108 protein-coding genes and 1 tRNA gene (2 of these 109 running past the window's edge) are annotated in these 111,488 nt (G+C 65.8%); 39 read left to right on the top strand and 70 right to left on the bottom strand.

Annotated elements, in window-relative coordinates:
* Both IFT65_RS11500 and IFT65_RS11495 read left to right on the top strand, forming a co-directional pair.
* A protein-coding gene (locus tag IFT65_RS11500; RefSeq protein WP_188326333.1) for a class I fructose-bisphosphate aldolase crosses the window boundary here: on the top strand, positions 1-154 show its final stretch. Its footprint begins 851 nt before the window's first position; only the last 154 of its 1,005 coding nucleotides appear in the window; its start codon lies off the left edge, out of view; the stop codon is at positions 152-154.
* 129 nt (positions 155-283) lie between these two features.
* Positions 284-1,411, top strand: a complete 1,128-nt coding sequence (locus IFT65_RS11495; RefSeq protein WP_192081537.1) for an ABC transporter substrate-binding protein — start codon at positions 284-286, stop codon at positions 1,409-1,411.
* 60 nt (positions 1,412-1,471) lie between these two features.
* On the opposite strand, the gene IFT65_RS11490 is transcribed toward IFT65_RS11495, so the two are convergent.
* Both IFT65_RS11490 and cysK read right to left on the bottom strand, forming a co-directional pair.
* Positions 1,472-2,068: an O-acetyl-ADP-ribose deacetylase gene (locus IFT65_RS11490; protein ID WP_192081536.1), complete on the bottom strand. Its 597-nt coding sequence runs from the start codon at positions 2,066-2,068 to the stop codon at positions 1,472-1,474.
* Positions 2,069-2,203: 135 nt separating this feature from the next.
* Positions 2,204-3,163 (bottom strand): cysteine synthase A, encoded by a 960-nt coding sequence (gene cysK, locus IFT65_RS11485; RefSeq protein ID WP_192081535.1) that lies wholly within the window; start codon positions 3,161-3,163, stop codon positions 2,204-2,206.
* A 209-nt stretch (positions 3,164-3,372) separates the two neighbouring features.
* On the opposite strand from cysK, the gene IFT65_RS11480 reads away from it, so the two are divergent.
* Positions 3,373-4,356, top strand: a complete 984-nt coding sequence (locus tag IFT65_RS11480) for a LysR family transcriptional regulator (protein WP_188326337.1) — start codon at positions 3,373-3,375, stop codon at positions 4,354-4,356.
* Positions 4,357-4,388: 32 nt separating this feature from the next.
* Here the strand turns inward: IFT65_RS11480 and IFT65_RS11475 are convergent, their stop codons facing one another.
* Complete coding sequence (locus IFT65_RS11475; RefSeq protein ID WP_192081534.1) at positions 4,389-5,891, bottom strand: amidase; 1,503 nt, start codon at positions 5,889-5,891, stop codon at positions 4,389-4,391.
* A gap of 258 nt (positions 5,892-6,149) precedes the next feature.
* Here IFT65_RS11475 and IFT65_RS11470 point away from each other — a divergent pair, with 258 nt between their 5' ends.
* The 4 genes from IFT65_RS11470 to IFT65_RS11455 all read left to right on the top strand — a co-directional run bounded on the left by IFT65_RS11470 (position 6,150) and on the right by IFT65_RS11455 (position 12,916).
* Positions 6,150-7,304 carry an efflux RND transporter periplasmic adaptor subunit gene (locus IFT65_RS11470; protein ID WP_192081533.1) on the top strand — a complete coding sequence of 385 codons (1,155 nt, stop codon included), beginning with the start codon at positions 6,150-6,152 and terminating at the stop codon, positions 7,302-7,304.
* Complete coding sequence (locus IFT65_RS11465; protein WP_192081532.1) at positions 7,301-10,426, top strand: efflux RND transporter permease subunit; 3,126 nt, start codon at positions 7,301-7,303, stop codon at positions 10,424-10,426. Before IFT65_RS11470 ends, IFT65_RS11465 begins: the two co-directional genes overlap by 4 nt.
* Before the next feature lie 147 nt (positions 10,427-10,573).
* A complete protein-coding gene (locus IFT65_RS11460) occupies positions 10,574-12,079 on the top strand; it encodes an amino acid carrier protein (protein ID WP_192081531.1) in 1,506 nt (501 codons plus the stop codon).
* Positions 12,080-12,916, top strand: a complete 837-nt coding sequence (locus IFT65_RS11455; RefSeq protein WP_192081530.1) for a TrmH family RNA methyltransferase — start codon at positions 12,080-12,082, stop codon at positions 12,914-12,916.
* Positions 12,917-13,137: 221 nt separating this feature from the next.
* On the opposite strand, the gene IFT65_RS11450 is transcribed toward IFT65_RS11455, so the two are convergent.
* Positions 13,138-14,478, bottom strand: a complete 1,341-nt coding sequence (locus IFT65_RS11450; protein ID WP_192081529.1) for a YcaO-like family protein — start codon at positions 14,476-14,478, stop codon at positions 13,138-13,140.
* Positions 14,479-14,885: 407 nt separating this feature from the next.
* On the opposite strand from IFT65_RS11450, the gene IFT65_RS11445 reads away from it, so the two are divergent.
* Positions 14,886-16,340 carry an alanine/glycine:cation symporter family protein gene (locus tag IFT65_RS11445; RefSeq protein WP_192081528.1) on the top strand — a complete coding sequence of 485 codons (1,455 nt, stop codon included), beginning with the start codon at positions 14,886-14,888 and terminating at the stop codon, positions 16,338-16,340.
* 226 nt (positions 16,341-16,566) lie between these two features.
* On the opposite strand, the gene IFT65_RS11440 is transcribed toward IFT65_RS11445, so the two are convergent.
* The 4 genes from IFT65_RS11440 to IFT65_RS11425 form a co-directional block, all read right to left on the bottom strand.
* Positions 16,567-17,988: a M28 family peptidase gene (locus IFT65_RS11440; protein ID WP_192081527.1), complete on the bottom strand. Its 1,422-nt coding sequence runs from the start codon at positions 17,986-17,988 to the stop codon at positions 16,567-16,569.
* Positions 17,989-18,137: 149 nt separating this feature from the next.
* Positions 18,138-18,542, bottom strand: a complete 405-nt coding sequence (gene mscL / locus IFT65_RS11435) for a large-conductance mechanosensitive channel protein MscL (RefSeq protein ID WP_188326346.1) — start codon at positions 18,540-18,542, stop codon at positions 18,138-18,140.
* Positions 18,543-18,594: 52 nt separating this feature from the next.
* Positions 18,595-19,302: a fumarylacetoacetate hydrolase family protein gene (locus IFT65_RS11430; RefSeq protein ID WP_192081526.1), complete on the bottom strand. Its 708-nt coding sequence runs from the start codon at positions 19,300-19,302 to the stop codon at positions 18,595-18,597.
* A gap of 109 nt (positions 19,303-19,411) precedes the next feature.
* Positions 19,412-19,687, bottom strand: coding sequence for a hypothetical protein (locus IFT65_RS11425; protein ID WP_192081525.1), 276 nt, complete (start codon positions 19,685-19,687; stop codon positions 19,412-19,414).
* A gap of 182 nt (positions 19,688-19,869) precedes the next feature.
* Here IFT65_RS11425 and IFT65_RS11420 point away from each other — a divergent pair, with 182 nt between their 5' ends.
* A complete protein-coding gene (locus tag IFT65_RS11420) occupies positions 19,870-20,202 on the top strand; it encodes a Rieske 2Fe-2S domain-containing protein (protein WP_192081524.1) in 333 nt (110 codons plus the stop codon).
* 319 nt (positions 20,203-20,521) lie between these two features.
* On the opposite strand, the gene IFT65_RS11415 is transcribed toward IFT65_RS11420, so the two are convergent.
* The 4 genes from IFT65_RS11415 to thiS form a co-directional block, all read right to left on the bottom strand.
* Entirely contained in the window at positions 20,522-22,369 is a 1,848-nt protein-coding gene (locus IFT65_RS11415; RefSeq protein WP_188326350.1) for an SLC13 family permease, read from the bottom strand.
* A gap of 39 nt (positions 22,370-22,408) precedes the next feature.
* Positions 22,409-23,143 (bottom strand): tRNA (guanosine(46)-N7)-methyltransferase TrmB, encoded by a 735-nt coding sequence (gene trmB, locus IFT65_RS11410; RefSeq protein ID WP_192081523.1) that lies wholly within the window; start codon positions 23,141-23,143, stop codon positions 22,409-22,411.
* Positions 23,143-23,937 carry a thiazole synthase gene (locus IFT65_RS11405; protein ID WP_188326352.1) on the bottom strand — a complete coding sequence of 265 codons (795 nt, stop codon included), beginning with the start codon at positions 23,935-23,937 and terminating at the stop codon, positions 23,143-23,145. The genes trmB and IFT65_RS11405 overlap by 1 nt, the downstream gene beginning before the upstream one ends.
* A 111-nt stretch (positions 23,938-24,048) precedes the next feature.
* Positions 24,049-24,249: a sulfur carrier protein ThiS gene (gene thiS, locus IFT65_RS11400; protein ID WP_192081522.1), complete on the bottom strand. Its 201-nt coding sequence runs from the start codon at positions 24,247-24,249 to the stop codon at positions 24,049-24,051.
* A 187-nt stretch (positions 24,250-24,436) separates the two neighbouring features.
* Here thiS and IFT65_RS11395 point away from each other — a divergent pair, with 187 nt between their 5' ends.
* On the top strand, positions 24,437-26,251 hold the full coding sequence (locus IFT65_RS11395) for an autotransporter domain-containing protein (RefSeq protein ID WP_192081521.1): 1,815 nt from the start codon (positions 24,437-24,439) through the stop codon (positions 26,249-26,251).
* A gap of 322 nt (positions 26,252-26,573) precedes the next feature.
* Positions 26,574-26,647: transfer RNA gene (locus tag IFT65_RS11390), tRNA-Gly, on the top strand.
* A 314-nt stretch (positions 26,648-26,961) separates the two neighbouring features.
* On the opposite strand, the gene IFT65_RS11385 is transcribed toward IFT65_RS11390, so the two are convergent.
* Positions 26,962-30,216: a transporter substrate-binding domain-containing protein gene (locus IFT65_RS11385; protein ID WP_192081520.1), complete on the bottom strand. Its 3,255-nt coding sequence runs from the start codon at positions 30,214-30,216 to the stop codon at positions 26,962-26,964.
* A gap of 293 nt (positions 30,217-30,509) precedes the next feature.
* Here IFT65_RS11385 and rimK point away from each other — a divergent pair, with 293 nt between their 5' ends.
* The 4 genes from rimK to IFT65_RS11365 all read left to right on the top strand — a co-directional run bounded on the left by rimK (position 30,510) and on the right by IFT65_RS11365 (position 34,390).
* Positions 30,510-31,388: a 30S ribosomal protein S6--L-glutamate ligase gene (gene rimK / locus IFT65_RS11380; protein ID WP_192081519.1), complete on the top strand. Its 879-nt coding sequence runs from the start codon at positions 30,510-30,512 to the stop codon at positions 31,386-31,388.
* A gap of 347 nt (positions 31,389-31,735) precedes the next feature.
* Complete coding sequence (locus IFT65_RS11375) at positions 31,736-32,230, top strand: hypothetical protein (protein ID WP_192081518.1); 495 nt, start codon at positions 31,736-31,738, stop codon at positions 32,228-32,230.
* A gap of 146 nt (positions 32,231-32,376) precedes the next feature.
* Positions 32,377-33,054: a response regulator transcription factor gene (locus IFT65_RS11370; protein ID WP_188326358.1), complete on the top strand. Its 678-nt coding sequence runs from the start codon at positions 32,377-32,379 to the stop codon at positions 33,052-33,054.
* Positions 33,047-34,390 carry a HAMP domain-containing sensor histidine kinase gene (locus tag IFT65_RS11365; protein ID WP_192081517.1) on the top strand — a complete coding sequence of 448 codons (1,344 nt, stop codon included), beginning with the start codon at positions 33,047-33,049 and terminating at the stop codon, positions 34,388-34,390. The genes IFT65_RS11370 and IFT65_RS11365 overlap by 8 nt, the downstream gene beginning before the upstream one ends.
* A gap of 109 nt (positions 34,391-34,499) precedes the next feature.
* Here the strand turns inward: IFT65_RS11365 and IFT65_RS11360 are convergent, their stop codons facing one another.
* The 4 genes from IFT65_RS11360 to IFT65_RS11345 all read right to left on the bottom strand — a co-directional run bounded on the left by IFT65_RS11360 (position 34,500) and on the right by IFT65_RS11345 (position 38,044).
* Positions 34,500-34,913: a hypothetical protein gene (locus IFT65_RS11360; RefSeq protein WP_192081516.1), complete on the bottom strand. Its 414-nt coding sequence runs from the start codon at positions 34,911-34,913 to the stop codon at positions 34,500-34,502.
* A 390-nt stretch (positions 34,914-35,303) separates the two neighbouring features.
* On the bottom strand, positions 35,304-35,921 hold the full coding sequence (gene coaE / locus IFT65_RS11355) for a dephospho-CoA kinase (RefSeq protein WP_192081515.1): 618 nt from the start codon (positions 35,919-35,921) through the stop codon (positions 35,304-35,306).
* Positions 35,918-36,781 (bottom strand): A24 family peptidase, encoded by an 864-nt coding sequence (locus IFT65_RS11350; RefSeq protein ID WP_192081514.1) that lies wholly within the window; start codon positions 36,779-36,781, stop codon positions 35,918-35,920. Before IFT65_RS11350 ends, coaE begins: the two co-directional genes overlap by 4 nt.
* A gap of 3 nt (positions 36,782-36,784) precedes the next feature.
* Positions 36,785-38,044: a type II secretion system F family protein gene (locus IFT65_RS11345; RefSeq protein ID WP_192081513.1), complete on the bottom strand. Its 1,260-nt coding sequence runs from the start codon at positions 38,042-38,044 to the stop codon at positions 36,785-36,787.
* 353 nt (positions 38,045-38,397) lie between these two features.
* Here IFT65_RS11345 and IFT65_RS11340 point away from each other — a divergent pair, with 353 nt between their 5' ends.
* The 5 genes from IFT65_RS11340 to IFT65_RS11320 all read left to right on the top strand — a co-directional run bounded on the left by IFT65_RS11340 (position 38,398) and on the right by IFT65_RS11320 (position 45,947).
* Positions 38,398-38,844 (top strand): pilin, encoded by a 447-nt coding sequence (locus tag IFT65_RS11340; protein WP_192081512.1) that lies wholly within the window; start codon positions 38,398-38,400, stop codon positions 38,842-38,844.
* Positions 38,845-38,975: 131 nt separating this feature from the next.
* Positions 38,976-39,383 (top strand): pilin, encoded by a 408-nt coding sequence (locus IFT65_RS18875; protein WP_192081511.1) that lies wholly within the window; start codon positions 38,976-38,978, stop codon positions 39,381-39,383.
* A gap of 111 nt (positions 39,384-39,494) precedes the next feature.
* Positions 39,495-42,551 carry a fused MFS/spermidine synthase gene (locus IFT65_RS11330; RefSeq protein WP_192081510.1) on the top strand — a complete coding sequence of 1,019 codons (3,057 nt, stop codon included), beginning with the start codon at positions 39,495-39,497 and terminating at the stop codon, positions 42,549-42,551.
* Between the two features lie 797 nt (positions 42,552-43,348).
* Positions 43,349-45,073 carry a type IV-A pilus assembly ATPase PilB gene (gene pilB, locus IFT65_RS11325; RefSeq protein WP_192081509.1) on the top strand — a complete coding sequence of 575 codons (1,725 nt, stop codon included), beginning with the start codon at positions 43,349-43,351 and terminating at the stop codon, positions 45,071-45,073.
* A gap of 166 nt (positions 45,074-45,239) precedes the next feature.
* Positions 45,240-45,947, top strand: a complete 708-nt coding sequence (locus IFT65_RS11320; protein WP_192081508.1) for a YitT family protein — start codon at positions 45,240-45,242, stop codon at positions 45,945-45,947.
* Between the two features lie 209 nt (positions 45,948-46,156).
* On the opposite strand, the gene IFT65_RS11315 is transcribed toward IFT65_RS11320, so the two are convergent.
* Together IFT65_RS11315 and IFT65_RS11310 are read right to left on the bottom strand one after the other, a co-directional pair.
* A complete protein-coding gene (locus tag IFT65_RS11315) occupies positions 46,157-46,693 on the bottom strand; it encodes a DNA-3-methyladenine glycosylase I (protein ID WP_188326369.1) in 537 nt (178 codons plus the stop codon).
* A complete protein-coding gene (locus IFT65_RS11310; protein ID WP_192081507.1) occupies positions 46,690-48,486 on the bottom strand; it encodes a DUF4153 domain-containing protein in 1,797 nt (598 codons plus the stop codon). The genes IFT65_RS11315 and IFT65_RS11310 overlap by 4 nt, the downstream gene beginning before the upstream one ends.
* 81 nt (positions 48,487-48,567) lie before the next feature.
* Between IFT65_RS11310 and IFT65_RS11305 the strand changes: the two genes are divergently transcribed.
* From IFT65_RS11305 to IFT65_RS11295, 3 genes are read left to right on the top strand one after another with little or no spacing between them, the layout of a single operon-like run.
* Positions 48,568-49,134: a YqgE/AlgH family protein gene (locus IFT65_RS11305; RefSeq protein WP_188326371.1), complete on the top strand. Its 567-nt coding sequence runs from the start codon at positions 48,568-48,570 to the stop codon at positions 49,132-49,134.
* Positions 49,127-49,594 carry a Holliday junction resolvase RuvX gene (gene ruvX / locus IFT65_RS11300; protein WP_188326372.1) on the top strand — a complete coding sequence of 156 codons (468 nt, stop codon included), beginning with the start codon at positions 49,127-49,129 and terminating at the stop codon, positions 49,592-49,594. The genes IFT65_RS11305 and ruvX overlap by 8 nt, the downstream gene beginning before the upstream one ends.
* A gap of 17 nt (positions 49,595-49,611) precedes the next feature.
* Positions 49,612-50,562, top strand: coding sequence for an aspartate carbamoyltransferase catalytic subunit (locus IFT65_RS11295; RefSeq protein WP_188326373.1), 951 nt, complete (start codon positions 49,612-49,614; stop codon positions 50,560-50,562).
* A 35-nt stretch (positions 50,563-50,597) separates the two neighbouring features.
* Here IFT65_RS11295 and IFT65_RS11290 read toward each other — a convergent pair whose 3' ends face one another.
* The 17 genes from IFT65_RS11290 to IFT65_RS11210 form a co-directional block, all read right to left on the bottom strand.
* Complete coding sequence (locus tag IFT65_RS11290) at positions 50,598-51,542, bottom strand: hypothetical protein (protein WP_192081506.1); 945 nt, start codon at positions 51,540-51,542, stop codon at positions 50,598-50,600.
* Between the two features lie 272 nt (positions 51,543-51,814).
* Complete coding sequence (locus IFT65_RS11285) at positions 51,815-52,615, bottom strand: prolyl oligopeptidase family serine peptidase (RefSeq protein WP_192081505.1); 801 nt, start codon at positions 52,613-52,615, stop codon at positions 51,815-51,817.
* A 73-nt stretch (positions 52,616-52,688) separates the two neighbouring features.
* The gene (locus IFT65_RS11280) at positions 52,689-52,955 is read right to left on the bottom strand and encodes a hypothetical protein (protein WP_192081504.1); all 267 of its coding nucleotides are present in this window, start codon (positions 52,953-52,955) and stop codon (positions 52,689-52,691) included.
* Positions 52,956-52,966: 11 nt separating this feature from the next.
* Positions 52,967-54,328, bottom strand: coding sequence for a magnesium transporter (gene mgtE / locus IFT65_RS11275; protein ID WP_192081503.1), 1,362 nt, complete (start codon positions 54,326-54,328; stop codon positions 52,967-52,969).
* Positions 54,329-54,466: 138 nt separating this feature from the next.
* A complete protein-coding gene (gene ptsP / locus IFT65_RS11270; protein ID WP_188326378.1) occupies positions 54,467-56,224 on the bottom strand; it encodes a phosphoenolpyruvate--protein phosphotransferase in 1,758 nt (585 codons plus the stop codon).
* Positions 56,225-56,226: 2 nt separating this feature from the next.
* Positions 56,227-56,496, bottom strand: coding sequence for an HPr family phosphocarrier protein (locus IFT65_RS11265; RefSeq protein WP_188326379.1), 270 nt, complete (start codon positions 56,494-56,496; stop codon positions 56,227-56,229).
* Positions 56,489-56,881 (bottom strand): PTS fructose IIA subunit family protein, encoded by a 393-nt coding sequence (locus IFT65_RS11260; protein ID WP_188326380.1) that lies wholly within the window; start codon positions 56,879-56,881, stop codon positions 56,489-56,491. Before IFT65_RS11260 ends, IFT65_RS11265 begins: the two co-directional genes overlap by 8 nt.
* A gap of 149 nt (positions 56,882-57,030) precedes the next feature.
* Positions 57,031-57,912: an RNase adapter RapZ gene (gene rapZ / locus IFT65_RS11255; protein WP_188326381.1), complete on the bottom strand. Its 882-nt coding sequence runs from the start codon at positions 57,910-57,912 to the stop codon at positions 57,031-57,033.
* A 90-nt stretch (positions 57,913-58,002) separates the two neighbouring features.
* Positions 58,003-58,953, bottom strand: a complete 951-nt coding sequence (hprK, locus tag IFT65_RS11250; RefSeq protein ID WP_188326382.1) for an HPr(Ser) kinase/phosphatase — start codon at positions 58,951-58,953, stop codon at positions 58,003-58,005.
* Complete coding sequence (locus IFT65_RS11245) at positions 58,950-59,402, bottom strand: PTS sugar transporter subunit IIA (RefSeq protein WP_188326383.1); 453 nt, start codon at positions 59,400-59,402, stop codon at positions 58,950-58,952. Before IFT65_RS11245 ends, hprK begins: the two co-directional genes overlap by 4 nt.
* 21 nt (positions 59,403-59,423) lie before the next feature.
* Positions 59,424-59,756 carry a ribosome-associated translation inhibitor RaiA gene (raiA, locus tag IFT65_RS11240; protein ID WP_192081502.1) on the bottom strand — a complete coding sequence of 111 codons (333 nt, stop codon included), beginning with the start codon at positions 59,754-59,756 and terminating at the stop codon, positions 59,424-59,426.
* Positions 59,757-59,810: 54 nt separating this feature from the next.
* Entirely contained in the window at positions 59,811-61,259 is a 1,449-nt protein-coding gene (locus tag IFT65_RS11235) for an RNA polymerase factor sigma-54 (protein ID WP_192081501.1), read from the bottom strand.
* Between the two features lie 40 nt (positions 61,260-61,299).
* On the bottom strand, positions 61,300-62,019 hold the full coding sequence (gene lptB, locus IFT65_RS11230; protein ID WP_188326386.1) for an LPS export ABC transporter ATP-binding protein: 720 nt from the start codon (positions 62,017-62,019) through the stop codon (positions 61,300-61,302).
* Positions 62,019-62,528: a lipopolysaccharide transport periplasmic protein LptA gene (gene lptA / locus IFT65_RS11225; protein ID WP_192081500.1), complete on the bottom strand. Its 510-nt coding sequence runs from the start codon at positions 62,526-62,528 to the stop codon at positions 62,019-62,021. The genes lptB and lptA overlap by 1 nt, the downstream gene beginning before the upstream one ends.
* A gap of 54 nt (positions 62,529-62,582) precedes the next feature.
* Positions 62,583-63,143, bottom strand: a complete 561-nt coding sequence (lptC, locus tag IFT65_RS11220) for an LPS export ABC transporter periplasmic protein LptC (RefSeq protein WP_192081499.1) — start codon at positions 63,141-63,143, stop codon at positions 62,583-62,585.
* Positions 63,140-63,688 (bottom strand): HAD hydrolase family protein, encoded by a 549-nt coding sequence (locus IFT65_RS11215; RefSeq protein ID WP_192081498.1) that lies wholly within the window; start codon positions 63,686-63,688, stop codon positions 63,140-63,142. Before IFT65_RS11215 ends, lptC begins: the two co-directional genes overlap by 4 nt.
* Before the next feature lie 62 nt (positions 63,689-63,750).
* Positions 63,751-64,776: a KpsF/GutQ family sugar-phosphate isomerase gene (locus tag IFT65_RS11210; protein ID WP_188326390.1), complete on the bottom strand. Its 1,026-nt coding sequence runs from the start codon at positions 64,774-64,776 to the stop codon at positions 63,751-63,753.
* A 53-nt stretch (positions 64,777-64,829) separates the two neighbouring features.
* Between IFT65_RS11210 and IFT65_RS11205 the strand changes: the two genes are divergently transcribed.
* Genes IFT65_RS11205 through IFT65_RS11195 form a run of 3 tightly spaced genes read left to right on the top strand, consistent with a single transcriptional unit; the run spans position 64,830 to position 66,649 of the window.
* Positions 64,830-65,060, top strand: a complete 231-nt coding sequence (locus tag IFT65_RS11205; protein ID WP_192081497.1) for a BolA family protein — start codon at positions 64,830-64,832, stop codon at positions 65,058-65,060.
* Positions 65,061-65,081: 21 nt separating this feature from the next.
* Positions 65,082-66,353, top strand: coding sequence for a UDP-N-acetylglucosamine 1-carboxyvinyltransferase (murA, locus tag IFT65_RS11200; protein WP_192081496.1), 1,272 nt, complete (start codon positions 65,082-65,084; stop codon positions 66,351-66,353).
* Positions 66,350-66,649 carry an EF-hand domain-containing protein gene (locus IFT65_RS11195; RefSeq protein WP_192081495.1) on the top strand — a complete coding sequence of 100 codons (300 nt, stop codon included), beginning with the start codon at positions 66,350-66,352 and terminating at the stop codon, positions 66,647-66,649. The genes murA and IFT65_RS11195 overlap by 4 nt, the downstream gene beginning before the upstream one ends.
* Before the next feature lie 65 nt (positions 66,650-66,714).
* On the opposite strand, the gene IFT65_RS11190 is transcribed toward IFT65_RS11195, so the two are convergent.
* The 6 genes from IFT65_RS11190 to purM all read right to left on the bottom strand — a co-directional run bounded on the left by IFT65_RS11190 (position 66,715) and on the right by purM (position 71,007).
* Positions 66,715-67,398, bottom strand: coding sequence for a DUF3108 domain-containing protein (locus IFT65_RS11190; RefSeq protein WP_192081494.1), 684 nt, complete (start codon positions 67,396-67,398; stop codon positions 66,715-66,717).
* Between the two features lie 2 nt (positions 67,399-67,400).
* Positions 67,401-68,201: a DUF3108 domain-containing protein gene (locus IFT65_RS11185; RefSeq protein WP_192081493.1), complete on the bottom strand. Its 801-nt coding sequence runs from the start codon at positions 68,199-68,201 to the stop codon at positions 67,401-67,403.
* A gap of 64 nt (positions 68,202-68,265) precedes the next feature.
* Positions 68,266-68,931, bottom strand: coding sequence for a phosphoribosylglycinamide formyltransferase (purN, locus tag IFT65_RS11180; RefSeq protein WP_192081492.1), 666 nt, complete (start codon positions 68,929-68,931; stop codon positions 68,266-68,268).
* Complete coding sequence (locus tag IFT65_RS11175) at positions 68,928-69,365, bottom strand: hypothetical protein (protein ID WP_192081491.1); 438 nt, start codon at positions 69,363-69,365, stop codon at positions 68,928-68,930. The genes purN and IFT65_RS11175 overlap by 4 nt, the downstream gene beginning before the upstream one ends.
* 7 nt (positions 69,366-69,372) lie before the next feature.
* Entirely contained in the window at positions 69,373-69,813 is a 441-nt protein-coding gene (locus tag IFT65_RS11170) for a hypothetical protein (protein ID WP_192081490.1), read from the bottom strand.
* Positions 69,814-69,945: 132 nt separating this feature from the next.
* Positions 69,946-71,007, bottom strand: a complete 1,062-nt coding sequence (gene purM, locus IFT65_RS11165) for a phosphoribosylformylglycinamidine cyclo-ligase (protein ID WP_342029532.1) — start codon at positions 71,005-71,007, stop codon at positions 69,946-69,948.
* A 98-nt stretch (positions 71,008-71,105) separates the two neighbouring features.
* On the opposite strand from purM, the gene IFT65_RS11160 reads away from it, so the two are divergent.
* From IFT65_RS11160 to hda, 3 genes are read left to right on the top strand one after another with little or no spacing between them, the layout of a single operon-like run.
* The gene (locus tag IFT65_RS11160; RefSeq protein ID WP_188326399.1) at positions 71,106-72,242 is read left to right on the top strand and encodes a DUF2066 domain-containing protein; all 1,137 of its coding nucleotides are present in this window, start codon (positions 71,106-71,108) and stop codon (positions 72,240-72,242) included.
* Positions 72,239-73,411, top strand: coding sequence for an AI-2E family transporter (locus IFT65_RS11155; protein WP_188326400.1), 1,173 nt, complete (start codon positions 72,239-72,241; stop codon positions 73,409-73,411). The genes IFT65_RS11160 and IFT65_RS11155 overlap by 4 nt, the downstream gene beginning before the upstream one ends.
* The gene (gene hda, locus IFT65_RS11150) at positions 73,408-74,118 is read left to right on the top strand and encodes a DnaA regulatory inactivator Hda (protein WP_192081488.1); all 711 of its coding nucleotides are present in this window, start codon (positions 73,408-73,410) and stop codon (positions 74,116-74,118) included. The genes IFT65_RS11155 and hda overlap by 4 nt, the downstream gene beginning before the upstream one ends.
* Before the next feature lie 677 nt (positions 74,119-74,795).
* On the opposite strand, the gene murU is transcribed toward hda, so the two are convergent.
* The 4 genes from murU to IFT65_RS11130 all read right to left on the bottom strand — a co-directional run bounded on the left by murU (position 74,796) and on the right by IFT65_RS11130 (position 78,438).
* Positions 74,796-75,509, bottom strand: coding sequence for an N-acetylmuramate alpha-1-phosphate uridylyltransferase MurU (gene murU, locus IFT65_RS11145; RefSeq protein ID WP_192081487.1), 714 nt, complete (start codon positions 75,507-75,509; stop codon positions 74,796-74,798).
* The gene (locus tag IFT65_RS11140) at positions 75,506-76,528 is read right to left on the bottom strand and encodes a phosphotransferase (protein ID WP_192081486.1); all 1,023 of its coding nucleotides are present in this window, start codon (positions 76,526-76,528) and stop codon (positions 75,506-75,508) included. Before IFT65_RS11140 ends, murU begins: the two co-directional genes overlap by 4 nt.
* Positions 76,529-76,580: 52 nt before the next feature.
* Positions 76,581-76,853: a GlsB/YeaQ/YmgE family stress response membrane protein gene (locus tag IFT65_RS11135; RefSeq protein ID WP_188326404.1), complete on the bottom strand. Its 273-nt coding sequence runs from the start codon at positions 76,851-76,853 to the stop codon at positions 76,581-76,583.
* Positions 76,854-76,944: 91 nt separating this feature from the next.
* Positions 76,945-78,438 (bottom strand): M20 family metallopeptidase, encoded by a 1,494-nt coding sequence (locus IFT65_RS11130; protein WP_192081485.1) that lies wholly within the window; start codon positions 78,436-78,438, stop codon positions 76,945-76,947.
* Between the two features lie 343 nt (positions 78,439-78,781).
* Between IFT65_RS11130 and IFT65_RS11125 the strand changes: the two genes are divergently transcribed.
* From IFT65_RS11125 to IFT65_RS11110, 4 genes are all read left to right on the top strand, one after another.
* Entirely contained in the window at positions 78,782-79,108 is a 327-nt protein-coding gene (locus IFT65_RS11125) for a helix-hairpin-helix domain-containing protein (RefSeq protein WP_188326406.1), read from the top strand.
* Between the two features lie 323 nt (positions 79,109-79,431).
* A complete protein-coding gene (locus tag IFT65_RS11120; protein ID WP_192081484.1) occupies positions 79,432-80,490 on the top strand; it encodes a L,D-transpeptidase in 1,059 nt (352 codons plus the stop codon).
* An 88-nt stretch (positions 80,491-80,578) separates the two neighbouring features.
* The gene (locus IFT65_RS11115; RefSeq protein ID WP_223203037.1) at positions 80,579-81,238 is read left to right on the top strand and encodes a murein L,D-transpeptidase catalytic domain family protein; all 660 of its coding nucleotides are present in this window, start codon (positions 80,579-80,581) and stop codon (positions 81,236-81,238) included.
* Positions 81,239-82,045: 807 nt separating this feature from the next.
* Positions 82,046-82,645: a HutD family protein gene (locus tag IFT65_RS11110; RefSeq protein ID WP_192081482.1), complete on the top strand. Its 600-nt coding sequence runs from the start codon at positions 82,046-82,048 to the stop codon at positions 82,643-82,645.
* A gap of 14 nt (positions 82,646-82,659) precedes the next feature.
* Here IFT65_RS11110 and IFT65_RS11105 read toward each other — a convergent pair whose 3' ends face one another.
* From IFT65_RS11105 to IFT65_RS11060, 10 genes are all read right to left on the bottom strand, one after another.
* Positions 82,660-84,267, bottom strand: coding sequence for a flavodoxin domain-containing protein (locus tag IFT65_RS11105; protein WP_192081481.1), 1,608 nt, complete (start codon positions 84,265-84,267; stop codon positions 82,660-82,662).
* Positions 84,264-85,223 (bottom strand): FAD:protein FMN transferase, encoded by a 960-nt coding sequence (locus IFT65_RS11100; RefSeq protein WP_192081480.1) that lies wholly within the window; start codon positions 85,221-85,223, stop codon positions 84,264-84,266. Before IFT65_RS11100 ends, IFT65_RS11105 begins: the two co-directional genes overlap by 4 nt.
* Before the next feature lie 94 nt (positions 85,224-85,317).
* Positions 85,318-86,121, bottom strand: coding sequence for a DUF4198 domain-containing protein (locus IFT65_RS11095; protein ID WP_192081479.1), 804 nt, complete (start codon positions 86,119-86,121; stop codon positions 85,318-85,320).
* Positions 86,122-86,208: 87 nt separating this feature from the next.
* The gene (locus IFT65_RS11090; RefSeq protein WP_188326413.1) at positions 86,209-86,727 is read right to left on the bottom strand and encodes a DUF2271 domain-containing protein; all 519 of its coding nucleotides are present in this window, start codon (positions 86,725-86,727) and stop codon (positions 86,209-86,211) included.
* 31 nt (positions 86,728-86,758) lie between these two features.
* Positions 86,759-87,397, bottom strand: a complete 639-nt coding sequence (locus IFT65_RS11085; protein ID WP_192081478.1) for a PepSY-associated TM helix domain-containing protein — start codon at positions 87,395-87,397, stop codon at positions 86,759-86,761.
* A 117-nt stretch (positions 87,398-87,514) separates the two neighbouring features.
* Complete coding sequence (locus tag IFT65_RS11080; RefSeq protein WP_192081477.1) at positions 87,515-89,896, bottom strand: TonB-dependent receptor; 2,382 nt, start codon at positions 89,894-89,896, stop codon at positions 87,515-87,517.
* 147 nt (positions 89,897-90,043) lie between these two features.
* Complete coding sequence (locus tag IFT65_RS11075; RefSeq protein ID WP_192081476.1) at positions 90,044-90,442, bottom strand: hypothetical protein; 399 nt, start codon at positions 90,440-90,442, stop codon at positions 90,044-90,046.
* Between the two features lie 162 nt (positions 90,443-90,604).
* The gene (locus IFT65_RS11070) at positions 90,605-91,282 is read right to left on the bottom strand and encodes a Fe2+-dependent dioxygenase (RefSeq protein WP_192081475.1); all 678 of its coding nucleotides are present in this window, start codon (positions 91,280-91,282) and stop codon (positions 90,605-90,607) included.
* Between the two features lie 57 nt (positions 91,283-91,339).
* Positions 91,340-93,664, bottom strand: coding sequence for a catecholate siderophore receptor Fiu (locus IFT65_RS11065; RefSeq protein ID WP_192081474.1), 2,325 nt, complete (start codon positions 93,662-93,664; stop codon positions 91,340-91,342).
* Between the two features lie 118 nt (positions 93,665-93,782).
* Positions 93,783-94,178: a hypothetical protein gene (locus IFT65_RS11060; protein ID WP_192081473.1), complete on the bottom strand. Its 396-nt coding sequence runs from the start codon at positions 94,176-94,178 to the stop codon at positions 93,783-93,785.
* A 436-nt stretch (positions 94,179-94,614) separates the two neighbouring features.
* On the opposite strand from IFT65_RS11060, the gene IFT65_RS11055 reads away from it, so the two are divergent.
* The gene (locus IFT65_RS11055; protein ID WP_192081472.1) at positions 94,615-95,658 is read left to right on the top strand and encodes an NAD/NADP octopine/nopaline dehydrogenase family protein; all 1,044 of its coding nucleotides are present in this window, start codon (positions 94,615-94,617) and stop codon (positions 95,656-95,658) included.
* Here IFT65_RS11055 and IFT65_RS11050 read toward each other — a convergent pair.
* The 8 genes from IFT65_RS11050 to IFT65_RS11015 are packed head-to-tail and all read right to left on the bottom strand — an operon-like array spanning position 95,655 to position 102,261.
* Positions 95,655-95,987, bottom strand: a complete 333-nt coding sequence (locus tag IFT65_RS11050) for a non-heme iron oxygenase ferredoxin subunit (RefSeq protein ID WP_192081471.1) — start codon at positions 95,985-95,987, stop codon at positions 95,655-95,657. The two genes, IFT65_RS11055 and IFT65_RS11050, sit on opposite strands and share 4 nt — an antisense overlap.
* The gene (locus IFT65_RS11045; protein ID WP_192081470.1) at positions 95,984-96,523 is read right to left on the bottom strand and encodes a GNAT family N-acetyltransferase; all 540 of its coding nucleotides are present in this window, start codon (positions 96,521-96,523) and stop codon (positions 95,984-95,986) included. The genes IFT65_RS11050 and IFT65_RS11045 overlap by 4 nt, the downstream gene beginning before the upstream one ends.
* A 59-nt stretch (positions 96,524-96,582) precedes the next feature.
* Positions 96,583-97,839 (bottom strand): cysteine desulfurase, encoded by a 1,257-nt coding sequence (locus tag IFT65_RS11040; protein WP_192081469.1) that lies wholly within the window; start codon positions 97,837-97,839, stop codon positions 96,583-96,585.
* Positions 97,836-99,098, bottom strand: a complete 1,263-nt coding sequence (gene sufD, locus IFT65_RS11035) for a Fe-S cluster assembly protein SufD (protein ID WP_192081468.1) — start codon at positions 99,096-99,098, stop codon at positions 97,836-97,838. Before sufD ends, IFT65_RS11040 begins: the two co-directional genes overlap by 4 nt.
* Entirely contained in the window at positions 99,098-99,862 is a 765-nt protein-coding gene (gene sufC / locus IFT65_RS11030; protein WP_188326425.1) for a Fe-S cluster assembly ATPase SufC, read from the bottom strand. Before sufC ends, sufD begins: the two co-directional genes overlap by 1 nt.
* A 44-nt stretch (positions 99,863-99,906) precedes the next feature.
* Positions 99,907-100,317 carry a lysozyme inhibitor LprI family protein gene (locus tag IFT65_RS11025; RefSeq protein ID WP_197974090.1) on the bottom strand — a complete coding sequence of 137 codons (411 nt, stop codon included), beginning with the start codon at positions 100,315-100,317 and terminating at the stop codon, positions 99,907-99,909.
* Entirely contained in the window at positions 100,314-101,789 is a 1,476-nt protein-coding gene (sufB, locus tag IFT65_RS11020; protein ID WP_192081467.1) for a Fe-S cluster assembly protein SufB, read from the bottom strand. The genes IFT65_RS11025 and sufB overlap by 4 nt, the downstream gene beginning before the upstream one ends.
* A gap of 16 nt (positions 101,790-101,805) precedes the next feature.
* A complete protein-coding gene (locus tag IFT65_RS11015; RefSeq protein WP_188326427.1) occupies positions 101,806-102,261 on the bottom strand; it encodes an SUF system Fe-S cluster assembly regulator in 456 nt (151 codons plus the stop codon).
* 194 nt (positions 102,262-102,455) lie between these two features.
* Between IFT65_RS11015 and IFT65_RS11010 the strand changes: the two genes are divergently transcribed.
* Positions 102,456-102,923 (top strand): SET domain-containing protein-lysine N-methyltransferase, encoded by a 468-nt coding sequence (locus IFT65_RS11010; protein ID WP_188326428.1) that lies wholly within the window; start codon positions 102,456-102,458, stop codon positions 102,921-102,923.
* A gap of 84 nt (positions 102,924-103,007) precedes the next feature.
* Positions 103,008-103,550, top strand: a complete 543-nt coding sequence (locus IFT65_RS11005) for a type 1 glutamine amidotransferase domain-containing protein (RefSeq protein WP_188326429.1) — start codon at positions 103,008-103,010, stop codon at positions 103,548-103,550.
* Positions 103,551-103,603: 53 nt separating this feature from the next.
* Here the strand turns inward: IFT65_RS11005 and IFT65_RS11000 are convergent, their stop codons facing one another.
* The 4 genes from IFT65_RS11000 to IFT65_RS10985 all read right to left on the bottom strand — a co-directional run bounded on the left by IFT65_RS11000 (position 103,604) and on the right by IFT65_RS10985 (position 105,833).
* A complete protein-coding gene (locus IFT65_RS11000; protein WP_192081466.1) occupies positions 103,604-104,200 on the bottom strand; it encodes a DUF1439 domain-containing protein in 597 nt (198 codons plus the stop codon).
* 72 nt (positions 104,201-104,272) lie between these two features.
* Complete coding sequence (locus IFT65_RS10995) at positions 104,273-104,812, bottom strand: hypothetical protein (RefSeq protein ID WP_192081465.1); 540 nt, start codon at positions 104,810-104,812, stop codon at positions 104,273-104,275.
* Between the two features lie 46 nt (positions 104,813-104,858).
* Entirely contained in the window at positions 104,859-105,167 is a 309-nt protein-coding gene (locus IFT65_RS10990; protein ID WP_188326432.1) for a DUF3861 family protein, read from the bottom strand.
* 267 nt (positions 105,168-105,434) lie between these two features.
* Positions 105,435-105,833: an HU family DNA-binding protein gene (locus tag IFT65_RS10985; protein ID WP_188326433.1), complete on the bottom strand. Its 399-nt coding sequence runs from the start codon at positions 105,831-105,833 to the stop codon at positions 105,435-105,437.
* Positions 105,834-106,180: 347 nt separating this feature from the next.
* Between IFT65_RS10985 and IFT65_RS10980 the strand changes: the two genes are divergently transcribed.
* On the top strand, positions 106,181-106,615 hold the full coding sequence (locus tag IFT65_RS10980) for an OsmC family protein (protein ID WP_192081464.1): 435 nt from the start codon (positions 106,181-106,183) through the stop codon (positions 106,613-106,615).
* 57 nt (positions 106,616-106,672) lie between these two features.
* Here the strand turns inward: IFT65_RS10980 and IFT65_RS10975 are convergent, their stop codons facing one another.
* Both IFT65_RS10975 and IFT65_RS10970 read right to left on the bottom strand, forming a co-directional pair.
* Complete coding sequence (locus IFT65_RS10975; protein ID WP_192081463.1) at positions 106,673-107,548, bottom strand: PhzF family phenazine biosynthesis protein; 876 nt, start codon at positions 107,546-107,548, stop codon at positions 106,673-106,675.
* A 30-nt stretch (positions 107,549-107,578) separates the two neighbouring features.
* Positions 107,579-108,451, bottom strand: a complete 873-nt coding sequence (locus tag IFT65_RS10970; protein ID WP_192081462.1) for a PhzF family phenazine biosynthesis protein — start codon at positions 108,449-108,451, stop codon at positions 107,579-107,581.
* A gap of 75 nt (positions 108,452-108,526) precedes the next feature.
* Here IFT65_RS10970 and IFT65_RS10965 point away from each other — a divergent pair, with 75 nt between their 5' ends.
* Both IFT65_RS10965 and murL read left to right on the top strand, forming a co-directional pair.
* Positions 108,527-111,121, top strand: a complete 2,595-nt coding sequence (locus IFT65_RS10965) for a bifunctional aspartate kinase/diaminopimelate decarboxylase (RefSeq protein WP_192081461.1) — start codon at positions 108,527-108,529, stop codon at positions 111,119-111,121.
* A gap of 67 nt (positions 111,122-111,188) precedes the next feature.
* On the top strand, positions 111,189-111,488 hold the 5' portion of the coding sequence (gene murL / locus IFT65_RS10960) for a UDP-N-acetyl-alpha-D-muramoyl-L-alanyl-L-glutamate epimerase (protein ID WP_192081460.1). Its footprint extends 1,053 nt past the window's final position; only the first 300 of its 1,353 coding nucleotides appear in the window; its start codon is at positions 111,189-111,191; its stop codon lies off the right edge, out of view.

The following is a 111,488-nucleotide window of genomic DNA, read 5'->3' as shown; positions in this document are numbered from 1 at the left end:
GCCGCTGACGTTCTCCTATGGCCGTGCCATGCAGCAGGCCGCGCTGGCCCTGTGGGGCAAGGACACCAAGGCCAACTACGCCGCCGCACAGAAGACCGTGTACGAGCGTGCCAAGGAAAACGGCCAGGCCGCCCTGGGCAAGTGGAACGGCTGAGTCCTGCCGTCCCCTGATGCACTGCAGACGCCGGCCATGTGCCGGCGTTTGTTTTTTCCGGGTATGGTGTCGCCATCCCGGGGCCTGGCCGACCCGCGGTACTTCCCTTACAGGCCAGGGAGAACATTCATGCGTATTGCAACGACGCTGCTGGCCGCTGGGCTCGCATTGGCACTGAGCGGTTGTGGACTGAAGCAGGCAGGCGCCGACGGTGCCAAGGCGGCGTCACTCGGATTCGACAAGACCGCCGTCGGTGAGATCACCTCGGCCAGCCCGCTGAGTTTCAGCGATGGCAGCCGCTACCAGCTCTACGCGATTGAACTGAAGGACAAGCAGGCGGTCTCGCTGAAGCTGAGCGGCGCCCTGTCCGGTGCATTGTCGGTGTTCCGCGAAGACGGCACGCTGGTGACGCGCGGTGAAGCCTCGGAAGAGGGCCCGGTGGAAGTGACCTTCCGTGCCGACGGCGCAGGTCGCTATCGCGTGGCAGTCAACGGTGACGGCGCATCCGCGTACGGCCCCTATCGCCTGCAGGCAGCCGAAGTAGTGCCCTACGATGGCAAGCCGCTGGTCGGTAGCGGGCAGATCGTCGACCTGCTGGCGTCGGACCGTCAGGAGTACACCCTGCAGGTCGAAAAGGCCGGCCTGTATCAGATCGACCTGGCCTCCGGCGCGTTCGATACGGTACTGGAGCTGCATGGCCCCAACGTGGATGAAGAAGACGACGACGGCGGCAGCTCCACCAATTCACGCATGAACCTGATGCTGGAGCCGGGCACCTACACGCTGGCCGTCAAGTCGATCGACGACAGCAGCAGCGGGCAGTTCCGCCTGGACGTCAAGAACACTGCGCTGTCGGCTGACATCGTGTCCACCGACGGCACCACGATCTCGCCGGGCATCACCGTGCAGGCGCTGCTGAGCCGGGAAGATGGCGAGCGCCGTTTCATGTTGAACGTGCCGCAGGCCGGCCCGGTGCGGATCGATGCGTTGTCTGACCAGGTGGACACCACGCTGCAGCTCAACGGACCGACCATTGATCTCAGTGACGACGATGGCGGCAGCGGCACCAACGCACGCCTGCAGGCCAACCTGCCGGCCGGCCGCTACCAGTTGGTGGTTGCGAGCCTGGAAGAACGCCAGGCCGTTGTGCAGGTGCGCGTGAGCAATGAAGGCGGCGAATCACTGTCACTGCGGGATGCCGCCAATGCGGATGTCGCCGTGCCGGTCGCCGAGGCAGTGGACGTGGACACTCCCTGATCGCGAAGGGGCGACCGCGCTCGCGGTAGGGCTCTCAGAAGGCGTGGCGACCGTCGGTCGTCACGCCATCGCGGCGAGCGGAGCATGCATCCGCTCCGCCCAGCTGCTCGACTCCGCGTCGCCAAGCGGTTGCCCGGCAGCTGCCAGTGCCTGCTGGTAAGCCTTGAAGGTGGCGGTGTTGTAGGCCACCAGGATGATGCGGCGCGGCTCACGATGACTGCGCTGCCAGGCTAGCGTCTCGGTAGCCGCTACTTCGGCGGCACGGTACAGCGGATAGCCGTACACGCCGCAGCTGATGGCCGGGAAGGCAATCGAACGTGCTCCCAGCTTTTCAGCCAGTTGCAGCGACTTCCAATAGCAGTTGGCCAGCAGGGCGCGCTCGTCGCGCTGGCCGTCATGCCACACCGGACCGACGGTATGCAGCACGAAGCGGGCGGGCAGGGCGTGCGCGTCTGTCGCCACGACCTCACCGGTTGGACAGCGGACACCGGGGCGGACCTGCGGCAGTCGCTCGCAGTCTTCCAGCAGGCCAGGGCCGGCTGCCAGGTGGATCGCACCGTCCACGCCACCGCCACCCAGCAGGGACTCATTGGCCGCATTGACGATCGCATCCACCGCCAGGGTGGTGATGTCCCCCTGCCACACTTCGATCTTCATGCGTACTTCTCCTGGATGTCGTTGAAACGGCGCAACGGCCCGCGTTGCATGCGCCACCGTACCGGGGGCTGCATGCAGGCTGCGTCATGACCGTCTCACACGGTGCGAACAGGAAAAGAACAGGCGATCAGGTCCTCACGGCAGACCGGCCAGCCACTCGTCGTCGGAGCCTTCATTGACGTCGGCGAACAACGGCGTGGAGAAGTAGCGCTCCCCGGTGTCCGGCAGCATGGCCAGGATGACCGCGCCCGGTTCGGCGCGGTCGGCCACGTCCAGCGCACTGGCCAGGGTCGCACCGGCCGAAATGCCGACGAAGATGCCTTCTTCGGCGGCCAGACGACGGGCGGTGGCGATGGCGCGGTCATCGTCCACCGTCAGCAGCTCGTCCACCACATCGCGGTTCAGTACCTCGGGCACGAAGTCCGGGGTCCAGCCCTGGATCTTGTGCGGTTTCCAGTCATCGCCCTTCAACAGCGCCGCGCCGGTCGGCTCGGTCGCCACGATGCGGGTCTGCGGACGGGCTACTTTCAGCACCTCGCCCACGCCGGTCAGCGTGCCGCCCGTGCCCCAGCCACTGACGAAATAGTCCAGCCGCTTGCCGGCGAAGTCGCGCAGGATCTCCGGTGCGGTCGTATTGCGGTGGTAGGCCGGATTGGCCGGATTCGCGAACTGGCTGGCCAGGAACCAGCCGTGTTCCTTGGCCAGTTCTGCGGCCCGACGCACCATGCCGCTGCCACGTTCGGCCGCCGGCGTCAGGATGACCTTGGCGCCGTAGGCGCGCATCAGCTTGCGGCGCTCGATGGAGAACGTCTCGACCATGGTGGCGACGAACTTGTAGCCGCGTGCGGCGGCCACCATGGCCAGTGCGACGCCGGTGTTACCCGACGTGGCTTCCACGATCGTGTCACCGGGCTTCAGTACGCCGCGCTGCTCGGCGTCGAGAATGATTGCCAGCGCCAACCGGTCCTTCACCGAGCCGCCCGGATTGAACGACTCCACCTTTGCGTACAGGGTGACGTGGTCCGGTGCCAGGCGCTGCAGCCTGACGATGGGGGTGTTGCCGATGGTGTCGAGGATGGAATCGTACAGGGCCATGGGGCGCTCCGGGGACGTGCCGCGCCATGCGCGGAGGGAAAGGAAAGGCGGTGGATGCTGCCATCCGCCCTGGCCGGTTGACCGTAGCGCTGCCATATGACAGCAGGAAATGACCAGATACCTGTCTTAAACAACATTTGGTTATAAGCTGGTGATGACATCTGCCCTACAGTGGATCTCTCCTCCCTTTCCCACCTGCCCGCACCGTCATGACGCTCACCCAGCTTCGCTATCTGGTGGCCATTGCCGACGCCGAGTTGAACATCACGCTCGCCGCGTCACGCGTGCATGCCACCCAGCCCGGTTTGTCCAAGCAGCTCAAGCAGCTGGAAGACGAGCTGGGTTTCCTGTTGTTCGTGCGCCGGGGCCGCAGCCTCGAATCGGTGACACCGGCCGGGGTTGAAGTGATCAGCCGCGCCCGCGCGGTGCTGGGCGAGGCCAACAACATCCGCACCTATGCGGCCAACCAGCGTCGCGAAAGCCAGGGGCAACTGGTGTTGACCACCACCCACACGCAGGCGCGCTTCGTGCTGCCGCCGGCGGTGGCGCGGATCAAGCAGGCCTATCCGCAGGTCAGCGTACACCTGCAGCAGGCCGCCGAAAGCGATGCGCTGGACCTGCTCAGCCAAGGGGACGCAGACATTGCGATCATCAGCACGGCCGGTGGTGAGCCCAGTGCAGGCATCGCCGTGCCGCTGTACCGCTGGCGCCGGCTGGTGCTGGTGCCGAAGGGCCACCCGCTGGACCGGACCGGACGCGCGCCGGACCTGGCGGACCTGGCGGCGCACCCGCTGGTCAGCTATGAATCCTCCACGCGCACGGCCTCGTCCCTGCAGCGTGCATTCGCCGGCTCCGGGCTCACGCCGGACATCGCGCTGACGGCGCTGGATGCAGACCTGATCAAGACCTATGTGCGCAGCGGTTTGGGCGTGGGATTGCTGGCTGAAATGGCCGTGAGCGCCGCCGATCACGATCTGCGTGCCTGGGTTGCCCCTGCACCGATCGCCGAGTGCATTGCCTGGGCCGTGCTGCCGCGCGACCGTGTGCTGCGTGATTACGCGCTGGAACTGGTGCACGTACTGGCACCGCAGATCGATCCCCGCGACCTGCGCCGCGTGCTGGACGGCAACCAGGCGCCCGCGTGGCCGCTGCCGCCGACCTGGGAATCGCTGACCCAGACCATCACCTCCTGAAGAAGCCCGGGGTCGCATCCCCGGCCCACCCGTCAGCCGCCGACAGGCTCCATCGGCGTCAATCGGGGCATCGCGGCTTCGATCACCTCGCCGATGCGCAGGACGTCCTGCTCATGGAACCGCCTGCCCATCAGCTGCACGCCGGTGGGCAGGCCCTCGGCCAGTCCAGTTGGCACGACCAGCGACGGGAAGCCCAGCACAGGTAACGCCATCAACGGCCAGCCGGATGCGATGGCCGTACGTGCCGCCGGCAGCGAGGCGTAATGCTGACCGTGCAGCATCGGTTCGTCGTTGGCGACGGGCAGCAGAAGGATCGGATAGGACTGCAGCGTCTGTTGCACGCGGCCGATCAACGCGGCCCTGCGTGTGTAGCCATGGATGTAGTCGGACAGGGTGGGATGCGGCCCCCACATTTCGGCGGCGACGGCGTAGTTGTAGCGAATCCACGCCTTGATCGGTGCGTCACCATCGCGCTCGATGTCCGGCAACAAGGCACGCGTTTCCTCCATCACCAGCAACCACCACAACCGCCACGCCTCTTCCAGTTCCGGCACGCGCAGTTCCTGCACCCGGTAGCCGGCGGCCTGCAAGGCAATCACGGCCCGTTCCAGTGCCGCGCTCACCGTGGCCGAGCGGGGACAGATGGCATCCTCGCGCAACACCCCGATCACCGGAGGCTGGCTGCCGGTACTGCCCGGGAAGGGCAGTGGGATCGATCCGGCCACCCGCGGATCGAAACCGCTGAACCCGTCCAGCATCAGGCGAAGATCGTCGACGCACCGTGCGATAGGGCCCTCGACCAACATCAGTTGCAGCCCCAGCGCGTCCTCGCCACGGGCAGGACTGAACAGGCCGGGGATCCGGCCAGGGGTGGGGCGCAGGCCCGGAACGCCGCAGCAGTAAGCGGGGTAGCGGATGGATCCACCGATGTCGTTGCCCTGCGCCAGCGGCACCATGCCGGTCGCCACCGCGCAGGCCGCGCCGCCGCTGGATCCCCCTGGGGTATGCAAGGGGCTCCAGGGATTCCACGTGGTGCCATGCAGATCGTTGCGGGCATCCCAGCTGAAAGAAAAACACGGGGTGTTGCTGCGGCCCAGCAGGACCGCCCCGGCCTGGCGCAGGCGGGTGATCTGCGGCGCATCGGCGATGGCGATGTTGTCACGCAGTGCAACCACGCCATTGGTCATCGGTTGGCCGCGCACATCGGTGTTGTCCTTGATGGCGACGGGAATTCCGTGCAGCGGGCCGCTGCTGCGCCCTTCGGTCAGTGCCTTGTCGGCTTCAGCGGCAGCGCGCAGCGCGCCCTCCGCATCGACGAAGTTCAGGGCATTGACGTGTGGATTGACCTCGTCGATCCGACGCATGCAACTGCGCACCAGCGCAGTGGATGTCAGCGTGCCCGCCCGCAGGCCTGTCGCGGCCTGGCGCGCTGTCAGTTGCCATGGCGCGCGCGCCGGGCTTCGTGACGTCGCCGCCCCTCTCGCGGTAAGGGTGGCTGCGGCGGCCAGGAACTGTCGACGATTGATGGGTGCCATGGTGAAGGCCTTCCAGGTGGCAGGACACCCTCAACATGGACGGTGCCCGGCGCGCCGGCCAGAGGCACATGCGCCGTTGAGCTGACGAGGCAAGGCCCGACACATCCCGACACATCGCGATACGCCGCGCCAAGCCCTTGCACGGAAAGGGTTCCGGCTGCCACCGCAGGCCGTGCACATGACGGTAAACGCTTGGCACATACGGTCTTCGCATGCTGGCCCCTACACTCGGCGGTCATGCAGAAGGCGGGATCTTTCATGTTGGGACGTTTCGCAATGGGCACGGCTGCCGGTCTTGCCCTGCTGATGGTGGTCGGGTGCAAGGGCGAACCGGAGGCGGCACGCCGCCAGGCTGCCGATGTGCCGGTCACCGCGCAGGTCGTGGAGATGGCCGCGTGGAGCGATACGTTGCAGGCATTGGGCACGGCAAAAGCACGCGAGTCGGTGACCATCACCGCCAAGGTCAGCGAGATCATTGAACAGGTGCACTTCGACAGCGGCCAACAAGTGCGCGCCGGTGCACCGCTGGTGACCCTGCGCGGGCAGGCACAGCAGGCTGCACTGACCCAGGCCCAAGCGACGTTCGCTGAAGCGGATCAGCTGTACCGTCGGCAGCGCGAACTGGCACAGCAGCGGCTGGTCGCCAGTTCCACGCTGGATACGCAGAAAGCCATCCGCGATTCGGCCGAGGCCCGCGTGGCGGAGATGCAGTCCGAGATCGGTGACCGCAACGTGCGCGCGCCCTTCGCTGGCGTGCTCGGCATCCGCCAGGTAAGCCCCGGCTCGCTGGTCACCCCGACCACCGCCATCGCCACGCTGGACGACATCGAGCGCATGCACGTGGATTTCCAGGTGCCCGAGTCCGAGCTGTCCTCGCTGGCCAACGGCAACAAAGTGGAAGCCACCAGCGTGGCCTGGCCGGGCCGTACGTTCGAAGGTGAAGTGACCACCATCGATGCCCGCGTCGATCCGTCCACGCGGGCGGTGACCGTGCGCGCCGACTTCGCCAACGGCGACCACGCGCTGCGCCCCGGCATGCTGCTGGACGTGAACATCTATCGCCCGGAACGCCAGGCGCTGATCGTGCCGGAGATCGCGGTGGTGCAGGTCGGTCGCGAGTCCTTTGTCTATCGCCTGAAGGCCGACAGCACCGTCGAACGGGCCGACGTGATGACCGGTGCGCGCCGTGCCGGCGTGGTCGAGTTGAAGCAGGGCATCCGCCCCGGCGAGCGGATCATCATCGATGGCACCGGCAAACTGCGGCCCGGCTTGAAGGTGGAGGCGCGCGAGGTCGCGCCCGTCGCGGCGCCGGAACCGGAAAAAATGCCGCCACCGCCGGCGACGCCAGCGCCAGCAGCCGACGCCCCGACGGCACCGGTCACCCCGGTCGCACCGGCGGGTAACGGCGGATGAAACTCTCCAACATCTCCATCCAGCGGCCGGTGTTCGCGGTGGTGATGAGCCTGCTGCTCATCGTGCTGGGCATCATGTCGTTCACCCGGCTGACCCTGCGCGAGTTGCCGGCCATCGACCCGCCGGTCGTGTCGGTATCGGTGGATTACCCCGGCGCGTCGGCGGCGGTGATTGAAAGCCGGGTCACCCAGGTGCTGGAAGATTCCCTGTCGGGTATCGAAGGCATCGACATGATCAACGCGCGCAGCACCAATGGCCGTGCGCAGATCAGCCTGGAGTTCACCAGTAACCGCGACATTGAAGCCGCCGCCAACGACGTGCGTGACGCGGTCAGTGGCGTGGCCGACCGCATGCCCGACGAGGCACGCGCGCCGGAGATCGAAAAAGCCAACAGCGACGACGAGGCCATCATCTGGTTCAACCTGTCTTCGTCGAACATGGACACGCTGGCACTGAGCGATTATGCCGAGCGTTACGTCGTGGACCGGTTCGCCAGCCTGGACGGTGTATCGCAGGTGCGCATCGGTGGCCGCCAGCGTTATGCGATGCGGATCTGGCTGGACCGCGACCAGTTGGCAGCGCGTGGGCTGACCACCGGCGACGTCGAAACCGCCCTGCGCAACGAAAACGTGGAGCTGCCCGCGGGCCGCATCGAATCGGCCGATCGGGACTTCACCCTGCGCGTGGAGCGCAACTACGTGAAGCCTGCGGACTTCGCCACCATTCCGCTGGGCAAGGGCAGCGACGGCTATGTGGTGCGGATGGGCGATGTGGCCAAGATCGAGCTGGCCTCGGCGGAACGGCGCGCCTACTACCGCAGCAACGGCGAGCCCGGCGTGGGCCTGGGTATCGTCAAGACCTCCACCGCCAACGCGCTGGACGTGACCCGCTCAGCGCGTGAGCAGGCCGATCGCATCGCCGAGACGCTGCCGCAGGGTACGCAGATCGGCGTCACCTTCGACAACACGACCTTCATCGAGGCCGCGGTTGATCGTGTCTACGCCACGCTGGTGGAGGCGATGCTGCTGGTGCTGGTGGTGATCTGGTTGTTCCTCGGCAGTTTCCGTGCCGCGTTGATTCCGGCGGTGACCGTGCCGGTGTGCCTGGTAGCGGCCTTCATCGCGCTGTACGCGTTCGATTTCTCGATCAACCTGCTCACCCTGCTGGCGCTGGTGCTGTGCATCGGCCTGGTGGTGGATGACGCGATCGTGGTGGTGGAGAACGTACAGCGTCGCATCGACCTGGGTGAGCCCCCCTTGGTGGCCTCCAAGCGCGGCACCGCGCAGGTGGCCTTCGCAGTGATCGCCACCACGGCCGTGCTGGTGGCGGTGTTCCTGCCGGTTGGCTTCCTGGAGGGCAATACCGGACGCCTGTTCCGCGAACTGGCGGTGGCGTTGGCGGCCGCGGTCGCGTTGTCCGCCTTCGTTGCGCTGACGCTGACGCCGATGATGGCCTCCAAACTGCTCAAGCCGCATTCCGGCAAGGCGCCGCGCGGGCTGTACGGCGTGATCAACCGCAACCTGGACAAGCTCGCCAGCGGCTATGGCAATGTGCTGGATCGCCACGTCGACCGCACGTGGATCTATCTGCTGGTGATGGTCGCCGCGCTGGCGGCAAGCTGGGTGCTGATCAAGTCGCTGCCTTCCGAGCTGGCCCCGGCCGAAGACCGCGGCTCGTTCCAGATCATGATCGACGGTCCGGAAGGGGCGGGCTTCGACTACACCGTCGGCCAGGTGCAACAGGTGGAAGCGATCGTGGCGCGCCATGTAGGCGACGAACAGCCCATCGCCCGCGCCAACCCGCGCGTGCCCGGCGGTTGGGGCTCCAGCGAAGAAATGCATACCGGCCGCATCAGCGTGTTCCTGCAGCCGTGGCGCGAGCGCACGACGTCCACCCCGGAAGTAGCCGACGAACTGCAGAAAGAGCTGGATACCGTGCGTGGCGTACGCGTGCGCACCCAGGTCGGTGGGGGACTGGTGCGTGGTGGTGGACAGCCGTTCCAGATCGTCCTCGGCGGGCCGGAGTATGCGGAGATCGCGCAATGGCGTGATCGGGTGCTGCTGCGCATGGCCGACAACCCCGGCCTGGTCGGCGTGGATTCGGATTACAAAGAGACCCGGCCGCAGATGCGCGTGAACATCGACCGCCAGCGCGCGGCCGACCTCGGCGTGTCGGTGACGGCGATCGGTTCAGCGCTGGAAACGATGATGGGCTCGCGCCGCGTCACCACCTTCGTGGACAACGGCGAAGAGTACGACGTGCTGGTGCAGGCTGGCCGCGACGGGCGGGCGACGCCCGCCGACCTGGCCGCGATCCGCGTGCGATCCAGCGGCGGCGAACTGGTGCCGCTCTCCAACCTGGTCACACTGAGCGAAGTGGCGGAGGCCGGCTCGTTGAACCGGTTCAACCGGCTGCGCTCGATCACCATCAGTGCCGGCCTGGCGCCGGGCTACCCGCTGGGCGAGGCCATCAGCTGGGCGCAGGGCGTGACCCGCGAAGAGCTGCCGCAGCACGCGCAGGTGAGCTGGAAGGGCGAATCGCGCGAGTACCTGAGCTCCGGTGGTGCCGTGCTGCTGACCTTCGCCATGGCGCTGCTGGTGGTGTACCTGGTGCTGGCGGCGCAGTTCGAAAGCTTCATCCATCCCCTCACCATCATGTTGACCGTGCCGCTGGGCGTGCTCGGGGCCCTGGTCGGGTTGTGGGTGAGCGGAGGGACGGTGAACCTGTTCAGCCAGATCGGCATCGTGATGCTGGTCGGCCTGGCCGCGAAGAACGGCATCCTGATCGTCGAGTTCGCCAACCAGCTGCGCGACGAAGGGCGGACGGTGCGCGAGGCGATCATCGAATCCGCGCGGGTGCGCCTGCGGCCGATCCTGATGACATCCATCGCGACCGTGGTGGGGGCGATTCCGCTGGTCGTGGCCGGCGGCCCTGGCTCGGCCAGCCGTGGCACGATCGGCGTGGTGATCATTTTCGGCGTCACCCTGTCCACCTTCCTGTCGCTGTTCGTGGTGCCGGCGTTCTACGCCCGGCTTGCCCCGTTCACGCGCTCGCCGGAAGCGGTGGCCCGCGAGCTGGAAAAGCAGGAAAAGGACACCCCCTCGGTCGGCGGCCACGCCTGAAAGACCCGGTAGTGACGGCCGCTGGCCGTCAGGTTTTCCGGACATTGACGGTCAGTGGCCGTCACTAGCGGCCGTTCGCCAGCTAGAATCAACGCGGTTCCCTTCAGCCGACGGGACGTCCTTTGTTCCGCCGACTGGAGAGAGCGCGTGGAAGCAGCCGTACATTTCATCAACAGCATCATCTGGAGCAAGGCGCTGATTTTCATGTGCCTGGCCGCGGGCCTGTATTTCAGCGTCCGTACCCGCTTCATGCAGATCCGTGGCTTCTTCGAGATGTGCCGCCTGACCGTGGCCGGTGAGAAATCCGATGCCGGCGTGTCCTCGTTCCAGGCGCTGGCCATGTCGATGGCCGGCCGCATGGGCATCGGCAACATCGCCGGTGTGGCCACGGCGATCGCCTTCGGCGGCCCGGGCGCGATCTTCTGGATGTGGGTGATGGGCTTCCTCGGCGCATCGACGTCCTACATCGAATGCACGCTGGCGCAGATCTACAAGACCAAGGATGCCGAGGGCCGGTATCGCGGTGGCCCGGCGTACTACATCGAAAAGGCCATGGGGCTGAAGTGGTATGCGATGGCCTTCGCCCTGGCCACCATTGTCGCGGCCGGCTTCCTGATGCCTGGCGTGCAGGCCAATGCCATCGCGGACAGCATCATCAATTCCTGCCGCGGGACGTCGCTGTGCGGCCCGCTCGATGGCCAGGCCTTCGGCATGGACCAGGTGCAGGCGCTGAAGCTGGGCATCGGCATCTTCGTCGCCCTGCTGCTGGGCGTGGTGATCTTCGGCGGCGTCAAGCGCATCGCCAGCTTCGCCGAAATCGTGGTGCCGTTCATGGCCGCCGGCTTCATCCTGATGGCGGTCACCATCATGATCCTCAACGCGGATCGCGTGCCGGAAATGTTCGGCATCATCTTCGACAGCGCGTTCGGTACCCATGCCGCCTTCGGCGCGATGATGGGTCTGGCCGTGGAGTGGGGCGTCAAGCGCGGCATCTATGCCAACGAGGCCGGCCAGGGCACCGGCCCGCACGCCGCGGCGGCATCGGAAGTCTCCCACCCGGCCAAGCAGGGCTACGTGCAGGCCTTCGCGGTCTACTTCGACACCATGATGGTGTGTACGTCCACCGCTTTCCTGATCCTCGCCGCCGGTACCTACAACGTGTATTCGCCGGTGGCCGGTGCCGAACCCGTATTCATGGGGCTGGCCGGCATCGCCGAGGGTGCCGGTTACGCGCAGGCTGCCGTGGAAAGCGTGATCCCGGGGTGGGGCGGCGCGTTCGTGGCCATCGCGATCTTCTTCTTCGCGTTCACCACGATCATGGCCTATTACTACATGGCCGAGACCAACCTCACCTACCTCAACAACAACGCCAAGCGTCCGCTGACGGTGCTGGCCCTGCGCCTGGGCATCATCGGCATGGTCATCTTCGGTGCGTTCCACAACGCGCAGCTGGCCTGGGCGCTGGGTGACATCGGCGTGGGCCTGATGGCATGGCTGAACATCGTTGCCATCCTGATCGTGCAGAAGCCGGCGATGATCGCGTTGCGCGACTATGAGCGACAGAAAAAACTGGGCCTGGATCCGACCTTCGATCCGGTCGCATTGGGTATCAAAAATGCCGATTTCTGGCAGAAGAAACAGGAAGCTGCGTAAGTGAACAATCCTTGGAACAACCGCCGTCCGTCCGCGCGTCCGCCGCGTGCAACGCCGCTGCCGCGTACCGAAGCACCGGCGCCGCCGGGCGGTGGGCGCGGCAACACCGATGAGCTGCGGCTGTTCGGCGTCAACGCGGTGCTGGCCGCATTCAACAAGCGGCCACAGGCGGTGCGCAAGGTGTACCTGCTGGAGGCGCTGATCCCGCGCATGCAGCCGCTGCTCAAGTGGTGTGTGGCCAATCGCGTCGGCTACCGCGTGGTGGAAGACGGTGACCTCAACAAGCTCTCCGGAACGACCCATCACGAAGGCATCGTCGCTGACGTGCAGCGCTCGCCGGTGCTGACCCTTGAAGAGTGGCTGCAGGATCTGCCCGCGGGACCTGCGGTGGCGCTGTGGCTTGACGGGGTAGGCAATCCGCACAACCTCGGCGCGATCCTGCGTTCTGCGGCGCACTTCGGTGTGGCCGGGCTGCTGTTGCCGGAAACCAGCACGTTGGGGATCTCCGGCGCGGCCGCCCGCGTTGCCGAAGGTGGGGCGGAATCGGTTTCGCTGGTCCGCCTGCCGGCTACCGCCGAGGCGATGCAGATGCTGCGGCACGCCGGCTTCGGCTTGGCCGCCACGGTGGTGGACGGAGGCACCAACGTGTTCGCCGCCTCGCTGCCGGACCGCCTGGTCTATGTGATGGGCGCGGAAAGCGAGGGCATGGACCGCCAGCTTGCCGCCGACTGCGAACAGCAGGTGTCCATTCCCGGCACCGGTGCCGTTGAGAGTCTCAATGTGGCGTCTGCCACGGCCGTCCTGCTCGCACAGTGGGCAGGCGCACGTAATTCCTGATCCACCGACCGGTGCTTTCCCTATGCCCCGGGTCGGGACATAGGAGCAACGTGTAGCAGCACCATCGTGTTGGCAGTCTGCAGGACGATGGCGTTGGCCGGTACATCCGCAGGGATGCACCCCACCGTGTGGGGTGGGGTGATGCGGCGACCCGGCCGCGATGCGGCCGGGTACTTTTTCAACGCCTGTGGCACGTGTCAGTGTCGGCAGGAGCCGATCGGTCAGCCTTGGTTGGACGCCTCGTCCAATGCCGCCAGCGAGACCGCCACCGGTATGCCCTGCAGCAGCAGATAGTTCGCGTCGAACGGCGCGATCAGTACCTGCACGCATGCAATCGACTGCTCTGCTGCCTCCCAGGCAGGCAAGTACTGCGTCTGCCAGACCGTGAGTCCGCTGCGCTTGAAGTTCTCCTGCAGGAACAGGATGCGACTGGCCAACGTCGTACCCACCGTACCTTCGCGCATCTGGCCGAAGGGCACGCGGTCGACGCTGGCACAGGAGATCACCTCCTGCAGGTTCTGCAGCGCGAACTGGCGATGTTCACCCTGCAGGAGCGGCACGGACCCCTGCCGGCGCTGAGCGGACACGGCATCCCCATCATGGCGACTGGGCGCCCAGGCACTGCCCTCGTGCTGCTGCAGCAGGTGCCGCAATGCGCGCGTCGCGGCGTGTTCCGGGCTGATGCCTGCGCCGGCGGCCACGCACCAGGCATCGGCCGTCGGTCCTTCAGCGCATGCCAGATAGGTCGGCACCGAGCCCTGGCCGGCGATGTCGAACAGGTGCACCGGGCTGCCTTGGCGCTTCGTCGTGATTTCCCACAGCGCGCGGATCTGCGCTGGCAGGGTGTCGGTATCCACGCGACGCAGGTACCGCCGCTGGCGCAGGCCGATGCCCTGCACCGCGAAGCGTCCCAGCGCTACCTCTTCCTGGGCCGACAACATGCCTTGCAGCAGGGCTTCGTCCTGGGTCGCCCCCGCCGCCACGCTACGGTTGCTGCTATACCGTCCCAGCAGCGTGTAATCGAAGTCGTCATGGACCTTCATAGGCGAGGATCCGCGCGTCACGTCGTGCAGGTACTGGGCATTCACCAATGCGGTGGGCACCGGCAGCGAGCGGCTTGCATTCACTTCATGGAACAACGTGGTCGCGATGCTCGCACGCGGCTGCTCGGCGATCACCGGCATCAGTTCGGAGAATGCCTGCTCTACGCCTGGCAGCGTCAGATAGTCGCTCGCCTTGCACGTCACCATGCGTGATGTGTTGGCGTAATCCGCATGAAGCAGCTGGGCGATGGCCGGGAAGAGGGCGCTGCGCAGGGCTTGCGCGTGATCCATGCCGGATCCGCACACTTCGATGTCATGTCCGATACGGGCACGCGTCTGCAGACGGACTCTCTCCAGGTGCAGCCCCTGCGTGTCCAGGCAGATCTGCTCATGGTCCAGCTTCATCGCGGTGATCAGCTCGCTTGCCGCGTTGTTGGCCACGGCAAACGGAATCTCGTTTTCCAGCCCGGCGACGTCTGCGATCGGTGAGCTGCAGAGGGGCAAAGGACGTGCATTCATTGGTGCGCTCCTGAAGATATCGAGTGGCTGCCTGCATCCGCGGTACGTCGCTGACGTGGCGTCATTGGACGTCGGCGGGGCCAGGCAGGCAGCGGGGTGTACCTGGCACCGACGATGCTGCGTTCGTCGTCGTGTCGCAGGGACACTCCGGCCTGGCAGCTTCAGGCGCGGTTTGCCAATGTGCGCGACGACAGACAGCGGCTTGCGTCGCAACCGTTCCTGATCGACGGCGAAAGAGCTGCTTGGGTCAGAAAAACACTTCTGTCGGGGGAGCAGAAATCTGCATTCGAATGGCGAGCCGGGTAGAGCGGGATGTCGGGCAATGCGTCATTTCGTTTTTTTCTCATTGCTGTGTCCGATCACGCTGGGCAACGTGGGGCCACCCACCGGCAGCAAGGAAACACGCAATGAGTATCGAGTCGGCAACAAGCACGATCGTTGCCCTGGTATGGAGTCCCTACCTGGTCGGCCTGTGCCTGGCGGCCGGTCTGTACTTCAGTATCCGGACACGTTTCATCCAGTTGCGTGCGCTGCCGCAGATGCTGGCGCTGATGTTCCAGCACCGTGGTTCCGCGGCGGGCTTGTCGCCGTTCCAGGCGCTGAACATTTCGCTGTCCAGCCGCGTCGGCGTCGGCAACATCGCGGGCGTCGCGATGGCCATCGCGTTTGGCGGGCCGGGCGCGATTCTGTGGATGTGGGTGGTGGCGTTCTTCGGCGCATCCAGCGCCTTCATCGAGTCCACCCTGGCCCAGATCTACAAGGAACGGGACAGCCAAGGCCACTACCGCGGCGGGCCGGCCTACTACATGGAAAAGGGACTGGGACAACGCTGGTATGCGCTGATCTTTGCCCTGTGCACCGTCGCGGCAGCCGCGATGCTGGCCGGCACCCAGTCCAACGCGATCGCCGGTGCGCTCAACGAAGCATGGGACGTGCCGGTGGCCGCGACGGCGGTGGCGGTGGTGTCACTGCTGGGGCTCATCATCTTTGGCGGCGTGCGCCGCATCGCGGTCGTTACCCAGTGGGTCGTGCCGGTGATGGCCATCGCCTATCTGTTGGTTGCACTGGTGGTGATGGTGATGAGCTACGAGCGCATTCCGGACGTGATCGGCCTCATCGTCCGCAGTGCCTTCGGCGTTGACGCTGCCTTCGGCGCGATGGTGGGGGTGGCCATCCAGTGGGGCGTACGCCGTGGTGTGTTGTCCAACGAAGCCGGCATGGGCAGCGGTGCACATCCTGCTGCGGCCGCCGAGGTCTCCCACCCGGTCAAACAGGGGCTGGTACAGGCTTTTTCGGTCTACATCGACACCATGGTGGTCTGCAGCGCGACGGCCTTCCTGATCCTCTCCACCGGTCTGTACAACGTGTACGATCCCGCGGTGAACGGCGTGCCTGACGAAGCGCGCATGCTGGTCGCCAACCTGCCGGGGATGGAGGCAGGGCCACGATTCGTGCAGCATGCGGTGGAATCGGCGTTGCCGGGCTTCGGCAAATCGTTCGTCGCACTGGCGATCCTGCCGTTCGCGTTCACTACGATCCTGGCGCTCTACTACATGGGCGATACCAACATCAGTTATCTCTGTCGGAACAAGCCGGCGGCCTGGGTGGTCAACGCCTTCCGGCTGACGTTACTGGGCATGGTGGCGTATTCCTCGCTGCACAGCGCGACCGTGGCGTGGACCCTGGGCGACATCGGCGTGGGGGTGATGAGCTGGTTGAACATCATCGCCATCCTGCTGCTGCAGAAGCCCGCGTTGGCCGCGTTGCGCGATTACGAGAAAAGCCGCAACGCAGGCATCGACCCGGTGTTCAACCCGCGTGCGATAGGGTTGAAAAACGCACCGTTGTGGGAGCATCCGTAGTCAGGTAGAGCCGGCTTCAGCCGGCTGCCATTGGCGCGGTCCGGCACCGCGCGGCCGCTTCGCTCGCCGACCATGGGTCGGCGCTACCGGGGCGCGATCCTGCACCGCGTGGCCGCTGCGCTCGCCGACCGTGGGTCGGCGCTACCGGGGCGCGGTCCGGCACCGCGTGGCCACTGCGCTCGCCGACCATGGGTCGGCGCTACCGGGGGCTGCGTGGCCCGGTGGATCACTCGTTCGGCGGAACGGTGGCCTTGGCTTCGCTGCCGAATGTGCCGTCGGCATCGGCGGCAAGATAGGCCATCACCGTGTACGCCGCGACGTTCTGCGCCAATGCCTTGGGGTCGATCTTGTCCAACGTATCGTCGGCCGTGTGGTGCAGGTCGAAATAGTCCGTCCCGTCCTGCGCCAGCCAAGCCCATGCGCCGCCCTTGGCCGCAAGCGGGCCGATGTCTGGACCCGGGCCGCCCTTGTCGGCGGCGTACTCGATACCCAGCGGCCTCAGCACCTCGGCAATCTGCCGCGTGGCATCGCGCGAGGCGTCCGGGTTCGGCGAACCGGTGTTGAAGGCGTAGATGCGGCCAGCGCCGAAGTCACTCTCGGCAGCCAACTGGTGCCGCACGACATCCTTCGCGTGCGCCTCGGCATACGCCTTGCCGCCGTAAAGACCCTGTTCTTCATTGGCAAACGCGACGACGCGGATGCTGCGCTTCGGTGCCTGCTTCAACTGGCCGATCAAGTGCCCGGCGGCCATGGTGATGCCGACGCCAGCGCCGTCGTCCACCGCGCCCGTGCCCAGATCCCAGGAATCCAGATGGCCCCCGATGACGACCACTTCCTTCGGCAGCGAGCGCCCGGTTATTTCGCCGATGACGTTGTACGAGGTCGCCGTTCCATCCCAGCCGCAGTCCAGCGCCAGGCTGACCGTGGTGCTGCCCCGTGCAACCAGACGTGCCAACTGGTCGGCGTCAGGCACCGACAATGCCGCCGAAGGGACCGGCTGCAGGCCATCGTCATAGCGGGTGATGCCGGTATGCGGCACACGGTGCGAATCGGTACCGGCGGAGCGCATCAGGAAGCCGACCGCGCCCTTGCGAATGGCCTCGGACGGCCCCTTGCTGCGGATGGCGCCGCCACGACCGTAATCGCGGCCGTCGCGGAACGGCAGCATCTGGTAATCGACGAAGGCGATCTTGCCCTGCAGCGATCCTGCGGGCGCGGCCTGCAGCGCGGCCAGATCAGCGAAGCGCACCACCTCGGCCTGCACCTTGCCGCCCGGGCTGCCGCCGAGGGCGGTAATCGTCAAAGGCTGTGCGTGCGCGCCCACCACCGCTGCGTGCTCACTGCGGCGCTCCCATTTCGGGAACGTCACCGGTTCCTTCCACACCTTGTCAAAGCCGAGTGCCTTGAATTTGGCTTCGGCCCAGGCGACGGCGCGCGCGTCTGCCTCACTGCCGGCAATGCGCGGACCGATCTCGGTCGTCAGCGATTCCACCACTTTCCAGCCGGTGTCGTCGGCCAGGGCCTGCTCCCGCAGTTCAGCAGCGGTACCCAGCGAGGTGGGGGCCAGCGTGGTGGTATGCGGCGCGGCGAAGGCCGGTGACGCGAGCAGGGCAAGGGAAGAGGCGAGGGCAAGGACGCGGCGACGCATGGACGACTCCAGCAGGGGCATAAGCGTCCGAGCTTAGCAGTGCCGCTGCCCCGCGCATGGGCCCTAGGTCATGGCCATGGGAAATGGCCAGATGAGGAAAAGGGCCAGGTCCGCTCCGGCGGGAGGACGGGCCTGGCCGTGTGCCGCGATCAGTGCTTCAGGTTGTCGCGGATTTCGCGCAGCAGCAGCACTTCTTCGGACGGGCCCTTGGGCGCGGCTTCCTTCTTCTTCGACATACGGTTGATGAACTTCACGACCAGGAAGATGGCAAACGCCACGATCACGAACTGGATCAGGGTATTGATGAAATCACCGTAGCCGATCACCACGGCCGGGATCTCCGTCCCGTCAGCCGCCAAGCGAGCCGGCGCCAAGGTCCACGCCAGGTCGGAGAAATCAACCTGGCCGATCACCCAGCCCAGTGGCGGCATGATGATCTTCTCGACCAATGCGGTAACGATCTTGCCGAAGGCCGCACCGATGACAACACCGACGGCGAGATCGATGACGTTGCCACGCGTTGCGAATTCCTTGAACTCACTGATGAATCCCATGGAGATCTCCTGATAGGGGGGCTGACTGCGAAAAATCCTATCGCAGGCAATGTCAGCCGGCGATGACGCCATGGCGTTCGCCGACATTTTCCAATCGTGCACTGAAACGATCACCGGGTTTCAATGCGGCCACGCCGGACGGCGTCCCCATGAATACCAGGTCGCCTGCGCGCAGCCGCCACAGCTGCGACAGCTCATGCAGAATTTCCGGGACGCTCCAGATCATCTGGTCCAGCAGCGATTGCTGGCGTACCTCGCCGTTGATTTCCAGCGACAGGTTCAGCGCGGCGAGGTCACCGACTTCACCGGCATGCACGATCTCGCTGATCGGCGCCGAGGCGTCGAACCCTTTCGCGGTGTCCCACGGGTGACCCTTCTGCTTGGCCGCGGCCTGCAGGTCACGACGGGTCAGGTCCAGGCCCACGGCATAGCCGTACACCAATGCCTGCGCCTGCTCGATGGGCAGCACGCCTTCCGGCGCATCGCTGCCGATGGCAACGACCAGCTCTACTTCGTGGTGAAGGTCGGACGTGGCAGGCGGGTAGGGGATGACATCATCGTGGCCGACCACGATGGCGTCGGCAGGCTTGCTGAAGAACATCGGCCGACCCCGCGCCGCGGCATCGGGAACGGCGGCGCCCATTTCCTTTGCGTGGTCGGCGAAGTTGCGCCCTACGCAATAGATGCGGTGTACGGGGAACGTGCCGCCACCGACAACCGGGATACGGGGAACAGGATGGGCGGGAATTACATCAGTCATGCGCGCGTCCTAACGATCAGGTCGTCGCAGTGTAGCGCCGCGCCCGGCGAACGTGGCGCCTGCTGGGAGCGGCAGCGCTACGCCATGCCTTATCGAGCGGAGTGGCCTGTCAGTGGGTCGGCAGCGCAGGCTTGCGGACCACGCGGTACTCGCCTTCCACCACGGTGGCATCGGCCACGCGGGTGGGCGCCTTGCGCTGGGCCAGCAGCTTCCACGCCAAACCGGCAAGGATCATTGCTGCACCGACGAAAACACCCACGAACACCATCACACCCAGAATGGCGACCCCAAGCAGACCCACCGCAACGCGCACCAGCGGGTGACGCGGCTTGCGCGGTGCAAACAGAGTGCGGAAATGGCCGAATTGGAAGGTGCGGTTGATCATGGGTAACTCACTTGGCTGAAATCAGCGAACAACCAGTATCAGGGCGATGCTTCGGCGCATGAGTGAAAAAATCGTTAAGTACGCCGCGCGTTCATTACAGATCAACGACTTGCATTCATGTAACAGCCAGCCAAGTGGACAGGCGTGCGACAATCAATGCTTTCCCCGATGCAGAGTCAGAAATGACCGACCAAGCGCTCATCGCAGTCGACAGGATCACCGAGGGTGGCTTCGCCGAGGCCGAGGTGGTGATCGATGGGGATGCCGAGTCGCTGGTGCTGTATCGCGAAGGCGACAGCGTGCGGGGGTTCCTCAACATCTGCCCGCATGCAGGGCGGCGGCTGGACTGGGCCCCCGGCCAATTCCTGAAAAGCCGGGAAGGACACCTGGTCTGCGCGGCGCATGGGGCCTCGTTCGCGCTGGACAGCGGGCAATGCGTAGCAGGGCCGTGCAAGGGTGATCGATTGCGCGCGGTTGCCGTGCAGGTGCGCGACGGACATGTCTTCCTGGCATGAACCGCCCGGCGCGCCCGCCCGCACGGTAGAGCCGACTTCAGTCGGTTTCCAACAGCAGGGGTAGAGCCGACTTCAGTCGGCTTCCAACAGCGAGGTAGAGCCGACTTCAGTCGGCTTCCAACAGCAACCGAGGTAGAGCCGACTTCAGTCGGCTTCCACAACGGCAGCCGACTGAAGTCAGCTCTCCCACCAGCTCCCCCCAGCCAAAGCCCCCAGCAGCCAGCAGCCAGCAGCCAACAGCCAACAGCCAACAGCCAACAGCCAACAGCCAACAGCCAACAGCCAGCAGCCGACCCCAAGCCCCCAACCCCAATCCGGCTCAGAACATGATGTTGATCATCGCCACCACCACCATCGTATAGATCAACGACAGCGGCCCCCCCACGCGCCACAGCTCGCGCGGGGTGTAATTGGCCGGTCCCATGACCATCGAGATCACCGGGTTCGACGCGGTCATCAGGTTGTTCGACGCAGACAACGCCACGATCAGCGCGAACGCCGTCGGGTTGCCCCCTGCCGCCAACGCAAGATTGACCGCGATGGGCACCATCACGATGGTCGCGCCCACGTGGCTGATCACCAGCGAGAACGCGGTCGTCAGCAACGCCAGCGCCACTTCCAGCACCCACACCGGGATGCCCTCGGGCAGTTTGTCGATCGTATGCCCCGCCACCCAGGCCGCTGCGCCACTGGAATCCATCGCCCAGCCGAGCGGAATCAGCCCGGCCATCATGAATACCGTCTTCCAGTTGATCGATGCGTAGGCTTCGTCCATCCGCAGCACGCCGGTCAGCAACATGCCGGCCACGCCGGTCATCAGGGTCAGCGCCACCGGCAGGTTGGATGTCAGCGCGATCAGGATGGTCAGCGCGAAGATGGTCATCGCCAGCTTGAACTTGTGTGGCCGCTGCTCGCCCTTGGGATAGTCGGTGACAATGACGAAATCGCGTCCGCGGGCGGCCTGCGCCAGATCGGTCCAGATGCTGTGGAAGACCAGCATGTCGCCGGCGCGCAGCTGCACCTTGCGTACGTCCTCGCGGATCACCTGCTTGTCGCGGTTGATCGCCAGCAGGCTCAGGCCGCGCTCCTTGCGCAGGCGCAGCTCGGCCGCGCTCTTGCCGATCACATCGGAGGTCGGCGGCACCACCGCTTCGGAAATGCCGGCGCGGCTGGGATTGAACAGATCGCCAAGGTGCTTCAATCGGGAGGACATGCGCAGGAACTGGTTCTGCGCGAAGTCACTGACCAGCCGCCGCGAGCCCATCACCCCGATCACGCTGCCCACCCAGATGCGCATCTCGGCCGGCGGTGCCAAGCGGGTGTCGTTGCCGGTCTTCAACGCCAGCAGCAGCGGGGCATCGTGCAGGGTTTCGGCTTCGCCCAGGGTCATGCCGACCATCGGACTTTCGGCGCTGACCACCAGCTCGAAGACATCGCCTTCGATGCCGTAGGTCTTGGCGAAGTAGCTCTCCGTGCGCGCCGGCGTGACCCCGTCATTGGCCAGCGTTTCTTCTTCCACCAGCTTGCGGTTGCCGTAGAAGTGGAAGTACAGCAGCGAGGCGATCAGCAGCGCGACACCGATCGGCAGCGGCGCGAACATCCGCAGCGGCTCAATGGTGGCCAGGCCGGAGGGCAGGTTGTTGTTGGCCGATGCCAGCAGATCGTTGAGCAGGATCAGCGGCGAGTTGCCGACCATGGTCAGCGCGCCGCCCATCACGATGGCTGCGGCGATCGGCAGCAGCAGCCGCTGCAGGGTCAACCCGGTGCGTGCGGCCAGGCGCGAGGCCACCGGCAGGTACAGCGCCATCACCGACGGGTTCTGCATGAAGGACGAGTTCAAGCCGGAAATGGCCGTGGTCATCAACAGCAGGCGCTGCTCCACCCCATGGCCGCGCCGCAGCAGCCACGCCGCTAGTCGGTTCAATGCGCCGGTGCGGTCCAGGCCCGCGCCGAGGATGGTCGTGGCGATGATGCTCATCACCGCGTTACCGGAGAAGCCGGCGAAGATTTCTTCCGGGGCGATCAGGCCGGTGACGCCCAGCACGACCAGCACCACCAGCGCCACCACATCGGCGCGGATGCGGTCGAACAGGAACATCGCCATCGTGAAACCGACCAGCCCGAGGACGAGCTTCATGTCGGTTGTCAGCGTCAGCGCGGTTTCCATGGGGGACGCGTTCCGGTCAGCGTGGGGAAGGGTGGATCTTTACGTGCGGTCGTACAACAGATCCCAAACGCCGTGCCCCAGCTTCTGGCCACGGGTTTCGAAATGGGTCTGCGGCCGCCATTCCGGGCGCGGTACATGGCCGCGCGCGCCGGCACGGTTGACCAGCCCATCGGTCGCGTCAAGCACGTCCCACATCTGCTCGGCGTAGTCTTCCCAATCGGTCGCGCAATGCAGGCGGCCACCTGGACGCAGCTTGCGCACCAGCAGGTCGGCGAAGGCCGGCTGCACCAGGCGACGCTTGTTATGGCGCTTCTTGTGCCACGGATCCGGGAAATAGATGCGCACCTCATCGAGCGCGCCATCGGCGATTTCCTTCTCCAGCACTTCCACGGCGTCGTGGTGGTACAGGCGGACGTTGTCCACATCGTCGTCAGCCAGCGCGTTGAGCAGGCGGCCGACACCCGGCGCATGCACTTCGATGCCGATGTAATCGCGGCTGGCGTCCTGCTGCGCAGCGAAACGCAGGGCAACGCCATTGCCGAAACCGATCTCGAGCACCTTGTGCGCATCGCGTCCGAAGGTGGTGGCCAGGTCGCGGACTTCACCAGTGAAGTCCAGGCCGAAACGCGGCCAGCGGTCATCGAACGCGCGCTGCTGGGCCGGGGTGAAACGACCTTGGCGCAGCACGAAACTGCGGATCTCGCGGCGGCCTTCGTGCACGGTGAACGGCTTGGCGGGCGCCTTGGAGCCGGTACTGGAAAACGGGTCGGTCATCAGCCGATCAATCCATCAAGGGGGGAAGAGGCGCTGGCGTAGCGCTTGCGCGGAATGCGGCCAGCCAGGAAGGCCTCGCGGCCAGCTTCCACGGCCTTGCGCATCGCGCTGGCCATCAGCACCGGATGGCGGGCACCGGCAATGGCGGTGTTCATCAGCACGCCATCGCAACCCAACTCCATGGCAATGGCCGCATCGGACGCGGTACCTACACCGGCATCCACGATGATCGGCACCTTGGCATCTTCGATGATCTGCAGCAGGTTGTACTTGTTCTGGATGCCCAGGCCCGAGCCGATGGGCGCAGCCAGCGGCATCACCGCGGCGCAGCCGATCTCTTCCAGCCGCTTGGCCAGGATCGGGTCGTCGGAGGTATAGACCATCACCTCGAAGCCGTCCTTCACCAGGATCTCGGCCGCCTTCAGCGTGGCCACCACGTCCGGGTACAGCGACTTCTGGTCACCCAGCACTTCCAGCTTGGTCAGGTTGTGCCCGTCCAGCAGTTCGCGTGCCAGCCGGCAGGTGCGCACGGCGTCTTCAGCGGTGTAGCAGCCGGCAGTGTTGGGCAGGATCGTGAAGCGATCCGGCGGCAGCACGTCCAGCAGGTTCGGTTCGCCCGGATTCTGGCCGATGTTCGTGCGGCGGATGGCCACGGTGACGATCTGCGCGCCCGCGGCCTCGGTGGCCAAGCGGGTTTCTTCCAGATCCTTGAACTTGCCGGTGCCGGTGAGCAGGCGCGAGGCGTACGTCTTGCCGGCAATCACCAGCGAATCAGAGGGGGCATGTTCGATCATGTCGCGGATTATCCCCTAGTTGGCAGCGCCGGGCCATGCTCGGCGAGCGCAGCGGTGAGCATCACCCGGTTGGTAGCGCCGAGCCATGCTCGGTGAGCGCAGCGGTCAGCGTCACCCACCGCCCAGCGCGTGCACGATCTCCACCACATCGCCGTCCGCCAGCACATGCATGGCATGCAGGCTGCGGGTCACGATCTCGTTGTTGACCTCTACCGCCACGCGACGTTCCAGCAACTGCTCGCGTTGCAGCAACTCGTGCAAGGTGGTGCCGGAGGGCAGGGTGCGGGCTTCGCCATTGAGCTGGATGTTCATGTCGGCATTGTCCCCGATGCGTCCGGCGAAGGCACGCGGGCGGTGCCCGTCATCGGACAGGGATGTCGCTGAAGGACCCCAAGAGCGACAATGCATGTCGCGGCGCAGCGTGACTTTGGCTGCGCGGGTGAAACCATTGCACCGTGCGCTGGCGTACTGCCGGCGATTGATACCACAGGAGTTCCACATGTTGTTCAGCAAACGTCCCGTCCGCACCCTGATTGCCGCCGCAGTCGCCCTCGCTGCGCTGCCGGCCATGGCGGTCGAACCGGCCTTCAACCGCACGGTGTTCATCGGCGACAGCTTGACCGACAGCGGATACTTCCGCCCGCTGCTGCCCGCTTCGGTACAACCGGTGACCGGCAAGTTCACCACCAACCCGGCATGGGTGTGGGCTGAACACGTGGCCGATTATTACGGTACCAACGCCACCCCGAACGGCAACGGCCAGACCGGTGACAACTACGCCGCCGGCGGCGCCACCGTGGCGACCGACGTGGTGGGTCCGCTGGGCCCGACCCCGTCGCTGGCCACCCAGGCCAGCCGCTATCTGGCGGCCAACGGCGGCAAGGCGGATCCGAACGCGCTGTACACGGTGTGGGGCGGTGCGAACAATCTGCTGGGCATCACCAGCCCGGCGCAGGCTCCTGCGGTCATCGGCGCGGCCGTGACCAGCCAGATCGGCATTGTCGGCACCCTGCAGGCGGCCGGTGCCAAGTACGTGGTGGTGCCGAACCTGCCGGACATCGGCCTGACCCCGATGGCCCGTGCCGGTGGCCCGGCGGCGATGGCGCAGTACACCGCGGTCGCCTCGGCCTACAACAACGCCCTGTACGGCGGCCTGACCCAGGCGGGCATTGAGTTCATCCCGCTGGATACGTTCACCATCCTGCGTGAAATCGTCGCGGATCCGAGCACCTATGGCTTCCGCAACGTGACCAACGCGGCCTGCACCGTGGCCTCGTCGGTCACCTGCAATCCGACCAGCCTGGTCGCGCCGGATGCGGCGACCGCCTATGTATTCGCCGATGGCATCCACCCGTCTGCAGCCACCCACGAAATGCTTGGCCAGTACGCGATTTCCGTGCTGGAAGCTCCGCGCCTGCAGCAGGTGCTGACCCATTCGGCGCAGACCGTCGGCCGTTCGCGCGCTGACCAGGTCAGCCTGCACCTGGGCGGCGCACCGGCCGATGGCCTGTCCTGGTGGGGCGGCCTGCGCGGCGACATGCAGCGCTACGACCACGCCGACCTGTACGACGGCATGGCCCCCGCCGGCCTGTTCGGTATCGACTGGGCCCGTGATGGCATGGTCGTCGGTGGCTTCGCCGGCTACGGCCGCATGGATGCCGACTTCGGCAACAGCCAGGGCGATTTCACCCAGTCCGACACCACGGCCGGCCTGTTCGCCGGCTGGTACGGCGAGCGTACATGGGTCAACGGCCAGGTCAGCTACAGCTGGCTGGACTACGACGTCACCCGCAAGGTGCACCTCGGCCCGGCAACCCGCGAGCACAAGGGATCGCCGGAAGGCAGCAACCTGACCGCCGCGCTGAACGCAGGCTACGAGTTCGGTGAAGAGGGCAGCTTCCGCCACGGCCCGGTGGCCGCGGTGATCTGGCAGAAGATCAAGCTGGACGGCTATCTGGAAAGCAACGCCAGCAGCACCGCGTTGGGTTACAACAACCAGGATGCTGATTCCACCGTGGGCCGCCTCGGTTGGCAGGCGCGTCTGGACGGCGGCAGCATCAAGCCGTACGTGCAGATCACCTATGACCACGAGTTCGAAGACCGCCAGGACGGCAGCGCCTTCCTGCAGAGCCTGCCGGGCGTGGGCAGCTACCGCGTGCCGGGCCTGAAGTTCGACAAGGACTACGCCACCGCCATCCTGGGTGCGCGCATGGAACTGTTCGGCCTGCAGAGCAACATCGGCCTGAGCGCGACCACGATGCAGAAGAAGGCGATGGACACGTCCGTCTTCGCCAGCGTCAGCGGCGCGTTCTGACCCTGATCCGGAATGACGGCCGCTGGCCGTCATTCCGGACGGCTATGGGCATGGGTAGAGCCGACTTCAGTCGGCTTCTCTCACCGCCCCAATCCGCGGGCTGCCGGTGCAGCCCGGTAGAGCCGACTTCAGTCGGCTTGTCTCACCGCCCCAATCCGCGGGCTGCCGGTGCAGCCCGGTTGAGCCGACTTCAGTCGGCTTCTCTCACCGCCCGGATTTCTGACGCGCTGGTGCAGCCGACTGAAGTCGGCTCTACCAGTCAGGTGACGGCATGCGCGCATTGCGCTCATGCCACCCCGCCGCCTAAACTGTGCTCCGCGATGCGGGTGTAGCTCAATGGTAGAGCTGTAGCTTCCCAAGCTACTGACGAGGGTTCGATTCCCTTCACCCGCTCCACTGTTGCAAATCAGTCCGCAAGTGATTGATTGGGCCATGCCCAGCATTCGATGCCATGCGGAAAAGCGCGCATCACCCGCCCGCAGATCGATACGCTGGCCGATGCGGGCGCGCCTGCATCAGAAGAACGTGTGGAAAGTCGCCCCAAGCCGGCCGATCCGCTGTGCTGGTGTGCACGCGATCCAACTGCCTGCTGCATTGCGGCTCAGGGGGCAGCGGCCTGCCTTGGCAGGTTCGCCGCAATGTTCGGTGTCGTACTGGTCCAGCGAACGCAGGGCGCTGTCTACAAGGCTCAGATCCTTGCAGACGCCCGGCTAGGGTTCGCCCTGCTGCCGGTGTGTTACGTCGGTTCGACTCAGCAGGGCGCGCGCGACGGCATCTCCCAGTTCGTTGAGCGACGCGGATTTGGGCAACAGTTCTTCAATGCCAGCAGACGCGCTCAGCGCAATCTCGTCAGGGAAGATACTTGCGGTCAGCGCGATGATGGGCAGATCGCGTGCTGATCCTTCCGTCGCTCGGATTTCCCGGGCCAGCGTGTAGCCGTCCATCACGGGCATCTGGCAATCCGTCACCAAGAGATCGAACCGCCCGTCGCGCAACGCTGCGAGCGCCTGTGCGCCGTCTTCCACGGCGACGCATTCCACGCCCAGTTGCCCCATCCGCCACTGGATGATCTCCCTGCTGGTGGCATCGTCTTCTGCTACCAGAACGCGCCATCTGCGTCCCGGTGGCGGGGCAGGCAACAAGGAAATTGGCCTGGTGTTCGACGGTGCGACCTCCCCAGCAGTGGCCGGTTCTGGCGTCAACACGGCGAGGCGCAAGGAAAGAACGGCGCAGGTTCCCTGGCCTGGCGTGCTCTTAAGCTCCAGCTCGCCTCCCATCAGGTCGGCCAAGCGGCGACTGATGCTGAGGCCCAGGCCCGTGCCGCCATACTTTCGTGCGGTTGAAAGGTCTGCCTGGGTGAAAGGCTCGAATATGCGCTCCAGCTGGTCGGCAGGGATGCCGATGCCAGAGTCGGTGACAGAAAAGGCCAGGCATTGCTCACCCACCGCATCGGCCACGACGTCGACACGTAGGGACACTTCACCGTGCGCGGTGAACTTGATGGCGTTGCTGGTGAGATTCATCAGTATCTGTTGAAGTCGAAGTTCATCGGCCAGTACGCGGCTGGCGACGGCAGGGGCGAGCGTTGCCGACAGGACAAGCCCCTTGGCGGCGGCTTGTGGGGCAAGCATCGCGTGCACCGTGTCCACTGAATCGGCAAGATCAACGGCGGTCCATTCCAGTGTCAGCGCGCCTGCCTCGATCTTCGACATGTCCAAGGTGTCATTGAGCAACTGGCGCAACACCGCCGCGGATCGATTGATCTTGGCGAGGATCGCACCCTGTTCCTGGTCGAGGCCGGTGTGGCCAAGAACTTCGAGCATGCCGGCTACGCTACTCATCGGCGTGCGGATTTCGTGGCTCATGGTGGCCAGGAACTCGTCCTTCGCTTTGCCGGCTTTCTCAGCGACTGCAATAGCGTCTTCCAGGGCAATCGATGCTTCGTGCGACTCGGTCACGTCCACCCAGTAGCCACTCCACTCCGTACCGGCTTCCGTGTTTTCCGTAAGCTCGCCCTTGGAGTAGATCCAGCGCCATCCTTCCGGGGACAGGGCCCGGAACTGGAATGACAACCCTGTGCCTGTGGCGGCGGCATCTTCTGTTGCATCGACCAGTATCTTCTGATCATCAGGATGGACCCGAGCGAATAGTGCGCGCTCGTCCTCGAGCACGTCTGACAGCTCAACGCCGAAAAGTGAAAAGACATCGCCAGCTACATAGGGGAAAGTGAAGGTGCCATCCGGGGCGCGGTGGACCTGGTAAACGATGGCAGGTAACTTGCGGGTGACCCGGGACAGCCGATTTTCTGCAATGCGACGCTGGGACACCTCGCGTCGAAGCCTCATGTGGCCAACGGTGTGGACGAGGCCGCCAGTGAGGAGAATCAACAAGGCAGGCAACGCCCAGAGCATGACCCGCCGCCAATTGATCGCCGGTTGGTCGCCAACGCCCAGCCAATCGTTTCGAATGCGTTCCCGTTCTCCCGCAGCCACATTGCCGACAACCTGATCAAACGCGGAGGCCAGGGCGGCGCTGTTCCCAAAGGCCGCAAGCGTCAAACGGTCCTCAATTCCCGCTGGTGCAGCAATCTGCAGCCGCCCCGCGTACGCATCGCGGAGATACGGATCCACCACAGCAAGATTGCCGACATAGGCGTCTGCACCGTCTCCGTCCAAGAGCTTGAGGGCTGTCGCCGCATCGGCTGCAGTGATGAGTCGAACGTCGGGCGCTTGCGCCTTGAGGAGCGGTCCAAACCTGTCTGGCTCGGACAGCACGACCCGCCGGTGGTTGAGATCGCGCAGGTCAATGACTCTGGGTGCGCCAACGTGGGTAAGGATGACATTTGGAATGGTGATGAACGGCTCGCTGAAACGCCAGCCCGCGCTTGCCTCCGCGTTGGTCATGGGGACGGCCAGTGCCGCATCTATCGTCCTGTCCCGCATTGCCCGCTGCAGCGCCTCGCCCTCCTCGAATTCCACGATCTGCAGATTCCTGGCGCCGGCTTCCACGAATCGCTGCAAGTAATCTCCGGCAATCCCTGACGGTTTGCCCTGCTTGTCGCGAAAAGCGATGGGTTCCCAATTCAGGGGAACGCCCAACTTTATGGGCTGAGAGAGGACCTTTGTCTCTTCAGGAGAAAACCGTATGCCCGTGTTGACGGCCCATTCCAAGGGCGTGAGCCACTTCACGCGCAGCGCAACACGCGTCGCTTCTGGCAGCGAATTGAGTGCCACGTCCAAGGCTTCAGCAAACGGCTGAGCATCATTTGGAACGCCGAAGTAGAGATTCATGGGGGGAACGTCGGGACGCTGCAGCAGGGTCAGTCCGCGCAGTGGTTCCTGCTTGGTCAAGTGCTGTATGACGTACGCGTTGCCGATATAGAGGTCGGCGTCCTCAAGCACCACGCTCTTCAAGGCGGCCAGCGTTCCGCTGGCAGGCACGATCTGAGCGCGGGGATAGCGATCCCGGACGCCGACGGCTGTGACCTGATCATCTTCAACCGCTATCCGTAGACCCACCAGGTCGAGGCTGGTGATGGACCGGCGATCACTGGAGCGCGCCGTTATGCCCAGGGGAGCCGTGGCAAATTTCTGCGTGAACACCATGCAGCGGGTGCGCGCGGACGTGAGCTGCACGTCCATGACCACGTCGATGTCGCCTGCGCAGGCAGCCTGAAGCACCGCCTCCCAGCCAGGATAGGTCCTGGGCTCCAGGCTCACGCCAAGTGCGGTCGCTGCGGCCTGCAATGTCTCTGGAGCGAAGCCGGAAAGCCGAGCGTTTTCGACTTTCTCAAAGGGCAACCAATCGTTGTCATAAACACCGACCCGGATGACCGGATGGGCATGCAGCCACGCACGTTGTTCCGGCGTCAGCGGCAGCTCAGGTGCCTGAGCATGGGACAGCGTGCTGCTGGCAGCGCAACACGTTGCCAGCAGCCATCCGAACACCATGCCAAGACGCATCATCCTCCCTCAGGTCGTACAACCAACTCAGCTTAATGAAGACAATGAGAAAATGGCGTGTCGATGGATGATGGGCAGTGCCGCCACCTCATTGGTGTGTGCTGTGAAGGTGGACCCGGCAAGGGCAGTGGAGTGATCCGCATAATGCATGGCAGCGAGGCCCATTTATGGCCCTGAGGACGCTGAGATCGGAGCGAGGGCGAGAGCTGGATCAGCGTCCGGTCGCCCGTGCTCGACCGCCGGGCATCGTCACCGCGCACACGCTATGCTGCGCGCTTCTGCACGGCCCGGCTCCGATGAAACTCGCCATCCTTTCGCGCAACAGCAAGCTGTATTCCACCCGGCGCCTGGTAGAGGCCGGTCGCAGCCGCGGCCACACCGTACGCGTGCTTGATCCGCTGCGCTGCTACATGCGGATCGCCGCCGACGGCTTCACCATGCATTACAAGGGGAAGCCGATGACCGGGGTGGATGCGGTCATCCCGCGGATCGGTGCCTCGGTCACCCGCTACGGTACGGCCGTGCTGCGCCAGTTCGAGCTGATGGGCGCCCGCACCCCTAATCCGTCCGATGCGATCCTGCGCTCGCGCGACAAGCTGCGTGCGCACCAGCTGCTGGCTGCCAAGGGCATCGACATGCCGGTGACGGTGTTCGGCGACAACCCGGATGACACCGTGGACCTGCTGTCCATGCTCGGCCCGCCGCCGCATGTGGTGAAGCTCAACGAGGGCACCCAGGGGCGGGGGGTGATCCTGACCGAAAAGGCCAGCGCCTCGCGCGGCATCGTCGAGGCCTTGCGCGGCCTGTATGCCAACTTCCTGATGCAGGAGTTCATCGGCGAGGCCCAAGGGGCCGACCTGCGCTGCCTGGTGGTGGGCGATCACGTCGTGGCCGCCATGCAGCGGCAGGCACCAGAGGGTGATTTCCGTTCCAACCTGCATGCCGGCGGCAGCGCGCATCCGGCCAAGGCCAGCCGGGCGGAGGCGCAGATGGCGGTGCGATCGGCCAAGGCGCTGGGCCTGAGCGTGGCCGGCGTGGATCTGATCCGCTCCGCACGCGGGCCGCTGGTGCTGGAAGTGAACTCCACCCCCGGCCTGGAGGGCGTGGAAGGCGCCTGCAACGTTGACATCGCAGGTCGCATCATCGCCCACGTCGAAAAGATCGTCAGCCGCTAGCGCCGTCGATGCCGTCAGTCCGGTAGCGCCGAGCCACGCTCGGCGGAAAGCCCCCCACAAGCGCCCGCCTGCAGGCCGCTTATATAACTCGTTGAAATAAAAAGACTTCCTGCGATTCCGAAAGCGCAGGGTTCCGTTTAACGACCCTTTAATTGCGCGTGTCGTAATCTCCTTCCTACCGCAGCTCTGCCTCATCAGCAGGATCGGTATCGGGATATGAAATTTTAAGGCCCGGGCGTGTTCGCCCGGGCTTTTTTTTTATCTGACGTGCAGTAAGGGCCAGTGCGCCCTTGATTCCGTCGTCACATGCCTCGTACAGTCTCTTTTCATTCATGGAGGTGACGGGTATGAAATCGTGGCAGAAGGCGGTCTTGATGGCTGCGCTGGGCATGGCCTGCAGCACCGCTGCATACGCGGAATCCCCGAAGCAGAACGACGCCACCCCCGTCCAGCTGGACCTGAACGTGCCGGCCAAGGAGCAGCTCAGCGCGGTCGAACGCGCGCTCCACAGCGAGCGGTACAGCGAAATCACCTTGGATGAAAAGAGCAAGGTCAGCGCCGCCATCAACCGCATCCGCGTCCGCCTTGGCGACAACGACACCGTGGAGCAACTCAATCCGCAGGCACGCACGGAAGTGCTCAATGACGAAGCGGTGGTCAACACCATCCTCGGCCGCGCCCATGCCGACAGCCGCATGGTCTGCCGCCGCGAGCGCGCCACCGGCACCAACCGCCCCGAACGCCTTTGCCTGACGGTTGCGCAGCGGCGCGAGGCGACCGAGCGTGCCCGCAAGGACATGAGCACCCTGACGCGCCCCAGCCCGAAAGACGTGAACCTCTGACGTTGACGCGCCCTGCGCGCCCCTTCGTGTGAAATGTTAATGCCCGGGGCTGTATGGTTGGCGTCAGCCGCCAACAGGCCCGGGTCGTAACCTTCCAGGTTGCGACCGCGCCAAGGCAGGCATCCCACCACGAACCAGAGGTCCCAGTGCGAATTCTCGTCATCGAAGACAACAGTGATATTGCCGCCAACCTCGGCGACTACCTCGAGGACCGCGGGCACACGGTCGACTTCGCCGCCGACGGTGTGACGGGCCTGCACCTGGCCGTCGTACACGAGTTCGACGCCATCGTGCTGGATCTGAACCTTCCCGGCATGGACGGCATTGAAGTCTGCCGCAAGCTGCGCAACGAAGCCCGCAAGCAGACTCCAGTGCTGATGCTGACCGCCCGTGATTCGCTGGACAACAAGCTGGCCGGCTTTGATTCCGGTGCGGACGATTACCTGATCAAGCCGTTCGCGCTGCAGGAAGTGGAAGTGCGGTTGAACGCGCTGTCCCGCCGCGGCAAGGGTGTGCAGACCCGCGTGCTGGAAACGGGCGATCTGGAATACAACCTCGACACCTTGGAAGTACGTCGCCAAAGCAAGCTGCTGCAGCTCAACCCGACCGCGCTGAAGATCCTGCAGGCGCTGATGGAAGCCTCGCCGGCCGTCGTCACCCGCCAGGAGCTGGAAACCCGCGTCTGGGGCGAAGAACTTCCAGATTCGGACTCCTTGCGCGTGCACATCCATGGCCTGCGCGCCGTGGTGGACAAGCCTTTTGAAGTTCCGATGATCCAGACCCGTCATGGCATCGGCTACCGGATCGCTGCACCGGATGCCTGAAGACCCCGTACGCAGGGGGCGTCGCCGGCGCGGACCTTACCGTCGTCGGCTGCGCAGCCGCATCATCGTCTCCTTCGTGCTGTTGGGCTTCTGCCTGACCACGCTGTTTGCGTTCGCCACGAACTGGGCGCGCGCGCGCGTGGAAAACCAGCTCGTCGAAGACGTGATGAACCGGAACATCGACGAGTACGCCAAGCGCTACTACTCCGATCGCAGCCGCAATCCGGACCTGCCCGTGCAGCAGATCCGGGCGTTCTTGTACCCACGCGACAAGTTCGACCGCGTCCGCGAAGAGCGGCCCGAGTGGGCTGGCTTGCCCAATGGCAACCACAACGTCAGTGGTCTGGACGAGGATGGCAAGCCGTACGCCTACAAGCTGGCTGTGCGCAAAGCCGATGACGCCTGGTTCTTCCTTGCCTACGATATGACCGAGGCCACGCGGGGTGAGGCGCAGCTGAAACGCGCGCTGTGGATCTCCGTGCTGGTCTTCAGCCTGCTGTCCTTGGTGCTCGGCTGGTGGTCCGCTTCCAAGGTGATGAAGCCCGTATCGGACCTGGCCAAGCGGCTGCGTGCGTATCGCGGCGGCACCAGTGACCCCGAACCGCTGGCACCGCGTTTTCCTGACGACGAAGTGGGGCAGCTGGCACAGGCGCTGGACGATTATTCGTCGCGGCTGACCGAGGTGGTGCAGCGCGACCGCGAGTTCAATGCCGACGTCAGCCATGAGCTGCGCACGCCGCTGGCGGTGATCCGCGGTGCCACCGAGCTGCTGCTGACCCGGCCCGGGCTGGATGAGAAAGTATTGCAGCGCCTGCAGCGCATCCAGCGTGCCGAACAACAGTGCAGCGATCTGATCGGCGCATTGCTGCTGCTATCGCGCAATGAGCGCGGGCAGGGCACCAGCAACGTGGCGCGGGTGGCCGAACAGTTGCTCGAATCGCACCGTGCTCAGCTGGGCGGGAAGCCCATCACCCTGACCTTGGAAGGTGACCGCGACCTGATCGTGGATGCACCGGAATCGGCATTGTCGGTGGCGTTGGGCAACCTGATCGGCAACGCGGTGAAGTATTCGCAGGACGGCGAAGTGCGGGTCAACGTGGGCAACAACGCCGTATCGGTGGCCGACAGTGGGCCCGGCCTGAGCGAAGAAGACGCCGCCAAGCTGTTCCAGCGCGGTTACCGCGGCACCCACGCCGGTCACTCGCAGGGCGGCGGCATCGGCCTGTCGATCGTCAGCCGCCTGTGCGACCTCTACGGCTGGCAGGTCAGTGTCCGCCCCGGCGGCGACCGGGGTGTCGTGGCCACGTTGACCTTCGCCCCCAAGCTGCTGGGCTGACGGCAACGAGGGTAGTGACGGCCGCTGGCCGTCAATGCGTGCCGCTGCGCTCGCCGAGCACGGCTCGGCGCTACCCGGATGGTGCCCACTGCTCGGCCCGCAACGCGCTTCATCGCCCAGCGTCCAGTACAGCCACCGCCGAGTCTGCCAACTCCCTACCAGCTAACAGCAGGCCCTGTTCGACGCGCGCATCCAGCGACGACCGGCCATCATCCTGCTGCCGTGTCCGGTGCACGGCATGCAGCAGGCGCATCACTGCACTCAGTGCAGCCAGATTCCTGCTCACGCGCGCAAGTTCGGCGCAGCGATCGACCGGCACTCCGGCCTCTCCCCACGGCTCGCCATCGCCGGCATCACCGCGCTGCATTGAATCGAGGAAGTCGATCAGCGCAGGCTTTGGCTCGGGCATTCCGCCCTCAGCCAACGCCGCGTCCAGCCGTTCAACCAGATGGAAGGGGATGTCCAACACCGCATCGCCGATCAGGGCGTGCAGCCGTGCACCAGGGGGAGAGAATGCTGCCATGAAAGCCCTCGCAGAGTCGTAAAGCCACCTGCCCAGCGGCGAGGTGGCGGACGGTGCGGGTTGGCGTACCGGGCCTCAACTGGAATAACCGGCGGATATGGGAATCCCCACGCACCGCCCGCCGCAGAACGGCAGGGCAGTGCATTCTCCGCCGTGCCCGGAACGGGCCACAACAGAGTTATCCAGCTAAGAGCAACGGGACGCCAATCCCGGCCGGAACTGCTCGTTCCAGCCCGGTCATCGTGGGCAGAACTGCCACGCGCGTACATCAGGAAAGCTGTGGTTTGCGCGGGAGGCCCGCGGGTCGACTTGACCACAGGGCTGGCAAGCGGGGGGCGTGAACGTGCCGCGCCGCTGCGCTTGCCGAGCGTGGCTCGGCGCTACCAGGAATCAGGCCGCGGCGGTCGCAAGTTGCAGGTAGATCGCATGCAACCGCTCGACCTGCGCCTGCAATGCATCCGGGTGGCCATCGTTGGGCACCACATCGTCCGCCAGGGCGAGCCGCTGCGCGCGGCTGGCCTGCGCGTCAATCATCTGCTGCGCCAGCACCGCGTCGCTGCCATCTCGCTGCATCAGCCGGGCAAGTTGAAGGGCTTCCGGCGCGTCCACCACCAGTATCCGATCCAGCCACGCATAAGCATCGCGGCCGCCAGCTTCGGTAAGCAAGGGGATGGCGGCAATGGCGTAGGGGCTTTCCGCCTGCGCGCACTGGTCGTGCAGCATTTGGCGAATGGCCGGGTGGGTGATCGCTTCCAGCGCTTTACGCTCGGCCACGGCGGCAAACACATGAGCACGTAGTCGGCTGCGGTCCAGCGTGCCATCGGCCTGCAGCATGTCCGGCCCGAAGCGTTCGGCGATCATCGCCAGCGCCGGGCTGCCTTGGGACACCACTGCACGGGCAGCCACATCGGCGTCGGCCACGGTGACGCCAAGCGCTTCAAAGCGGCGGGTCACTTCGCTTTTACCGGAGGCGATGCCCCCGGTCAGGCCGACCACGAACCGGCTCATCGCAGGTTCGCGTAACTCAGGTAGGCATTGATCAGCGGCTCGCCCCACATGAAGACCAACCAGCCGGCGATGGCCAGATAGGGGCCGAACGGGATCGGCGTCGCGCGGTCGCGGCCTTGGCTGTACAGCAGGATGGAGCCGATGATCGCGCCCACCACCGACGACAGCAGGATGATCGGGAGGATGCCCTTCAGGCCTACCCAGGCGCCCAGCGCGGCCAGCAGCTTGAAGTCGCCGTGGCCCATGCCTTCCTTGCCGGTCAGCTGTTTGAAGATCCACCAGACCGACCACAGTGACAGATAGCCCACCAGCGCACCCAGCAGGGCAGGCTTGGCCGGCATGTACAGGTTATCGACCGCGCCGATCAGCCCCAGCCACATCAAGGGCAGGGTGAGCTGATCCGGCAGCAGCTGCGTTCGCACGTCGATGCCGGACAGCGCCACCAGGAAACACGACAGTACGATGGCGCCGAAGCCCTGCCAGCCGAAGCCGAACTGCCACACGCTGGCCAGCACCAGTACGGCGGTCAGCAGCTCGACCAGCGGATACTGGATGGAGATCGGGGCGTGGCAATGACGACACTTCCCACGCTGGATCAGCCAGCTGAACAGCGGGATGTTCTCGTACCAGGCCAGCTTATGCTTGCAATGCGGGCAGTGGGACGGCTCCACCACGATGCCAGGCGGCGGCGGCTCGTAGATGTCCTCCTGCTCCAGCACCTCGTGCGCGTCACGCTTCCACTGCCACTCCAGCCGCTTGGGCAGGCGCAGGATGACGACGTTGAGGAAGCTGCCGAGCAACAACCCCAGGCCGGCCGCGGCGGGAAAGCCGAGGCCAGGATGCTGGTCTAGAAATGCCATGTGTTATCCAACCACCGCGCCGAGTTTGAAGATGGGCAAGTACATGCCGATCACCATACCGCCAACGACCACGCCAATGAAGACCATGATCATCGGTTCCAGCAGACTGCTGAGCGCATCGACGGCGTTGTTGACCTCTTGCTCGAAGTACTCCGCCACCTTGAACAGCATGGTGTCCAAGGCGCCGGCCTCTTCGCCGATGGCGGTCATCTGCACCACCATGTGCGGGAACAGGTTGATCTGCTTCATCGCCATGTTGACGGGGTAGCCGACCGACACGTCGTCACGCATGCGCAGCACGCCTTCTTCGTACACCTTGTTGCCGGTTGCGCCTGCGACGATGCCGAGGGCTTCGACCAGCGGGACACCGGCTTTGAAGGTGACGGCGGTGGTGCGGGCGAAGCGGGCGATCGAGCTGTTGTGCATGATCTGGCCAACCACCGGCACACGCAGAATGAATCGATCCATCGCATGCTGCATCTTAGGCGAGCGCTTATAGGCCATCACGAACCCTACGATCGAACCGCCAAGTGCGATTGCGATCAACCACCACCACGACACCATGAAACGTGAGAGATTCACGATCATCTGCGTAAACGCAGGTAGCTCGGCGCCAAAGCCTGCAAAAACATCCTCAAACTGCGGGACCACGAAGATGAGCAGAATCGCCGAGACGATCAACGCAACGGCGATCACCATGGCTGGATAAAAAAGCGCTTTCTTAATCTTGCCTTTAAGCGCTTCAATGTTTTCCTTGTAGTTCGCAACCGTGTCCAGAACGGTCTCGAGAACGCCCGCGCCTTCGCCGGCACGGACCAAGTTGCGATAAAGCTCATCGAACTGGACGGGATGTCTGCTGATTGCCTCGTGGAGCGAAGACCCGCCTTCGATATCCGTACGGATGGTGTCAACCATCTTCTTCATGCGCGGGTTCTTGTGTCCCCCGCCAATGATCTCCAATGAAGACACGATCGGCACGCCCGACTTCATCATCGTCGCCATCTGCCGACTGAAGAACGCGATGTCCTTCGGAGTAACCGGCTTACCCGCTTGCCCGAACAATGGCTTGGACTTGGGCTTGACAACCTTAGGCGTAATTCCCTGGCGCCGCAGCTCGGCCTTCAACAGATTAGCGTTTTTCGCCAACTGTTCGCCCTTCATCTTCACGCCGCGCTTGTCGGTCCCCTCCCAGACAAACGGCGCCATTTCCATGGTGCTGCGCGCCACGGGTTCTTTCTTCATCGCACTGCGACTTGCTGACATCTTGGGCTCCCCGGCCTACCATCCCCAGTAGGCATCTATCCCGCGATGCTAGCGGATTCACAGCCGTCTGGGCAGTGTACCGGGGCCCCCATACGTCCGGGATATCTCGGATGGTCCAAATGTGACGCAATACGTCACATTGATGACGATGTCGCACTGAAGGGAACCCAGTTTCCGCAGATGGCGAAATGCTGCCATCATTGCTACGGGATCGGCGGCGGCGTGCTGGGGAAGTTGGCACGCAACCTGCTTAGATCTCTCTGCGAGGTGCCGCGGTCCACTGAATCGGTGGAACCACTGGCTCCGGCTGCGGTGCCTGTTGTTCAATTACTCAACTCTTGGGGATGTATAAAATGAAGAACCAGAAAGGTTTTACGCTCATCGAACTGATGATCGTCGTAGCAATCATTGCAATCCTGGCTGCAATTGCGCTGCCGGCGTATCAGGATTACACCGTCCGTGCTCGTGTGTCGGAAGGTCTGACGCTCGCATCTGCTGCCAAGACCGTTGTTGCTGAGAACGCTAGCAACGGTTCCTCTGACTTGGGTCAGGGTTACTCGTTCGCCAACGCAACGACGAATGTGAAGTCGATCGCCGTTGCCAAGGCGACTGGTGCGATCACCATCACGATGAACCCGAAGGCTAAGGACGTTGTCCTGACCCTGACCCCGAAGAGCGCCGGTGCAGCGCTCGCTGCTGGCACCGTTCCGGGCGACGTGATCACGTGGGAATGCAAGGTCTCTGCTGCAACTAGCGACAAGTATGTCCCGGCTGAGTGCCGTACTGCTGCTGCGACCTAATGCAGTTGGGGATGTAGGAGGCGCGAACCTCGGTTCTCAAGCCTGCTACTGACCGAAACCCCTTTCGTTATCGAGAGGGGTTTTTTTTTAACGCTGATATCGGCGGATCTGACCTGATAGGGGGAGAGGTCATGAGCAAGGGTTTTTCGTTGATCGAGATGATGGTCGTGGTGGCGATCATCGCCATACTTGCAGGCATCGCTGTTCCGGCATACCAGAACTACCTTGTGAGGGCTCGTGTAATAGAGGCATTAACGAGCATTGGTGCGCACAAAGTCACAGTTGCTGAGAACATTGGTACAAGTGCTGCACTTGACCCGCGTGCCTGCAACAATGTTGGTTCCTCTGGTAGTGCAACAGTCAATGTGACATCCATCGAGTGCAATAGCGACGGAGTTCTCACAGTAAAGACGTCCAAAGTTGCTGGTTCAGTGACGCTCTCGCTGACGCCCGAGGTCACCGCAGATAATCTCATCCGTTGGAAGTGTCGCCTTGAGGAGGGCTTGGAGCGCTACGTACCGTCTGAGTGTCGCGGGTGAGGCCCGTTCTCGTTATGTTGCTTGCTCCAACAGGCGCGACGGACCCCGCTGAGAGTCGAGGCGGAGTCATTTTAATGGCTTGGTAGACTTCTACCTCTCTCTATGTGGAGCATGAGCCGAATGCCCGTCGCTGTACGCCAGCTCAGCATCTATCTCCTCCCCATCTTCATCCTCTCCGGCTTCGCCGGCCTGATCTACCAGTCCATCTGGAGTCAGTACCTCGGCCTGTTCCTCGGCCACTCGTCCCACGCCCAATCCCTCGTCCTCATGCTCTTCATGGGCGGCATGGCCTTGGGCGCATGGTGGGCCAGCCGGCGCAGCACCGGGTGGCGTTACCCCCTGCTGGCCTACGCCGCCATCGAGCTGCTGATCGGCATCCTCGGTCTCGTATTCGACTGGACGTTCCAGGGCATCACCGGCGTGGCATACACGTACCTGTTGCCGGGGCTGCAAGGGCAGGGAGCCACCGCCTTGCGTTGGCTGCTGGCGACGATATTGGTATTGCCGCAATGCATCCTGCTCGGCGCAACGTTCCCTTTGATGAGCGCGGGTTACCTGCGTGCGCAGCCGCAGGCGCAAGGCGAAGTGTTGGCGGGCCTTTATTTCGCGAACAGCATCGGCGCGGCGTGTGGCGCACTGGCATCCACGTATCTCCTGCTGCCTGCGTTGGGCTTGCCGGGTGCGGTGATGGTGGCCGGGGCGCTGAATATCGTCGTGGCCGCGCTGATCTATCCACTGGCGCGGGGCGGAACAGGTTACGCAGTCAACGCGAAGGCCGACGACCCCGCATCACCCCCGCGAACCGGCGAAGAGAGCGGGCGCGCTACCACCCGGAGCGCGCCGGTGCTGGCCGTGCTCAGCATCGCGCTGCTGACCGGAGCAACCTCGTTCGTCTACGAAATAACCTGGGTGCGCATGCTGTCGCTCGCTCTGGGCACCACGTTGCATTCGTTCGAACTGATGCTGGCGGCTTTCATCGCCGGCATCGCCTTTGGTGGGCTGTGGCTGCGCCACCGCGCCGACCGCATGGCCTCTCCCCTACGCGTGGCGGGCTGGGTGCAGGTGCTGATGGGCCTTGCCGCGTTGGCGTCGATGTTCGTCTATGCGCAGGCCTTCGAGTGGGTCGGCTGGCTGATGCGGGTGATTGTGCGCAGTGCGGATGGCTACGGTCTGTATAGCGTGGCCAGTGCGGTAATCGCGGTGGCGGTGATGTTCCCGGCGGCGTTCTTCGCAGGCATGACCCTGCCGCTACTGACTCTGGCGCTGCTGCGCGACGGGCGCGGTGAAAAGGTGATCGGGCAGGTGTATGCGTTCAATACGCTGGGTGCGATCGTCGGTGTGCTGGCCGCCGTACATGTCCTGATGCCGATGCTGGGGTTGAAGTACGCACTGCTGGTCGCGGCGGTGGCAGACATAGGTTTGGGGGTGTGGCTGCTGTGGCCAATCGCGAGCCGTGAAAAAGTGGCTCCTCGCACAGGCTCCCGGACGGGTGCGTTCATTGCCGTCGCGTTGGGTCTTGCCGGTGTCGTCGTGGCTGTCAGTCTGGTGCGCTTCGATCCGCTGGTACTCAGTTCGTCGGTGTATCGCCACGGGGGTGCACGCCTGCATGACAGCGCGAAGATGCTGTTCTTCAAGGATGGCCAGACCGCCACCGTGTCTGTATTTGAGACCGATCGCGGCGCCGGTCCGGTGCGTTCCATTGCCACCAATGGCAAGGTGGATGCGGGCATGACGGTCGCCCTGGACCAGGAGCCCAGCGGCGATGAGTCCACAATGGTGCTGCTGGGGGCGTTGCCTTTGGCGCTGGGCCATGGCGTTGATCGGGTGGGGGTGATCGGCTTTGGATCCGGCCTTACCACGCACACGCTGCTGGGCGATCCGCGCGTGGGGCGTGTGGACACGGTGGAGATCGAACCGGCGATGGTGGAGGGCGCGCGCCTGTTCGGTGATCGTGTGTCGCGCGCCTATACCGATCCACGCTCGCATATCGTCATCGACGATGCCAAGGCGCACTTCGCGGGCAGTGGGCAGCGGTACGACCTGATCATCTCCGAGCCCTCCAATCCGTGGGTGGGCGGCACGGCGTCGTTGTTCAGCGATGAGTTCTATGCGTTTGTGCCAAGGCAGCTCAACGAGGGTGGGCTGTTCGTGCAGTGGCTGCAGTTGTACGAGATCACGCCGGAGCTGGTGTCGTCCGTACTGGATGGGCTGGTGGATCATTTCAGCGATGTTCGTGCGTATCTGGCCAACGATTCAGACCTGATCATCGTGGCCACGCCGAAAGGCCGGCTGCCGGAGCTCAACGCGGGAATCTTCGACCAGCCGGCGCTGCGTGCGGAGCTGGCGCGCGTGGGCGTGCATGGGCTGAATGACCTGCGCGACACCTTCGCCATGGGAGATGCTGCGCTGCGTGCGTATCCGGCTTTGTATCCGTCGCCGCGTCATTCCGATTACCACCCAATTCTGACCCTGCGCGCGCCAGTGGCCCGCTTCCAGCAGGGGTATGTCGGTGACGTGGAATCCATCATGACCGCGCCCTGGCCGCTGACCCGCGACTGGGGTGGGCCGGAGCCGCGACTGCCCCGCGCGGATGGCAGCCAGTTGAATCTGCAGGTGCTGCAGCGTCGCACCACCGCGCAGCTGTTGTCCCAGCGCCTGCAGCATGGCGCGGACCTGCCTGGCGGCGGCGACCATGCGTTGGCGGATACGCTGCGCACACTGGGCGCTCGGTGCGAGCTGGAGGTTACGCCGCTGGAGACGGCCGGGCTGGTGTTCTTCCTGGCGGGGGAGACCGTGCCGTTTCTTTCACCCGAAGAACGCGAAGCGCTGTGGGTGAGGCCGACGTGGCGGCCTTGCCCGCTGCGCGATCCGACGGTGATTGATGCGCTGGCCTTGGTGTCGGCTGCCGCGTCTAATGACCATGCACAGGTGCTGGCGACCGGGCAGCGGTTGCTGGAAGGGCCGCATAGCGCGGGGCTGCTGGCGGATGCGCGGTCAGGGTATTACCTGTTCGGCGCGCTGCAGCACGCTGCGTGGGCGAGTGGTGACACGCGATTAGCGCGGGCGCTGTCGGATCGCTATTGGGATGCGCTGGGGCCGGATGCGCGTGCCAGTGGCCGGCTGCGGTTGCTGACCTACATGGCCGCGCTGGGGAAACAGGACCGGTAGGCCCGAGCCGTGCTCGGCGGATTCTGTCCGGGAATGCGGTGCCTGACGCAGGCCGCGCTTCGCGCCCGCCGACCATGGGTCGGCGCTACCGGGCGATCGGCAATCCGGTAGCGCCGAGCCGTGCTCGGCGGGTTCTGTACGGGAATGCGGTGCCTGACCCAGGCCGCGCTTCGCGCTCGCCGACCATGGGTCGGCGCTACCGGGTGATCGGCAATCCGGTAGCGCCGAGCCGTGCTCGGCGGGTTCTGTCCGGCATTGTGGTGCCTGACGGAGGCCGCGCTTCGCGCTCGCCGACCATGGGTCGGCGCTACCGGGCGATCGCCAATCCGGTAGCGCCGAGCCGTGCTCGGCGGATTCTGTCCGGGAATGCGGTGCCTGACGCAGGCCGCGCTTCGCGCTCGCCGACCATGGGTCGGCGCTACCGGGTGATCGGCAATCCGGTAACGCCGAGCCGTGCTCGGTGGACTCTGTCCGGGATTGTGGTGCCTGACGCAGGCCGCGCGTTGCGCTCGCCGACCATGGGTCGGCGCTACCGGGTGATCGGCAATCCGGTAGCGCCGAGCCGTGCTCGGTGGGTTCTGTCTGGGAATGCGGTGCGTGACGCAGGCCGCGCGTTGCGCTCGCCGACCGTGGGTCGGCGCTACCGGACGGCCCCGCCGGTGATCCGCTGGAGGCAGTGCAGGGCAACGTGGCTGACTCAGGTAAGATGTAACGGCTGCAGGGGGAGCCGGCAGCGGACCAACAATGCAGGGCCATGCGGGGCGGGATGCGCCGGGTGGTCTGGAGTGAGGAGCCGCATGAACGCAGTTGCCACCGCTAACCTCGTCGGTATCACCGGCATCGCGCGCCGTCTGGTGCAGGACGGTGCGTTGGATGAAGCCGGCGCCCGCGATGCGATGGCCAAGGCGACCGCTGCGCGGTTGCCGCTGCCGCAATGGTTCGCCCAGAACAAGGTCGTCACCGCCTCGCAGCTCGCCGCGGCCAACGCGCTCGAGTTCGGCATGCCGCTGTTCGATGTCAGCGTGTTCGACGCCAACCAAAGCGCGATCAGCCTGGTCAGCGAGGAACTGCTGCGCAAGCATCACGTGCTGCCGCTGTTCAAGCGGGGCGGCAAGCTGTACGTGGGCACCAGCAACCCCACCCATTCGCTGGACGAAATCAAGTTCCACACCAACCTGGTGGTGGAGTCGATCCTGGTGGACGACGACCAGATCCGCCGGGCGCTGGAGCAGTGGCAGACCAGCCACGATTCGATGACCTCGTCCATGGGCGACGACGACGAGGGCATGGCGAACCTCGAGATCGGCACCGACGACGACATGGCAGCGACCGATTCGGGCATCGACGCCAAGGGCGACGACACCCCGGTGGTGAAGTTCGTCAACAAGGTGCTGGTGGATGCAATCCGCAAGGGCGCATCGGATATCCATTTCGAGCCCTACGAAGATGACTATCGGGTGCGCCTGCGCATCGATGGCCTGCTGAAGATGGTGGCCCGTGCGCCGGTCAAGTTGAACCAGCGCATCGCGGCGCGCCTGAAAGTCATGGCGCAGCTGGATATCGCCGAAAAGCGCGTGCCGCAGGATGGGCGCATCAAGCTCAACCTGAGCAAGACCAAGCAGATCGACTTCCGCGTCAGCACCCTGCCCACGTTGTTCGGTGAAAAGGTGGTGCTGCGTATCCTGGACGGCAGTGCGGCCAAGCTGGGTATCGACAAGCTGGGCTATGAGGCCGATCAGCAGAAACTGTTCCTGGACGCCATCCACAAGCCGTACGGCATGGTGCTGGTGACGGGACCGACCGGCTCGGGCAAGACCGTGTCGCTGTACACCGCGCTGGGCATCCTGAACGATGAAACGCGCAATATCTCCACGGCCGAAGATCCGGTGGAAATCCGCCTGCCCGGCGTGAACCAGGTGCAGCAGAACAACAAGCGCGGCATGACGTTTGCCGCCGCGCTGCGTTCGTTCCTGCGCCAGGATCCGGACATCATCATGGTCGGCGAAATCCGCGACCTGGAAACCGCCGAGATTGCGATCAAGGCGGCGCAGACCGGTCACATGGTGCTGTCCACGCTGCATACCAATGACGCGCCGCAGACCATCGCACGCCTGATGAACATGGGCATCGCGCCGTACAACATCACCAGTTCGGTCACGCTGGTGATCGCCCAGCGCTTGGCGCGTCGCCTGTGCAACAACTGCAAGCGCCGCACCGACCTGCCGGCGCATGCCTTGCTGGCCGAGGGTTTCACCCAGGCACAGCTGGATGCGGGCATCGAACTGTATGAAGCCGTCGGCTGTGATGAGTGCACCGAAGGCTACAAGGGCCGTACCGGCCTGTATCAGGTGATGCCGATGACCGACGAGATCTCGACGATCATCCTGGCTGGCGGCAACGCGCTGCAGATTGCCGATGCCGCCCAGGCGATCGGCGTGAATGACCTGCGCCAGTCCGCGTTGATCAAGGCTGGCAAGGGCGTGACCAGCCTGGCTGAGATCAACCGCGTGACGAAGGACTGAGGGTGCTGACGGCCGCTGGCCGTCATTCCTGGATCTGACGGCCAGCGGCCATCATCACCGGTCTCTGGCCTGAATCACCTCGTTCATCACGACGGTGAATGATTTCACCTGCAACTGTCATCGGGATCGTGTCTAATACGTCTCCCCACCGCGACACCCCACGCTCATGTCCCTCCAATCCCATGGCCCCGTGCCGTGCGACGACGCTGACGGCCACCTCGTCACTGCCGGTCCGCTGACCCCACCGCCGGACGTTGCCGGCACTGCGCTGGATGCCAAATCACTGCGTCATTCGTATGCCGAGGACGTGCAGGGCATGGTGCTGGCCACGCTGGTGGCGTCGTTGGGTCTGGCCATCTTTGCCAAGGGCGGGCTGATGATCGGTGGCATGGCCGGGCTGGCCTTCCTGATCCACTACGCCGCCGGCTGGAACTTCGGCCTGGTGTTCGTGCTGGTCAATCTGCCGTTCTACTGGGTGGGCGTGCGCCGCATGGGCTGGGAGTTCACCCTGAAGACCTTCGCGGCCGTCACCGCCTGCGGCATCCTGACCGACCTGCTACCGCGCTGGGCCGACTTCGCGCACATCGCGCCGTTGTATTCGGCAGTGGTGGGCGGTGCGCTGGCTGGGCTGGGCATCCTGTTTTTCATCCGTCACCGGGCCAGCTTGGGCGGCATCGGCATCCTGGCGGTCTACCTGCAGCGTACCCGCGGCTGGAGCGCTGGCAAGGTGCAGATGAGCTTCGATGCCATGCTGATGCTGGTGTCGTTCTCTGTGCTGGCGCCGATCCAGGTCATGTATTCGGCGATCGGCGCGGTAGTGCTCAGCCTGGTGCTGATGTTCAACCATCGCCCCGGTAGGTACATGGGCGTCTGAGCGGTCGCTGCGCTCGCCGAGCATGGCTCGGCGCTGCCGGGCGCAGGCGTTACCGCCCCGGTAGGTACATGGGCGTCTGAGCGGCCGCTGCGCTCGCCGAGCATGGCTCGGCGCTACCGGGCGCAGGCGTTACCGCCGGGGCCGGTAGATGGGCGTCTGATGGGCCGCTGCGCTCGCCGAGCATGGCTCGGCGCTACCGGGCGCAGGCGTTACCGGGACGCCCACGCGGGTTTCAATTCGAGTATCCGCGCCTGCACCGGGCAGTCATCGGCGTGCGCGCCTTTCAGGTAGCCCAGGCTCATCAGGAACTCGCCGGTGATCTCGCCGCCGGTGAAGCGGAACGTCTTCTTGAACAGCTTCACCCACTCGGCTTTGTCCAGCGGGTGATGGGCATCCAGCCACCCGACGAAGCTGCCGTGGCGCTCACGCAGCCCTTGGATCACCTGCGCATTGTGGATCGCCGCGGCCACCTTCAAGCGGTTTCGGATGATGCCCGCATCACCGAGCAGGCGGTCGATGTCCGGCTGTTCGTAGGCCGCCACCACATCCACATCGAACCCGTCATAAGCGCGGCGAAATCCTTCGCGTTTCTTCAGGATGGTTTCCCAGCTCAGCCCAGCTTGGTTGATTTCCAGCACCAGCCGTTCGAACAGTTCGCGTTCTTCGCGCTGCGGAAAGCCATATTCGTGGTCATGGTAATGGCCATGCACGGGATGGCCTGGGGCGATGAGGCAATAGCCGCTCATGGCGTCTGCTCCGGTTCTTCGGAAAGATTATCGATGCTGACCGGCGGCCGGCCATCGACCGCCAGACCGGGCCAGCGCGGCGCCTGTGGAACGAGCTTGCCCTCGCGCACGGCGGCATGCAGCTGTGCGCTGCCATCGCGGGTATCACCGGAACCAAATGCATAACTGCCTGCGGTCCACCAGCCCCGGCGGCCCAGTGCGTGTAGCTGGCAATACGCGCCCAGCTGATGCGGCAAGGCACACAGCAGCACGTCCTGTTGGCCGTCGTTGTCGAAGTCCGCGCTCACGATCACGCAGGGCTTTTCGCCGTCCAGGCAGTCACCGGCTTCCAGCTTTCGTCCCAGCAGCGCCTGCCACCAGCTGTCCGGCGGAGATGCCGATCCGCTGGCAAGCGGCAGGCGCTTGCGCAGCACGGTGACATCTCGAATGCCCGCGTCGATGGCCGGCTCGCCTGTGCCCCACTGCCCGGTGCGGGCCAGCACCTGGGTGACCACGCTGCTCGCACGTGCGTCGGCAACAAATGCAGGCTCCTGCTGCAGGCCACGCAGGGCCTGCACGCCGCGGCGGCCGACCTCGAAGCGCAGCATCATCGCATCGGCGATGCTGATGCCATCGGGGTTGGCCAGCAGACGCGCGCGCTGGCTGGCGACGGTGATGCGGGCCGGGTCCAGCAGGGGCGAGCTCGACAGCAGGGCTGCGCCCAGCACCACCCAGCACATGACCCGGTTGACCGGCTCCAGCCCCTGCAGCCAGCGCCCGCGCCGATGCACCGCCGCCCAGCCGTAACCCAGCGCGTAACCGATCACCACCACAGCGATCAACACGGCCCAGAAGCGGTCCAGCGTCCAGCCGTACTGGGTAATGCGCAGGCACGTGGCATACAGCGCCAGCGCAGCGAGCACCGGCAGCGCAAGCAGGCTGGCTTCCACCAGGCGCCGCAGCCATGCAGGGTAGGGCGGTGTGTCGCTGTCATGCTGGTAAACCGCGTTGACGAAGGTCACCAGCAACAGTGTCAGGGTGATCAGCAGGAAGGCGGCCGAGCGGGTGTTCCACAGCGCGTCCAGGCCGGTGAAGGGCAGGCTGACGGTGAAGATCACCGTGATGAAGGACAGCAGCGGCAGCAACCCGCGGCATACGGCGAACAGCACCTGACGGGTGATCTGGATCGCGCGCTGCTGGGTGCGGCCAATCAGTACGCCGAAGCCTGCCAGCGTGCCGGTCGCCAAGGCGATGAAGGCGTCCTGGCCGAACAGCTCCTTGAAGAAGGTGATGTTCAACAGACCGAACAGCGCTGCCCACAACCACAACAGCAACCAGGTGAGCAGGGTGAACAACGCGGCCAAGGCCAGTGTCAGGCCGTTCTGCCACGCGCGTTCGAACAGCGCGTCATAGCTGGCGCGCCAGTGCCCATGCTGCAACCGATACTGCCACCACGGCAGGCTGATGAACGTGGCAATGGCCATCGCCAGCGAGAACGGCAGGCGCAAGGGTTCGCTGCGCAGCCCGGTCTCGCCCTGCAGGTTCCAGCCGATCCAGCTGGACAGCCCCAGCACCACCACCGACGCCACTGCAGCGTGCAGCCACAGCCGGCGGTCACGCAGGTCCACGGCGGTCAGCGCGATGGCGGTGGGCACGGTCAGCACCCACGCATACCAACGGTAGCGCGAGCCGATATCCTGCAGCGGCCAACTGCCGGCCAGTTCCTGCGCCACATACAGCATCAGCCCCTGCAACAGCGCAATGAGCACTATGGCACTGCGGGTGGACGGGGGCAGTGGGGGGCTGGTGGGCATCGCGGTCTCACAAGGTGCGGCGTGGCCGCCATCCTACCGTCTCACGCACCCACACACGGCCCAGCAGGTAGAATGTGGCCCATGCCTGAGATCTCCACATCCCTCGCCCATCATCTGCTCGTCGCGCTGCCCTCGCTGGCAGAGGCGCCCTTCGCCCGTAGCGTCGCGCTGATCTGCCAGCACGATGAAAACGGCACCATGGGCGTGCTGGTGAACCAGCCCACCGACTACACCATCGGTGAGGTGCTGGCCCAGATGGACATCACCACCGACGACGAGGCGCTGCGCGTGCGCGTGGTGCTCAACGGCGGCCCGGTACACCCCGAACGCGGCTTCGTCATCCATGACGACGCACGTGCGTGGGAGTCCAGCCTGCCCGTGGGCGATGGCCTGTTCCTGACCACCTCGCGTGACATCCTGGAAGCGATGGCACGCGGCGATGGCCCGGCCAATGCCTTGGTCACCCTCGGCTGTGCGGGGTGGGGCGAAGGGCAGCTGGAAGGCGAGCTGGCGGACAACAGCTGGCTCACCGTGCCGGCCGACGCCGACCTGCTGTTCCGCACGCCGCTGGACGAGCGCTGGCAGGGCGCGGCTTCGCGCATCGGCGTGGACATGTTCCGGATGACCGATTACAGCGGCCATGTCTGAGCCGGCCGCCATCCCCCGCGATGGCACGGTGCTGGGCTTTGACGTCGGCTCGCGCCGCATCGGCGTAGCCATCGGCAGTGCGTTCGCTGCGCATGCGCGCGCGGTGGCCGTGGTGGATGTACACGGCAGCGGACCGGACTGGGCGGCGGTGGAACGATTGATCAAAGAATGGTCGCCCAACGGCCTGGTGGTGGGCGACCCGCTCACTCTGGACGGCAAGGACCAACCCAACCGCAAGCGTGCGCAGGGCTTTGCCCGCCAGTTGCGGGAACGTTTCAAACTGCCGGTGGTGATGATCGACGAGCGCTCCAGTTCGGTCGAAGCCGCGCGCCGCTTCGCGGTTGAGCGCAGCGAAGGGCGCAAGCGTCGCCGTGATGCCGCCGCGCTGGACGCGGTGGCCGCTGCCGTGATCATCGACCGTTGGTTGTCCAGCCCGGATGACGCCATTCCTGTTTCCTGACCTGCCGACCCCTGCCCATGACTGCCTCGCAATTCGATTCTTCCGGACGCCTGCGTCACCTGCTCACCCTTGAAGGCCTGCCGCGCGACACCCTGTTGCAGCTGCTGGATCGCGCGGGGCAGATCCGCGACGCCGCCGTTGGCCGGGTCGGCAACAAGCGCGCCGTGCTGGCCGGGTCTGCGGTCTGCACGCTGTTCTTCGAGCCGTCCACGCGCACCCGCAGCTCATTCCAGCTGGCCGCGCAGCGGCTCGGCGCCGATGTGCTGAACTTCGATGCGTCCACGTCGTCCACCCGCAAGGGCGAGACCGCCACCGACACGCTGCGCAACCTGGAAGCGATGGGCGTGCGCGGCTTCGTCGTGCGCCACCCCGATGATGGGGCCGTGGCCGAACTGGCTGCCTCGGCGGGCGAAGGCACCGCGCTGATCAATGCCGGCGACGGCCGCAGCTCGCACCCCACCCAGGGGCTGCTGGACATGCTGACCCTGCGCATGGCCAAGGGTAGTGATTTCGCGAAGATGAAGGTAGTGATCGTGGGCGACGTGAAGCACTCGCGCGTGGCCCGCACCGACCTGCATGCGCTGCGCACGCTGGGCGTGGGCGAGATCCGGGTATGCGGTCCGCAGTCGCTGCTGCCGGACGATGACACCCTGCACGGCTGCGTGGTCGGCGACGACTTCGATGCCATGCTGGAGGGCGTGGACGCGCTGATGATGCTGCGCCTGCAGCGCGAGCGCATGGAAGAAGGCCTGGTGCCGTCACTGGAGCAGTACCACGCGCAGTACGGTCTGCATGCCGCCCGCTTGGCCCGCGCCGGTAAGGATGCCGCCGTGCTGCATCCCGGCCCGATCAACCGCGGCGTGGAGGTCACCGACGAGGTGGCCGACGGCCCGCAGTCGTGGGTGCTGCGCCAGGTCGCCAACGGCGTCGCCGTGCGCATGGCGGTGTTGGAAACGCTGCTGGGTTGACCCTGCGGGGCAACGGCTCCGTCCGTTGTCCCGTGTTACCCCGATTGTTTCCCCTGTTCGCGGATATGTTCATCGGGTGTGGCCTGGCCCTGCAGGTCGAGCCACCTCACCAGTGCTTGCTCGGTCCGCTCGTTCCATCCGTCGAGATGCAACTGCAGCGTACCGTTTGAGAATATGAAGAACTGCGGTGTATCCCACACCTGCACGAACGGCCAGTCCCGTTCGTGGCGGGCGATAAGGAGAGCCTGATCCTGATGCAACGCGTTCCAGTCCGTTATCAACGGTAATTGCAGGTCGCCGTCCACTGGCGTCAGCCACCTCACGGTAGATGGGCGGCGCTCTGGCGCGATCGTGCTCATCCAGGCTGCCGCCTTGCGTGAGAAACCGCAGGCAGGATGCCCCAGGATCAACACGCCGCTATATGCGTGCATGTCCAGATGGAGCTCCAGCAGCCGCGACCCATCTGCAGAGACCGCGTAGGCGTTATGTCGCTGTGGGGCGGACATCCGCTCCACCTTCGGCACGGTGGTCAGTTGAACCTCGGGGAAGCGCTTGGACCAGTATGAAGCGCCGTCGAAATCACGCTGGGCCAGCAGCATGCGATGGACGTAGCTGATCTCGCGATGATCTGCTGCCTGCCGGTGGTGCAGTATCGAGGCCAGCGCGGCAGCCTCTTTGGCCAAGCCCTCATCCGGTGCGTGATGTGCGACCGTCGCCAGCCCGTAAAGCCGTGCTTTCAGGAGTTCGGTGGAGGACTGGGCATCAGCGGGCGTGGCACCGAAGCGGTGAAGGAACGCACGTCGTATCTGATCGGTACGGTCTTCTGAATCGCTCGACGAGATAACCGTTACATCACGTTTGAAGGCGACAAGGAGCGTCTCAGGGGGCGCAGCGCTAGCCAGTGCAGATGGGATGAGCCCTGCAAGGAGCAAGGTCAGCCTCGCGGATGGCGCCCACCAAAAAACGGTGTCGAGTTTCATGTCAGACCCCTGCGGCTTCTTCCTTCACCCTGCGTGGCAAAGCGGTCGTGGGCTATCAAAAACAGCGCGTGTAGTGAGTGCCCGCCGCTGGTCGTCAGGACGTCACGGTGCCCGCAGAGGGATCGGCGACCTGCGTTCAATTTTTCGCTGCTCATGGCCCATCGTGCGGGGTGCCAGGGCGGGGCGCAGTCGGTGCAGGGTTGGGCGTGGGGTGGGGGAGGGCTGACGGCCAGGTGCGTGGGCTGACGGCTGGCGGCCGTCCTTACCTGGCTTCAGCGCTTCTGCGCGAACAGCCAGGTCCACATGGCCGCATCGGCGTACGTGGCATCCCACGCGTTGTGGTTGCCGTCCGGGTATTCGGTGTAACGGGCATCGCGTGCGCCGACTGCCTTGAAGGCAGCGTGCAGCTTGCGGTCGTCGCTTGGCGGCACGACGTCGTCCTCGGCGCCATGGAACATCCAGATCGGCACGTTCTTCAACCGCGCCGCAAGCGCCGTGTAGGGGTCTGCTTCGTGGGCGACCGCCTCGACGAACAGGCTCTCCCGCTCCTCGCGCGGGGCCAATACCGCGCCACATACCGGCACGATGGCGGCGAACCGCGTCGGCTCGGCCAGTGCGATGTTCCAGCTTCCGTAGCCGCCCATCGACATGCCGGTCAGGTACTGACGGGCGGGATCTGCAGCGAACTCGGCAACGCTGGCGTCCAGCGCGGCCAAGGCGATGCGGTTGTTGAGGCCACTCCATTCCTCGCGGTTGGGCACCTGCGGCAGGACGACCAAGGCCGGGAACGTCTTCGCATGTTCGCGCAGATACGGCCCGATGCCTGCTTTGGTCTGCTTCCTGCCATCGCGGCCGCGCTCGCCGGACCCGTGCAGGAACAGCACCACCGGCAGGGGGCCGGCCGCGCGTATGGCGTCGGAGGGAACGAACACCTGGTAGCGCGACGCCTGACCGTCAACGGTGATCGTGCGCGATTCAAAATGCCCGGCGGTGGGGTCCGGCGCCGTGGCGCAACCGGCGAGGCTCATCATGAAGACGGCAAGTGCGGAGCAACGCAGCAGCAGACGGTGCATGGGAGTCCAGGAGGCAGTGATGTAATCGCTTCCATCGTAATCTTGTTCTGCCGCCGGGGCATCGTGCGCTGCATCAGTCGGGGCGGGGGAAGCTCGCGATGATGTCCAACTGCTCGCGGGCTTCTTCGTTGCCTGCCGTCGCAGCGGCCTGTACCTGTTCGATATCCGGATGGACCACAATCAGCAACGGGTTTTCGCAGACCGGGCAGTCATATTCGGTCACGTCCTCGGCCAGCTCCATCACCATCGTGCGCGAGCTGCCCTTCCATTCGCATGAGGCGCAGGTGTGCTGCTGGTCGCGCCAGCCGGCCTGGAAGTAATTGTTTACGGTAGTGGCCATATCGGTATCGGTCAGTGCAGCAGAATGAGGGTAGCCAGGCCCAGGAAACTGAAGAAGCCCATGACGTCGGTCACCGCGGTGACCACCACGGTACCGGCCACGGCCGGGTCGACGTTCATGCGCTTGAGCATCAGCGGCAACAGCACGCCGGCCAGTGCAGCGGCGCAGAAGTTGATCATCAGGGCCAGGGTGATGACGATCGACAGCAGCCAGCTGTGGAACCAGACGAAGGCGATCAGGCCGACCAGCAGGCCGATCAGGGTGCCGTTGATCATGGCGACCCGCAGTTCTTTCCACAGCAGGATCTTCGCATTGCTGGGGCCGACCTGGCCGAGCGCGATGCCGCGCACCATCAGGGTGAGCACCTGCACCGCCGCATTGCCGCCGACGCCGGCGACGATGGGCATCAGCACGGCCAGCGCGACCACTTTCTGCAGTGTCAGTTCGAACTGGCCGATCACACTGGCGGCGAGGAAGGCGGTGCACAGGTTGATGCCCAGCCAGACCACGCGACCGCGCACGGCGCGCTTGATCGGCGAGAACAGATCTTCTTCTTCGTCCAGGCCGGCGGCGCCGAGCGCCTGGTGTTCGGCCTGCGAGCGGATGATATCGACCACGTCATCGATGGTGATGCGGCCGAGCAGGATGTTGTTGTCGTCCACTACCGGGGCCGATACCCAGTCATGATCGGAGAACTGCCGGGCGACTTCATCCGCGCTTTCGCCGACGTCGATGGCGGGCTGTTCGTCGTCGATCAGCCGGTTGATCGGCGTGTTGTCCTCGTGGGTGACCAATGCCGCAAGCGACAGGCGTCCCAGGTACTGATGGCGACGGCTGACCACGAACAGGTGATCGGTGTGATCGGGCAGCTCACCGCGCAGGCGCAGATAACGCAGGACGACATCGACATTGACGTCCGCGCGCACGGTGACCACGTCGGGATTCATCAAGCGGCCGGCGCTGTCCTCCGGATACGACAGCACCTGCTCGAGGCGTTCGCGGTTCTCGCGGTCCATCGACTTGAGCACTTCGTCGATGACGGTGTCCGGCAGGTCTTCGACCAGGTCGGCAAGGTCATCGATGTCCAGGTCTTCGACCGCAGCGATGATCTCGTCCGGGTCCATGTCGGCGAGCAGGCTCTCGCGCACTTCGTCGCCGACGTGGACCAGCACCTCGCCGTCGTCTTCCGGATCGACCAGCCCCCACACGATCTCGCGCTTGCCGGGCGGCAACGATTCAAGCAGGTTGCCGATCTCGGCCGGCGCCAGCGTATTGACCAGGCGGCGCACCGGGCCGAGCCGACCACTGTCCAGTGCATCGGAAAGCAGGCGCAGTTGGCGCGCGGTCTTGTCGTGGCGTACGGCCTCGGCCATCGGAACTCCCGCAGGAAAGAGAAAGGCTGCGATCCCGGGGAGGATGCCGCATCAGGGGTGGTCAGGGCGTCATTATGGTCCTGCTATGTGAAAAGCAGAAGCCAGGAAAGAGTGACGGCCAGCGGCCGTCGCTACCGATCAGCAGGCTTCCAGCCAGCGTTCGATGCTGCGGCGGTCGCGGGCGGCGAGCAGCTTCGGCGCACGCTCGCGTAGTTCGCCGAGGTTGCTTTCGCGGATCGCGCGGCGCACTTCCAGCAGGGTGCCGGGGTGCAGGCTGAATTCCGTAAGTCCCAAGGCCAGCAGCAACGGGGCCAACCGCGCGTCGCCGGCGATCTCACCACAGACCGCCACCGGGATCCGGTAACGCTGACCGGTCTCGATCACAAGCTTCAGCAGACGCAGTACCGCCGGGTGCAGCGGCGAGTACAGCTCACCCAGTGCTTCGTTGTTGCGGTCGGCGGCGAGCAGGTACTGCACCAGATCATTGGTGCCGATCGACAGGAAATCGACCAGGTCGATGAAACTTTCCAGCGCGAACGCGGCGGCGGGCACTTCAATCATCGCGCCCAGCGGCACCCGCTCGCTGATCGCATGGCCTTCGGCGCGAAGCTGCACGGTCAGCTTGGCCATGCGACGGCGCACGGCCAGCAGCTCCTCGCGCGTGCTCACCATCGGTACCAGCACGCGCACTTTGCCGTAGGCGCTGGCACGCAGGATCGCGCGCAGCTGGGTGTCTGCCACCAGCGGACGGGCCAGCGACAGCCGCACGCCACGCAGGCCCAGTGCGGGATTTTCCTCGTTGCTCAGGGTCAGGCCGGTGCGGTCGGCTTTGTCGGCACCGAGATCCAGTGTGCGGATGGTGACCAGTCGGCCGGCCATGCCCAGCGCGGCATCACGGTAGGTGCGGAACTGTTCTTCTTCGTCCGGCAGTTCGTTGCGCTGCAGGAACAGGAATTCGGTGCGGTACAGGCCAAGCCCCTGCGCGCCCAGCGCATGCGCCTGGGTCACGTCTTCCAGCGATTCGGCGTTGGCCAGCAACGCGATGTCCACGTGGTCGAGCGTGCGGCTGGGCTTGCTGCGCAGGCGGCCCAGGTCGCGCTGTTCGCGTGCGTGTTCTTTCAAACGCACGCGGTAGTCGCGCAGGTCTTCGGCGCGCGGGTTGACGGTGATGGTGCCATCGCTGGCGTCCACGATCAGCACGTCGCCGTCGCTGACCTTGTTGAGCAGGCCCGGCACGTTGACGATCAACGGCAGGTGCAGGCTGCGTGCCAGGATCGCGCTGTGCGACAGCGCGCTGCCGGCCACGGTGACGATCGCCACCACGCCCTGCGACTGCAACTGCGCCATCTCCGACGGTGCGATGTTGTCGCAGACCAGGATCTCGCCAGCCAGGCCCTTTACCGCGGGGGGCAGCACCGGCTGCAGGAAGGCGTGGATGCGGCCGATCACATGGTCCAGATCGTCCATGCGGCTCTTCAGGTAGGCATCGTCCATGCCATCGAAGACCTTGGCCAACCGGTCGCGTTGCAGGCGCAGCGCATACCCGGCGCTGTAGGGCCCACTGCGGATCAGTTCGTCCAGCCCGAACAACAGCTCGGGATCGTCCAGCAACAGTGCGTGCAGGTCGAGGAACTCGCCGGCTTCCTGGTTCAACGCCCCCTGCAGGCGCTGCCGCAGGTCGTGCATTTCCGCACGTGCGGCGTCCAGTGCGGCGTGCAGGCGCTTGAGCTCCTTCTCCACCTGCTGGGGGGCGATGCGCTTTTCGGCAACGTCCAGCGAGTGCGCCAGACGCACCCGCGCCCGCCCCAGGGCGGTACCACGGGACGCGCCATGGCCGGACAGCCGTTGCACCGGCGGCAGGCCGGTGGGGGACAATCCAGCGCGGGCGCGCGGCATGCTCAGCTGTCCTCGTCGAAGCGACGCTCGAACAGCGAGACCACCGCGTCCATCGCGGCCTGCTCGTCTTCACCATTGATGCGGATGGTCACCGGTGTGCCTTGGGCGGCGGCCAGCAGCATCACGCCCATGATGCTCTTGGCATTGATCTCGCGGCCCTTGGCGGCCATGGTCACGTTGCAGCGGAAAGGCGCCAGCTCCTGCACCAGCTTCGCAGTGGCGCGGGCATGCAGGCCCAGGCGGTTGGTTACGGTGAGTTCTTTCTCAAGCATCGTCGACTATCGCTCCATTGCGCGCGCCCGCCGCCGCAGTGGCGGGCAATTGATCCAGGTCCTGTTCCGGATAGTTCATCACTCGTAACAACATCGGCAGGCTCAAGGCCGCTACCCGCCGCGCCGGCGTCCCCAGCCGGGCCAGTTTCGCGGCCAGGTTGCTGGGACTCGCGCCGTACAGGTCGGTCAGGATCAGGACCCCATCGCCGCCATCCACACGGCGCATGGCAGCCGATGCGTGGGGCAGCAAGGTGTCCAGATCTGCATCGAACGGCACGTCGAAGGCTTCAGTCTTCAACGGAAGATGCCGCAGCAGCCGGGTCGCCACATCAAGCAGGGCAGATCCGACGCCAGGGTGGGTTACGAGGAGAATGCCACAGGTCATGCCTGAACGTTAACAGGTCGGCATGAAGCTGCGATAGCAGTCGTAGAGCCCTTCAGTGTTCCGTATTCATAAAAAAGGGGACGGAGGGGATTAAGTCGTTATTGGCTACTGCACGCCAATAACGACTTAATCCCCTCCGTCCCCTTTTTTCAGTCGAGTTCGCGGTGGTAGGTGGCTACGTCCTGCCAGCCTTGTTCGCGGGCATGGCGGGCGAGGCGTTCGGCGAGGAACACCGAGCGGTGCTTGCCGCCGGTGCAGCCGAAGGCCACGGTGACGTAGCTGCGGGTGTCGTTGCCCAGCTTGGGCAGCCAGGTGTCGAGGAAGTCGGTCAGCTGGCCGACGTAGCGTTGTACTTCCGGCTGCGCCTCCAGGTAATCGCGCACGCCGCCTTCGCGGCCGCTCAGCGGGCGCAGCTCGGGGTCCCAGTGCGGGTTGGGCAGCACGCGCGCATCGAACACGAAGTCGGCCTCGGCCGGCACGCCGCGCTTGTAGGCGAACGACTCGAACAGCAGCGACAACGGCGTGGCATGGCCGAGGGCATACTCGGTCACGATGCGCCGGCGCAGCTGGTGCACGTTGAGCGCGGTCGTGTCGATGATGGCGTCGGCGGCGTCGCGGAGCGGGGACGTCAGCTCGCGTTCGCGCTCGATGGCCTCCGGCAGCGACAGACCCAGCTGGCTCAGCGGGTGCCGACGGCGGGTGTCGGCGTAGCGCTTCAGCAGCGCTTCGTCGTTGGCTTCGAAGAACAGCAGCTGTGCGCGCACGCCGGCTTCTTCGGCCTGGCTGCGCCACTGCGCGAGCTGGCTGAGGTCGCTCTGGCCGCGCACATCGATGCCTACCGCCAGGCGCCGCGGCGCGGTGCCCTTCACCGCCAGCACGCTGCGCACGAACCCGGGCAGCAGGTCGATGGGCAGGTTGTCGGAGCAGTAGTAATCCTGGTCTTCGAAGGTTTTCAGGGCCACGGACTTTCCAGAACCGGACAGGCCACTGACGATGATCAGGGTCGGGGCGGGCGGGGCAGGGCGGTTCATGGCGGGCTCACTGGTGGCGGGCGGGGTGTTGGCGGCTGGCGGGGTGGCGGTGATCCGTGGGTTGACGGCCAGCGGCCGTCACTACCGGGTTCAGGGGCTGCGGCGTTCGAGCAGATTGCTATGGCGGGCGATGAACATCGCGGCGGGGTCGATGCCCTTGGTGCGCAGGATGTGCAGGCGCGTGGCGGCCTCGGTCAGCACCGACAGATTGCGTCCGGGCATCACGGGCAGGGTGATCAGCGGCACATCCAGGTCCAGCACGTGGCGGGTGCCGGAATCGCCGGTCAGGCGTTCGTATCCGTAAGCGCTGGGTTCGGTCATCGGCTTGGTCAGGTGGACGATCAGCCGAAGGTACTTGTTCTTCTTTACCGCCGTGTCACCGAACATCTCGCGCACGTTCAACACGCCCAGGCCGCGCACTTCCAGCAGGTCCTGCAGCAGCTCCGGGCAGGTGCCGTCCAGCACATCAGGGGCGATCTGGGTGAATTCGGGGGCATCGTCGGCGACCAGGCGGTGGCCACGGCTCAGCAGTTCAAGCGCCAGCTCGCTCTTGCCGGACCCGGCTTCACCGGTGATCAGCACGCCGATGGAATAGATCTCCATGAAAACGCCATGCAGGATCACCCGCGGTGCCAACGTACGGGCCAGGTGGTACGACAGGTGGTTCAGCAGCTCGTGCCCGCGCTTGGGCGAAAGCCATAGCGGCGTATTGGATTCATCGGCTGCAGCACGCAGGTCTTCCGGGCAGGGTTGGTTGCGGGTGATCACCAGTGCCAGCGGGTGCGACTGCATGATCTTTTCGATGGTCTCCCACCGCAGCCGGGAATCGAGCGAGTCCAGCCAGGTCAGTTCTTCGGTGCCGAGGATCTGCACTTTGTTGGGGTAGATCGCATTGAGGTAGCCGGCCAGCGACGGGCGGCGGGAGACGGTGTTGCCGGCCTCCAGTTCGCGCTTGTCGCCTTTCTGTCCGGCGACCCAGCGCAAGGCGAGCCTGTCGCGTTGCTGGTCGAACAATTCGCGTGCGGTGATGCTCGTATTCATGCGGCGCTCGCCGGTGGCGGGAAGTCGATGATGGCGCGCAGTGCGTCTGCGTCCTTGGCGTCGCGCAACGCGTCGCGGATGCTGGATTCGGAAAACAGTTCGGCCAGCTCGGACAGCAGCATCAGGTGCTGGTGGGTGTAATGAGACGGCACCGCGATCGCGAACACCAGGTCCACCGGCTCTTCCGCACCGAAATCCACGGGCGTCAGCAGCTTCAGCAGCGCGCCGCGGGGGCGTTCCAGGGCGGGTGCGCGGCCATGCGGAATGGCGATGCCGTGGCCGATGGCCGTACTGCCCAGCGCCTCGCGCTCGCGCAGGTTGCGGTGGATCTGTTCGGTGTTGGCCTGTCGGCAGGCCAGCAGGTGCGCTGCAGCCAGCAGGACGCCGTCGCGGTCGGTAGCCGCGCAGACCTGGGTCTGCACGGCTGCCATCAGATCAGTCAGGGGCATGAGCGGGATGAAGTGAAGGCATCAGCCGTCATTGTCGCCCAACGGCAGGGGGACGTGCGCTTGTTTCTTCTGCTGCTTCTTTTCCTTCTCCGACGTCAGCAGTCGGTCGACCTTGTCGGCCAGGATGTCGATGGCCGCATACATGGTCTGGCCATTGGCTTCAGCGTGCAGCGTCTGCCCCGGAATGTTCACGGTCGCATCCACGTGGTGTTCGTTCTTCTGCAGCTTCAACGTGACCCGAGTTTCGCAGTGCTCGCCGACGAAGTGGTTGCCTGGCCGCTTGAACTTGGTCTCTACATATTCCTTCAGGGCCGGGGTGACTTCGACGTCTTTGCCAAACGTTTCAATGCGCATCGGGTATCTCCTTTTGGATTTGCCAATGAACCTTTCCGCCGGGCGCGGTATGCGTCAAGCGATCCTGACTCTTTCGTGCGAGGCGGAAATGTTCATGGCTTCACGATACTTCGCCACGGTCCTGCGCGCTACCGGGATACCCGAGGTTTTCAGCAGGTCAGCCAGCTTGGCGTCAGAAAGCGGCTTGCGCGGGTTCTCATCGTCGATCAGTTTCCGGATCATCGACTGGATGGCCGTACTGGACGCTTCCCCGCCGCCGTCGGTATCGATGCCGGAGGCGAAGAAGGCACGCAGCGGCAAGGTGCCGCGTGGCGTGCGCACGTGCTTGCGGGCGATGGCGCGCGAGATGGTGGATTCGTGCAGGCCGAGCTCTCCGGCGATCTCGCGCAGGGTGAGCGGGCGCAGTGCCTGTGCGCCGAACTCCAGGAACCCGGCCTGGTGCTGCAGCAGGCTGCCGACTACCCGCAGCAGGGTCTCGCCGCGCGCCTCCAGCCCCTTTAAAAGCCAGCGTGCCTCTTGCAGGTGGGCTTTCAGGTACCCGGCATCTGCTTCGCCACAGCGGCGGATCAGGCTCTCGTAGCCCCGGTGGATGACCACCTTGGGCCCGGCGTGACCGGCCAGCGCGGCGCGCCATACGCCGGCCTGTCGCCAGATGACGACATCCGGCACGACATAGGTGTCCTGTGCCACGGCGGCGATCTGGGTGCCTGGGCGCGGATCCAGCGAACGCAGCAGCGTCACCGCCGCGTCCACGTCGGCCACGGGTTGTTTCAGCTCCTGTGCGATGCCGGCTACGCCGCTGCGCGGCAGGCGCTCCAGCGGGCCGCCGGCGATGCGCCGGGCCAGCGCAAGCGCCGGTGTGTCCAAGGGCAGTACATCCAGCTGCAACTGCAGGCATTCGCCCAGCGTGCGCGCGCCCACGCCGACCGGATCAAAGCGCTGGATCTGATGCAGGACGGTCAGGATTTCGTCGTCGCCCGCATGGATGTCGGGCAGCAGCGTTTCGGCGATGCCGGAAAATGCTTCCCGCAGGTAGCCGTCGTCTTCGATCGCATCGATCAGTGCGGCACCGATGTTGCGGTCGCGGCTGGACAGCGGCGAAAGATGCAGCTGCCACAGCAGGTGATCCGCGAGGGTTTCGGTATCGGCAACCCGCTCGGCGGCGCTGCCCAGGTCATCTTCATCGAACGAGCCGCTGCTGCTGCCCGATCCGCTCCAGTCCACTTCTGCGGGCGTCCAGTCATCATCGCCACCGGCGTCCGCGGGCGGCGCGTCACTGTCTGCCGGTGTGTCCTGACCGGCGGGTGCTTCACTGCTGCCTACTTCGCTGCCGGGCGTCGGCTCCGGGCTGTCGTCCCAGTCCAGCAGCGGGTTGGTTTCCACGGCTTCGGCGATTTCGACATCCAGCTCGGTCGTCGACATCTGCAGCAGCCGGATGGCCTGGCGCAACTGCGGCGTCATGACCAGATGCTGCCCCAGCGATGTCTGCAACCGCGTTTTCATGCCACCGCCCAACGGAAAGAGGAGGGTCCGGCGGCCACCTTCAGAGCTTGAAGGAGTCTCCCAGATAGACGCGGCGGACATCCGCGTTGTCCAGCAGATCCGCAGGCGCACCTTGGGCGAGCACCGTACCTTCAGCGAGGATATACGCGCGGTCGCAGATTCCCAAGGTTTCGCGGACATTGTGATCGGTGATGAGTACGCCGATGCCGCGCTGCTTGAGGTGGGTCACGATGCGCTGGATTTCGCCGACCGAAATCGGATCGACGCCAGCGAAGGGCTCGTCGAGCAGGATCAGGCGGGGCCGTGCGGCCAGTGCGCGGGCGATTTCGCAACGACGTCGCTCACCGCCGGACAGGCTGGCACCCAACTGTTCGGCGACGTGGCCGAGCTGCAGTTCGTCCAGCAGGCTGGCCAGTTCGCGTTCGCGGCCGGCACGGTCCAGGTCATCGCGCAGCTCCAGCACCAGGCGGATGTTGTCGGCCACGGTGAGCTTACGGAAGACCGACGGTTCCTGCGGCAGGTAGCCCACGCCCTGCTTGGCGCGGGTGTACATGGGGTCGCTGGTGATGTCTTTGCCATCCAGCACGATGCTGCCGGCATCGGCGGCCACCAGGCCGACGATCATGTAGAAGCAGGTGGTCTTGCCGGCGCCGTTGGGACCGAGCAGGCCCACCACTTCGCCCGCTTCCAGGGTAAGCCCGAAGTCCTTGACGACTTCGCGCTGCTTGTAACTTTTGCGCAGGCCCTTGGCAACGAGCATTACTTGCTGCTCCCTGCGGCCGGTGCCTTGTTCTTCGGCTGGATGACCGTGCGCACGCGGGTACCGTCGCCACCGCTGTTCATTTCACCGCTGCGCGTGTTGTAGACCATGCGCTGGCCCGCATTGGTGCCGCGCGCGCTGGTGACCTTGTAGTTGCCGGTCAGGGTGATGATTTCACCGGTGATGTCGTAGTCGATGCGGTCGGCGGTGGCGTCCATCCAGCTGCCGTCGTCCATCTGCTGGCGCATGGTGGCCTGCTTGCCGGTGAAGATCGCACGCACCGCTTCGCCGCCCCTGATCTGGATTTCCGCATTGGCGGCGCGCAGGTCCAGCGAGCCCTGGGTGATGACCACCCCACCGGACAGCATGGTCTTGCCGTCACCGGTCAGGGTGCCGGCCTGGGCGCCGGCGTCGATGTTCATCGGCTCGTTGCGGTCGGTGGATTTCGCATGGGCGGCCACCGGGAACAACAAGCTGAGCGCGCAAAGAACTGCAAAGTGGATTTTCATCGTGTCCGTTCTGCCGGATGGGGTGCCCGGGCCAGCCGGGCAGGAAAAGAGGGATCAGCGCCGGGGCGTGTAGCGGCCCTTGGACTGGCTGAGGAAATGATACGTGTTGTTCTTGGAATCCAGCTCGAAGCCGACGCCGCTCTGTTCCATGCCCGGCCGGGTCATGGTCACCAGCGCATCGGTGGCGGCGCGGTTGTCTTTCGGGAAGACGTTGAGGTGCGTGGTGCGGAACGTGGTCGGCGGGGTCGCCCCCTCGCTGGGACTGTCGCCACTCACATCGCCGCGCAGGCGCATCTCTTCGCCCTTGGCGCTGACCCAGCCGGTCTGGCTGCGCAGGGTCCAGTGGTTGCCATCGCTGGCCGGCATTTCGAACACCGGGGTGGCGATGGTCATGGTCTGGTCGGCGCGCAGGCGCTCAAGCCGCGGAGCGCGCAGCGTGGTCGATTCCTTGCCCTCGTCGTCCAGCACCACGATCTGGAAATCGTGCAGGACGTAATCCACGGTGCCGTCGTCCACGGTGACCTGCGGGCCCTTGTCGCGGTTGCGCAACAGCGACCAGCCGCTGAGCACGGCCACCACCAGCAGTACGCCGCCGATCACGGTGCGCCAGTTCATGCGCCGAACCCAGCAAGCACGGCGTCGACGCGGCCCTGAGCAGCGAGCAGCACATCGCACAGTTCGCGCGCGGCACCGCGGCCACCCTCGGCGCGGGTCTGCCAGTGCACGCGCTCGGCGATCCACGGGTGCGCATTGGCCGGCGCGACCGCCAGGCCGACGTGGCACAGCGGGGCCAGGTCGGGCAGGTCATCGCCCATGAAGGCCACCTGGTCCAGCCCGATGCCGTGCTGTTCGCACAGCGCCTGCACGCTGGCCAGCTTGTCGCCGACCGCGATCTGCGTGTCGATGCCCAGGTCCGCCCCACGCTTCAACGCCGACTGGCTGTTGCGCGCGGTGATCAGCACCGGATGGATGCCGTGCTTCTGCAATAGTTTCAGTCCCAGCCCGTCCTGCACGAAATATGCCTTGCTCTCATTCCCTTCACGGTCGTAGTAAAGCTGACCATCGGTGAGCGTGCCGTCCACGTCAAAGCAGGCCAGCCGGATACGCCCGGCAACGGCATGCAGGTGGGCGGGGAAAGCGGGCAGGGGGGACCAGGGCATCGTCAGGGGGGTATCCGGATTCGTCGTGCGGTAATCAATGAATGGGGGCGGGACGTGTTCGGTTAAACCACCCGGGCCCGCAACAGGTCATGAATGTTGAGTGCACCTACCGCGTGCCCGCCGCCATCCACCACCATCAAGCCGTTGATTTTATGCGTTTCCATCAGTCGTGCGGCCTCTACCGCCAACTGATCGGCGTTGATGGTGCGGGGGTTGCGGGTCATCACATCGGCAATCCGCGCGCTGCGCACGTCCAGCTCGCTGTCCAGCGCGCGGCGCAGGTCACCGTCGGTAAACAGGCCGATCAGTACTCCGTCCGCATCGACCACGGCCGTCATGCCGAGCCGTTTGCGGCTCATTTCCACCAGCGCCTCGCTCAGGCTGGCGCCGATGTCCACGCGTGGCAGATCGTCACCGCTGTGCATGACATCGGTGATGTGCAGCAGCAGGCGGCGGCCCAGGCTGCCGGCCGGGTGCGAGCGGGCGAAGTCATCGGCGGTGAAGCCGCGCGCATCCAGCAGCGCAACCGCCAGCGCATCGCCCATCGCCAACGAGGCAGTAGTGCTGGAGGTCGGCGCCAGCGCCAGCGGGCAGGCTTCGGCCGGTACGCTCACATCCAGATGCACGTCCGCGGCGCGCGCCAGGCTGGACTGCGGCTTGCCGGTCATGGAAATCAGCACGTTGCCCTGCCGTTTCAATACCGGCAGCAGCATCAGCAGCTCATCCGACTCGCCGGAATAGGACAGCGCCAGCACCACATCGGCTTCGGTGATCATGCCCAGGTCGCCGTGGCCGGCTTCGCCGGGATGCACGTAGAACGCCGGCGTGCCGGTCGACGCCAGCGTGGCGGCGATCTTGCGCGCGATGTGCCCGGACTTGCCCATGCCGGTGGCCACCACGCGGCCCCGCCCGGTCAGGATGTGCTGGCAGGCCTGCTGGAAGGCATCGCCCAGGCCGGCGGCCACGGCCTGCAGCGCTTCCTGTTCTATCTGGAACACGCGCTTGCCGCTGGCGACCAGCGCGGCCGGGTCGGCCGGGGCCTTGCCCGGCAGGCCGGCAGGAGGGAGGGGCAGGTTGGTGTCAGCCATTCGGATGCCACGCAGCAGAGTAGAATGAACCGACATTTTATTAGGAAAGCCCGTTGGACGCTGACACCATCCGCAATCTGATCGAAACCGGCCTGCCCGGCGCCCGTGCCGACGTGCAGGGCGATGATGGCGTGCACTTCGAGGCGACCGTGGTCTGCGATGCCTTTGCGGGCAAGATGCCGCTGGCCCGCCACCGCATGGTGTACGCCACCCTCGACGATCTGATGGGCGGCGCGATTCATGCGCTGGCACTGAAGACCGTGACCCCGGCCGAAGCCGGCTGAACCCGAAAAAGACCCTGATACATGGCCAAGATCGTTGTGACCGGCGGCAAAGCGCTGCACGGTGAAGTAAGCATCTCCGGCGCCAAAAACGCCGTCCTCCCCATCCTGTGCGCGACCCTGCTGGCCGACGAACCGGTCGAGATCACCAATGTGCCGCACCTGCACGACGTGGTGACCACGGTGAAGCTGCTGGGCGAACTGGGCGCCAAGGTCACCATCGACCAGGGCACGCTGTCGCGTGGCAGCGCCATCGTGGTCGACCCGCGTCCGGTCAACCAGCACGTGGCGCCGTATGAGCTGGTGCGCACCATGCGCGCCTCGATCCTGGTGCTGGGCCCGCTGCTGGCCCGCTTCGGCGAAGCCGAAGTGTCGCTCCCGGGCGGCTGCGCGATCGGCTCGCGTCCGGTCGACCAGCACATCAAGGGACTGCAGGCCCTGGGTGCGGACATCGTGGTCGAAAACGGCTTCATCAAGGCCAGCGCCAAGCGGCTGAAGGGTGGCCACTTCACCTTCGACATGGTCAGCGTGACCGGCACCGAGAACGTGCTGATGGCCGCGACCCTGGCCGAAGGCACCACCGTCCTGGACAACTGCGCGATGGAGCCGGAAGTCACCGATCTGGCGCAGTGCCTGATCGCGCTGGGCGCGAAGATCGAAGGACTGGGTACCGCCCGGCTGGTCATCGAAGGCGTGAAGCGCCTCCATGGCGGGCGCCATGAAGTGCTGCCCGACCGCATCGAAACCGGCACCTTCCTGGTGGCGGCGGCAATGACCGGCGGCAGCGTGACCGTCACCCGTGCGCGCCCGGACACGATGGAAGCGGTGCTGTCCAAGTTGATCGAGGCTGGCGCCACCATCAGCACCACCGCCGACACCATCACCCTGGACATGCACGGGCAGCGGCCGAAGTCGGTGAACCTGACGACCGCGCCGTATCCCGCGTTCCCGACCGACATGCAGGCGCAGTTCATGGCGCTCAACTGCGTGGCCGATGGCGTGGGCGTGATCAACGAAACCATCTTCGAAAACCGCTTCATGCACGTCAACGAACTGCTGCGCGTGGGCGCGGACATCCAGGTCGAAGGCCACACGGCGATCGTGCGCGGTGCCGAGCGGCTGAGCGGTGCACCGGTGATGGCGACCGACCTGCGCGCGTCGGCCTCGCTGATCCTGGCAGGCCTGATGGCCGATGGTGATACGACCATCGACCGCATCTACCATCTGGACCGCGGCTACGAGAACATCGAAGAGAAGCTTTCTTCGCTCGGTGCCACCATCCGGCGCGTGCAATGATCCTGCGCGGCAAGTTCACGCGCCGCCGCAAGGCGCTGCTGGCCTTGGTGCTGCTGATGCTGGCCTACCTGGCGTATGCCTGGTTTGCCGGCCTCGCCATCACCAAGGGGGTGGAGCAGAAGGACATGGACTGGAACGCCGACGGCACGGTGACCCGTGACGAGATCCTGCAGGCGTTCTACGCCGTGGGCGTTTCAGAAACCAAGGAAGGCAACCGCGAGTGCCGCACCTTCCTGTGGCGCAAGACCGGCGAGCAGATCCGCGTGGACTGCCGCACGGTGTTCCAGGCGGAATGAGGGTAGTGACGGCCGCTGGCCGTCCACACAGGGACTGACGGCCAGCGGCCGTCACTCCCCATGCCTCAGTTGATGCCCTTGATGGTCAGGTCCAGCGCGTCCTTGCCGCTCTCACGCTGCAGCAACCGCGCCGGCACCGGGAACTCCGGCACGATCCAGGCGATCAGTTCCTTGTTGCCATCCACGCGCGACACCTTCGTCGCTTCGTAGCTCTTGCCGGCCACGGTGACGGCTTCCTTGCCCACCACGCGGTAGGTCATCGGCTTGATGCGGCCTTCGTCGACCATGCGGTAGTTCAGCGGCTTGCCGGCGGCGAGGTCGCGCGCGATTGCCAGGTTGATCAGCAGCGCATCCATGTCCCCGGCCTTCAAGGCGACCGGACCTGCGCGGTCGGGCTTGATGTCGCCGGTCCACGTGGCCTGGTTGCTGGTCCAGTTGTAGTTGGCCTGCACGTTGCGCTTCTTCACCAGCAGCACCGAGCTGTCCTGGCTGCTCAGCGGACGCAGGCGCCCGTTGGCTTCCTCGAACACGGTGCTCTGGCTCAGGTCGGCCAGCTGGTTCTTCACTTTCAGGCTGTAGCGCCATTTGCCGGTGCCTTCACTGGCCAGTGTCATGGTGCCGTTGGCCTGCATGCCCATGTAGCTGGCCAGGTAATCGGCCTTGAACGGCTGCAGGGCCATGGCGGGCAGGCTGGCTACCGACAGGGCGGCAGCGGCGATCCAGGTCAGCGGGCGTTGGAACGTGGTCATGCTCAGACTCCTTGGTATTCGATCAGGCGCAGGTCGATGTTGTCCTCGCCGTCTTTGCGTTGCAGGATCCGCACCGGCGTGGGGACGCCGTTTGCGATCCACAGGATGGTTTCGTCATTGCCGCCGTTGGTGCGGTACACGCGCAGCGCGTCGTAGGACAGTTCGCCGACCTGCACGCTTTCAGTGGCAGGGGCGGCCTGGTAGTCATGCTGGCGCACGCGGCCGACATCGACGTAGCGGTAGTGCAGGCTGCTGCCCGGGCGGGCGTCACGCATGATCGCCAGGTTCAGCAGCAGCGCGCTCTGGTCGCCGGCTTGCAGCGGAATGGGCTGGGTGCGTTCTTTCTTCAGGTCGCCCAGCCAGCGCGCCGTCCCGGCCTGCCAGTCGTAGGTGCCGGTCACTTTCTTGCCGAGGAACAATCCCTTGCGCACGGTGCTCTGGCTCAGCGGCACGTATTGGCCGTTGCGGTTCTCGAACACCGTGCTCTGTTCCAGATTCAAGCCGAGCACGCTGGCGAAGCCGCGCCGGCCGACCACCTGCATGTCCACCCGCCATTGAGTGCCGCTGGCATGGGTGACGCGCATGGTGGCATCGCCTGCTTCCTTGCCCTTGTAGAGGGCCTGGTAGGTGGCGGTGAACGGCTCCAGTACCGGGGGCTCCCATGCCATCGCCGCCAGACCGGGCGCCGGCGGCGCTTCGGCCGGGACGGCAGGCGCGGCCTGCTGCGCAGCCGAAGGCAGCGCCGCCATGCAGAACAGGGCGGACAGCAACAGCGCGGGTCGGTGCAGCGTCGTCTTCTTCATACCGGGCAGAGGCAAAGGAAAGGGGGCAGCATGCCAGCGCCATGGTCAGTGGCGCGTGTTCAGCTCAGAGGGGCGAGCGCAGCACACCCGACGAATCTAGGACCAGCGGGCTGAAAAGGGGGTGACCGTCCAGCTGCAGCTGACCTCCCTGTTCAGCTACGCGTCCGCTGGCCAGCAGCACCAGGCTGGCGATCAGCAGGGGATGCTCGACCTCCAGCACCCGCGCGGCCAACGTTTCGGCGGTATCGCCAGCGTGGACGGGAACGCGCGCCTGTGCCAGCACCGTGCCTGCATCCAGCTCCGGCACGACGAAGTGCACGCTGGCACCATGCTGCGTGTCGCCGGCCTCCAGCGCGCGCGCATGGGTGTGCAGGCCTTTGTACAACGGCAGCAACGAGGGGTGGATGTTGACCAGTCGCCCATCGAAGCGCGCTACGAAGGCCGGCCCCAGGATGCGCATGTAGCCGGCGCAGACGATCCAGTCCGGTGCGCTGCCTGCAACGGCATCGGCCAAGGCGGTCTCGTACGCGGCACGATCTGCGAACCCACGGGGTGCCGCCGCCCATCGCTGTGCCGCAGGAACGCGCAGAAGGGCGGCGGCGTCCGGCTTGTCGGAGAACACCCCCACGACCTCGGCCTGCAGGACGCCCTGTGCGATCGCATCGAGGATCGCCTGCAGGTTGCTGCCGCGGCCCGATGCCAGGACGGCGATGCGGGCAGGCCCGGTCATGCGGCGACCGCGCGGCCGGTGCCGTCGAAGCTGGCCACCACTTCCGGGCGCAACAGCGCCCATAGCGCATAGGCCGCAAGCGCGATGCCCAGCGCTCCGGTCAGGCAGGCCAGGCCGGCGACGATCAGGCACAGCCGATGCTGGCGACGTGCGCCCATGCAGCCTGCGGCCTTGATGCTCAACCCGCCCAGCGCGGCGAACGTGGCCGTGCCTGCTCCGAGCAGCACGAACAGCAGCAGGGGGGCGGCGTCCGGGCCGCTGCCGGGGGGCTCGCTGACATAGCCGGCCACCGTCGCCAGCAGCAGGAATGCGGCAAGGATCAGCTCCAGTCCGCCCAGCACATAGAACAGTATTTTCAGGGTGTGCAGGTGCGAGGCGACCTGCATCGACGTCCAGCCGCGCGGGACATTCAACGGGGGAGGTGTGGCGGACATCCGGGCCTCAGGCTTGGGTAACGGGAGCAACGCCGAACGCGGCCTTGACCGACGGGCGCAGCAGGACGATCAGGGTGAACACCCCCAGCACCGTCCCGAAGGGCATGAAGCAGCAGGCGATGCCGGCCACGACCATGCACAGCAGGTGGCGGCGGCGCTGTGCCAGGCAACGCCCGGCATAGGCGATGAAGCCGGCCAGGGTGAGACCGCCGACGATGAACGCACCGGCGAACGCAACGAAGAACCAGCCAAACAGGCGCGGGTCGAACGGTTCGTTGCCTTGCTGGCTCTCCATCGGCAGCTTGCCGGTGACGATGGCCAGGCCCATGACCAGGTGGATCACCGGGATGAGCGAACACAGCGCGGTGATCCCGGCCACGATGTAATGAAAGATCGACAGCAGGCGCAGATGGTCAGCGTCCTGCACACTCAGGGGCGTGGTGGACATGGCGGTCTCCTTGGTGGCCGTATGGGGCAGGGGCCCCGGCGCCGGTAGCGCCGAGCCATGCTCGGCGAGCACAGCGGGCGTTTCAGGCAGTCCGCCGAGCATGGCTCGGCGCTACCCGTTGAGGATCCGCTATCAGCCGATATGCACCCGCTCGGCGCCTTCCACGGCCGGCACGACCGTGCCGATGGTCCAGTGCTGCAGGCCCTGCGCCGCGGCGGCGTCGGCCACGGCAGCGACCTGATCCGCCGCCACGATCAGCACGAAGCCGATGCCGCAGTTGAAGGTGCGCCACATCTCGGCATCGGCCACCGCGCCTTCGCGCTGCAGCCACTGGAACACCGGCGGCAGGGTCCAGCTCTTCGCGTCGATCTCCAGGCCAAGGCCTTCGGGCACCACGCGGATGATGTTCTCGGTCAGGCCGCCGCCGGTGACGTGGGCCATGCCGTGGATCGCTTCGCCGTGGGTCTTGAGCAGGGCCAGGATCGGCTTCACGTACAGGCGGGTCGGCGCCATCAGCGCGTCGACCAGCTTCACCCCGTCGTCCAGCACCAGATCGGCCGGTTGGCCGGCGCGGTCATAGATGCGGCGCACCAGCGAGTAGCCGTTGGAGTGCGGGCCGGAGGAGGCGATGCCGATCAGCACGTCGCCTTCGGCAACGCTGGCGCCGTCTTTCAACTCGCTCTTTTCCACGCCCGCCACGGTGAAGCCGGCCAGGTCGTACTCGCCCGGGGCATACATGTCGGGCATTTCAGCGGTTTCGCCGCCGATCAGGGCGCAACCGGCCTCGGTGCAGCCATTGGCGATACCGCCCACCACCGCTGCGGCGGTGTCGATGTCGAGCTTGCCGGTGGCAAAATAATCCAGGAAGAACAGCGGCTCGGCACCCTGCACCAGCACGTCGTTCACGCACATCGCGACCAGATCGATGCCGATCGTGTCGTGGCGGCCCAACTGCTGGGCCAGCTTGAGCTTGGTGCCCACGCCGTCCGTGCCGGACACCAGCACCGGCTCGCGGTACTTGTTGGACAGGTCGAACAGCGCACCGAAGCCCCCCAGCCCACCCATCACCTCGGGGCGGAAGCTGCGCTTGACCAGCGGCTTGATGCGCTCGACCAGTTCGTTGCCAGCATCGATGTCGACACCCGCGTCGCGGTAGGTAAGGGGCGTAGGGGCGGAGGACGGGCTGTTGGTCACGGGCGTCGGCGCTGGCAAGGGTGAGATCCCGATTTTAACAGGCCACGTTGGCGCAAAGACCCTATTCGGGCAACAATCTCCCCGGATACGTCGAGCCAATGGAAGTCCAGATGCCCCGCAGCCCCCTCAGGACCACGTTCTTCACCCTGCTTCTTGCAGCGTGCCTGCCCTTTGCTGCCTTGGCGCAGAGCGGCATGCGCACCGAAGGAGACGTGGCAACCGCCAGCGGCGCGTACGAGGCCGAGGTGCCCGTGCGTGGCCAAAGCGACGCGGACCGCAATGGCGGTATGTCGCGCGCCTTGGCCGAAGTGCTGGGCAAGTTGTCCGGCGACCGCAACATCACGGCCCGCCCGGGCGTGGTGCAGGCACTGCGCAATGCCAAGGATTACGTGCAGAGCTATGACTACAAACAGGACCAGAGCACCGGCGTGAGCGGTGCGCCCAGCTTCCGTACCCTGCTGGTGGCCCGTTTCCGCGAGGATGATGTGGATGCCATGGTGGCCGCGCTGGGCTTGCCCGTGTGGCCGCAGCCGCGTCCCAAACCCGTGCTGTGGCTGGCCATCGATGACGGCAGCGGCCCGCGGCTGGTCAGTGTGCCGCAGGCCAATGCGGTGCGCCCGGTGCTGGCGCGTGCGGTCGAGCGCGGCTACAAGCTGGGCCTGCCCGCGGGAAGCACGGCCGAGCAGGCGCTGGTCGGTGCGATCTGGCGCCAGGACAGCGGCGCGGTGGCCCGGGCATCGGCACGCTACGCCCCGCCCATGCAGTTGATCGGCAAGCTGTACCGCGCCGACGGCGGCTGGACGGCGGACTGGGTGTTCGTCGACAACGGCCGCGAGCTGAACAAATGGACCACCAAGGATGCGAACGCGATGCGTGCGATGGCTGCCGGCGCCGACGGTGCCGCCGACGCACTGGTGCGCCGCTATGCCAAGGCCGGTGCCGCAACCGGGCAGGCCGGGACCTACCGCATCGTGGTGACCGGCATCGACAGTGCGGACGATTACATGCGCATGGCAGCCGGTCTGCGCCAGGTGCCGGTGGTGCGTGATGCCATCCCGCTGCGCGCGGTGGGCAGCCGCCTGGAACTGAATCTTGAAATGACCACCGGCCTGGCCGGGTTGAACCGCATGCTGGGCGAAGACGGCATCCTGGTGCCGGTCGCGCCGGTGGCGATCACCCTGGAAGGCGACGAACAGAACCCGGCCCCGGCCAGCAACGAGTACCGCCTGCGATGATCCACACCCCCGAGGCGGAAATCGCCCTTTTCCTGCGACGCGTCAAGTTCGTCGCGGTGGCCTTGCTGATCGGCTGGGTGGTGTGGCTGCTGGCGCCCATCCTGACTCCCTTCGTGCTGGCCCTGGCGTTGGCCTGGCTGGGCGATCCGCTGGTGGATCGGATCGAAGCGACCGGGCGCTCGCGCAATACCGGCGTGATCCTGGTGTTCGTCGCGATGGTGCTGGTGATCACCGCGCTGCTGTTGATCCTGGTGCCGATGATCGAACGGCAGATCAGCACGCTGATCGCTTCGGCGCCGCAGGCGCAGGCCTGGCTGATGGAGAAGGGCATTCCCTGGTTCGAGCAGAAGACCGGCCTGGAAGTGATGCAGTGGCTGGATTCGGAGCGGGTGATGGATTACATCCGCAGCCACTGGCAGCAGGCCGGTGGGATTGCCAAGCAGTTCTTCGGCTACGTGCAGCGTTCCGGCTTTGCGATGGTGACCTGGGTGGTCAACCTGCTGCTGCTGCCGATCCTGGCGTTCTATTTCCTGCGTGACTGGGACCTGCTGGTCGAGCGCGTGCGCTCGGTCATCCCGCGCAATCATGTGGGCACCATCACCCAGCTGGCGCGCGAGTCCAACGACGTGCTCGGCGCGTTCATCCGTGGCCAGTTCCTGGTGATGATCGCGCTTGGCGTGATCTATGCCGGTGGCCTGACCCTGGTCGGCCTGAACCTGGGTCTGTTGATCGGCATCATCGCCGGCCTGATCAGTTTCATCCCCTACCTGGGCGCCACCACCGGGATCCTGATGGCGGTGGTCGCCGCCTTGGTGCAGTCGCAGGGCTTCGACCTGAAGCTGCTGTTGCTGGTCGGCGTGGTGTTCACGGTGGGCCAGCTGCTGGAGAGCTACGTGCTGACCCCGCGCATCGTCGGCGACAAGATCGGCCTGCACCCGGTCGCGGTGATCTTTGCGGTGATGGCCGGTGGCCAGCTGTTCGGCTTCCTGGGCATGTTGCTGGCGCTGCCGGTCGCGGCGGTGAGCAACGTGCTGCTGCGCTACGCCCACCAGCGCTATCGCGAAAGTGAGCTGTACGCCGGCGAAAAGCCGTCCATCGTGCTGGATTCGTACATCGACAAGCCCACCATCATCATCGACACCACGCCGAAGGGCCCGGAGACGAAGTGAGCGCGGTACCGCAGCTTCCGTTGGCCCTGCATTACCCGCAGGACGAACGGCTGGAAACCTTCATCGGCGCGCCGGACGGTGCGCTGGCGCAGCTGCGCGCGATCGCGGTGGGGGCGAGCCAGGACTGGGTCTATCTGGAAGGGGCGGCCGGCACCGGCAAGACCCATCAGGCGCTCGCGACGTGTTCCAGTGCCGAGCAGGCCGGTCGGACACCGACCTATGTGCCGTTGTCAGCCGTCACCGGCCGTGTGCGCGCTGCACTGGAAGGCCTGGAGCAACGTGATCTGGTCGTGCTGGATGGCCTGGATGCGATCGCCGGATCGCGCGACGACGAAGTGGCGTTGTTTGATTTCCACAACCGTGCCCGCGCTGCCGGTACGACGGTGATGTACACCGCGCAGGTGGCACCGGCCGATCTCGGGCTCGTGCTGCCCGACCTGCGCTCGCGGTTGGGCCAGTGCGTGCGGGTGGTGTTGCAGGCGCTCGACGAAGAAGGGCGTGCGGCGGTGCTGCGGGACCGCGCGCTGCGCCGCGGGCTGTCGATCGACGAGGCGTCCATCGATTGGCTGCTATCGCACTCCGGCCGTGAGCTGGGTGGGCTGATCACGCTGATGGACTGGCTGGACCGGGAATCGCTGGCGGCCAAGCGGCGCATCACCGTGCCGTTCCTGCGGCAAGTGCTGGAAGACGGCCGCCCGCGGTATTGAGGATGTGGCCGGGCTGCGCCCGGCACCTGCAGAAGCGACGGCAACGGCAACAGCAACGTCCAGAGCTGCAGGGCTGCGTGTGGGCGGGGCGGGGTGGGATGGCGGGGGACGGCAAAAGCTGCATCCATGCAGGCCTTGTTTCGCGCCATCCATGGCGGGGTCCACGTCATCGCATTCGCGCTGCCGCTCCCACGCTTTGCTTCGCAAACCGCGGGCCCCGTCTCACCAGCACCCACACCCCGCCGCTTCGCGGCACGGGTCCACGTCATCGCATTCGCGCTGCCGCTCCCACGCTTTGCTTCGCAAACCGCGGGCCCCGTCTCACCAGCACCCACACCCCGCCGCTTCGCGGCCGCCCCTGACTCAGGGGCTCCCTCCACCCGACGGGATATCGTCATCGGTAGCGCCGAGCCATGGTCGGCGGAATGTTTCCGCCAACGGCCCGCTGCGCTCGCCGACCATGGGTCGGCGCTACCGCTTTTCTTCTTTTTTCATACGCGGCTGGCGGCACCGGGAACCTGTCAGGGCCGGGCGGTGGGGCTGGGCGGGGGCGTTGAGCGCCATGGATGGCGCGAAACGAGGCACGCATGGATGCAGCTCTTGCCGTCCCCCGCCCAGCCCCACCGCCCGTCGCCAAGCTCAGCTGCAGCTTGCAGGCCGCCACCCGCGAGGGGGTCTCACCCGTTCGACCGACCCAACTCCGCATCCAGCGCACGCAGGCGCTCCACCGTGCCCACGTCGGTCCAGCGGCCGCGATGGTGCTGCCCGCTGACCCGTCCCTGCGCCATGAAATGCTTCTGCAGCGGCACCACGCTGAAGCGCGGCGGCGTGCGTTCGCTGCCCGGTGCGGTACCGATCACCTGCTGCCAGTCGTCCACGATCGATGGCCGGTAGACGCCGATGCCGGCGTAGGTCAGGCACTCGCCGGCGCGGTCATGGTGCAGCACGCCGGTGGCATCAAGGCGGTAATCGCCGCTCGGATGCTGCGCCGGGTTGTCCACCATCACCAGGTGCGCCTGGCCCGCCGGTTCGCGTGGCAGCGTGGCGAAATCGAAATCCGTCCAGATGTCACCGTTGACCACGAGGAACGGCGTGTCGCCCAGTACGGGCAGGGCATTGAGGATGCCGCCGCCGGTCTCCAACGGCGTGTCGCCTTCGTTGACGAAGTGCAGTTGCACGCCCCACTGGCTGCCATCGCCCAGGGTCGGCGCGAAGGCCTCGGCGAGCCATGAAATATTGACCACGACGTCGCGGATGCCGAGCGCCGCCAGCCGCTCCAGGTGCCACGCGATCAGCGGTTTGCCACCGACGCTGAGCAGCGGCTTGGGCGTGTGCAGGGTCAGGGGGCGCATGCGCTCGCCCAGCCCCGCCGCGAAGATCAGCGCCTTCATCGTGCCATCGCCGGCTCGGACAGCGCTGACATCGCGGGTTTGATGCGCGTGTCCAACAGGTGCTGCAGTCCGGCCAGTTCCGGGTAACGCGGCAGCACTTCGTCCAGGTACGCAATGAAACGCGGTGCATCGTCCAGGTAATGGCCCTTGCCATCGCGGTAGCGCAGCCGGCTGAAGATGCCCAGGCATTTCAGGTGGCGCTGGATGCCCAACCAATCGGCGTCGCGCAGGAAGACCTCCCGCGTCGGCACCGGCAGGCCGGCTTCGTGCGCGCGCTGGTGATAACGTGCCAGCCAGCGATCCACCTGCGGCAGCGGCCAGCTCAGGAACGCATCCTTGAACAGGCTCACCGGATCGTACGCGATGGGGCCGCGCACCAGGTCCTGGAAATCCAGCACGGCCGGGCCGTCGGCGACGGGCATCAGGTTGCGCGGCATGAAATCGCGGTGCGTCATCACCTGTGCCTGGCCGAGCGCGTTGTCCATCAGCAACTGCTGCACATGCTGCAGTTGCTGCGCGTCATCGCCATCCAGCGTGATGCCGAGATGGCGCTGCAGGAACCACGTGTCGAACAGGCCCGCATCGCGCTGCAGAAGGGCTTCACCGAAGCGTCCGAAATCATCCGGCACCGGCATCTGCTGCAGGGCCAGCAACTGATCCATCGCGCGCTCGAACCACGCATCCGCGGTGTCCGCCGCGATGACTTTGGCAAGGGTGGGGCCGCCCAGGTCTTCCAGCAACAGCAGGCCGGCCTCGAGGTCTTCGGCCAGCACGGCAGGAACCCGCAGACCTTGCGCGGCCAGCAGACCGCGCATGCGCAGCCACGGCCGTACATCCTCCAGGCCCGGGGGGGAATCCATGACGATATGGGTGCCGGTGCGGCCGGTGGCGCGCCAGTAACTGCGCATGCCCGCATCGACCGATGCGCGCTCCAGCACAGCCGCCGCATCGTCCAGGCGCAGGCGCGCCCACTGCAGACGCTGCGCCGTGCGCTCGGGATGGGAAGCAGGATCGTTCATGCAGGAAACATCCGGGCACCCGCAGGCACCAGCATCGAGAAGGAAAGAGGATTCAGCGTCGGCCGCCGCTGACCAGGCGCAGCAGCGCCAGTACGGCAACGGCACCCAGCACGGCGCCCAGGAAACCGGCGGGTTCACCGGCGGCGTACCAGCCCATGTACTGGCCGAACCAGCCTGCCAGCAACGCGCCGACAATGCCCAGCACGATGGTCAGCAGACAGCCCATGCGGTTGTTGCCCGGCATGAAGAAGCGACCCAGCAATCCGACGACGAAACCGACCAGGATGATGTAGAGCCAACTGGTGCTGCCGAACAAACCGTCCATGCGCGGGACTCCAACGAGAAAAAGGTCAGCCCAGTCTACGGGAGGTGCCGGCCACCGGCGGGCACCTCCGCGTCAGATCAGCAGCAACCGATCAGCAGCAACCGTGGTCGCCGTGGCGGGTACCGCTGTCGGCGGCCACCGGCGAACCGCTGGTCTCACCGCGCAGGCTGGCAGCATGGTGTTCGCTGATCACCTTGGACACGCAGGCGGTGACCTTCTTGCCCATCGGGATATGCAGGAATTCATTCGGACCGTGTGCATTGGAATGCGGGCCGAGCACGCCGGTGATCATGAACTGCGCACCCGGGAACTTCTCGCCCAGCATGCCCATGAACGGGATCGAGCCGCCTTCACCCATGTACATCGCCGGCTTGCCGAAGAAGGTCTGGCTGGCATCGTCGATCGCCTGGGTCAGCCACGACGACATCGCCGGCGCATTCCAGCCGCTGGACGCCTTTTCCAGATCCAGGGTCACTTCCGCGCCGTTCGGCGGATCGCTCAGCAAGGCTTCCTGCAACAGCTCGCCGCAGCGCTTGCCATCGGCGGTCGGCGGCAGGCGCAGCGACAGCTTCACCGCGGTATGCGGGCGCAGGACGTTGCCCGCCGATTCCAGCGTCGGCATGCCGCCGATACCGGTCACCGACAGCGCCGGACGCCAGGTGCGGTTGAGCACCAGTTCGGTCAGGTCGTCGTTCATCGGCTTCAGTCCGTCGACCAGCGGGAATTTGTCGAAGATGGCGGTGTCCACGACGTCGGCAGCGCGCTTGGCCTGCTCCAGGCGCTCGGCGGGGATCTCCACCTGCATGCCGTCGATCAGGATGCGGCCGGTGTCCTGGTCTTCGATGCGCGACAACAACTGGCGCAGCAAGCGGAAGCTGGACGGCACCACGCCGGACGCATCGCCGGAGTGCACGCCCTCGTTCAGCACCTTCACCGAGAAGTTGCCGCCGGTCAGGCCACGCAGCGAGGTGGTGCACCACAGCTGGTCATAGTTGGCGCAGCCCGAATCCAGGCAGACCACCAGCGACGGCTTGCCGATGCGGTCAGCCAGGTGGTCCACGTAAGCGGGCAGGTCGTAGCTGCCCGACTCTTCGCAGGCTTCGATCAGGATCACGCAACGGGCATGCGGCAGGCCCTGGGCCTGCAGCGCCAGCACGGCGGCCAGCGAGCCGAAGATCGCGTAGCCATCGTCAGCGCCGCCGCGACCGTACAGCTTGTCGTCGCGCAGTACCGGGATCCACGGACCCAGATCATCATCCCAGCCGGTCATTTCCGGCTGCTTGTCCAGATGGCCGTAAAGCAGGATGGTGTCATCGCCGGTCTCGCTGCCACTGGCCGGGATCTCCAGGAACAGCAGGGGCGTACGGCCTTCCAGGCGCACCACGTCGACCTTCAGGCCGGGGATGTCCTGCGCGCGGGCCCAGGTTTCCATCAGGACGACGGCCTGCTCCATGTAGCCGTTCTGCACCCAGTTGGCGTCGAACATCGGCGACTTGTTGGGGATGCGGATGTAGTCCACCAGTTGCGGGACGATTTCGTCATCCCACTTCTTGTCGACATAGTGGCCGAGCTTGGCGCTGTCCATCAGGAACTCCGGTTGTAAATGACTGATCCGCCCATTCTACGCTGGCCGCGATGGGGCGACCGCTGGGCCCGGTGGAGCGGACGCGGTGAGGGCGGCCTTGACCGACCCTGCTGTCCACGGGCGCACGTAGCGCCATGACGGGGCCTCACGCGCCGGCCGTTGTCGGGACTGGCCTGTCAGCTGGCGCTCAAGGGGGTAGGGGTTTTCCTACACGACGTCGGGTATTTAGCTGGCTGTTAGAAATGTCAGTGGACGATAGGCTGTGCACATGTGGTGACGGACACTGTTTCGAACCGACGGGAAGACGGTCGGAGCGGGTCCGGATCACAAGGAGAACAACGTCGTGCCTTGGTGGATCGTGTCAAGGGCACTGTTGCTGGGACTGTGGATCGGTCAGGCCTTCGCGGCCGAGCGGATCGACATCAACCTCGCAGATGCCACTGCACTGCAGCAGGGATTGACGATGGTGGGGCCCAGCCGGGCCGCCGCGATCGTCGAGCACAGGCAGCAGCACGGGCCTTTTCATCGCGTCGAGGACCTGACGCAGGTGAAAGGCATAGGGAAAGGAATCGTCGAACGGAATCGACAGCGGATCACCCTCGGTGACAGGACGTCATCGGTGGATCCGGTACCCGGAGCGGTACCGGTGCGCTCCGTACCCAGGCGATGACACAAGGGGATTGTCGCGATCCACAGGAGGTGGATCAGGGCCGGTCACGGGACGTGACGGCAGCGACCGGCGCAGGGAGGCGTCAACTGCACCAGGAGGGTGGCATCACAGACCTGTGGAAGGGGCTGGGATAGACAACCAGGGATGATCGCGACCTCCGTGCACGGAGCACGCTGCCCCCATCGCAGGATGCGCGGGGCGGCAGGAGGTCGACACGGATGTGACAGTTGCCCGGTACGACACATGGTGTGTCGCCGGGCAATCTTTTTTCCGGCGACCGGACACGATAGCGTGGAGTCCCCACGCCCTGGATGACGTTACCGATGCGACTGCTGCGTTGTTCCCTGATGTTCGCCAGCGCCGTCGCGTTGGCCGTTCCTGCGACGACCTTCGCGCAGAAGCCGGCACCCGCACCGATCGAGGCCACGGTCCGCGGGCCCACCGATCTGAAGCCGGGCGAGTATCTCTGGCACCCCGAGATTTCACCGTCCGGCCCTATCGTGCTGGTGGTCAGCCTGGATGAGCAGCGGGCGTATGTGTACCGCAATGGCATCGCCATCGGCGTCAGCACGGTCAGTTCGGGCAAGACAGGCCACGAGACCCCGACCGGGGTCTTCACCATCCTGCAGAAGGACAAGGACCACCGGTCCAATCTGTACAACAGCGCGCCGATGCCCTACATGCAGCGGCTGACCTGGGATGGGATCGCGCTGCACGGCGGGGCGCTGCCCGGGCATCCGGCGTCGCACGGCTGTGTCCGGCTGCCTCAGGCCTTCGCGCAGAAGCTGTTCAGCGCGACCCAGCGCGGCGATACCGTGGTGGTCGCCGATGCCAAGAGTTCGCCGATGACACTGGCGTATCCGGCGGTGCTGGCCCCGGTCAGCAGCCGTGGCGTGGCCTTGCCGGAAGTAACCACCACCGGCGCGACGGGCGCGTACTGGAACGACGCCGCGGCGCCGGCCGGCCAGGTCGGCGTATTGGTCAGCCTGCACGATCAGCGCGTCTACGTGCTGCGCGACGGTGTGCTGATCGGTGAATCACCGCTGGAGGCGTCCGCCTTGCCCGCGTTTGCCGGCACCACGTTGTTCGTGATGGGCGAAGGGTTTACCGATACCCCCAGTCCGTTGGACAACCACCAGCGTCTGCACCGCTGGACGGCCTATCCGTTGCTGGGCCAAGCGGCGGCAGACGCCTCGCCGGACCTGTTGGCGACGCCGTCGCTGCCGATGGCCCTCCCCGCGGATTTTGCCCGCCACCTCTACGCGGCGCTGGTTCCGGGCACCACGTTGCTGGTGACCTCGTTGCCGGCGGTGCGCCCAAGCGCGGCTGAACCGGGCATGCAGCCGGTGTTGGAATCCGAGCCGGTCGGGTCCACCCTGTAACGTCTGTGTTCGATAGCGCCCCACTGCTCTGATGAATCCGCCACGCCGTCACTGGCTGGCTGCCGTCGGCCTGTTGTCGGCCTGCGTCATGCCTGCCTACGCCCAGTCCCGGCCATCGCCGGGCGCCAGTGCTGACCTCGGCGCTATCCTGGCCCGGGTAGCACCCAATGCCGACCGCAAGGTGCTGCAACTGGCGGCCAGCGCGATGCGCTGTGCGCTGCGCCGGCCGGAACTGGGGGTGGTGCCGGACCGCTTGGGCGTGATCGACTACTCGCGACCGTCCACCCAGCAACGCTTGTGGGTGTTCGATCTGCGACGCCAGCGCCTGTTGTTCGAGGAATGGGTGGCACATGGGCGCAACAGCGGTGCCGACCGTACCGAGCACTTCTCGAACCGGGAAGGGAGTTTCATGTCCAGCATCGGGGCCTTCACCGCACAGGAAACGTATGTCGGCGGCAACGGCTACTCGCTGCGGCTGGACGGCTTGGAGCCGGGCTTCAATGACCACGCACGTGAGCGTGCCATCGTCATCCATGGCGCGCCCTATGTGAATCCGACGATGGCGCGGATGCAGGGCCGTCTCGGCCGCAGCCTCGGCTGTCCGGCGGTACGGCTGAAAGTCGCCAAGCCGCTGATCGATGCGTTGAGCGGCGGCACGATGGTGTTCGCGTATTACCCGGACCAGGACTGGCTGAAGCGCTCCCAGTTGCTGGACGCCGATTGCGGCGGCGCGCTGGCCCAGCGGTAGAGCCGACTTCAGTCGGCTGCTCCAGCATCTGGCGGGCAAGCAGCCGAGGGTAGAGCCGACTTCAGTCGGCTGCTCCTGCGTCCGGCGGGCTGCTCTGTCATCCTGCGGGCAAGCAGCCGACTGAAGTCGGCTCTACCGTGTTTGCTCCTGCGTCTGGTGCAAAAGCAGCCGAGGGTAGAGCCGACTTCAGTCGGCTGCTCCTGCGTCTGGCGGGCTGCTCTGTCATCCGGCGGGCAAGCAGCCGACTGAAGTCGGCTCTACCGTGTTTGCTCCTGCATCTGCTGCAAAAGCAGGCGAGGGTAGAGCCGACTTCAGTCGGCTGCCCCTGCGTCCAGCGGGCTGCTCTGTCATCCCGCGGGCAAGCAGCCGACTGAAGTCGGCTCTACCGTGCTTGCTCCTGCGTCTGCTGCAAAAGCAGCCGAGGGTAGAGCCGACTTCAGTCGGCTGCCCCTGCGTCCAGCGGGCTGCTCTGTCATCCCGCGCGCAAGCAGCCGACTGAAGTCGGCTCTACCGTGCTTGCTCCTGCGTCTGGTGCAAAAAGCAGCCGAGGGTAGAGCCGACTTCAGTCGGCTGCTCCTGCGTCCGGCGGGCTGCTCTGTCATCTGGCGGGCAAGCAGCCGACTGAAGTCGGCTCTACCGTGCTTGCTCCTGCGTTCGGTGCAAAAGCAGCCGAGGGTAGAGCCGACTTCAGTCGGCTGCCCCTGCGTCCAGCGGGCTGCTCTGTCATCCCGCGCATAAGCAGCCGACTGAAGTCGGCTCTACCGTCGGCTCTACCGCTTCTGGCATAGGACACGGCACACTATCGGGATGGACATCGCCACCACGCTGCAGCATCCCACCCAGGTCATCCACAGCGTCGACTATCGTCGCGAGCGCTGGCGCAATGGATTGGGATGGACGCGGGAAATCCTGCGTTTGCCGGCAACTGGCGACGACTGGGCGCTGCGCCTGTCGATCGCGGAGATCGAACGCGACGCTGCATTCTCGACCTTCCCGGGCGTGGAGCGCGAGCTGGTGCTGCTGCACGGCAACGGGGTCCGCCTGCGCTTCGACAATGGTCGCGTGCAGGAGGTGCTGCCTCCGCATGGACGGGTACGGTTTGCCGGCGAGGACGCGTTGCACGGCGAGCTGGTCGACGGCGTCACCCACGATTTCAACCTGATGTGGCGACGCGGCCTGCTAACCGCAGAGGTACTGCACCGTCCCATCGTGGGGCCGATGTATTTCTTCACCGAGCCCACGGTCGCGTGGGCCATCCACCTGCTTGCCGGCCAGGCGGCTTTCGACGCGGATGGTGGTTTGCCCCCCATGCAGCAGGGCGATACGGCGTGGTTGGCGGCAGGTGAGCGCACGCGGTACGCGTTGCACGGCGGTGGCGAGCTGCTGGCGATCCGGGTATCGGGATAGTCCGTCGCGCTGCGTCAGTACACGTCGCGTCGGTAACGCCCGGCGACCACCAGGGCGTCCTTGCGTTCTGCCCCCACCACTTCTTCGATCACCGCGTCCACGGCCGGCGCCATGCCCTGCAGGCTGCCGCAGACCAGGATCGTTGCGCCGTCGTCCACCCATCGCCGCAGAAGCGGCGCTTCTGCCTGCAAGCGGTGCTGCACGTACCGGTGCGGCGCGCCATCACGGCTGAATACCGCGTCCAACCGCTCCAGCATGCCGCGCTGCTGCATCTGCTCCAGCTCTGTGCGGAAGTGGAAATCGTGGGCGGCACTGCGTTCACCGAACAGCAGCCAGTTGCGGCTGGCACCTGCGGCGTCCCGCTCGCGCAGGTGCGCACGCAGGCCGGCAATACCCGTGCCGTTGCCGATCAGGATCAAGGGGACGTCTGCGGCAACGCCATGGAAATTCGGATTGCGGCGTACCCGCAGGTCGATCGTGTCCCCCAGCTGCGCGATGTCGCACAACCAGCCGCTGCCGATGCCCGGGGTGCCGTCGTCACGCACCTGGCGGCGCAGCACCAGGTCGACGGCGTCCTCGTGCGCGGCCGAGGCAATGGAATACTCGCGGTGCGGCAATGGCTGCAGGAGGGAAAGCAGGGTCGGCAGATCACCGCCTGCGGTCACGCCGGGCAGGTGCGAGCGGGACAGGTGCTGGTGCAGGGTCTGGCCGTCATCCAGCCGCGCGTCCCCGTCCAGCGCGTGCGACCGCAGCCAGGCAGCAACCACTGCAGGTGCATGCCGTGGCCCGATCTCGGCGATGTCCCCGGCCTGCCAGCGGACGTCGGCCTGTTCGACAGGAGGCCGCAGGCGCAGCCAGTGCACCGGACCGCCCACGCTTCCGGGATTGAGATGTTCGCGCTGCACCAGGGTCCATGGCTGGTAGTCGATGGCGGTCCAGTCGGGTTGTTCGGTGGGTGCACCCCCCAGCTGGCCGAGCAACTGTTGCCAATGGCGCAGGCTGGCTGGATCGGCATTGTTCACTTCCACGGTATCGAACATCGCGCGTGCACCGTGCCGGCGCAGCCAGCCATCCAATTGATGGCCGAACGCGCAATAGTGGTCATAGCTGCGATCCCCCAGCGCGAGCACGCCGTACTGCAGGTGCGCGAGGCTCGGCATGGGCTGGTCCATGCGCTGCAGAAAGGGCGCGGCGTGATCCGGCGGATCGCCCTCGCCGGTAGTGCTGGCAACGAACAACACCCGATCGCTTTGCGCCAGCAACGTGGCATCCAGCGCTTCGATGCTGCGCAGGCGGACGGCAAGCCCGGCACTGCGCAGGGCATCGGCCGTGCGTTCGGCCAACTGCAGGGCAAAGCCGGTCTGGCTGGCCCACACGACCAGCACGGGCCGTTGGCTGGGGTCCACGCGCTCGATGCGCGGGCGCGTACGCCACCACAGCACGCCACACAGGCCGACGTAGGCCAGCAGGCTGGTGACGGCCCATAGCCAGTCACGCGGGCGCGGGGCAACCTGCCACCCGCTGTCGTCCACGTGCAGGCGCAGCAGGAGGACGGCGATCAGCAGCAAGGCGCCGATCACCAGCACATTGCCGAGCAGCGCACGCGACGGACGCAGGTTCATGGCAGCAAGGCTTCAAAGGCCGGGGACAGCTGTTCGCGTGGACCGTCCGCACTGCGTTCAAGGAAACGCGCGGCCAGGCGCAGGCGCGTGGCGAGGGCCAGTCCGGCATCCACGCCCAGCACCGTCAGCGCGGTGGCCCACGCGTCGGCAAGCATGGCCGTCGGGGCGACCACGGTGACCGCTGCGGTCGCGCGGCGTACGGGCCGGCCGCTGCGTGGGTCGACACTGTGGCTGATGTGCTCGCCATCGTGCTGGTACTGGTGCCAGCGATCGCCGGAGGTTGCTACGGCCTGATCCCTCAGCGCCAGCACGCGGGGCGGCGTGGGCGTGGTCGCGTCCTCGTCCGGTGCGGATTCCACCAGCACGCGCCAGGGCGTGCGGTCCGGCTTGCTGCCGTAGCCATGCAGCTCGCCGCCCACCTCGACCAGCGCCGCTTCGATGCCCTGCGTGCGCAGCCAACGCACGACCTCATCCACGCCGAAGCCTTTCGCGATTGCGGACAGGTCCAGCTCCAGCCCACCGGGTTGCAGCAGCGCGTCGTCGTTCCACTGCACCTGCTGCCAGCCGCAGCGTGCGCGGGTGGCGGCCAGTGCGCGATCATCCGGGCGGCCGCGCGGCGCAGCGTGCGCACCGAATCCCCACAACGCAACCAAGGGGCCGATCGTGGGGTCGAATGCACCGTCGCTGGCCCGGGCGATGTCGCAGGCACAGTCCACCACCGTGCGTGTCTGAGGGGGCATGCGGTGCCACGTGTCCGCTGCCGCCCGATTGAAGCGACTCACATCGGAACCGGTCTCCCACGTGCTCATCTGTGCCACGACGCAGTCCAGCCGGGACTGGATGCCGGCATGCAGCGCGTGCAGGTCACGGGTTCCGGGCACGACCAGCGAAGCGCTCCAGGTGGTGCCCATGGTGGTGCCGCCGAGGCGGGCTGTATCGAGGCGGGAAGCGGTCATCGGGATCGGTGTACGTGTTTCCGGTAGCGCCGGGCGGTGCCCGGCAACCCATTCTGCAGTGACGGTGCGTGGCCGTCACCCACCGGTATCGACGTTACTGGGGCAGCACTTCCAGCGTGGCCACGTAGCTCAGGCGGCGCTTCTGTGCCTGCTTCACCGAGGTCTTGTTGTCTTCGGTGCCGGTTTCCAGCCAGTACATGCCGGCCTCCGGCCAGGTCACCTTGATCTCGCCCTTGGCGTCGCTGGTGACCTTGATCTCATCCTGGGCATTCCGGTAACGCGTGGCGCCGCGGACGATCTCGAACTCCAGGCCAGCGCTCGGCTTGCCGTCAACCAGCACGCGGAACGTGGCCTCTTCACCGGCGAACAGATCGTTGGGATGGCCTGCGGCAATCAGCTCGATGCCCTTGTTGGTCGGCTTCAGCGCCGTGGCATTGGGTGCGCCGTTGGTGACGAAGGTTTCCACGCGGCCCACCGACTGGGAGACCTGCAGGTTCTTCGCCTCCTTCGGCAGCTCGGCGAACGTCGCCGCGTTGCCGCGCCAGCGCTTGCGTTCGCCGTTCAGTTCATAGGTGGCGAACAGGCCATCGTTGACCGAGGCGATGCGGTAGGTGCCGGCCTGCTTCAGTTCGACGTCGAACACGCTGCGGAACTTGCCGGTGGCGCCATTCTGCGGCGCTGCGGTGCTGCCATCCGGCGCGGTCACGACCACCGATTCCACGCGGATCGGCACATGGTTGAAGTAGAACAGATCGTTGGACACCGCAGCGTCCACGGTGATCCACGGGTCGGTACCGGCGATGACGGTCTGCGACGGCAGCAGCCATGCCTTGTGGGCAAGGGCAGAGAAGGGAAGGGCGGCGGCCAGGGCGGCGGCGAGGACGAGCGTGCGCTTCATGGGCGTGTGACTCCGGAAGAAGAAAAAGTGCGGTAGGGGTCGGGCCCAGTTGCTACGCGAACGGGACCGACCGCAGGACGTAAGGGATCAGGGCTTCACTGCCAGCGTGACCTTGCCCAGTTCGGTGCTGCCCTGGGCCGAGCCGGCCTGCGCGGTTTTCGCCGGCCAGGTGAACGGCACTTTGACCAGCTCGCGGCCGCCGACTTCGCGCACTGCCTCCACCACCAGGGTGTAGTTGCCCGGTGCCAGCTGCTTCAACGCCGGTTGGCTGTCCTTGAACGAGAGCGCATGCGTGCCGACCGGGCGGGTCGGGCCGGTCACACCGTCCACGGGAACCTCCAACGTGCGCCCGCTCTTGCGCCACCACTGGCGCAGGTCCGGCAACCACTTGGTGCCATGGCCTTCGCTGTTGCCGGTCTGCTGGTACCACACCGACAGGTTGGCGGCGACCTTCTGGTCGGCCCCTTCCAGCCACACTGCCACGTAAGGCCGGTGGTATTCGGCAACGTTGAGCTTGGGCACCTCGACGGTGATGTCCAGGGTGGTTGCGTAGGCCGGCGAGGTGGCCAGCAGGCCACTGAGGGCGATGGTGAGGGTGACGCGCATGGGCGGCTCCAGCAGGGAGGGGACGGAAAGGTCAGTGGATCAACAGCAGGGCGATCAGCAACGGAATCAGCAGGCCCAGGCCCACCAGCGGCCAGGTCATGCGCCGCTGCCGCGCATGCAGGTGCAGCAGGAACAGGCCGGTGATGCAGAACACCAGGCAGGCAACGGCGAACACATCCAGGAACCAGCCCCAGGCAGGGCCCGCGTTGCGGCCCTTGTGCAGGTCGTTGAGGTAGGACACCGCGCCGCGCGAGGTGGATTCGAATTCCACCGCGCCGCTTTCACGGTCGATGCTCAGCCACGCATCGCCACCGGGACGCGGCAGTGACAGGTAGATTTCTTCCGGCGACCACTCCGCGGCGCGGCCGCCGATGGAGGTGCCCAGCTCGCCATCCAGCCACTGGCGTACTGCGCGCGGCACCGGTGCGTTGCCCTCTTCGCGGTCGCCGAGCTGGCCCAGCACCGCGGGGGGCAGCGACAGCTGACGATGCTGCACGTCCGGAGTCGCCTCGATCTTCGCCGCGTGGTTCAACGTGATACCGGTGATCGCGAACAGCAGCATGCCGATCAGGCAGACCGCCGAGCTGATCCAGTGCCATTGATGCAGCGTCCGCAGCCAGAAACCGCGGCTCTGCTGCTGTTGCACGGAGGTAGAGACGGAACGGCTCACGCGGAAGGGTAGGGCTCAAGGAGACGGGGCATTACAGCATTGATGAGAATAGTTCGCAATTAGGTGGGTAGTGACGGCCGCTGGCCGGCAAGCTTCGCGGCCGTCACTCCCGTGTCGTCAGAACGAGAAGTTCAGGCTCACCCAGACGCTGCGGGCCTTGTCCTTGTTGTTGTAGTCGTCTTCGAACAGCACCTCGTTGGTGCCGTCCGCGAATGCGCCGTCGCCGTCCAGGTCGTTGAAGGTGGCCTGGTAGGTAGTGAAGTCGCGGTCCAGCAGATTGTTGATGCGGGCGTTGACCGTCAGCCACTGCGTTGCCTCGAACGAGGCGCCCAGATGCAGCACGGTGTAGTCCTTGTAGTACTGCGGCTGTCCGCTGAGGGTGCTGACGCCCCGGTACCGCTTGGAGCGCATCTCGCCGGTCAGGAACACGTTGAAACGCTCGCTCGCCTGCCAGTCGAAGGTGGCGTTGGCCATGTGCTTGGCACTCAGGCCCAGCGGCAGGCCTTTTTCCGCACCGCTCTTCTGTTCGCTGTCGGTGTAGGTGTAGTTGGCGCGCAACGCGAAGCGATCGCTGATCGCCCAACGGCCCGCCACTTCCACGCCCTGGATGACCACCTCATCGATGTTCACCGTGCGGTTGCTGTTGGCATAGCCGAGCTCGCCGAACTCACCGGTGCTGCTGCACGCCAGCGTCAGCGCCGGGCCGCACGGCTGGTTGGCGATCTTGTCGTCGAATTTATTGTGGAACACCGTGGCGTTGGCGCTGTGGCCTGCGGGATGCTGCCAGTACACCGCCAGTTCGGTGCTGGTGCTGGTTTCCGGCTGCAGATCCGGATTGCCATACAGCGGCGTGGTGCCCTGGCCGCCGAAGCCGGTGACGCCGTCATACAGCTGGGTGGTCTTGGGCGTCTTGAAACCGGTACTGACGCCGCCCTTCATGGTCCAGGCGTCGTTGAACGTATAGACGCCGTACACGCGCGGGCTGAGGTGGTTGCCGAACACTTCGTGGTCATCGAAGCGCAGGCCGTAGGTCAGCGCGAATGGCGCGGTGATGTTCCACGTGTCTTCGGCGAACACCGAATACATGTTGTGGTCCTGGGTCTGCCCGGGATTGCCGGTTTCCATGCCGAACACACCGTCGGTGAGCTCACCGCGGATGACCTGCGCACCGACCACGGCGATGTGCTCGCCCGCGGCCTGGAACGGGATGTCCAGCTTGGCATCCAGGGTGTATTGCGCGCTCTCCAGCGTGCGCTTCGGGCGTGGCAGGAAGGTGGCTTCGGCCGTTGAGCGGCGCTGTGCCTCTGTCTGCCCGGCGTAGGCGCCGGTGGCGTTGAGCATCTGCAGCAGCTGGCGGCGTTCGTCGACGGTGAACGGCATCGTGCGGCCATCGTTGTTGGTGGCGACGTGGGCCAGTGACACCAGGCTGCGGCCGAAACTCCAGTCGCCTTCGTGGGTAAGCGCCCACGCATCACGGGTGAACTCCTGGCTGGCGCTGTAGCCCACTCGCGGATCGGCGCGCACACAGTTGCGGCGGGTGATGCAGGTGGTGGTGTTGCCGCGCCAGATGGAGGCGATGCCGTCCACCGTGCCGACCGGGTATTCCTCGACGCCGGCGTCGTTGATCTTGACCGAGTTGTCGTACTCCTGGCGCGAGGTGTCGAAATCCAGCGTGACACGCTGCGCGTCGGAGACGTTCCACTCCAGACTGACACCGCCCGCCTTGTTGGTATTGTCCACCGTCTTGCCGCCTGCGCCGAAGCCCAGCGGACGCGTGTGCTGGACGCCGGCCGGATCGGTGGACGGTGAGTACACCGGATTGGACGCCTTGCGGTCGTACCAGCTGGCGCGTGCGCTGAGGTTGAGCACGCCGGGCACCAGCGGTCCGGTGAGGAAGGCGTCGACCGTGGTGTCATCGCCGAACTGGTCATCGGTTTCGAACGTGCGACCGACGGTGGCCGAGCCGTGCCAGCTGTCCAGGTTGCGCTTGGTGATCACATTGATCACGCCACCCATCGCATCGGCACCGTACAGGGTCGAGGCCGGGCCGCGGATCACTTCGATGCGCTCGATCGCATCCAGCGGCGGGATGTGGTTGAACTGGTTACCACCGAAGTTGTTCGGGTAGATGTCGCCGTGATTGTTCTGGCGCCGACCGTTGATCAGCAGCAGGGTGTAATCCGAGCCCATGCCGCGCATCGAGACGCTGCCCTGGCCGGTCTTGTCGCGCGTCTCGCCCACGTCCACGCCTTCCAGGTCACGCACGGCATCCAGCAGCGTCATGTAGGGACGCTTGGCCAGCTCTTCGCGGGTAATGACCGAGATGCTGGCCGGTGCGTCGGTGATCTTCTGCTCGAAACCGGATGCGGTGACGACCACCTGGTCGAGGGTGCGCGGCGCGGCGACGTCGGCCAAGGCCGGCGCAGCAAGTGCGCATAGCAGGGCGCTGGACAGAACGGTACGGGAAACGGACGAACGCAGACGATGGCGCTGGGCCATGGCGGTAACCTCGAGAAGATGCAGGAAGGCGCCGCACCGGTGCGCAGGGCATGCGGTGCAGGACGGGACAGCCCGATGCGGGCGGCGGGTAACGGACGCAGGTACGGCATCAACGCGTTCGCCTGAGCGGCGGACGCGGAAGGTGGATCAGGCCAGCGGTGGCGCCTGCCCACGTTGCTGGCGTCGGCCCGGGGCGTCGGCACGGCGCGGCTGCGCACTGGCGTGGCGCCAGTCGCGGGAATCGGCGGGCGCCGCGATGGCCGCTGCAATCAATACCGTCCAGTCGCGCAGGCAGCCCGCTTCAGTTGCGGGCGTCGGCGCGGAGCGGGGTGCCTCGGCCGCCAGCGCAGCGCGACGCAGTTTCGCCGGCGCCGACTCGTGCAGCGGCAGTTCGCCACCGCCGCGTTCTTCCACCGGCATCTGCAGCAGGGCCGATGGCACGTCAACGACGCTTTCGTGCGACACCACCGCCAGCGACCCCAGCAACAGCGCCAGCATCGCCACCCACGCCAGCAGGCTGGCCAGCGCAGGACGCTGGCCGCGCATGGCGGTACCGAGTTGATGGTGGCGGTGCGGATGACGCAAGCAGGTAGACCCCGATAGGGCAGCCGACGGATGCCGGCGTGCACGGGGCGTGATTGTAGTGAGAGTCGTTCGCCGTTGCAAATGAGAACGATTATTGAAGTTGCGGATCCGAGGGGTTGCCGCCTACACCTCGCTCCACCGCCGCAGGAGATTGTGATACACCCCGCTCAGCTGCAGCACCGCGGCCGAATCGGCTTGGCTTTGCCGCAGCCGCTCGATGGAGGTATCCATCTCCCACAGCAAACGCCGCTGCGCATCGTCGCGGATCATGCTCTGCACCCAGAAAAAGGCCGCCGTGCGTTCGCCACGGCTGACCGGATTCACCTGGTGCAGGCTGCTGGACGGATAGAGGATGAGATCGCCTGCGGGCAGCTTCACCTCGTGCTCGCCGTAGGTGTCGCTGATGACCAGTTCGCCGCCGTCGTAGTCGTCCGGGTCGGACAGGAACAGCGTGCACGACACGTCGGAACGCAGGTAGCCGCCGGCATCGTTGGCCATCACCGCACCGTCTACGTGGAACCCGTAGTGGCCGCCGCCGTGGTAACGGTTGAAGCGGGGTGGCAGGATCTTCAACGGCAACGCGGCCGCGAAGAACAGCGGGTTGCGCTGCAGCGCGGCCAGTACGGTGGTGCCCAGCGCCGCCTTCAACGGCGAGCTGTCGGGCAACTGCTGGTTGTGCTTCACCGGCGCGCCCTGCCGTCCCACGGTTTCGCGGCCGTCGGTCCAGTCGGCCGACCGCAGGCGACCCTGCAGGTCGGCCAGTTCTTCAGCAGTGAGCACGTCGGGGATGTGCAGCAGCATGGAAGTGCTCCAGTGGGGCAGGGCGCGGGCCGCTGCGTACGGCCCGCGCCTGACGGCTCAGAAACGGATGTCCGCGCTCAGCAGGAACGTGCGCGGTGCACCCGGTGTGTAACGGTACCCGCTCTTGTTGATCGCAGCCACGTACTGCTTGTCGAACACGTTGTAGGCGTTCAAGCGCAGCACCAGGAAGTCGCTGACCGGGTAGGACAGCACCGCGTCATATACGGTGTAGGACTTGGTGAAGGCTGGCGTGCCCACCGCCCCGTCCGTGCCGCGATGCATCGCGCTGCTGTAACGCAGGCCACCGCCAACGGTCAGGCCGAACGGGAGCTGATACGTGCTCCAGGCCGTGAAGGCATCATCGGGTGTGTAGGTCAGGTTGCTTGTGCCATCGGCTGCAACGTTCGCCCCCTCCTTCACTTCGGTGTCCAGATGGCTGTAGCCGGCTGACAGCGACCAGTTGTCGGTCAGCCGGCCCACGGCCGACAGTTCAACGCCCCGCACGCGCTTGCTGCCGGTCTGGGTCGGGTTGCCCGCATCGTCCAGCACCTGCGTGTTGATTTCATTCTCCACATCGGTCTGGAAGATCGCCATGTTGAACGCCAGTGCATCGTCGAGGAACGCCCACTTGCTGCCGACTTCGAACGTCTTCGCTTCCTGCGGATCCAGGCGCGGATTGTCCAGGCTGCTGGCCGAACTGCTGAGGGCGAAATTGCTGCCGCCCGGCGGCTGCTGCGACAGCGCGTAGTTCGCGTACACGCTTGCCGCATCGCCCACCTTGTACAGCGCGCCGAGCTTCCAGTTGAGCAACGTGTCCGAGGCTTTCAGGGTGGGCACGCCCAGCACCGTACCTGCCGGGTTGCTGCCACAGGCGGGGCCCGCGCGGCCACCGCAGACCACGGCGCTGACGTACTCCGTGTCGTAGTGATCCGCGCGCACGCCAGCCGTCAACAGCAGGCTTTCGCCGAAGTGCAGCGTGTCGAACAGATACACCGAGGAGGTGGTGGTCTTGCCGTGCGCATCGGCACCGTTGTGTGCCCAGCTCAGTCCCCCCACGTTCCAGTCCGGGTCATACAGATTCGCCGCCGGCCAACTGCTGCCGGCGGTGACGGCCTGGCCGAAGCTGTCCATTTCTTCGCGGGTGAACTCCACGCCGGTGCTGAGGTTGTGCGCGATGGCGCCGGTGGCGAAGTCGGCGCGCAGGTTGAGCTGGTCGGTCAGCAACGTGTTGCGCTGGTCCTTCAACGTGGGCAGGCTGCGGGCGATGGTGTACGTGGACAGGTCGTTGCGGTCGGTATAGCGGATGTTTCCGCTCGGCGCTCCGTTGGTGCCGCGCGTGCCGGTGCCCATGAACGCGGTGAGCAGGTAATCCTGTTCGGTGCGGCCCCAGCGCGCGGTGTTGGTCAGGCGCACGGCGTCGTTGAAGTCGTGTTCGATGCGGAACGTGGCCATCTTCGCGGTGACCTCGTCATGGTCCGCGCGCGTGCCGTAGAAGTTCTGCGGATCCACCGGGCGGCCAGCCAGGGCCTCCAGCGTGGGTTGCGGGCTCCAGCCGGGCAGGCCAACGGTAGGCACGCCGCCGTCGGGTACGTTGTCCTGGTCCACGTAGAGCAGGTTCAGCACGTAGCGGGTGTCCGTCCCCAGGCCGAATGCCAGCGACGGCGCAATGCCCCAGCGCGAGGTGTTCACGTGGTCGCGGCCGGGCTGGTCGCTGTCCTGCCACACGGCATTCAGGCGCAGCGCACTGGTCGCCCCCAGCGACTGGTTCCAGTCGGCGGTGGCGCGGCGTTGCTGGTCACTGCCCAGGCTGGCGGTGCCGGATACTTCATCATGCAGGGTGGCCTGCTTGCTTACCATGTTGATCGCACCGGTCGGTGCCGAACGCCCGTTGTCGGTGCCGGCCGGACCCTTGGTGATCTCCACCTGTTCGGTGTTGAAGACATCGCGGGAGATGGAGCCCAGGTCGCGCACGCCGTCGACGAACAGGCTGCTGGAGGTATCGAAGCCCCGCATGTACAGCGCATCACCGGTGGCGGTGTTGCCGTTCTCGCCGACGAAAAAGGTGCCCACGCCCGGGCTGTTGCGCAGCGCTTCGGTCAGGGTGGTGGCGCCCTGCTGGTTGAACAGGTCCGCGGTGATCACCTGGATGGTCTGTGGCGTGTCCTGCAGGGACTGGGTGAACTTCGGCGAGGCGACTTTGTCGGCCTTGTAGCCGCGCGTGGCGTGCACATCGACCTTGTCCAGCGTGCGTGCGCCGTCGTTGTCATCGGCGAAGGCAAGCGAGGGCAGGGCGGCCAGGCCAAGCCCCGCGGCCAGACTGGCGGTGGCCAGCGGCAGGCGACGGAACGGGGCGGCATGCTTGCGGCTCTTGATCGGATTCATGGGCAGGGCTTCGGTAATGGCGGGGTAGCTACCCGCCAGGTCACAACAGGGCTGCGCCTGGCCAACGGCCGGCGGCGTGCAGATGGGGGATTGCGCCAAAGCCCGCGGGCGACGGCGGTCAGGTGGCGCGCGGAGGCGCCTGACCCAGCGGACGACGCGGCCGTTGCGCGTGGAACGCCAGCGCCTCGACCGGTGCCTGCGTTTTGGCTGCCGCACGTGCGAACAATGCCGTGGGGGCGACCGGCTTCATGCTCGGCGGCGTGCTGCGGCCGGGTTCCGGTTCGGCTTCGGTCGCCCTCATGGCCTGCTCGAAGGGCACGCCTGGATGGGGGGCCGGGACGCCCGACTGTAGGTCAGCGCGATGACCACCCATGCGCTCCGGGGCCACATCGGCACCGACAAGCTGCCAGAGCAGCAGCACCATCAGCACCGCCCACGCCACCGTTCCACGACCCGGAAGGCCGACGGTAGGGGTGAGACGTGGCGGGCTACCATTCACGAAGGACGGATCCATGGGCACTCTGTCGCGAATCGTAGCAGTAATGCGAACCATTCGCATGCATTGCAGTTGCGTGTTGGGAAGGCGATCACAGCGCCGGACTGCGATTCCCAAGGAGGGCTTGCGCGTGGCAGGCGTCACGCGCGATCCCGTGTGTCAGAACTTTTGCGGGGATCTGCGGGGTCGCCGCGACTGAGCGTGGGAGTAACCCTGTCGAGGCATCAGAATTTCTCTCGTGAACCGAGGTTTTGATAGACCCCGGCGATGACGGGAATGATGGGCGGCAAAGCACTGAATACTGCGAACGTCGACGCAATCTCCCCGCACCTTACGGCATAGGCTCAGCACCCCTCGATCTGAGTGTGTTCCAATGCCGACGTTTTCTCCCGATCGACCCGTTGTATCTGCCAGCACGATCTCCATCCTCGGAGCGGGCCATTGTGGATGTGCGATGGCGGCCGACCTCATGGCGCGTGGCTTCGATGTGCTGCTGCATGCGCACCCGCACCATCGCCGCGTGCTGGATGCGATCAGTAAGGGGGGCGGCCTGCAGGCAACCGGCCTCGTGACAGGCCGATTCCTGCCGCGCCTTACGACGTGTCTCGTCGAGACGCTCGAATTCTCGACGACGGTGGTCGTGGCTCTACCGGCAAGTGCGCACGATGGACTGATCGCAGCGCTCGCTGGTCATGATTTGCGGTCGCATTGCCTGATCGGCATAAATGGCAACTTCTTCGTTCTTGGCGCTGCGCGCGTGGTCTCTGCCGGACTTGTCGTAGAGACGAGTACGTCGCCGTTCGCGGCCCGCGTGCGCGGAAACGTCGTCAACCTCAGGGGACGGAAGGCCATGATGTGGGCAGGGGGACAGAGAATGCCCGATGTCCAGGAGAAAGCCCTCGTCCAGCGCATTTTCAGCATGCCGCTGGAGTGGATGTCGAGCGCGTTGGCGGTGGATCTATCCTGCGTCACCGGCGTCATGCACCCAGCGCCCATGTTGATGAACGCAGGGAGGATCGAGTCCACTGTCGAGGGATTCCTGTTCTATCGCGAAGGCATGACGCGCGCGGTCGGTAAGGTGATGCACGCGGTTGACGACGAACGCTGTGCGATCGCTGCCGCACTCGGATTGGCGCTTCCTTCTGCGCTCGGCATCATGAACCGGTATTACGGCCTGAGCCATGACAGCCTAAGCGGATTCGCCGCCCACAGCACGGTCCATAACGTCGAAAAGTCGGCGCCCACTTCGCTGGAGCATCGCTATCTCAGTCAGGACATCCCCTACGTACTTGCGCCTTGGGCGGCACTCGGCCAGCGCCTGGGTGTTCCGACTCCTACCATCGATGCGCTGATGCGACTCGCGTCATTGGCAACCGGTGGTCCGACAGCAGGACGCGGGCGCACGCTGGAGTCGATCGGGTTGGACCGCCTCACCGCACGCGAGCTCGGACGGCTCGCGCTCGGGGAGGCTGCCTGTTCGATGCAGCTCAGTGATTAGTCCCGGTCGTCCCGCGTCCAGACCGCGTCGTGCTCCCGCTTTACCGGGAACTTCGGTGCAGGGCTGTACGCGGGCGCACACAGGGCGCGTCCGTCGCGTACATCGAAGCGGGCACCGTGCAGCACGCATTCGATGCTGCCTTCGGCGGCATTGAACTCGCCGGAAGACAGCTCGAATTCTTCGTGCGTGCACTGGTCTTCCAGCGCATACAGCTCGCCGTCCAGGTTGAAGACCACGATGGGCGTACCGGTCACTTCATCGAAGACGGTCTTCATTTCCCCGGGCAGCAGGTCGTTGCTGGCACACACGAAGGTCCAGGCATCGCTCATCGCGGCAGCCCCGACAGGTGTTTTTCCAGGATCTCGAACTGCAGGTCATCGCGCTTGGGGATGCCGAAGCGTTCGTCGCCGTAGGGGAAGGGCTTCTTGATGCCCGTACGGACGTAGCCGCGGCGTTCGTAGAACGCGATCAGCTCCTCGCGGATGTCGATTACCGTCATCAGCATGCTGGACAGTCCCCACGCGCGGACACCGTACGCCTCTGCCTCGGCAATGAGCTGCTTGCCCAGGCCGCTGCCCTGCTGGGTGGGATCAACGGCGAACATGCCGAAGTACCCGTGCTCGCCGCCATCGGCGACGTGGGCGCAGGCCAGCAGGTGGCCATCGCGTTCGGCGAGCAGGATGGTGGAACGGGCGCGGGCGATATCTGCCTGCAGACCCTCTGCATCGATACGGGCGCCGTCCAGGATGTCCGCTTCGGTGGTCCATCCTGCCCGGCTGGCGTCGCCCCGGTAGGCCGAGGTGACGAGGGCGATAAGGGCGGGAATGTCGGCCGGCGTGGCGGCGCGGAAGGTCAGCGTACTCATGCCGCCATTGTAGCGCCGAGCCATGCTCGGCGGCATTTGCCTCACCACGGCTATGCAGCTCAGCCCAACAGCTTGCGGACCTTGTTCAGTGCCACCACGAAGCGTTCGACTTCGTCATGCGTGTTGTAGAACGCCAGCGATGCGCGGCAGGTGGCCGCCACGCCGTAGTACTGCAGCAGCGGATGGGCACAATGCTGTCCGGACCGGATCGCCATGCCTTCCAGGTCGAGCAGGGTGGCCAGGTCATGTGCATGGGCGCCTTCGATCAGGAAGGACACCACCGCCGCCTTGTCCGGCGTGGTGCCGAAGATGCGCAGGCCGTCGATCTTCTGCAGCTCCTCGGTGAAATGCGCCAGCAGCTCCGCCTCGCGCGCTTCCACATGGGCAAGTCCGAGCGATTCCAGGTAGTCCACCGCCACGCCCAGGCCGATGAAGCCGGCGATGTTCGGGGTGCCGGCTTCGAACTTGTGCGGGGCCTCGTTGAACACGGTGCCCTCGAAGCTGACTTCCTTGATCATCTCGCCGCCGCCGAGGAACGGGGGCATTGCGTCCAGGTGCTCGCGACGCGCCCAGAGTGCGCCGGTCCCGGTCGGGCCGCACATCTTGTGGCCGGTGATGGCGTAGAAATCACAGCCGATCGCCGTCACGTCCACCTTGCGATGCGGTACGGCCTGCGAGCCATCCACCACGGTGACGATGCCGCGCTTGCGGGCTTCGCGGCAGATCTCACGCACGGGGTTCACGGTGCCCAGCACATTGGACACATGGGCGATGGCGAGCAGCTTGACCTCGGGGGTCATTGCCTTGCGCAGCGCCTCCAGGTCGATCGCACCTGCGGGCGTGATCTCGGCCACGCGGACCGTTGCACCGGTCCGCTCGGCGACAAGCTGCCACGGCACGATGTTGGCGTGATGCTCCATGCGCGACACCAGGATCACGTCACCGGCCTTCAACCGTGGCAGGGCCCAGGAATAGGCCACCAGGTTCAGCGCGAAGGTGGTGCCGCTGCAGAGCACCAGTTCGCTGGCGCGCACATTGAGGAAACGCGCCAGCTTGTCGCGCGCGCCCTCGTAGGCATCGGTGGCCTCGGTGCCCAGGGCATGCACCGCCCGGCTGACGTTGGCGTTGTAGCGCCGGTAGAACTCATCCACCGCGCCGATCACCTGCACCGGCTTCTGGCCGGTGTTGGCGTTGTCGAAATAGACCAGTGGCTTGCCGTGAACCTCGCGCATCAGCAGCGGGAAGTCCTGCCGCACGCGGTCCCAGTCCGGCGCGGTAGCGGTGTCAGCCTGCGGACGCGGGGTGGTCAGGTTCATGCCACGCCTGCCTCGACCAGTGCGCGGTCCAAACGGCGGCCGAGCTGCTCGCGCAGCGCATCGGGCAGCACCTTCAACGGCTCGTGGCAGAACGCGGCGCTGAGCAGGGCCTTGGCTTCCTCTGCAGGCAAGCCGCGCGAGCGCAGGTAGAACAGCGCGTTGGCATCGAGCTGGCCGACGGTGGCGCCGTGGGCGGCCTTCACTTCTTCCGCATCGATCACCAGCGTCGGCTGGCTGTCGATCTCGGCGTCGGCGGACAGCAGCAGGTTCTTGTTGGACAGGTTGGCGTCGGTGCCATCGGCGCCTTCGCGGATGTGGATGCCGCCATGGAACACCACACGGCTGCGGTTGGCGGCCACGCCGCGCCACAGCAGTTCGCAGTTGGTGTCGCGCGCGATGTGCTCGATGCCCAGGCGGGTGTCGACATGGCGACGACCGGTCCCCAGCAGCACGCCGTTGGCGGTCAGGTGCGCGTTGTTGCCTTCCAGGCGCACGTTGAGCTCATGACGGCTCAGTGCGGCACCCAGTTCCAGGTCCACGCGGTGATACTGCGCATCGCGTGCGAGTACGGCATCGGTGCGCAGGAAGCTGGTCTGCCGCGCGCTGCCGGCCTGCACCCGGGCGTGCTTGAGCACCGCGTCCTGGGCCAGGTGGACATGCACCACGCTGTTGTCCAGATGGGCGCTGTCGCCGACCTGCAGATGGTGTTCAACGATACCCAGCTGTGCGCCGGCGCGCAGCTCGATCAGCGTGCGATGGTGCCAGGCCAGGTCGGTGTCTGCGGCCACGCTGGCGAACACCAGCTGCACCGGGACATCGAGCTGCACGCCGTCGTCCACGCGCAGCACGACGCCTTCATCGGCCAGCGCGCCGTTCAGGCGGGCAAAGATTTCGTCGCTGCGCTCGTAACGGCGGCCAAGGAAGCGCGCGCTGTCTTCGCCAGCGGCCAAGGCAGCCGACAGCGGTTCCAGCACCACGCCGGCCGGCAGCCCGTGCGTGTCACTCAGTCCGTCATGCAGGCGGCCGTTGACGAAGACCAGGCGCGGCGCCGGGATGTCGTCCAGCAGTGCCACGTCCAGTGCCGGCGGCACGGCAGGCGCGGCGCTGAAACTGCGGCGCTCCAACTGGCGCAACGAGGTGTATTTCCACGCTTCGGTGCGCGGGCCGGGCAGCCCGTCATGCAGCGCGGCATCCAGCACCTCGCGGCGCGCAGCGCTGCCGCTGAAGGTGGCAGCCAGTGAATCCAGCAGTGCGCTCATCAGACCGCCGCCTCCGGCACCACGCGATTCTTCAGGAAGTCGTACCCGTGCTCTTCCAGCTGCAGGGCCAGCTCCGGGCCACCGGACTGGACGATGCGGCCGTCCGCCAGCACATGCACGAAGTCCGGCTTGATGTAATCGAGCAGGCGCTGGTAATGGGTGATGACCAGGAACGAGCGCTCCGGGCTGCGCAGCGCATTGACGCCGTCGGCCACGCTCTTCAGCGCATCGATGTCCAGGCCCGAATCGGTCTCGTCCAGGATCGCCAGCTTCGGCTCCAGCACGGCCAGCTGGAAGATCTCGTTGCGCTTCTTTTCGCCGCCGGAGAAGCCTTCGTTGACGCCGCGGTGCAGCAGCTCATCCTTCAGGTGCAGCACGGCGAGCTTCTGCCGCACCAGCTTGAGGAACTGCATCGAATCCAGCTCGTCCTGCCCGCGCGCACGGCGCTGGGCATTCAGCGCGGCGCGCAGGAAATAGGTGTTGTTGACGCCGGGGATTTCCACCGGGTACTGGAAGGCCAGGAACAGGCCGGCGGCGGCGCGCTCTTCGGGCGACAGCTGCAGCAGGTCGGCGTCTTCGAAGCGCACGCTGCCTTCGCTGACGTCATAGCCTTCGCGACCGGACAGCACATTGCCCAGGGTGGACTTGCCGGCGCCGTTGGGACCCATGATGGCGTGCACCTGGCCGGGCTTCACGTCCAGCGACAGGCCCTTGAGGATTTCCTTGTCGCCGATGCGTGCGTGGAGGTTGTCGATCTTCAGCATGTCGATAATCGTCTTGTCAGATAGGGGGCTGGAGGCAGCGCGACTCAGAGGTCGTATTCGCTGCGCTCGAGGAATTCTTTACGCAGGTAGGCGGTACGCGCACGGGTCAGCGCCGCCTTGGCGTCGGAGTACAGCATCGGGTACATCGAGCCGTACAGGAAACGCGGGTTTTCGTCGGCACCCACGGGGTAGCGCGCTTCCAGGTCGGCATCGCGCAGCTGGATCCACACCCGCTGGGCGGCTTTCATCTTCGCCAGCGCCACGGGTTCGTTGGCCAGCTTGGCCAGGATCTGCCGATACGCGGCATTCAATTCGTCGTCTGCCTGCTTGAATTCGCGGTCCGCGCAGGCATTGAGCTCAAGCTGGCTGCCGCCCGGATCGCACGCCACCGGTTGCGCGGCCGCAGGTGCCGCTGCGCCCAGCAGCAGGCACAGACTGATCAGGACACGGATCATCCGACTGAACCTTCCAGCGACACGTCCAGCAGCTTCTTGGCTTCGACGGCGAACTCCATGGGCAGTTCGCGGAACACCTGCTTGCAGAAGCCGTCGACGATCAGCGATACCGCGTCTTCCTGGCTGATGCCTCGCGCCCGGCAATAGAACAGCTGGTCGTCGGAGATTTTCGAGGTGGTGGCCTCGTGCTCGACCGTCGCGCCCGGATTCTTGACCTCGATGTACGGGAAGGTATGGGCACCGCACTTCTTGCCGATCAGCAGCGAATCGCACTGGGTGTAGTTGCGTGCCCCGTCAGCGCCGCGCTCGATCTTGACCAGCCCGCGGTAGGTGTTCTGGCCGTGGCCGGCGCTGATGCCCTTGCTGATGATCTTGCTCTTGGTGCGCTTGCCGACGTGGATCATCTTGGTGCCGGTGTCAGCCTGCTGGCGATGGTGGGTCAGCGCCACGGAGTGGAACTCGCCGACCGAGTCGTCGCCCAGCAGCACGCAGGAAGGATACTTCCAGGTGATCGCCGAACCGGTTTCCACCTGCGTCCAGGTGACCTTGCTGCGGGCACCACGGCACTCGGCGCGCTTGGTCACGAAGTTGTAGATGCCGCCCACTCCGTTCTCATCACCCGGGTACCAGTTCTGCACCGTGGAGTATTTGATCTCGGCATCGTCCAGCGTCACCAGTTCCACCACGGCGGCATGCAGCTGGTTTTCGTCGCGCATCGGCGCGGTGCAGCCTTCCAGGTAGGACACGTAGGCCTGGTCTTCGCAGATGATCAGGGTGCGCTCGAACTGGCCGGTATGGCCCGCATTGATGCGGAAATAGGTGCTCAGCTCCATCGGGCAACGCACGCCCTTGGGGATGAACACGAAGCTGCCATCGGAGAACACGGCCGAGTTCAGTGCGGCGAAGTAGTTGTCACCCACCGGCACCACCGTGCCCAGGTACTGCCGCACCAGGTCCGGATACTCCTTGATGGCCTCGGACATCGAGCAGAAGATCACGCCTTTTTCAGCCAGCTCCTTGCGGAAGGTGGTGCCGACAGAGACCGAGTCGAACACCGCATCCACCGCCACGCCGGCCAGCCTGGCGCGCTCGTGCAGCGGCACGCCCAGCTTGTCGTAGGTATCGAGCAGCTCCTTCGGCACGTCGTCCAGCGAGGCATACTTCGGGCCCTTCGGCGCGGAGTAGTAGCTCAGGCCCTGCAGGTCGATCGGCGCGATCTTCAGCTTCGCCCAGTCCGGCATCGGCATGGTGAGGAAGTGGCGGTAGGCTTCAAGCCGCCACTGGGTCATCCACTCGGGCTCTTCCTTCTTCGCCGACAGGGCGCGGATGGTGTCCTCGTCCAGGCCCGGTGGCAGGGAGTCCGATTCGATGTCCGTGATGAAGCCGGCCGAATACTTGCGGCCGAGCTGCTCGTGGATCTCGCGGTTGGGCGTGTCGCCGGTGGCGACGGTGTCGATGATGTCGGTGGCCATGGGGGCTGCCTGTAAATCAGGAGACGACAGCGGCCGCGATGGCGCGGCGCTGGGAGTCGTCAACAAGGGGATGAGGGGAGAGAATCTGGGCGAGCGTGACCGCACGCAGTGCCTCGGACACCACGTCGTTGATCAGCCGCCAACTGCTGCGCGCACCGCATTTGGGGGCCATGCCGCACTGATGGTTGTCATGGCTGCATTCGGTCAGTGCCAGCGGCCCTTCCATTGCTTCCACGACCTCGAACAGTGAGATATCGCCCGGGGTGCGGGTGAGGCGGTAGCCGCCGCGCACGCCGCGCAGGCCTTCGACCAGCCCGGCCTGGGCCAACGGCTTGAGGACCTTGCTGACGGTGGGCGGTTCCAGACCTGTGAACTCGGCCAGTTCGGTCGCGCTGAGGACTTCGCTCGGACGGGCAGCGAGCACGGTCAGCACGACGGTGGCGTAATCGGTGAGCTTGGTGACGCGAAGCATGGGGTCTGCGGCTGTTCTGCAAAGCGGACCGAAATTGTACGCTTTTCTTCGCCGGCGTCCAAGTTGGACTGTAACCCCGCGATGGGCGCGTGGCTGCGGCGGGGCGCACGAATGGTGGGACATGGCCCGGATTTTGGCAATCACGAAGATTAAGGGAGAATCAACGTCCCACTGTCCACAACGCGCCCGCGCCCATGCCGAAGAAGATCAAAGCCCGCAAATCCGCCATCCATGGCAACGGCGTGTTCGCCATCGCACCGCTGAAGCAGGGGGAGCGGGTGATCCAGTACAAGGGCCTGCTGCGCAGCCATGCCGACGTGGACGCAGACGACAGTGGTGACGTGGAAAGCGGGCATACCTTCCTGTTCACGCTGAACGACGACTACGTGATCGATGCCAACTACAAAGGCAATGAGGCGCGCTGGATGAACCACAGTTGCGATCCCAACTGCGAAGCGTTGATCGAAGAAAGCGAGGAGGGCAATTCGCGTGAGGACAAAGTGTTCATCGAAGCCCTGCGTGACATCGCACCGGGCGAAGAGCTGGTCTACAACTACGGCATTACCCTGGCCGAGCGGCACACTGCGCGCCTGAAGAAGGTATGGGAATGCCGCTGCGGGTCGAAGAAGTGCACCGGCACGATGCTGCAGCCCAAGCGCTGATCCGCACGCGCCGTCCACATCCGTATCACTGCCGGAAAATGCGCCGGCGGTGATGCTGGGGCTCCATTTCCCAGGAGCATTCCCATGGCACAGCGTCTCGAAGGCAAGAAGGTCGCCATCCTCGCCACCCACGGGTTCGAGCAGTCCGAGCTGACCGAGCCGAAGAAGCTGCTCGAGGGCTGGGGTGCGAAGACCACGGTCGTGTCACCTGCCAAAGAAGACAGCATCAAGGGCTGGAAAGAAAAAGACTGGGGCGACGCGGTCAAGGTGGATCTGGCGCTGTCCGGCGCTGATGCCGGGGACTTCGACGCGCTGGTGCTGCCCGGCGGGCAGATGAATCCGGACGTGTTGCGCATCGAGAAGGACGCGTTGGCGTTCATCGAAGCATTCGCGAAAGCGGGCAAGCCGATCGCCGCCATCTGCCATGCCCCGTGGCTGCTGATCGACAGCGGCCTGGCGAAGGGCAAGCAGGTGACCTCGTGGCCGTCGGTGCGCCGCGACCTGGAGAATGCAGGCGCGCAGTGGCGCGATGCCGAGGTGGTGGTCGACGGGCAGCTGATCACCAGCCGCAAGCCGGACGACATCCCCGCCTTCAGCGAGGCCGTTGCCAAGGCGCTGGAAGGCTGATCGGAGAGCGTAGCGCCGAGCCCCATGCTCGGCGTTTTGCCATCCAACCAGGCTCAGCGCCCCAGCAGGCCCGCCGGCACCATCGTGCCGAGATCCTGGTTGAACGTGACCTGCAGGCGGCCGTCCTTCACTTGTGCCGACTGCACCTGCAAGGTGCCCAACAACCCGGCGACGGCCGGGTCGATCTTGTAGATCGGCTCGCGCTGCGCGTAGTCGGTCAGCCACGCATTGAGCAGCGAACGGGTGCGTGAGTCGAGCCGTGCACCCTGCTGCGCAGGCACGAAATCATCCATGCTCGGCTGCTGCAGGTGGAAACCCTGGGTCTGCTGGTCGTAGCGCAGCCCACTGCTCAGCTTGACCGTGCCGAGCTTGGCCGGCGCCCCACCGGCGGTGGCCAGTGCAACGTCCATGCCCAGGTTGAGGCGCTCACCGGCGGGCAGGCTCAGCTGTGGGTGGCTCATGGTCAGGGCGATCAAGCCGCCCAGTGCCTCCTGGGTGCGTGGGAAGCTGCTCTCCAGATACTCCTGCACATCGCCGGCGCCGACAGACAGCTGACGCCCGTCGATGGACGGGGCGGCCTGCGCGCCGATGGCGGCGGCAACCAGCACGGTGGCCGTGGCAAACCGGGTAAGCATGGGACGAAGACGCATGGTCGTGGCCAGAAAAGAGAAGGACAGGGGGAAAGATAGCCCGCTGCACTGAACGGCGCGTGGACAACGCGCTCAGTCGAGCACCGGCTGCAGGCTGGCCGAGTGGATCAACCAGGCGTTACGTGCAGTGTCGGGGACCAACCGGTACCAGCCGGTATAGCGGAGCGTGCCCGTCGATGTGACCGCACGTACCCGCACCGGTACTTCGATCAGATGGCTGGGCTGTTGCTGGTCGCGCGCCAGCGGCGACTGCGTGTCCACGCGCAGGGTGAGCACGTCGCGCAGCTCACGCAGGGCGGCATCATCGGCACGGCCGGGGGGCGGGGGCACCATCCACGCCGCATCGGCCGCCCTCGTATCGCGCTTCAGCAGCTGCACGGCATAGTCGCGCACCACCCCGCCCGGGTCCTGCGCGCTGGGCGGCAGCGCAGACAGCAGCGGCAGCGACACGGGCCGCACCGGCGCTGCGGAGGTCGCCTGCTGCGTGTCAGCGGCCTTGCTGGGGCTCTCGCTTTCACCGGGGCTTCGCGTCGGCGTGGGGTCGGCAACCCGCTGGCACGCGCACAGCAGGATCAGCATCGCGGGTACAGACCAGATAGCGCGCTTCGTCATTCCCGAGATCCCGGTTGGCCAGCGCACAGTCTAGACAGCGTAGAGCTCAGGCAGGGCGGTGCAGGGCATCCAGAATATCCAATGCGTCGCGCAGTGATCCGGCATGGGCGACAAGCGGGTGACCGGACTCATCGGCATGCCGGTCCAGCACATCGCGCAGGATCTGCGTGGCGACCAATACCGACGCGCGCTCATCTCCGCTGAAACCGGCCAGTCGCGGCGCGCGCTCCAGCTGGCGCATCCAGTCGTTCTGCGCACGGTGCTCCAGCTCGATGGTGCAGCGCCCGCTGCACTGGATGCCGTCCTTTTCAATCGGGGTGACAGTGAGGCGGTAGCGGGTGGAGGGGCTGGCCATGGCGGGCATCCGTTGGGGGGTGCGACCACCATAGGGCTGTCAGGACAGGGCGACGACCAAGCCGGCTGCACGCAGTGTTCCACCATCCCGCCAGCGGGCATCCGCGGAAGCGGTGCCAACCTTGCACGGCAAGGCCAACGAGGTGCAGCGCAGCGAAACGCGAGCCGGCGGCACACTGTGTTGCGCGGGGCCGCATCGCGGTCCACAACGACGAACGGGACAGCCTGAGCCGTCCCGTTCGCGGTGAAACCCGGTATGCCTACGCGATCAGAGCGCGGCGTCCTTGAGCTTCTTCAGCGGACGCACCTTCAGCTTGGTGGTGGCCGGCTTGGCAGCAAACCACTGCTCTTCCTTGGTGAAAGGGTTGATGCCCTTGCGCTTCGGCTTGGCGGCGACGCTGACGGTGGAGATCTTCAGCAGGCCCGGCAGGGTGAAGCTGCCAGCGCCCTTCTTGTGGACCGACGAGGCGACGGCGCTTTCCAGCGAGGCCAGTACAGCGCGGACATCCTTGGCGACAACGCCGGAGGCTTCCACGATGTGTGCAACCAGGCCCGACTTGGTCAGCACTTCCTTGATCGGCTTCGGCGCGGCCGGCTTGGCAGCTGCCTTGGTCGCGACTTTCTTTACTGCCTTCTTCGGGGCAGCCTTCTTAGCGGTCTTTGCCATGGTTTCCTGTTCCGTAAACGGTTGGTTGTGTGGTCATGCCGACCCCGTCGGCAAACGCAATGTAGGGCAACTACAAGGCGCCGCCAATAGGTTATACGCGGAAAAGCCTGCTTTTTTCGCGATCACTCGACCTTGGTCGGGGGGCGCTCAGCTGCACGCCGCATGCGCGGGACGGTGGAAGGCGTGGAATTTGCTCGGAAAAACCACGCTGCGCGGAAATCCGGCAGGGCGCGCAGCACGCGCACGCCGTTCGTCGGCGGACCTTCATCGTGGCGTTGCAGCAGCCGACGCTGCGCTAACGGCGCGGTGGGTAGGGTGGTCCCGAATCCAACCGAAGGAGTCATGCAATGGGCATTTCGCGCCACGCTACCGCGCACTGGGAAGGTGACCTGAAGACAGGCAAGGGACAATTGAGCACGCCGCAGAGTGGCTTGATGGACAAAACCCGTTATGCCTTCAGCAGCCGCTTCGGTGATGAGAAGGGCACCAACCCGGAAGAATTGATCGCTGCCGCACATGCAGGCTGCTTCACCATGGCCCTGTCGGCCAAACTGACCGAAGCGGGCTTTCCGCCGGCCTCGCTCGATACCGAAGCCAAAGTCGACCTGTCGATGGAAGGCGGGCCGCAGCTCTCCCAGATCACCTTGAAGGTCGAAGCCAAGGTGCCGGGGATCGAAGCGGAGAAGTTCCGTGCGATCGCCGAAGATGCCAAGCAGAACTGCCCGGTGTCGAAAGCACTGAGCGCTGTGCCGGTGACGTTGGACGCCAAGCTGCTCGACTGACTGATCAACGGGAGTGACGGCCGCTCGCTGTCACTCCCCACCGCATCAGCATGCCGCCTACCAGTCGATGGTGCCGCGGATCACCGTCAGGATCTGGCCACCGGACCAGACCTCGCCCGCATCATCCACAGCCAGGTGCAGGCGCGCATAGTGACCCACTTCGCGACCCTGGCTGGCCGTGTACTCGCGTTGCCCGCGCGGCATGGCGTCGCGCTCATCCAGCCACGCTGCCAACACGGCATTCGCCGCGCCCGACGCGGCATCTTCGAAGCGCCTTCCGTTCCCGACGAACGCCCGCACCGCGACATCCCACGGCTGGCCGGAAGACCGGGCGTAGGCAAACACGCCCATGCTTCCGGTGTCCTCCGCCAGCGCCGCCACGGCGTCCCAGTCCGGCGTCAGGGCGCGCAACGCAGATTCTTCGGCCACCTCGACGACCCACCAACTGCGGCCGCCCTGCATGCGCGCCGGCGGCAGGGTGCCCAGCGGCCAGCCCGCGATGGCAGCGGCCAGGCGCGGATCGGAGGCGTCCACGACTTCAGCGACTGAAGCACGTGGCGTGCGGATAGCGATACGGCGTTCATGTCCTTCCCCCTCCACGCGCAGCGGCAACCGGCCGGCGATGCCGTCCTGCACCAGCAGGCCCTCCCGCGGCGACGCCAGCCCGGCTTCGATCACGGCATGCGCGGTTCCGATGCTGGGATGGCCCGCGAAGGGCACCTCTTTCTGCGGGCTGAACATGCGCAGCCGGTAGCTGCTGGCCGCATCGACGGCGGGCAGCACGAAGGTGGTTTCCGGCAACCGGGTCCAGCGGGCGATGGCCTGCATGGCCGCGTCATCCAGGCCCTCGGCATCGAGGACCACGGCCAGCGGATTTCCCGTTCCGGCACCGGTGGAGAAGACATCCATCTGCAGGAATCGGCGGGTGGTCATCGGCAACGCTCCATGGGGTGGCCGCGCAGCTTACCAGTGCACCGTGCCGTCGATGATCGGCTGCACGTGGCCCCCGATCCAGGCGACACCGGTGCTGTCGACATGCAGGTGGACACGACCGTCGCGGCCGACCTCGCGGCCCTGGCTGGCGATGTAACGCCCGTCCTGGCCGGGTAGCTGGCCGCGCTGGGCGAGCACGCTGGCGATCAAGGCGTTGGCACTGCCGGTGACCGGATCTTCAGGCACGTTCACCGCATCGCCTGGGCAGAAGGCACGCACCACCAGGTCGTGGCCGTCGCACGCCTCAGGCGCGAACACGGCCACGCCCGTCGCGGCGGTTTCGTTGGTCCAGTCACGCAGCGCCGCCATGTCCGGTCGCAGAGCGCGGACGCTGGCCGCGTCGCGCGCTGCCAGCAGCCACCAACGCGGTCCGTTGTCCCACAGTTCGGGCTGAGCGTCAGGCCCGGCCACTGCCTGCAGCGTCTGCGGAAGCGTTCCCGCCGCGACCGAACATGCGCGGGCCGGCGGGCTGGCGAGGTGGATCACAGGCGCTTCGGACGCGCCGGTCACGCGCACCGGCAGCAGGCCGGCGGCACATTGCTGCAGCAGATGTCCCTCGCGGGGGCTCGCCAAGCCGCTGGTCACCGCGGCCCATGCCGCGCCCACGCTGGGGTGGCCGGCGAACGCCAGCTCACTGCCAGGCGTGAAGATGCGGATGTGGTAGTCCGCCCCAGGTACGGTCGGCGTTACGAAGAACACCGTCTCGGACAGGTTCAGCCACGCGGCCAGTGCCTGCATGGCGTCGGTGGTCAGCCGGTCGGCGTCAAACACCACGCCGAGCGGGTTGCCGGTGCCGGGCTGCGGGGCGAAGACATCGAGCTGGAGGTAGCGGTGAGCGGTCATCGGCGGTCTCTTGGGCTTAGAATCGGGGGTTCCGCTCCCTGCGAGCGGGCTCCCCACCTAGACCAGAATACTTCCATGCCTGTTTCTTCTCCTGTCGATCGCTGGATCGTCCTCAAGTTCGGCGGCACCTCGGTGTCGCGTCGCCATCGCTGGGACACGATCGGGAAACTGGCGAAGAAACGCGCGGAAGAAACCGGCGCGCGCGTCCTGGTGGTGGTCTCGGCGCTGTCCGGGGTCACCAACGAGCTGACCGCCATTGCCGATGGCGCGGCCGACAGCCGCGACCGCGTGGCGGCGCTGGTCGAACGCCACCAGGCCTTCCTGGACGAACTGGGCCTGGAACGTGCGGTGCTGGCGGAACGCCTCAGCGCCCTGCAGGCACTGCTGGACGATGCCCGTGCCGGCGAGCGGACGCTGGACTGGCAGGCCGAGGTACTGGGGCAGGGCGAATTGCTCTCCTCCAGCATCGGTGCCGCCTACCTGCGCCAGAACGGCCTGGACATGGGCTGGATGGATGCTCGCGAGTGGCTGGATGCACTGCCGCCGCAGCCCAACCAGAGCACGTGGTCGCAGCGGCTTTCGGTCAACTGCGAGTGGAAGTCCAATGCGGACTGGGCGCAGCGCTTCCGCGCGCAGCCAACGCGCCTGCTGATCACCCAGGGCTTCATCTCGCGGCATGCCGACGGCGGTACCGCGATCCTGGGGCGCGGTGGCTCGGATACCTCGGCCGCTTACTTCGGCGCTTTGCTGGGCGCCAGCCGGGTGGAGATCTGGACCGACGTGCCGGGTATGTTCAGCGCCAACCCGAAGGATGTGCCGGATGCGCGTCTACTGACGCGTCTGGACTATTACGAAGCGCAGGAAATCGCGACCACCGGCGCCAAGGTGCTGCACCCGCGCTCGATCAAGCCGTGTCGCGACGCCGGCGTGCCGATGGCGATCCTGGACACCGAACGTCCCGAGCTGCCGGGTACCAGCATCGACGGTGATGCCGCACCGGTGCCGGGCGTCAAGGCGATCAGCCGCCGCAACGGCATCGTGCTGGTGTCGATGGAAGGCATCGGCATGTGGCAGCAGGTCGGCTTCCTGGCGGATGTGTTCGGGCTGTTCAAGAAGCATGGGCTGTCCGTTGACCTGATCGGGTCGGCGGAAACCAACGTCACCGTCTCGCTGGACCCGTCCGAGAACCTGGTCAACACCGATGTGCTGTCGGCGCTGTCGGCGGACCTGTCGCAGATCTGCAAGGTCAAGATCATCGTGCCGTGCGCGGCGATCACGCTGGTGGGCCGCGGCATGCGTTCGTTGCTGCACAAGCTGTCCGATGTCTGGGCGACGTTCGGGCGCGAGCGTGTACACATGATTTCGCAGTCGTCCAACGACCTCAACCTGACCTTCGTGATCGATGAGACCGACGCGGACGGCCTGCTGCCGATTCTGCATGCCGAACTGATCGACAGTGGTGCCATGCCGGTGGAAGAAACCGCCGTGTTCGGACCGCGCTGGCGTGAGATCGCCGGCACCGTGCGCCCGCGTGGCACGCCGTGGTGGCGGGGGCATCGCGCGCAGTTGCTGCAGCTGGCCGAGGCTGGCACCCCGCGCTACGTTTACCACCTGCCCACCGTGCGTGCCCGCGCCCGCGCGCTGGCGGCGATCACCCCGATCGACCAGCGTTATTACGCGATCAAGGCCAACAGCCATCCGGCGATCCTGCAGACACTGGAAGCCGAGGGCTTCGGCCTGGAGTGCGTGTCGCAGGGCGAACTGACGCACGTCTTCAACGTCCTGCCCGACCTGTCGCCCAAGCGCGTGCTGTTTACCCCGAGTTTCTGCCCGCGCAGCGAGTACGAAGCTGGTTTCGCCCGCGGGGTCACCGTGACCGTGGACAACGTGGAGGCTCTGCAGCGCTGGCCCGACCTGTTCCGCAACCGCGAACTGTGGCTGCGCGTCGACCTGGGCCGTGGCGAGGGCCACCACGCCAAGGTACGTACCGGCGGCAAGGAATCGAAGTTCGGCCTGCCGATGTCGCGCGTGGATGAGTTCGTCCGCGTAGCGACCGAGCTGGGCACCAGCGTGGTCGGCCTGCATGCGCACCTGGGCAGTGGCGTGGAGACGGCCCAGCACTGGCGCCTGATGTGCGACGAGCTGGCTGGCTTTGCGCGCCGCATCGGCACGGTGCAGACCATCGATATCGGTGGCGGCATGCCGATTCCGTACAGCGAAGAGGACGAGCCCTTCGACCTGGAGGCGTGGGCCGTCGGCCTGGCCGAGGTCAAGGCCGTGCATCCCGCATTCCGGCTGGCGATCGAGCCGGGCCGTTACCTGGTGGCCGAATCGGGCGTGTTGCTGACCCGCACCACGCAGGTGGTGGAGAAGGACGGCGTGCGCCGGGTAGGACTCGATGCGGGCATGAACACCCTGATCCGCCCTGCGCTGTACGACGCGTGGCACGACATCGAAAACCTGAGCCGCCAGGGGGGCTACGCCGAGGCGGTATTCGATGTCGTGGGCCCGATCTGCGAGTCCAGCGATGTCTTTGGCAAGCGCCGCAAGCTGCCCGTGTCCACCGCGCCGGATGATGTGATGCTGGTGGCCGACACCGGCGCCTACGGGTACGTCATGGCCAGTACCTACAACCAGCGCGAGCTGCCGCACGAGGACGTACTGGAATGAATCGTGCGCGACTGCTTGCCGACACCGTCCGCGCGTCTGCGCGTCACGTGCCCCACCCGGATAAAAAATGACTGCTTTCGATAAACATCAGGTTGCCTGCTTCCGTTTCGTACGCTGCGATTTCGCCGTCGATACCGGCGTGGCCCGCCTGGTCTATGCCTTCGACCAGGGGCCGGAGATGGTGGAGACCATCACCGTGCCTGGCGCGCCCTTCGTGCTGGAGCCCGAGCGTGCCGCGGCGGTACAACGCGCGCTGCAGTTGCTGCACCTGATCGCCGGCGTCAGCTACTACAAGGCCGCAGTGCCGGACACCGTGACCATCGACGGTTACCGCATCGACGCCGCCACGGCGGCGCTGGTGGAGACC

Origin of the sequence: Stenotrophomonas sp. CFBP 13725 (assembly GCF_014841935.1) — a bacterium.
Taxonomy (GTDB): domain Bacteria; phylum Pseudomonadota; class Gammaproteobacteria; order Xanthomonadales; family Xanthomonadaceae; genus Stenotrophomonas.
The sequence above is the reverse complement of the archived record's forward strand: the minus strand, read 5'-3'. Positions and strand labels throughout refer to the sequence as shown.

Excerpts from the sequence above, each read along its gene's own strand:
- IFT65_RS11495 (WP_192081537.1), top strand. The coding sequence starts at position 284 with ATGCGTATTGCAACGACGCTGCTGGCCGCTGGGCTCGCATTGGCACTG.
- IFT65_RS11490 (WP_192081536.1), bottom strand. The coding sequence starts at position 2,068 with ATGAAGATCGAAGTGTGGCAGGGGGACATCACCACCCTGGCGGTGGAT.
- cysK (WP_192081535.1), bottom strand. The coding sequence starts at position 3,163 with ATGGCCCTGTACGATTCCATCCTCGACACCATCGGCAACACCCCCATC.
- IFT65_RS11480 (WP_188326337.1), top strand. The coding sequence starts at position 3,373 with ATGACGCTCACCCAGCTTCGCTATCTGGTGGCCATTGCCGACGCCGAG.
- IFT65_RS11475 (WP_192081534.1), bottom strand. The coding sequence starts at position 5,891 with ATGGCACCCATCAATCGTCGACAGTTCCTGGCCGCCGCAGCCACCCTT.
- IFT65_RS11470 (WP_192081533.1), top strand. The coding sequence starts at position 6,150 with ATGTTGGGACGTTTCGCAATGGGCACGGCTGCCGGTCTTGCCCTGCTG.
- IFT65_RS11465 (WP_192081532.1), top strand. The coding sequence starts at position 7,301 with ATGAAACTCTCCAACATCTCCATCCAGCGGCCGGTGTTCGCGGTGGTG.
- IFT65_RS11450 (WP_192081529.1), bottom strand. The coding sequence starts at position 14,478 with ATGAATGCACGTCCTTTGCCCCTCTGCAGCTCACCGATCGCAGACGTC.
- IFT65_RS11445 (WP_192081528.1), top strand. The coding sequence starts at position 14,886 with ATGAGTATCGAGTCGGCAACAAGCACGATCGTTGCCCTGGTATGGAGT.
- IFT65_RS11440 (WP_192081527.1), bottom strand. The coding sequence starts at position 17,988 with ATGCGTCGCCGCGTCCTTGCCCTCGCCTCTTCCCTTGCCCTGCTCGCG.
- mscL (WP_188326346.1), bottom strand. The coding sequence starts at position 18,542 with ATGGGATTCATCAGTGAGTTCAAGGAATTCGCAACGCGTGGCAACGTC.
- IFT65_RS11430 (WP_192081526.1), bottom strand. The coding sequence starts at position 19,302 with ATGACTGATGTAATTCCCGCCCATCCTGTTCCCCGTATCCCGGTTGTC.
- IFT65_RS11425 (WP_192081525.1), bottom strand. The coding sequence starts at position 19,687 with ATGATCAACCGCACCTTCCAATTCGGCCATTTCCGCACTCTGTTTGCA.
- IFT65_RS11420 (WP_192081524.1), top strand. The coding sequence starts at position 19,870 with ATGACCGACCAAGCGCTCATCGCAGTCGACAGGATCACCGAGGGTGGC.
- IFT65_RS11415 (WP_188326350.1), bottom strand. The coding sequence starts at position 22,369 with ATGGAAACCGCGCTGACGCTGACAACCGACATGAAGCTCGTCCTCGGG.
- trmB (WP_192081523.1), bottom strand. The coding sequence starts at position 23,143 with ATGACCGACCCGTTTTCCAGTACCGGCTCCAAGGCGCCCGCCAAGCCG.
- IFT65_RS11405 (WP_188326352.1), bottom strand. The coding sequence starts at position 23,937 with ATGATCGAACATGCCCCCTCTGATTCGCTGGTGATTGCCGGCAAGACG.
- thiS (WP_192081522.1), bottom strand. The coding sequence starts at position 24,249 with ATGAACATCCAGCTCAATGGCGAAGCCCGCACCCTGCCCTCCGGCACC.
- IFT65_RS11395 (WP_192081521.1), top strand. The coding sequence starts at position 24,437 with ATGTTGTTCAGCAAACGTCCCGTCCGCACCCTGATTGCCGCCGCAGTC.
- IFT65_RS11385 (WP_192081520.1), bottom strand. The coding sequence starts at position 30,216 with ATGATGCGTCTTGGCATGGTGTTCGGATGGCTGCTGGCAACGTGTTGC.
- rimK (WP_192081519.1), top strand. The coding sequence starts at position 30,510 with ATGAAACTCGCCATCCTTTCGCGCAACAGCAAGCTGTATTCCACCCGG.
- IFT65_RS11375 (WP_192081518.1), top strand. The coding sequence starts at position 31,736 with ATGAAATCGTGGCAGAAGGCGGTCTTGATGGCTGCGCTGGGCATGGCC.
- IFT65_RS11365 (WP_192081517.1), top strand. The coding sequence starts at position 33,047 with ATGCCTGAAGACCCCGTACGCAGGGGGCGTCGCCGGCGCGGACCTTAC.
- IFT65_RS11360 (WP_192081516.1), bottom strand. The coding sequence starts at position 34,913 with ATGGCAGCATTCTCTCCCCCTGGTGCACGGCTGCACGCCCTGATCGGC.
- coaE (WP_192081515.1), bottom strand. The coding sequence starts at position 35,921 with ATGAGCCGGTTCGTGGTCGGCCTGACCGGGGGCATCGCCTCCGGTAAA.
- IFT65_RS11350 (WP_192081514.1), bottom strand. The coding sequence starts at position 36,781 with ATGGCATTTCTAGACCAGCATCCTGGCCTCGGCTTTCCCGCCGCGGCC.
- IFT65_RS11345 (WP_192081513.1), bottom strand. The coding sequence starts at position 38,044 with ATGTCAGCAAGTCGCAGTGCGATGAAGAAAGAACCCGTGGCGCGCAGC.
- IFT65_RS11340 (WP_192081512.1), top strand. The coding sequence starts at position 38,398 with ATGAAGAACCAGAAAGGTTTTACGCTCATCGAACTGATGATCGTCGTA.
- IFT65_RS18875 (WP_192081511.1), top strand. The coding sequence starts at position 38,976 with ATGAGCAAGGGTTTTTCGTTGATCGAGATGATGGTCGTGGTGGCGATC.
- IFT65_RS11330 (WP_192081510.1), top strand. The coding sequence starts at position 39,495 with ATGAGCCGAATGCCCGTCGCTGTACGCCAGCTCAGCATCTATCTCCTC.
- pilB (WP_192081509.1), top strand. The coding sequence starts at position 43,349 with ATGAACGCAGTTGCCACCGCTAACCTCGTCGGTATCACCGGCATCGCG.
- IFT65_RS11320 (WP_192081508.1), top strand. The coding sequence starts at position 45,240 with ATGTCCCTCCAATCCCATGGCCCCGTGCCGTGCGACGACGCTGACGGC.
- IFT65_RS11315 (WP_188326369.1), bottom strand. The coding sequence starts at position 46,693 with ATGAGCGGCTATTGCCTCATCGCCCCAGGCCATCCCGTGCATGGCCAT.
- IFT65_RS11310 (WP_192081507.1), bottom strand. The coding sequence starts at position 48,486 with ATGCCCACCAGCCCCCCACTGCCCCCGTCCACCCGCAGTGCCATAGTG.
- IFT65_RS11305 (WP_188326371.1), top strand. The coding sequence starts at position 48,568 with ATGCCTGAGATCTCCACATCCCTCGCCCATCATCTGCTCGTCGCGCTG.
- ruvX (WP_188326372.1), top strand. The coding sequence starts at position 49,127 with ATGTCTGAGCCGGCCGCCATCCCCCGCGATGGCACGGTGCTGGGCTTT.
- IFT65_RS11295 (WP_188326373.1), top strand. The coding sequence starts at position 49,612 with ATGACTGCCTCGCAATTCGATTCTTCCGGACGCCTGCGTCACCTGCTC.
- IFT65_RS11290 (WP_192081506.1), bottom strand. The coding sequence starts at position 51,542 with ATGAAACTCGACACCGTTTTTTGGTGGGCGCCATCCGCGAGGCTGACC.
- IFT65_RS11285 (WP_192081505.1), bottom strand. The coding sequence starts at position 52,615 with ATGCACCGTCTGCTGCTGCGTTGCTCCGCACTTGCCGTCTTCATGATG.
- IFT65_RS11280 (WP_192081504.1), bottom strand. The coding sequence starts at position 52,955 with ATGGCCACTACCGTAAACAATTACTTCCAGGCCGGCTGGCGCGACCAG.
- mgtE (WP_192081503.1), bottom strand. The coding sequence starts at position 54,328 with ATGGCCGAGGCCGTACGCCACGACAAGACCGCGCGCCAACTGCGCCTG.
- ptsP (WP_188326378.1), bottom strand. The coding sequence starts at position 56,224 with ATGCCGCGCGCCCGCGCTGGATTGTCCCCCACCGGCCTGCCGCCGGTG.
- IFT65_RS11265 (WP_188326379.1), bottom strand. The coding sequence starts at position 56,496 with ATGCTTGAGAAAGAACTCACCGTAACCAACCGCCTGGGCCTGCATGCC.
- IFT65_RS11260 (WP_188326380.1), bottom strand. The coding sequence starts at position 56,881 with ATGACCTGTGGCATTCTCCTCGTAACCCACCCTGGCGTCGGATCTGCC.
- rapZ (WP_188326381.1), bottom strand. The coding sequence starts at position 57,912 with ATGAACCGCCCTGCCCCGCCCGCCCCGACCCTGATCATCGTCAGTGGC.
- hprK (WP_188326382.1), bottom strand. The coding sequence starts at position 58,953 with ATGAATACGAGCATCACCGCACGCGAATTGTTCGACCAGCAACGCGAC.
- IFT65_RS11245 (WP_188326383.1), bottom strand. The coding sequence starts at position 59,402 with ATGCCCCTGACTGATCTGATGGCAGCCGTGCAGACCCAGGTCTGCGCG.
- raiA (WP_192081502.1), bottom strand. The coding sequence starts at position 59,756 with ATGCGCATTGAAACGTTTGGCAAAGACGTCGAAGTCACCCCGGCCCTG.
- IFT65_RS11235 (WP_192081501.1), bottom strand. The coding sequence starts at position 61,259 with ATGAAAACGCGGTTGCAGACATCGCTGGGGCAGCATCTGGTCATGACG.
- lptB (WP_188326386.1), bottom strand. The coding sequence starts at position 62,019 with ATGCTCGTTGCCAAGGGCCTGCGCAAAAGTTACAAGCAGCGCGAAGTC.
- lptA (WP_192081500.1), bottom strand. The coding sequence starts at position 62,528 with ATGAAAATCCACTTTGCAGTTCTTTGCGCGCTCAGCTTGTTGTTCCCG.
- lptC (WP_192081499.1), bottom strand. The coding sequence starts at position 63,143 with ATGAACTGGCGCACCGTGATCGGCGGCGTACTGCTGGTGGTGGCCGTG.
- IFT65_RS11215 (WP_192081498.1), bottom strand. The coding sequence starts at position 63,688 with ATGCCCTGGTCCCCCCTGCCCGCTTTCCCCGCCCACCTGCATGCCGTT.
- IFT65_RS11210 (WP_188326390.1), bottom strand. The coding sequence starts at position 64,776 with ATGGCTGACACCAACCTGCCCCTCCCTCCTGCCGGCCTGCCGGGCAAG.
- murA (WP_192081496.1), top strand. The coding sequence starts at position 65,082 with ATGGCCAAGATCGTTGTGACCGGCGGCAAAGCGCTGCACGGTGAAGTA.
- IFT65_RS11195 (WP_192081495.1), top strand. The coding sequence starts at position 66,350 with ATGATCCTGCGCGGCAAGTTCACGCGCCGCCGCAAGGCGCTGCTGGCC.
- IFT65_RS11190 (WP_192081494.1), bottom strand. The coding sequence starts at position 67,398 with ATGACCACGTTCCAACGCCCGCTGACCTGGATCGCCGCTGCCGCCCTG.
- IFT65_RS11185 (WP_192081493.1), bottom strand. The coding sequence starts at position 68,201 with ATGAAGAAGACGACGCTGCACCGACCCGCGCTGTTGCTGTCCGCCCTG.
- purN (WP_192081492.1), bottom strand. The coding sequence starts at position 68,931 with ATGACCGGGCCTGCCCGCATCGCCGTCCTGGCATCGGGCCGCGGCAGC.
- IFT65_RS11175 (WP_192081491.1), bottom strand. The coding sequence starts at position 69,365 with ATGTCCGCCACACCTCCCCCGTTGAATGTCCCGCGCGGCTGGACGTCG.
- IFT65_RS11170 (WP_192081490.1), bottom strand. The coding sequence starts at position 69,813 with ATGTCCACCACGCCCCTGAGTGTGCAGGACGCTGACCATCTGCGCCTG.
- IFT65_RS11160 (WP_188326399.1), top strand. The coding sequence starts at position 71,106 with ATGGAAGTCCAGATGCCCCGCAGCCCCCTCAGGACCACGTTCTTCACC.
- IFT65_RS11155 (WP_188326400.1), top strand. The coding sequence starts at position 72,239 with ATGATCCACACCCCCGAGGCGGAAATCGCCCTTTTCCTGCGACGCGTC.
- murU (WP_192081487.1), bottom strand. The coding sequence starts at position 75,509 with ATGAAGGCGCTGATCTTCGCGGCGGGGCTGGGCGAGCGCATGCGCCCC.
- IFT65_RS11140 (WP_192081486.1), bottom strand. The coding sequence starts at position 76,528 with ATGAACGATCCTGCTTCCCATCCCGAGCGCACGGCGCAGCGTCTGCAG.
- IFT65_RS11135 (WP_188326404.1), bottom strand. The coding sequence starts at position 76,853 with ATGGACGGTTTGTTCGGCAGCACCAGTTGGCTCTACATCATCCTGGTC.
- IFT65_RS11130 (WP_192081485.1), bottom strand. The coding sequence starts at position 78,438 with ATGGACAGCGCCAAGCTCGGCCACTATGTCGACAAGAAGTGGGATGAC.
- IFT65_RS11120 (WP_192081484.1), top strand. The coding sequence starts at position 79,432 with ATGCGACTGCTGCGTTGTTCCCTGATGTTCGCCAGCGCCGTCGCGTTG.
- IFT65_RS11115 (WP_223203037.1), top strand. The coding sequence starts at position 80,579 with ATGCCTGCCTACGCCCAGTCCCGGCCATCGCCGGGCGCCAGTGCTGAC.
- IFT65_RS11110 (WP_192081482.1), top strand. The coding sequence starts at position 82,046 with ATGGACATCGCCACCACGCTGCAGCATCCCACCCAGGTCATCCACAGC.
- IFT65_RS11105 (WP_192081481.1), bottom strand. The coding sequence starts at position 84,267 with ATGAACCTGCGTCCGTCGCGTGCGCTGCTCGGCAATGTGCTGGTGATC.
- IFT65_RS11100 (WP_192081480.1), bottom strand. The coding sequence starts at position 85,223 with ATGACCGCTTCCCGCCTCGATACAGCCCGCCTCGGCGGCACCACCATG.
- IFT65_RS11095 (WP_192081479.1), bottom strand. The coding sequence starts at position 86,121 with ATGAAGCGCACGCTCGTCCTCGCCGCCGCCCTGGCCGCCGCCCTTCCC.
- IFT65_RS11090 (WP_188326413.1), bottom strand. The coding sequence starts at position 86,727 with ATGCGCGTCACCCTCACCATCGCCCTCAGTGGCCTGCTGGCCACCTCG.
- IFT65_RS11080 (WP_192081477.1), bottom strand. The coding sequence starts at position 89,896 with ATGGCCCAGCGCCATCGTCTGCGTTCGTCCGTTTCCCGTACCGTTCTG.
- IFT65_RS11075 (WP_192081476.1), bottom strand. The coding sequence starts at position 90,442 with ATGCGCGGCCAGCGTCCTGCGCTGGCCAGCCTGCTGGCGTGGGTGGCG.
- IFT65_RS11070 (WP_192081475.1), bottom strand. The coding sequence starts at position 91,282 with ATGCTGCTGCACATCCCCGACGTGCTCACTGCTGAAGAACTGGCCGAC.
- IFT65_RS11065 (WP_192081474.1), bottom strand. The coding sequence starts at position 93,664 with ATGAATCCGATCAAGAGCCGCAAGCATGCCGCCCCGTTCCGTCGCCTG.
- IFT65_RS11060 (WP_192081473.1), bottom strand. The coding sequence starts at position 94,178 with ATGGATCCGTCCTTCGTGAATGGTAGCCCGCCACGTCTCACCCCTACC.
- IFT65_RS11055 (WP_192081472.1), top strand. The coding sequence starts at position 94,615 with ATGGCGGCCGACCTCATGGCGCGTGGCTTCGATGTGCTGCTGCATGCG.
- IFT65_RS11050 (WP_192081471.1), bottom strand. The coding sequence starts at position 95,987 with ATGAGCGATGCCTGGACCTTCGTGTGTGCCAGCAACGACCTGCTGCCC.
- IFT65_RS11045 (WP_192081470.1), bottom strand. The coding sequence starts at position 96,523 with ATGAGTACGCTGACCTTCCGCGCCGCCACGCCGGCCGACATTCCCGCC.
- IFT65_RS11040 (WP_192081469.1), bottom strand. The coding sequence starts at position 97,839 with ATGAACCTGACCACCCCGCGTCCGCAGGCTGACACCGCTACCGCGCCG.
- sufD (WP_192081468.1), bottom strand. The coding sequence starts at position 99,098 with ATGAGCGCACTGCTGGATTCACTGGCTGCCACCTTCAGCGGCAGCGCT.
- sufC (WP_188326425.1), bottom strand. The coding sequence starts at position 99,862 with ATGCTGAAGATCGACAACCTCCACGCACGCATCGGCGACAAGGAAATC.
- IFT65_RS11025 (WP_197974090.1), bottom strand. The coding sequence starts at position 100,317 with ATGATCCGTGTCCTGATCAGTCTGTGCCTGCTGCTGGGCGCAGCGGCA.
- sufB (WP_192081467.1), bottom strand. The coding sequence starts at position 101,789 with ATGGCCACCGACATCATCGACACCGTCGCCACCGGCGACACGCCCAAC.
- IFT65_RS11015 (WP_188326427.1), bottom strand. The coding sequence starts at position 102,261 with ATGCTTCGCGTCACCAAGCTCACCGATTACGCCACCGTCGTGCTGACC.
- IFT65_RS11010 (WP_188326428.1), top strand. The coding sequence starts at position 102,456 with ATGCCGAAGAAGATCAAAGCCCGCAAATCCGCCATCCATGGCAACGGC.
- IFT65_RS11005 (WP_188326429.1), top strand. The coding sequence starts at position 103,008 with ATGGCACAGCGTCTCGAAGGCAAGAAGGTCGCCATCCTCGCCACCCAC.
- IFT65_RS11000 (WP_192081466.1), bottom strand. The coding sequence starts at position 104,200 with ATGCGTCTTCGTCCCATGCTTACCCGGTTTGCCACGGCCACCGTGCTG.
- IFT65_RS10995 (WP_192081465.1), bottom strand. The coding sequence starts at position 104,812 with ATGACGAAGCGCGCTATCTGGTCTGTACCCGCGATGCTGATCCTGCTG.
- IFT65_RS10990 (WP_188326432.1), bottom strand. The coding sequence starts at position 105,167 with ATGGCCAGCCCCTCCACCCGCTACCGCCTCACTGTCACCCCGATTGAA.
- IFT65_RS10985 (WP_188326433.1), bottom strand. The coding sequence starts at position 105,833 with ATGGCAAAGACCGCTAAGAAGGCTGCCCCGAAGAAGGCAGTAAAGAAA.
- IFT65_RS10980 (WP_192081464.1), top strand. The coding sequence starts at position 106,181 with ATGGGCATTTCGCGCCACGCTACCGCGCACTGGGAAGGTGACCTGAAG.
- IFT65_RS10975 (WP_192081463.1), bottom strand. The coding sequence starts at position 107,548 with ATGACCACCCGCCGATTCCTGCAGATGGATGTCTTCTCCACCGGTGCC.
- IFT65_RS10970 (WP_192081462.1), bottom strand. The coding sequence starts at position 108,451 with ATGACCGCTCACCGCTACCTCCAGCTCGATGTCTTCGCCCCGCAGCCC.
- IFT65_RS10965 (WP_192081461.1), top strand. The coding sequence starts at position 108,527 with ATGCCTGTTTCTTCTCCTGTCGATCGCTGGATCGTCCTCAAGTTCGGC.